Source organism: Mycobacteroides chelonae, from assembly GCF_016767715.1.
Lineage (GTDB): Bacteria > Actinomycetota > Actinomycetes > Mycobacteriales > Mycobacteriaceae > Mycobacterium > Mycobacterium gwanakae.
In genome coordinates this window covers 169,662-285,004 of sequence record NZ_CP050145.1, presented here as the reverse complement: position 1 = coordinate 285,004, position 115,343 = coordinate 169,662, and the positions used below count along the sequence as shown (strand labels likewise).

Sequence of the window (115,343 nt, the reverse complement as noted above, 5' to 3'; positions counted from 1 at the left end):
GAATCCGAAGGCAGCACAATCCATCCCAGTACCACCGTGCCCACGGCCGTGACCATGGCCGTCACCGCCGCCCTCCACTGCCGGGAGATCAGCAGGTAGGGAACGAAAATGATGGCCGTGAGTTTGACGCCCGAGGCCACACCCACCGACCAACCGCGCCAGCGCGCATCCGCTGGCCTCGTGAGATCCCAGATGATGAGCGCGGCCAGCACGAGATTGACCTGCCCCTGCCACAGGGTTCCATGCACTGGCTGAATATCCCAGGCCACCAAGTTCATTCCCACACACGCGACAGCCAACGGTCCATCGGCCGAGAATCCAAGAACCCGCCAGCACCGCCAGATGATGGCGAACAGCGCCCCCAGATTCACCAGGAACCAGATAACCTTCGCCGTCCCCAACGGCACGAAACCCAGAGGGGCGAAGAGTAATCCTGCGAACGGCGTGTACGTGAACCATCCGGCATCGGGAATCTCTGTGGCGTACAGCGGCTCACCGTGCAGAACCCGCAGACCCCCGAACCGGTAGGTCATCAGATCGCCACCATTGCTGAACAGTCCGAAGCTGTTCGGGGCGTTCAGCGGTATGAGCCAATGCTGGAGCAGCACCGCCATAACGCCGACCGCCAGCCATAAGCCAGCCGCCCGCCACGACATCCTGCGGACCGTCACTACTGCTTCCTATCGGTATCCCGGGACGGCTGAACGCGTTTCGGTTCTCCCGGCATCTTCGGGTAGTTCGGCGGGTAGGGCATATCGCCCAGTCCGTTTGCCTCGTCCCGTTCTACCATCTCAAGCAGCGGCTCGATCGACTGCGGCGCATCATCCATATCGGCCATGGGGTCCGGACGTTTCCGGAGCAGGTCGGGCACGGTCGCGATGGTGAAGTCGTCGGGCTCGGCGTCGGCGAGTTCTTCCCACGTCAACGGCGTGGAAACGGTGGCGATCGGCGTGCGCCGCACCGAGTAGGCCGATGCCATGGTGCGATCACGCGCGTTCTGATTGAAGTCGATGAAGATGCGCTCGCCGCGTTCTTCCTTCCACCACGAGGTTGTCACTTGCCGGGGTGCGCGCCGTTCCACCTCGCGAGCCAGCGCGATACCGGCACGGCGCACCTCGATGAAATCCCAGCGGGTCTCGATGCGCAGATAAATGTGGATGCCGCGACCGCCGGAAGTTTTCGGATAGGCGACAAACCCCAGCTCATCCAGTAGTGGACGCAGCACATCGAGCGCCACCGATTTGGCTTCGTCGAATCCGGTACCCGGCTGCGGGTCCAAATCGATACGCAGCTCGTCCGGGTGGTCCAGATCGGGATATCGCACCTGCCACGGATGCAACGTCACCGTGCCCATCTGCGCCGCCCACACGATCGCGGCGGGCGTGGTCACCCGCAGGACCTCGGCAGTGCGGCCGGACGGAAACGTCACCTCGCAGCTGTCCAGGTAGTCGGGATAGTGCTTGGGCAAGCGCTTTTGGTAGATCTCCTCGCCGTCGATGCCGTCGGGGAAGCGCTGCAGATGCGTGGGACGCTCCCGCACCGCGTTCATCATCGGGCCGAGCGCGACGGTGCGGTAGTACTCGGCGAGATGTCGCTTGGTGCCGCCATCAGCCCCCAACTGAGGGAAGTACACCTTGTCAGGGTTGCTCAGCCGGACGGCGATGCCGTCGACATCCAGTTCCTCGGCGGGCGTGGGCATTACCGTCATCATATGGGAATGGACCTGCCCGTCATGCCTCCTATCGCGCCAATGCTTGCGAAACCTGTCGCGAAAATCCCGGCCGACGCGTCGTACGAGCCCAAGTGGGATGGGTTCAGGTCGATCGTCTTTCGCGACGGCAACGAGGTGGAGCTGGGCAGTCGCAACGAAAAACCGCTGACCCGGTACTTCCCGGAGCTGGTGACGGCCGTGCTGGCCGAGCTACCGCCGCGGTGCGTTGTGGACGGGGAGATCGTGATCGCCACCGAGTCCGGGCTGGACTTCGAGGCGCTGCAGCAGCGGATTCATCCGGCTGATTCCCGGGTGCGGCTGCTGGCCGAGCAGACGCCCGCCTCATTCATCGCTTTCGACCTGCTCGCGCTAGGTGACGAGGACTTCACCGGACGACCGTTTAGCGAGCGCCGCGCCGCCCTGACGGATGCGCTGTCCGGGTCAGGCACCTCGATTCATCTCACCCCCGCCACCACCGATCACGTCACGGCACAGCGCTGGTTCGAGGAGTTCGAGGGTGCCGGAACCGACGGCCTCATCGCGAAACCACTGGCCCTCGCGTACCAGCCCGACAAACGGGTGATGTTCAAGATCAAACCCGAGCGCACCGCCGATTGCGTGGTGGCCGGATATCGGGTGCACAAGTCCGGTGATGACGCCATCGGATCGCTGCTGCTCGGCCTGTACCAGGACGACGGTGTGCTGGCCTCGGTCGGCGTGATCGGCGCGTTTCCGATGGCCGAACGCAAGCGGCTCTTCCAGGAGCTGCAACCACTCGTCACCGATCTGGAGGATCATCCTTGGAACTGGGCGGCTCATCAGGCCGGTGAACGCACTCCGCAGAAGAACGCCGGCTCACGCTGGAATGCCGGCAAGGACCTCTCGTTTGTCGCGCTGCGCCCCGAACGGGTGGTGGAGGTCCGCTATGACCACATGGAGGGCGTGCGGTTTCGCCACACCGCGCAATTCAACCGCTGGCGCCCGGATCGCGATCCACGTTCCTGCACCTATGAACAGCTCGAACGGCCAGTTGCGTTCAGCCTCAACGAGATTGTTCCGGGCCTGGTGTGACCGGCGCCGGACGATTCGCGCCGAGCCCTTCCGGTGACCTGCACATAGGCAACCTGCGCACGGCATTGTTGGCATGGCTGCTGGCACGCTCGACCGGCCGCAGGTTCCTCATGCGGGTGGAAGACCTGGACACCCGCACCAGCTCCACCGTGGCACGGCGCCAGCTGGCCGACCTCGCCGCGATCGGTCTGGAGTGGGATGAACCCGTGGTCTGGCAGTCGGATCGGAACACCGCCTACGAGTCAGTGTTGGCGACACTGCGATCTCGCGGCCGGTTGTTCGAATGTTATTGCAGTAGAAAAGATATCGCCCAGGCACCCACGGCGCCGCATTCGCCACCCGGCGCATACCCGGGCACCTGCCGAAACCTGTCGGAATCTCAGCGAGCACAACACCGCGCGGCCCGCCCCGAACGCCCGCCCGCACTGCGGCTGCGCACGGAGAACTCGGCCTTCACCGTGCAGGATGCGCTACTCGGTGAATACACCGGCCTGGTGGACGATTTCGTGGTGCGCCGCGGCGACGGTGTGATCGCCTACAACGTCGCGGTGGTGATCGACGATCACGCGCAGGGCATCGACCAGGTGGTGCGCGGCGATGATCTGCTGGCCTCCGCGCCCCGCCAGGCCTACCTTGGTGCGTTGCTGGGCTACCCGGTGCCGACGTACGCCCATGTTCCGCTGGTTCTGAACACCACGGGCGCGCGGCTGGCCAAACGCGATGGCGCGGTGACCGTTGCCGATCTGGGTGCGCGGCGGACCTTCGATTTGATATGCGACTCCCTCGGATACGAGGCCGCCAATGCCGCGGAGCTGCTGGGACAGTTCGATGTGCGGCGCATCCCGCACGACCCGTGGATATACCCGGGCTGATCCGAAGCAGCCTGTCCGCACCGGAACTGTGTTAGCCTCCCGCGGTGTTTCGTGCCCTCGCGCTCGCACTTCTAACACTGCTGGCAGTAGCCGGGTGTGGGGACCAAGCACAAGAATCGCTGCGGGTGGGTACCGAGGGCGTCTACGCGCCATTCAGTTTTCACGACGAGCGCACCGGGGAGCTGACCGGATACGACGTGGATGTCGCCCGCGCCGTCGGCGAGAAACTTGGCCGACCCGTGGAGTTCGTCGAGATCCCGTGGGACGCGATCTTCGCCGGGTTGGACGCCGAACGGTTCGACGTGGTGGCCAATCAGGTGACCATCACCCCGGAACGTCGGGCCAAGTACGACCTGTCCACCCCGTATGCGGTCGGCGAGGGGGTGATTGTCACCAGGGCCAACGACAACACCATTCACAGCCTCGCCGATATCCGCGGCAAGGTGGCGGCCGAGAATGCCACGAGCAACTGGTCCCAGATCGCCCGCGACGCCGGCGCCCGGGTCGAGGCGGTCGAGGGCTTCACCCAATCCATCACGCTGTTGAGCCAGGGCCGGGTCGATGTCGTGGTCAACGACAGCATCGCGGTCTACGCCTACCTGGCCAGCACCGGTGACCCCGCGGTGAAGATCGCCGGGAGCACCGGTGAACGCAGCGAGCAGGGGTTCGCCGCCCGTAAGAACAGCGGTCTACTGCCCGAGTTGAACAAGGCGCTGGATCAGCTTGCGGCGGACGGCACCTTGACCCGCATCTCCGAGAAGTATCTCAAGGCGGATGCCAGCGGGACAACCAAAACCGAAGCTGCACAGGGCAGATCAAACACTCAACTGGTGCTGGACAACCTTTGGCCGATGGCTCGCGCCATGCTCACGGTTACCCTGCCGCTGACCGTCATCAGCTTTACGATCGGGCTGGTCATCGCCCTCGGGGTGGCGCTGGCCCGCATGTCCGATCGTCGGGCGCTCTCCGGTCTTGCCCGCATCTACATCTCGATCATCCGGGGCACCCCACTGCTGCTTCAGCTGTTTCTGATCTTCTTCGCGCTGCCCGAATTCGGGGTGAAGATCAGTCCGTTTCCCGCCGCGGTCATCGCCTTCAGCCTCAACGTGGGCGGCTACGCCGCCGAGATCATCCGGTCGTCCATCCTGAGCATCCCCCGCGGGCAATGGGAGGCCGCCTCAAGTCTGGGCATGAGTTACCGCACCACGTTGTGGCGCATCGTCATTCCGCAGGCCAGTCGGGTCGCGGTGCCCCCACTGTCCAACACGCTGATCTCCCTGGTGAAGGACACCTCGCTGGCATCGGCAATCCTGGTGACCGACGTGATGCGCACGGCACAGGTTGCCGCGGCCCCCACCTTCCAGTTCTTCACGCTCTACGTCACCGCCGGCGTTTACTACTGGATCGTCTGCATGGCGATGTCGGTGGTGCAGGACCGCGTCGAGGAACGTCTAGCCAGGTCTGTTGCCCACTAGGTGATGCGTACCGGAAGGTTGGCCAGTCCGCGCAGCGTGACGTTCGGCTTGTAGCTGGGCTCACCGGTCAACCGCACATCGGGGAACCGTGCGGTGATCGAGCTCAACGCCAGCTTGGCCTCCAACCGCGCAAGCGGAGCGCCCAGGCAGAAATGTGGTCCGTGCCCGAAGGCCAAGTGTTTGATCTCGGCGCGATCCGGATCGAAGACGTCCAGATCCGGGCCGATCTCCGGATCACGTTGCGCGGCAGCAAGCATCAACAGCACCCACTCACCGCTGGGGAAGGTGAAGCCACCAACCGTCATATCACCGTCGGCGACCCGGGCCACCATATGCACGGGCGGGTCATAGCGCAGTGTCTCCTCGATGACCGCAGCCGCGCGATCAGCATTCTGTCCCAACAGTTTCCACTGCTGCGGAGTCTGCAGCATAGCGAGCGACGCGTTGGCGATGAGGTTGACGGTGGTCTCGTGTCCGGCGATGAGCAGCAGCGTGCAGGTGGAGATAATCTCTTCCTCGGTGAGCTGGTCACCGGCCTCCTCGACCTGGATCAGGGCCGACAGCAGATCATCGCCGAGGTTGCGACGGCGGGCCGAGATGAGATTGGCGAAGTAGTCCCACATCCAATGGGCCGCCTGGAATCGTTCGTTCATGTTGGCAGGTGCCTGACCAGTCAACGCAAAAACCGGATCCAGCCCTTGACCCAGCAGCGCTGAGGCCCTGCCGAATTCGGGCTCGTCCTCGATAGGTACCCCCAGCATCCGGCAGATCACCGCGACGGGCAGCGGATAGGCGAAATCTGTGACCAGGTTGACGGTGCCGCGCCGCGCGATGTCTTCCAGAAGCTGATCGACGAGGGCCTGTACGTCTTCGGCCATCGCATTGATCACCTTGGGTGCGAACGCCTTCGCAGCCAGCTTGCGCAGCCGGGTGTGATCGGGGGCGTCCAGCCCCAAGAACGAGGGCCTGGCGATCAGGTTGGGATTCTGTGCGAGCTGGCGCTGGACGATCTTCGACTTACGGCGATCCGACGACGCTTGCGGGTGGCGCAGCACGGCGTTGCAGTCGGCGAAGGTCGCCAGCACGCTCACGTCCATGCCCGGCGGGTGCACCGGGCCGGCCTGCGTCTGCTCGACCAGCTGGCGGTACACCGGGTATGGATTGGCACGATTGGCCGGGTCGAGCACCTGAAGTAGCAGGGTGCCCGGGTCAGTCGTAGTAGGCATGTGTCCAGTGTGCGCCTGGATCTGGAGATGCGCCCGAACCGCAGGCGCTCCGGCCGTCGTGATTCAGCGGTAGTAGCGCCCCAGGGTCTCTTCGCGCAGCTCCTCGAAGCGGCCGTCCACGATGCTGTCGCGAATGCGGTCTACCAGCCCGATGGTGAATCGTTCGTTGTGGATGGTGGCCAAGGTGGATGCCAGGATCTCCTTGGCCTTGAACAGGTGGTGCATGTAGGCCCGGGTGTAATGCGCGCAGGTGTAGCAGTCGCACTCGGCGTCGATCGGGGTGAAGTCCCGGCGGTACCTGGATCCGGTGATGTTCACCCGGCCGTCGCGGGTGTAGACGGCGGCATTGCGCGCGACCCGGGACGGGGACACACAGTCGAAGGTGTCCGCACCGGCGGCCACGGCCGCGAACAGGTCATCGGGCTCGCTGATCCCGAGGAGGTGGCGCGGTTTATCTTCGGGCAGTTCGGATGTCACCCATCCGACGATGGTGCCGAGGTTCTGTTTTTCCAGCGCGCCACCGATCCCGTAGCCATCGAAGCCCCGACCTTCCTCGCTGACAAGCGATTCCAATCCGCGTGCGGCCTGACGCCGCAAATCTTCGTACTGTGCGCCCTGCACCACGCCGAACAACGCCTGATAGGGCTTGTCGGCCCGCTCGCGCGTCAGCTTCTCGTGCTCGTCGAGGCACCGCTGCGCCCACTCGTGGGTGCGCTGTACCGAATTCTCTTGATACTCACGGGTGTTGATCAACGTGGTGAGCTCGTCGAAGGCGAACATGATGTCGGCACCCAGCTGATGCTGGATCTGCATGGACACCTCCGGAGTGAACCGGTGCGTCGACCCGTCCAGGTGTGACGTGAAGGTGACACCCTCATCGTCGACGTGGGCAAGCTTGTCCTTACCGGCAACGACGTGATTGTCGGCGCGGGCCCGGTCGACCTCCATCGCCATCACCTTGCGTGCCCCCGAGCCGAGGGAGAGCACCTGAAACCCGCCGCTGTCGGTGAACGTAGGGCCCGGCCAGTTCATGAATGCACCGAGCCCTCCGGCCTCGTCCACGATGTCGGGGCCGGGCTGTAGGTACAGGTGGTAGGCGTTGGCGAGCACGGCCTGAGCACCGAGAGCGGCCATGGTCTCGGGCAGGACGGCCTTGACGGTGGCCTTGGTTCCGACGGCGATGAAGGCCGGAGTTTGGATGTCCCCGTGCGGGGTGTTGATCACCCCGGCCCGGCCCGCGGTTCCCGGCAGGGTGGCGTCGATGGAGAAGTACTGGTCAGTCATCGGAGGCTATTTTGCCTTGGGCGTGTCGGCCTCCCAGCTTTCGGCTCTTCGCCCATGCGGCTTATCGCAGTCGTAGGCTCGGGTCATGACATCGACGTCGGATCTGCACGCGCTGGAGCAGGGCACCACTACCCAGGAAGCCCTGGTCTTCTTCGACAACCTGGAGCCCGTGCGATCAGAGGGGCTGGTCGGCCAGCGCTGGCACGGCGGCGAGGTGCCCACCGGGCATTCGATGGACGGCATCCTGACGGTGTCGGGGTGGTACGGCAAGCAGTTCGACGATGTGGACCATGTGCATCCGCTGCTGTTCAGCGATGGTGGCGGCGATATCTTCGCGGTCGATCCGATGCTGGCGCCGATGGGGCTTGCGGGCCGGATCAGCGGGCTGACCGAGTCCCCCATGGTGAAGCGGACGTCACCGACCGCATTGTCGGCGCTCAAGCCGCTGATCCGGACCAATAAGCACCGCGCCCGGCTGCGCAATATCGAGTTCCGTGGCGCCGTCAGCGCGGCCATGGTCTACGACCACAAGGCGATCATCGACCATTTCCGGAAGGTGGATGACGACACACTGCTGGGCATCATGGACCTACGGGACATGGACCAGCCGTACTTCTTCACGTTGCGCCGCGACTGAACACGGTTGCCCGCAATCGCCGCCGCCGGTGGCGCATTTCTCCTCGCGGTGCTGTGGTTTGACCTGATGTTCGACGTGCAGGTACGCAGCCATCGCGAGCCGGCATTACCGGATTCAGTGCTCGTCTCCATCCGCGCCTACTACCGTCGCGTGACCACCGACGCGTCACCTATGGGTGCACTGGTCAGCGTCGCAATGCTCGCGACCGTCGCGGCAATCGTCGTGGAGATCGCGCAGGGCCGGACCGCTGGCGGGCCCTGCTGGCTGTCGTTGGCCGCTGCCTTGACTGCCATCGGAATCGCCACGGGGCGCACCTTCGGCAATGCACGACGGTTGGCGCAGAACACCGACACATCGGAGGTCCAAAGTCGCCTCGCCCGACTCATCTATCGCGACCATCGGATCTGCTTGGGCAGCATGGCGATCGCTGTCGGTCTGCAGATCGCACTGGGCCTCGGCTGGCCCCAGGTCTGACGGTGTCTAAGCTGCCCAAGTGAGGGCGCCGAAATGATCTTGTTGGAGCGATCTTTCGCCTACGCACCGCCGCAGGTCTGGCGTGTGATGATCGATCCTGATCTGTGGTCGCTACAGACCAACGGGTTCCGGCCCGAGGTCGGTTGTGAGTACCGCGTCACCCACCCCGCGATCATCGGCACCCGACTACTAGGGACGGGTGATTGCACGGTCGTCGCCGCGAATCCGGGTGAGCTGTTGGCCGTTAAATTCGTGGGCGCGGTGCGTGAGGGAAATCCCGCCTGCTGGACCATCAGCCACCGTCTGACTGCCGAGGACGGCGGGACCACCCTCACCACGTGTCTCGATGGGGTGGATGTCCACGACCAGTCCGAGAGGGTGCTGATGCGCATCGTGTCGGAGAGCACGGCGCGATCCGCATACGTACTCGAAGAGTGCCTGGCGAATCGCTACCGGATACCCGCCGCAGACGACGCCGGTGCCGGAGGGGTCTGATCCCGAGGACCTCGTTGATACGAGTTCGCGTGACACTGTTCTTGGAATGCGCGACTAGTTCTTGGAATGCGCGGATACCCTTGCCGCACTGACGATCCCACATCAGCTTCCGATCGACTCTGTCAAGTCGAGCAGATCCACTGTGCACTGGGCGATGCCAGACGACACTTCCAATCTTTGTGAATGCTATGAAGCCGCACTAGCCGTCCCGTTACGCCATGCAGTGATATCGCAGGCAGAGGGCCCCACGTGACACAGCAACGAGTTCCGATCGAGATTTTGGACCACACATCGGCGCGATAGCGGTTGCGTGCCCAAATTCGCTGTGGTGAGCTTCGCGGGCATCGGCGTGGCAAAGGCGGCATGTTCTTGCGATGTGTTTAAACCGGTCGGGGAATGTGCAAGGAGTGCACTGTGCGTGTGGTTTTCACTGCCCTAAGGAGGGCCCCAAAGCCGTTGATGCCAGTATTGGCGATGTTGGTTTTGCTTGCCACGAGCCCATCACTGGGCGTAGCCCATGCCGGCCTCGACGATGAGCTCAACGTGATTGACGGCAAGGGCCGGTCGTTGCGCATTCAACAATGGGACACCTTTCTCAACGGTGTATTTCCGTTGGACCGCAATCGATTAACACGGGAGTGGTTTCATTCCGGGCGGGCCGCCTACGACGTGAGCGGACCCGGCGCCGCCGATTTTGAGGGCACGCTGGAGTTGGGCTACCAGGTGGGCTATCCGTGGTCACTCGGGGTTGGCCTCAATTTCAATTACACGACGCCCAATGTATCGGCGCTGTATGGGGTGCCCAATCCGTTTGTCGCCGGCCCCTCTCTGGCCGGGGAGTTGGCCAATGCCGCCGCTACCGGCGGCGTGCCGAATCTGGCCAACGTCAAGACCGGCGCTGAAGACTCCTACGTACAGACCACCAATTTGCTGCCCAGCGCCGGGATCAATGTCGATCTCGGCAACGGTCCCGGGATACAGGAAGTCACAACGTTTTCTGTAGCTATCAAAGGCGCGAAGGGCGCCGTAGCCGTCAGCAACGCGCACGGAACCGTCACCGGCGCTGCCGGGGGCGTGCTGCTACGCCCCTTTGCACGGCTCATCAGCGCGGCAGGGGACAGCGTCACCACCTACGGCAGCACTTGGGACATGCGCTGACCGACAGCAATCGCACATAAAAATACCCCCTGAACTGCAGTAACAGTCAGGGGGTAATGGCGGTGGCGGAGGGATTTGAACCCTCGGACGGGGGTTACCCGTCACACGCTTTCGAGGCGTGCTCCTTAGGCCGCTCGGACACGCCACCGCCGAAGAGACTACAGGCAGGCCGGCCCGATCCCCCAATCGGTTGACCCGGCCACCGGCGACAGGCGCGGCTGCAGCCGCAAGCGAAAGCGCCATATCGCGTTATCACCCGGCGGCGTTAGCAACGCGCCATCCATATGCGTGAAGTCGCATGGCTGGCAGGAAACTCCCAGCGTGCTGTACGAAATCAGCGGCGTGGCTCCAAGGAAAGTGGCCTTCCATCTTGCTTGTGCAGGTTCTCGTTGGCATCGCGACATCCGCCTCTCGGGGCGGGCGGACGCCGCCGGGCCATCAGCGAGACCGGCACGAGGAGATCGACACCATCACGATGGGAAGGCCCTGACCAATGAAAATTCTTGTAGGAATCGCAGCATCCGCGGCCATCGCCGCGAGCACGCTCGGCCTCGCGGCGACGGCCGACGCGGCACCGGCACTCCCCGCCCCCAACTACCACTGGTGCCCGGGCGAGTTCTGGAATCCGATCTGGGGATTCAACTGGGAATTCGGCGAATGCCACGACGACTGGCATCGCGACCGCGACGGAGACTGGCACGACCGCGACTGGCGCGGCGATCGTGGTGACTGGCATGACCATGACCGCGGCGACTGGGGGCATGGCCACGATCGCGACTGGAGGCCCTAGCCCACCTTCATCGAGAAGCAACCCCGCCCGCCGGACTCGCTCCAGTGGGTGGGGTTGTTTGCCTTGCACCGCCACAACGCAATGGGTGGGAAATAAGATCCATACGAAATATCTTGACTGACAGCAGATTTACAGCTCACTGTACGCATAGCGCACGTTGATTGCCAGCAAAGAATGCTTTGCTTTCCTTATGAAAATTCTCGTTGGAATCGCCGCTTCCGCTGCCATAGCCGCCGGCGGGCTCGGCCTCGCCGCCACCGCCAATGCCGCTCCGGCTCCAGAGCTTCCGGCGCCCACGTACCACTGGTGCCCCGGCGAGTTCTGGAACCCGATCTGGGGCTTCAACATGAACTGGGGAGAATGCCACGCCGACGGCATCCTGGACCGCGACCGTCCCGGCGACTGGCGCGGTGACGACGGTCGCTGGCGCAACAACGGCCCCGGCCCCGGTGACAACCGCGGACCTGACCGTGGACCCGATCGCGGCCCTGACCGCGGCCCCGGCAACGACTGGCACCGGTAAGCCTCCCGAATCGGCCCGTCCGGCGCGCGACCCCGACCACTCACCGCGCCGGGCGGGCCACTTACCTTTTAGCCGCGAAGAAGTTCTCCAGCAGGGCCGCGCATTCCTCGGCAAGCACGCCGCCACGCACCTCAGGCCGGTGGGCCTGGCGCCGGTCACGCACCACATCCCACAGCGATCCCACGGCCCCGGTCTTGGGCTCCCACGCCCCGAACACCACCCGGCCGACACGCGCCAGCACCAACGCCCCCGCGCACATGGTGCACGGTTCGACGGTCACCGCCAGGGTCGCGCCCTCCAGCCGCCAGCCGTCGCCATGTTTCGCGGCGGCCTCACGCAGGGCGAGAACCTCGGCATGTGCCGTCGGATCACCCAGGCGTTCACGAGCATTGGCGGCGCGCGCCAATTCGGTCCCGTCTGCGGCGTAAATCACCGCACCGATCGGCACATCCTCGGCACCGGCTTGCGCGGCGGCTACCAATGCGGCGCGAATCAGCGCCTCGTCGTCTGGAAACGTCACCGATCCAGCTTGTCGAGCACCGCACCGAACTCATCGGCAAAGCCCATACGCGCGGCGATCATGCCGAGCTGCTCATCGGGGTAGAGATCGGTCTCGCTGAGAATCACACTGAGCACCGGCTCGGGCAGCCCGATATCGGAGAGCAGGCCCAAATCGCCTTCCTCCCACGGGTCAACCTCGTCCAGCTCATCGGAATCGAGCTCCGGGACAGGAATATTCAGCCGCTCTAACACCTCGACGGCGATGTCATAGTCAACCGCCGCCGTGGCGTCCGAAATCAGCAGGTGCGTTCCCGAAGGCGCCGGGCGGATGATGATGAAGAATTCCTCGTCAACATCCAGCAAGCCGAACACCGCACCAGCGCTGCGCAATTCACGTAACTCGGTTTCCGCCGCCGCCAAATCGGTAAGCGCCCCAGCCTTCAACGATGTCACTCGCCAGCGGCCCTCTTCACGAACGACGGCCACGCCGAAACCCTCCAGGCTTTCGGCGCTGGGCCCTGCGGCCTTGGCACGTTGTGCGTCCATGGGCAATACGGTAATGCCCCAACCTGGGTTGTGACCACAAACAACTTGGTCACGTATGCCAACCTGGTGTGGTGAACGCCGCCGAACACGACCACCAACGCCCCCCGATCTGCGTACTTGGCCTCGGACTCATCGGCGGATCCCTGGTCCGCGCGGCCACCGCCGCAGGGCGCCACGTCTGGGGGTACAACCGCTCCACCGAGGGCACCGAGGCCGCGCGGGCGGCCGGTTTCGATGCCACCACCGACCTGGACCTGGCGCTGCGGCGCGCGCGCAACGCCCAGGCACTCATCGTGCTCGCGGTGCCGGTCCCGGCCCTGTCCGCGCTGCTGACCCGTATCGCGGAACTGGCCCCGGAATGTCCGCTCACTGATGTCACCAGCGTGAAATCCGCTGTACTGCAACAGGTATCCGAGCATGGTTTGGCACAGCGATTCGTCGGTGGCCATCCCATGGCGGGCACAACAGAGTCGGGCTGGGGCGCCGGGGACGCCAAGCTTTTCCGCGACGCGACATGGGTCGTCAGTGTTGACGACGACGTCGATCCGCAGGTGTTCGCACAGGTGACTCGGCTGGCCCTGGATTGCGGGTCCGTGGTGGTTCCGGCCCGCTCAGATGAGCACGATGCCGCCGCCGCCGCCATCTCACACCTGCCGCACCTGCTCGCCGAAGCCCTGGCCGTCACCGCCGACGGGGTGCCGCTGGCCTACTCACTGGCCGCCGGATCCTTCCGGGACGGCACGCGAGTCGCTGCCACCGATCCGTCACTGGTGCGCGCCATGTGCGAATCGAATCCACACGGCGTGCTCCCGGCCCTGGAGGAGGCCATGGCGCTGCTGGCGGCGACGTGGAACACCCTGAACGCGGAGAATTCGGTCGAGCTGCTGGTGGAGGCCGGCTACGCCGCGCGGCAACGCTACGAGGCGCACACGCGGTTCGACATTAGCGGCGTCAGCCGAACCGACGCCGACTGGCGCGAGCGGCTCACCGAAGCCGGACGGCAGGGCGGCGTGCTGCGGGTCGTCCCCTAAATCCGGACGGCAAGCCCGGGGTATTCCAGCAGGAACCCCTCGTCATCGACGGTGACCGTGGTGTCTGCGACCGGCGAGACCACCTTGATGCCCTTACCGTCGTTGCGGTAGCTGATGGTGGCGGGGCTGACGACCAGATCAGGCAGGGTCACGTACACAACCGGCAGCACTGTGCTGCCTTCTTGCTGGTAGAGGCCGGTGCGACGGATCGGAAGCGCGTTGAAGAAGGGGCTGAACACCACGTCGACGTCCAATGCGCCGTCGAAGGCCGAGCGTGTCGCGCCCTCGTGGTTCTGCACGGTCCACATGCCTTCTTCGTCCCGGGCGATCGACAGCTGCCGCTCCCGTTCGGCCACGGTGGTCGACAGGGACAACCGATTGGTGGATCCCGTCTCGTCGGTCACCAGGTCGTACGAGGCACTGAACGCGGGGTGCGCCTCGGATGCACCGGCCACAAAACGGCCGTGTGCGCGGATGCGTCGACCCGATAGTTGAACGCGGGTGGATTCCATGCGCGACGCGTCGTGGGCACGCCAGGTCAGCACGGCGGGCCCAGTCGCCGGGTCCATCGGGCTGGGGTTACTCACCCGTCTACCGTAGGCGACCGCGCAAATTGATCCCTCGTGAGCCCTTGGCGCCTCCGAATCACTTCCTCGTGTGCGCGACGTACAGCAGGTACTCCCAGTCCATCGACAGCCGCCCGTCGCCGCGATCATGCCGTCGCGCCAGTTCGACAAGCGCATCGTCGAGTTGGGTGGTCTTGTCCGCATCACCGGCGATACCGGCATAGACGGCGATCGTCGGCCCGTAACAAGCCTTGAAGAAGTCGCGGAACTCCTCGGCGGTGGCGAATCGGTCCACCACCAACGTCCGCGGCTCCACCGTGACCTCGGTGACCCTGTCCGCCAGCAGTGCTCGCACATGAGCCGGGTCTCCCCACAAGGGCGGAGGTTGTGCACCGGGCGCCGCGGGAGCCGCGAACGGCTTCATGGTCGCGAACATCTGGCCGATGAATCCCTGCGGTGTCCAGTTGATCAGACCGATGGTTCCGCCCGGCCGGCAGACGCGGATCAGTTCATCGGCGCTGTCCTGATGCCGCGGAGCGAACATCACCCCGACGCAGGACATCACGACATCGAACTCGTCGTCACCAAACGGGAGCGCCTGAGCGTCCGCGACCCGCCAATCGATTTCTGCACCGGCCCGCGCCGCCACGGCACGCCCCACCTCCAGCAGCTCGGGAGTCAGGTCGGAGGCCACCACCTTCGCGCCGATACCCGCGGCGGGGATTGCCGCATTCCCGGATCCGGCCGCAACATCCAATACTCGGGCGCCGGGGACGACGCCGGACTCCTCGACGAGGACCGGCCCCAGCGGTGCAATCACCTCAGAAGCCACTGCGGCGTAGTTGCCCAGGGCCCACAGTGAAACTCTTTGGGCTGTTTCTGTGTTCATACATATAGACGCTAGGCAGATCGCCGCACCTGGGCTAGTACAAGATCTGTACTGGGGCTGGTCACCGTGACGTCGGCGGCCTACCGTTCATCCATGGGTGCGTCGTATTACCAGTTCTGCCCAGTCGCCAAGGCGATGGAGCTGCTCGACGAGCGCTGGACTCTGCTGATCGTGCGTGAATTACTGCTCGGCAGTGAGCATTTCAATGATATTCGGCGCGGAGTGCCCCGCATGTCCCCGTCTCTGCTGTACAAGAGGCTGGCCCGGCTGGTGCGCGCCGGGATCGCCGAACGTCACGACAACCGCTACGTACCCACGGACGCCGGCCGTGAGCTGCGCCCCGTCGTCGAGATGTTGAGCCAGTGGGGGATCCGGTGGATCGGTGAGATCGGGGACGAGGATCTAGACCCCAAGTTGCTGCTCTGGGATATGCGCCGTCACGTCATCGGCAGCGCGGTTCCCGAGGGCCGCACCGTGCTGCATTTCCGCTTCGGCGACGTCACCGCCGACAAGCGGCACTGGTGGCTCATCATCACGCCCGAAGGCGCCGACCTTTGCGATGCCGACCCGGGCTTTGACGCGAACATCGGCGTGACGGCTCAGCTCCGCAGCCTGACTCGAGTGTGGCGCGGCGACTCCGCGTGGTCGGATGTGTTGCGCTCCGGTGAGGTGGCCTTCAGCGGGCCGTCACGGTTGTGTCGCGGCCTGCCGACGTGGTTCGACCCGCCCCTCTACGCCGCTGTCCCCCGCCCCTGAGTCACCGCCGAGATCACGCGGAGCCCATCGCAGCCGCCCGGTGCCCGGAGCTGACAGCCACACCGCCAAGGCAAGGAACGCATCCAGCAGCAGCGCCAGCGCGGTCACCAAAAGGGCGCCGACCAATGCCAAGTGGAACTGCCGCACCTTGATGCCGTCGATGAGGTACCGGCCTAGTCCGCCGAGGCTGGCATAGGCGGCTACGGTCGCCGTCGCGACGATCTGCAAGGTCGCCGTCCGCAAGCCCGACAGAATCAGCGGTAATGCGTTGGGTAACTCGACACCGAAGAGCACCTGACGTTCCGTCATCCCCATGGCCCGCGCGGCCTGCACCACCGTGCGGTCCACGTTCGCGATGCCGGAATAGGTTCCCGCCAGCAGCGGCGGCACCCCGAGCAGGAGTAGCGCGACGGTGGGCGGCACCAAACCCAGGCCCCACAGCAGCACACCCAACAGCAGCACGCCCAGTGTCGGCAGTGCGCGCAGCGCATTGACCGCGCTGACCACCAGAAAGGTGCCACGGCCCGTGTGCCCGATGATTAGACCTATCGGCACCGCGATGATGACCGCGGCCAGCACGGCGATCGCGGTGTACTGCAGGTGCTCACCGATCCGCACACCCAGCCCGCTGTGGCCCGTCCAATTGGATGCGGTGAATATGTAGCCGAGCGCATCGGAGAGAAAGTTCATCGTGCACCCACGACTTTCGCCGCTCTGATCCACGGCGTGGCAGCGCGGCCGAGAACAACCAGGAGTGAATCCACGATGACGGCCAGCAGGAAGATCGCGACGATTCCAGCGATGATCTGGCTGCTCTTGTTGGCCTGGTAACCCTCGGTGAACCAGGTGCCCAGTCCACCGATGCCGATCACCGAGCCCACCGAGACCATCGAGATATTCGTGACGGCAACGACTCTCAGGCCTGCCACCAGCACCGGTATGGATAGCGGGAGTTCGACGCGGACGAGGCGTGCCAGCGGGCGGTATCCCACTGCGGTGGCCGCGTCGCGCACCTGGGGAGCGATAGCGTCGAGCGCCTCGGGCACGGCCCGAATGAGCAGCGCCGTGGTGTAGAGCGTTAGCGCCACCATCACGTTGGCCTCGTCGAGGATCCGGGTGGGAATGATGAGCGGCAACGCCACGAACAACGCCAGTGAGGGAATGGTGAACACAATGCTGGCTATCACCGTGGTGATCCGCCGCGCGGTCCGGTGCCGGTGAATCAGTGCGCCACAAGGAATCGCGATGGCCAACCCGATGAGGATGGGGACCAGTGACAGCCGCACGTGGATCAGCGAGAGCTGCCAGGCGTCGCCGAGATGGGTAAAGAGATAACGCATCTCACCGCTGCCCGGTACGGCGTTGCCGATCCAGCGCGATGAGGACGTCATCCCCGCGGACGCCCCCGCGAACGCGGCCGTCCTCATCGGTGGCCACACCCAGCCCCGATGGCGAGGACAGTGCGGCATCGAGAGCCTGCCGCAATGTCCCGTCCGGGCCGAATAATGATCCTCCGGCGATCACACTGTCGTATAACGACTTTCCCGACCGGTAGACCTCCGCCCCGGCGTCGTCCATCCAGCCGAATGGTGTGCCATCGGGATTGCAGACAAGCACCCAGCTGCGCGGCGCGAGGATGAGGTCGTGGACCTCGGATTCGAAGATCTGCCTGATCTCGTACAGCGGCAGATCGCCCGCATCACGAAACTGCAGTCCCCGATAGCCCCGGTCGCGGCCGATGAAGCCGGCGACGAAATCGCTTGCCGGATTAGATAACACCCGTTCGGGCTCGTCATACTGCTGCAGCACGCCGCCCGGCCCGAAAACCGCCACCTTGTCCCCGAGCTTGACGGCCTCGTCGATATCGTGCGTCACGAAGACGATGGTCTTGTTGAGTTCGGCCTGCAGGCGCTGCATCTCGGCCTGCAGGTCATCGCGCACATTCGGGTCGACGGCGCTGAACGGCTCATCCATCAACAGGATCGGCGGATCGGCCGCGAGCGCACGCGCCACACCGACACGTTGTTGTTGACCTCCCGAGAGCTGCGCCGGGTACCGGCTGGCCAATTTGGGATCGAGCCCCACCCTTTCCAGAACATCAAGAGCTGCCTTGCGTGCGGCACGCCGGGATTCGCCGCGCAACACCGGCACCGTCGCCACATTGTCGACGACGCGCTGGTGCGGCATCAGGCCCGCGTTCTGAATGACATAGCCGATGCCCAACCGCAGTTTGACTGGATCCACGGTGCGGACATCTGCCCCGTCGACAGTCAGTACCCCGGACGTCGGGTCGGTCATCCGGTTGATCATCCGCATCGAGGTGGTCTTGCCGCAGCCCGACGGCCCCACGAACACCGTGAACGAACCCTCGTCGACGTGCATGGTGAGATCATCGACAGCGGTGGTCCCATCGGGGTACTTCTTGGTGACGTTCTCAAAGGTGATCACGCGATCAGTTCCCTATCGGTTTGTCGAAACCTTTGTCCGTCAACCACTTCTGCGCAGCTTCCTTGGGGTCGACACCGTTGTTACCGGAGACTTCCGCATTGAGCCTGGTGAGGTCCTCCGTCGTCAAACGCGCGGAGAGTGCGTCGAGCACCTTCTTCAGTTTCTCGGATTTCTTCTGCGCGTTGACCAACGGCACCAGATTGCCCGCCGGGAAGGTGAACTTGGGGTCCTCGAGCACCACCAGATCATGCTCGGCGATGGCCGGCGAGGTGCTGAATATGTTGGCCGCCGTGATCGTTCCGTCCAACAGCGCCCGCACCGTCGCCGGTCCGCCACCATCGCTGATGGCCACGAATCGCGATTCCGGAACATCCAGGCCGTAATTGGCCTTGAGGCCGGCCAACCCGACACTGCGGTGCAGGAACTCCGAAGGTGCGCCGACTGTTACCTCCTCCGAGTGCGCGGCGAGGTCGGCGATGGAGTGCAGGTTCCATCGGTCGGCGGTGGCTCTGGTGACGCACAGCGTGTCGGCGTCCGAGGCCGGTGATGGGGACAGAATGTCCAGATCGCCATCGAGCTTGCGCAGCAGCGCCAGCTCGACATCATCGGGCTTGGTGGCGGTGGCATCCGGATCGAAGTAGCGCAGCAGATTTCCGGTGTAATCGGCGATCAGGTCGATCGAATGGTCCTTAACCGCCGGGATGTAGGTCTCGCGGCTACCGATGCCCAGCTGCCTGGTGATGTCAAAACCATTGGTCTGCAATATCTGTGCATACAGCTCGGCCACGGTCTTAGATTCGGGGAAGTCGGCCGAGCCGACGATCAGGGTGTTGAGGTCACCCGAAAGCGGGCCTCCGCCCAGAGGATTGGCGCTGCCACAGCCACTGAAGACAACCGCTGCCATGACGGCAGCGAAGAGTCGTGCGGCCCTGCGCATCCTCCGACAGTAACCGGGCAACCGCCGTCATGCCCGGCTTTAGCGTCAGGAAGATTCCGGTGGCTAACCCGGCGACGCCGTCGCGGCGGGTCCTTCGGCCGAGCCCGCCAGGAGCTCTGGCAAATATTTAATAACCGCCTCCGCCTGGTCGTCGGGTAGCAGCTGGCGCGCGAGGACATTCGCTCCGATGATCATCAACATGGTGGCGTTGGCCCGGTCGTGGGCCTCCTGCTGACCAACGTCCGGACGCTGTGCACGCATCACCTGCGACAGCAATTCGGCACCCGTCTCGCCGAAGCTTGCCCACAGCGCCTGCCCCAGCTCGGGGTCGGTACGCATCTGGCCGAGAAGGGCGGGGGCGGCCGCGATGACATCGGGTCGCTCGAAGAGTTCCGCTGTGTACGAGCAGGATTGGCGAACCCAGTCGCCCACTCCTGCCGCGGCGCTCATCTCCCGGGTGGGTGCGGTCCAACCGAACACCGCCTCGAAGACCAGGTGCGCACGGGAGGGCCACCGCCGGTACAGCGCGGGCTTGCCCACGCTGGCCCGCTCGGCGATCGCAACCATGGTGGTGGCATCCCACCCCTGCTCCACCAGGAGCTCACGCGCGGCAGCAAGCGCCTTGGTGTCGATATCGGAACTGCGGCGGCGCCCCCTGCCCGCAGGTAACTCGTCAGTAGTCATTGCAAATAACGGTACACCATGTTACGTATTAAGAAGGTTGGTGGCGTGGGTCACAGAGAGAAAGGCAGCCGATGACAGGACTTCTTTCCGGAAAAACGGTGGTGATATCCGGCGTAGGTACCGGATTGGGGCGGGAGGTCGCGCTCAAGGCGCACCAGGACGGCGCAAATGTGGTGCTCGGCGCGCGAACCCAGGAAAACCTCGAAAAACTCTCCGCCGAACTCGATGATTCGGGCAGCACCGCTGCCTGGGCGGTCACCGACATCACCGACGCGTCCGCGTGCCAGGGCCTTATCGACACCGCCGTCGAGCGGTACGGCACGGTAGACGCACTGGTCAATGTCGCCGCAAAAGAGGACGTGTTCGGCGGCATCGAGGGCGCGGATCTGTCCCAGTGGCAGGCGATGCTCAGCACGAATGTCGTGGGCACGCTTCAACTCATTCAGGTGGCCGTCCCGCAGCTGAAGAAGAACGGCGGATCGGTGGTCTTCATCGGATCACAGTCGGCGTTCCATCCGCAGCTACCCCAGTCCGCGTATGCGACATCCAAGGGAGCGTTGCAGAACGCCATGTATCAGCTCGCGAAGGAGCTGGGGCCACACAAGATTCGTCTCAACATGGTGGTGCCGACGTGGATGTATGGCCCGCCGATTCAGCTGTACATCGGCCTGGTCGCCCAGCAGCGCGGCATCACGCAAGAGGAAGTACTGGCCGAGCTGACGGCCAAATTCCCGTTGGGCGAGATGCCCGCCGATGAAGACGTCGCCGATGCGGTGGTGTTCTTCGCATCCGACCGGGCCCGGATGGTGACCGGGCAGACCTTGTTCGTCAACGCAGGAGAGTTTTTCGCATGAGTGATAAGTATCCCGTCATCGTTTGGGGCACAGGGGTTGTCGGCAAGCTGGTGATCCGCGAGCTATTGGACCATCCGGTATTCGAGCTGGCTGCCGTACTGGTGCACGATCCGGCCAAGGACGGTGTGGACGTCGGAACACTGGTCGGTAGCCATCCGACCGGATTGGCCGCCACCACCGACATCGATGCCGCGCTGGGCACCGAGGGCACGGTCGCGTACTTCGGGCCGACGGCGCAGTACGCGCTGGAGAACATCGACAACATGTCCCGGGCACTGCGCAGCGGGCACAACATCGTCTCCACCGCGATGACACCATGGGTGTACCCGCAGGTGTGCCCACCCGAGATGCTCGCCGACATCAAACAGGCCTGCGAGGACGGCCAGACTTCCTGTTTCACCACCGGCATCGACCCCGGCTTCGCCAACGATCTGTTCCCCATGACCCTGCTGGGCGTGGGCGGACGGGTGGATTCTGTTCTGGTACAGGAACTCCTCGACTACCAGTACTACAACGGCGATTTCAGCATGCCGATGGGACTGGGCGCGCCCATGGACCAACCGGCGGTGCTGGAAATCCCCGAGGTGCTGATCCTCGCGTGGGGCCACACCATTCCGATGATCGCCGACGCCGTCGGAGTCAAACTCGACAAGATCGATACCGTCTACGAAAAATGGGCGACGCCAACCGAGATCGCCTACGGCGCGGAACCCAACACCGGCATCATCGAGGCAGGCCACTGTGCCGCGGTGCGATTCGAGATCCGTGGGTGGGTGGGCGGTAAGCCGAAGATCGTCATCGAGCACGTCAACCGGATCACCAATGACACCGCACCGCATTGGCCGCGCGCACAGTCCGTCGACAACGACGCCTACCGCATCGAGATCAAGGGTAGTCCGAACATCACCCAGGAGACGGTGTTCCGCGACGAAGGCACCGGCGACGGCGCGATCGGCGGCTGCCTCGCCACCGGGATGCGGGCCATCAACGCGATACCAGCGGTCATCGGCGCTAAACCGGGCTTCCTGACACCGCTGGATTTGCCGTTGATCGCGGGCCAAGGAACTATCCGCGCCTGACCTGCGCCAAGCGGCGGCTTTTCGCGGTATCCGCGGGGCATTTTCCGCGAAAAGCCGACCGTGGGCGCTTGCAATAACCGCCTATGTAGCAAATGATGGACATATGACCAGTGACCCCGGTACGACTCCGGACTCTCCGGTTGCCGACACCTCCATCGATGTCCCCGTCGGCGAGCAGGCGCCCCTGCCCCCCGCGAAGGCCGTCAAGAAGGAAAATGCGGTCAAGCGGACCCGCGCGGCGGCGACCTGGACCGGCGTCATCCTTGGCCTGCTGATCCTGATTCTGCTGCTGGTGTTCATTCTGCAGAACCTGACGGACACGACCACCCACTTCCTCGCGTGGGAGATCCAGATGCCCCTGGGCATCACGGTGTTGTTCGCGGCCATCACCGGAGCAGCGCTCACCGCACTGGTCGGTGGCGTGCGAATCATCCAGCTGCGGCGCGCGGCGAAGAAGAACCTCAAGGCCTGACACCCGACTACAGTTCGGCGCATGACGGCGCTGACCGGGCGTGGACGGGTACAGACACTTGTCCGGAAGGCTCTCAAGGACAAGCCCGTACCCCTGGCTGACGCCAGGCATTTCGACGACGCCGAAGTCGTGACGATGCTGCGCATGCTCGGTATCGCGATGCTGGAAGTTGGTCAGCCCACCAACCTGGTGTTGGCCAAGTTGCATGACATCGCACCGCAGTACACCGACAAAGAGCTGCGCGCCGTCGTCTTGCCGACGGTGCTGATCATCCAGATCGACGGCGTCACCGGCCAGCTCGAAGTGGAGGAATCCACCCGCAGCACAGCACAGTTGGACCAGGCCGGCCACATCGACACCATCGCCGACATGGCCGTCGCCGGGGCGATCGCCCCGGCCGACGCGATCGCCCGAATCTACGAGATCCGCTGTTTGAAACCACGTTTCGGGACGGTCGTCACCGTCATCGGACACACCATCTTGACCCTCGGCTTCGGGCTTGCCCTAGCACCGACCTCCTCGGCTCTGCCCGCCTATCTGGTGCTGGGCCTGATCGTCGGCGTCCTGATGCTGGCCACCAACCCCATGCCCACCCTCGCCGCCACCATGCCCGCCGTCGCCGCCTTCGTGGTGACGGTCATCAGCACGTTCATCGTGGCGAACGTGCCCAGCGAGGGGCTTGCCCGCGTGTTGGCGCCCGCCCTGATCGCCGTGCTGCCCGGGGTGACCCTCACCATCGGGGCGCTGGAGCTGACAAGCACCCAGCTGATGGCCGGGTCCACGCGCATCGTGTACGGCATCGCGCAGCTGATGCTGCTGGCATTCGGGGTGGTGATCGGCGTGAAAGTCGCTGGACCGCCTGAGCCCTCGCCGCTGGGACCGCCGCTGGGCAGCTGGACGATCGCCCTGGCCGTACCTGTTATAGCGGTGGGGTTTTACCTGTACAAGTCCGCGCCCCGCGGATCACTGATCTGGTTGGTGCTGGCGATCGGGGTCGCCATGCTGGGACAGCGCCTCGGCGGTCTCTTTCTGGCACCTGCCATGACGGGCTTCATCGGAGCGGTCGCTGTCGTTCCCTTCGCCTTGTTCGCGGCACGCTTCAAGGGGGCGCCTTCGGCAATCGTGTTGCTACTGGCCGCCTTCTGGTGCCTGGTTCCCGGCGCGTTGAGCTTCGTGAACGTCAGCGAGGTCGCGGCCACCGGACATGCGAACCTCACCGCACTGCTCGATACCTGCATGGCGATCTTCTCGATCGCGCTGGGGCTTCTGGTGGGGGCGAGCCTGCACCGCGGGATGCGTTACGCGCTCACTGTCCGTCGGTAGCGTATTTCGCCAGCTCGATCCGGGCCACGACACCGCGATGCACCTCGTCGGGACCGTCGGCCAGCCGCAGTGCGCGGGCGTTGACCCACGCGGCCGCCAACGGGAAATCGTTGGAAAGTCCTCCACCACCGTGGATTTGGATAGCCATATCGATGACCTGCTGAGCCATGTTCGGTGCGGCCACCTTGATTTCGGATACCGCCGACAGCGCGCCCATGATGCCCACGGTGTCCAGCAGCCAGGCAGCATGCAGCACCAGCAGCCGGGTCTGGTTGATGGCAATGCGAGCGTCGGCGATGCGCTCCCGGTTTCCGCCCAGGTTCACCAACGGTTTTCCGAACGCGGTGCGGTCCAGTCCCCGTCGGCACGCATGCTCGAGGGCCACCTCGGCCAGGCCGATCAGGCGCATCGCGTGGTGCACACGGCCCGGCCCCAACCGCCCCTGGGCGATCTCGAATCCCTTGCCCGGTCCCGCGATGAAGGCATCGACGGGCAGCCGTACGTCGTCGAACGACACCACGCCGTGTCCACCCGGCTCGTCGTAGAACCCCATCGTCGGCAGCATCCGTTCGACGGTGACGCCCGGAGTGTCCATCGGGACGAGCACCATCGAGTGGCGCGCGTATCGATGCGCGTCCGGGTCGGTCAACCCCATGAAGATGATCACCTTGCAGTCGGGATGACCGACACCGGTGCTCCACCACTTGCGGCCGTTGATCACCACCTCGTCACCGTCGACGATGGCCGTGGCCGCCATGTTCGTGGCATCAGAGGAAGCCACGTCGGGCTCCGTCATACAAAACGCGGACCGGATATCGCCCTCCAGGAGCGGTTCGAGCCAGACCTCCTTCTGCTCCTGGCTGCCGTACCGGTGCAGCACCTCCATATTTCCCGAATCCGGTGCGTTGCAATTGAACACGGTGGGGGCGAACAGCGACCGTCCCATCTGCTCGGCCAGCGGCGCGTACTCGGAATTGGACAGGCCGCCGCCTAACTCCGGATCCGGCAGGAAGAGGTTCCACAACCCCGCGTTGCGCGCCTTCACCTTCAAACTGTCCAGCTCCGCTGGGACCTCCCACAGCTCGGCCGTCGTGCCGGCGCGCGCACCCAGCAGCGCGTCGTGGTGGGCCAGCACCGTACGTTCCACCGGCATGATCTCCCCGTCGATGAACTCGCGGACGGCGGAGGTCAGTTCGGCGGCACGGGCGGAGGGGGCGAAGTCCATCTGTCCGATGCTAGGGCGGTTGACGCGGCACGTGACAGACTTCGGCACATGAGCATGCGCCGGACCTCGGTACTGGCACTGACCACGATGACCATCGGTGGGGTCATCGGCGTCATCGCCACCCTCATCCTCAACGTTTTCGTGTTCGACAAGTTCGACGCCTACGGCGAGGTGAAGATCCCGGGCAATACCCAGCTGGAATTGCCCGCCGGTGAGGTGACTGTCAGCTTTCACTCCTGGGTGTCCGGCGACAACGGGCTACTCGTCCCCGAGCTCGGCATGTCGCTCTTTCCGCCGCCCGGGGTGGCCGAACCCCAGGTGCGCGAGAGCATCGGAAGCTCGACGACGGTGAACGGCGATGCCCGTCGGCGGGTGTGGGTCGCGCAGATCCCCGCCGCCGGTATCTACAACGTGCAGGTCGACGGTGACGTGAGCGGGTTCGTCAGCCCGCGCCTGGCCTTCGGGCACGGCAGTCCCTATTGGGCGCTCACCTGGGGCTTCGCCGGATTACTCGGAGTGGCAGCGCTCGGCTGGATCGCCTACGTGCTGACGAGAGTGCGTTCCACCCGTTCCTCGCCACCATCACCGCTGAACAATCCGCAGCCCACATCCTCCTATGAACCCAGTGACGACGGTGTGCGCATCGAACAACTTAAATCCCTTGCTGCCCTGAGAGATTCCGGAGCGCTTACCGAAGCCGAGTTCGAGGCCGAGAAGCGGCGAGTCCTCGGCGGCGGCTAGTCGATACGATTGCCCGCATGGGCGTCATCTACCTGGTCCGGCACGGTCAGGCTGCCAACTACTCCAGCAGCCCCGATAGCCCGCTGACCAGCGCCGGACAGCGACAGGCCGATACCGTGGCAGCCGAGCTCGCCCGCCGCGGCCTGAGCGGCACCCGGCTCCTGCACGGCGGAATGAAGCGACAGCGGCAGACCGGCGAGGCCATCGCGCTCGCGCTGGGATCCGAGCCGCAGCAGGATGACCGCTGGGACGAATACGACTACAAGGAGATCGTCGGCAATTCGCGGATGCGACGTCTGGCGTCGGTGAACACCGTCAAGAGCCTGGCCAAGGGTGACACGCAGGCCATCCTGGAGGACGGTCTGGCGCAATGGGCCAGCACCGATCCCTCCGGCGGATACGCGGAGAGCTACACCAGGTTTCAGCAGCGCGTGCTCGACGCCATGTCCGATGCCGCCAAACGTGACGGTGACACCGTGGTGGCCACCTCAGCCGGGGTCATCGGGATGATCGTCGCCGATCTGTGGGGCGGAAATGTCTCGAATTGGCTTACTGCACAACGTGTTGTCGTCAATTCTTCGATCACGTCACTGGTCAACGGTAAGCGCGGCTTAAGCCTGCTCTCCTTCAATGACCACACCCACCTGATCGGCGACGGCGGCAACAGGGATCTGGTGACCTACCGCTAGTCCTCGTTGGCGCAGGGAGACGACGCGGTGACGACGTACACCCGAACCCCATTGCCGCGAATGTCTTCGCGGCAGCTCACGATGTAGCCGGCGTCATCACGGTAGGTCCGGCTGTTCACCGGCTCAGGCTCCGGCCGCTTGCTTTCTTGACGACGAAAGCCCTTACTGGACAGCGATTCGAGGCGATCCAGCACGCCCGAGATCAGCTCCGGGGTCGGGTCCGCGAAATCGCGCTGCAGGCGCAACCACCACGGCGGCCCCTCCGGGAGGGCCGAGTTGTAGCTCGTGCGGCAGCCCATCCGCTCGACGTCGTTGACACCCGGCTGCACCTTCTCCGCCGTGACGAACGACAAATTCTCGGCCGTGACCCGCAGCGCATCGGACATTTTGACCGTCGTGGGTTCCATGCTCGTACTACCTCCTTGCTCGCCGCCCGCACCGGGATTGCACGAAACCGCAGTCAGCATCGTCAGCCCCGCCACCGCAATCGTCCATGCGCGCCTCATCGGACCTGCACCTTCCGGCCGAGACCGGGGTTGTCGGTGACGTGCGGATTGCCGTAGGGGTCTTCCCATTTGGGATTGGTCGGCAACGTGATCGGGCCGATCTTGGCCCCCGACAACCATTGATCGCCGTACGCCTTGGCGATGTCCTTCACCGATTCGTTCAGGCTGCTGTCGTCTCCGAGGTTGATGTCGACGTTGTTCGACTCGATACCCCGTTCGACGTACGTGGTCACCTCACCGCCCCTGATCACGTTCGCCATGTTCTGGAACGCATCAGATTTCGGGTCGTCCCAGTAGCTGCCGTGCCCCTTGGGGCCGAACACCACCTCGCCAGGATGATCCTTGTTGTCGTCGCTGTAGTAGCCGGTGTCCAGCCGGGTGACGCCGGGAATCGAATCCGGGTCTCCACCAAGCGGATTACCCGCGTGCGGATTACCGATATCGCCGTCCGGCGCCCGTGGAATCACCGGCGGCAGATCCAGATTCACCCCGGGGAACGGGGAGAATCTGGTGGGGATATCGCTGTCACGGGGCGCGAGTTGTGCTGCGCCGATGAGGTCGCCGGGGGCAGTCATGGAGAACCGCTGCACATTCGGGTTGGGGTTATGCCACTCGGTGCTGAGGATGCCCGTGCCGGCGGACGAGGCGTACAACACGCGGTCGGCGCGCAGACCCATCTGTTCGGCGGTGCCGACAACAGAGCCGCCATACGAGTGTCCGATGTACGTGGTTGGCGTACCCGGCGCATGGCGGGCGACCTCGGCGTCGAGTTCCTTGCCGAACGAGACGAGTTGCGGCGCCATTGCCAATCCGTAGGACGGGTCAGTCGCCTTGTCCAGCCCCTGCGGAAAATCGTTCTCCATATAGAGGAAGACCGGCGACCCGCTCTGCTTGGCCAGGTTGACGGCCGAGTCGTGGTTGCTTCTGCTGCCGTTGAGGTTGGTGTTGGTGCCGGGCACGTAGACCCCGACGCCGGGTGCGCCGGGCTTGAGGTCGCCGATCTGCTCAATCATCCGGCCGTTGCCTTCTGTCGAGAACATCACGAACTTGCGATCGATCTTGAAGTCGGCGGGCGAGCCTCCGGCAGGGATCGTCGCGAACGGATCATTCATCGGTTCGAGCATCGCCCGGAGCTGATCGACGCGGGCTTGATTGGGTGACGGGTTCTGCAGCTCGTCGGTGAGCGCGTTCCTGATGTTGATCTCATTGGCGTCCGCGCGGACATCGAAGGGAACACCGTTGGTGTTCCCCATGAACTCGGGATCGGCGATGACCATCTGGTGCACCGTCTCGGGGGGCAGACCCTCCAGGAACGCGCGGCGCTCTTGCTCGGACATGCCGCGAACCCGGTCGACCAGTGCATCGGGATCGATCTTCTCGCCCGTCGGCAGCGTGACATCCTGCTGTCCGTCGCGCATGGCCTCCAGGTCGTTGACGGCCTCCCGCAGCTTCCGGCCGTACAACTCGTCCAGACGGGCCACCTCGTCGAGGCCCGCCTGAATCCGGCGCTGGTGGTCGGCGGCCGCCTGTGCCTTCGCAGAATCCGGGTGGCTGACTTCTCCGGTATCGGTGACCGTGAACCCTTCGGCGACCGCAGCGTCCACGTCTTGAAGCGTGTATTCCTTGGCGTGCTTAAGAGTTCGTCCCGCGTCCTCGGCGTCATCGGATAACCGGTTCAGGACATTCCGGACCTCGCGACCGTGGTCGAGCTCCTGGTCGACCTTGATCCGGGCCGCGTCGTGCGTCTTGCCAAACCAGCCCGATGCGTCGTTGAAGACGCGGTCGCACGAGTCCAAGGACGCATCCAGCGTCCGGGCGTTGTCGCGGGCGATGTCAGCGGCCTTGCTGAGCGCGTCGAGATTCCAGCCGCGGAGCTCACTGATCGTCGGGCGCATCAGCGTGGCTTCAGCGCATCGAGCGACGTGGCGGTCTTCTCGTCCTGCGCCGTAACGTTGGTGGCGAAGGTATCGACGAGCCCTGCCATGTCGGAGAACCTGCGGGCAATCGAGGACATCGCCTTGATTCCGGGCGAGGCGGTGTCACGAATGGCAGCCAGGACTTCGCTTCCCGAACCCGAGGCATCCTGAAATGACGTCCATGGCATGTCGTTGATGTGCAGCGTCTCACCCAGCCATGTCTTGGAAATGGCCGCGAGCTCCTCGGTCCGGACACCGAACTCGTCGCTCATGATTTCCCTCCGCTAACTCCTCAACTGCTGACTCTATCCAGTCAGACGTTCGGAGACGCGGATCGGTTTCATGCTTGTGGAGAAAGAATTAAATCGGCAGCTTTCTCACCGAGCAACACCGACGGAGCGTGCGTGTGACCACGGATGAGGCTCGGGATCACCGAGGCGTCGACCACCCGAAGTCCCTGCACACCGCGCACCGTGAGATCCGGAGCAACCACGCTGGCCTCGTCCGCACCCATCCGGCAGGTAGCCACGGGGTGATAGAGGGTGTGTGAGTTGCTCTGCAGCGCGGCGACGAGCGTCTCCTCCAGATTGTCGCTGGGATTCCTCGGCCGCAGGATCTTGCCGAGTATCGCCCGCATCGACGGCGTCTCGGCGATACGGGCGGTGGTCCGCAGCCCGAACATCATCGCGGCTCGGTCCTGTCCGGCGCTGTCACTGAGGTAACGCGGGTCGATGCGCGGCTTGGCCAGCGGATCGGGCGAGGTCAGCGTGATCTCACCGCTGCTCTCCGGCTTGAGCAGGATCGGGCCCATCACGATGGCGTGCTCGGTGGCCTCCCCGAGGCCTTCATCGAAGAAAGGTGCGGGGGCGAAGATCAGCTCCAGGTCGGGTAGTGCGAGATCGGCCCGGCTGCGCAGGAATCCGTAGGCCTCGCCGACATTCGAGGTGAGCATGCCGCGATGGCGCAGGAAGTAGTTGGCGAGCTGTAGCGGCTTTTCCGCGCTGTACAGCGAGTCGGCCTCGACCGCGTAACCCACCGGGCAGCACAGGTGGTCGAGCAGATTCTGGCCCACCTGCGGGGCGTCGTGCACGATCGGGATTCCCAACTCACCAAGGTGCTTGGCATCACCGATACCCGAAAGCATCAGCAGCTGAGGAGAATTGATGGCGCCGCCGCTCAAGATCACCTCGCGCCGCGCGCGCACGGTGTGTGTGATGCCGTCGCGCACGTACTCCACACCGATGGCTCTGGTGCCGTCGAACAGCACCCGGCGCACCTGGGCCTCGGTAACCACGTTCAGGTTCCGGCGCCGCAGGCCCGGCCTGAGGTAGCCGTCCGCGGTGCTCCACCGGCGTCCGCCGCTCTGGCACACCATGGTCTCCGAGAAACCCTTGGGTTCAGGAGTATTGGCCCGCTCGACATCGAATCCGGCTTCCTTGACGGCCTCCAGCCACGCCGCGGTGCTGGAGCGGGGGCTGCGCTGTTTGGAGATCTTCAGCGCGCCCTCGGTGCCCTCGTCGCTTTCGGTCGCGCCCTCCACCGTCTCGATGCGCTTGAAGTAGGGGGCGACGTTCGCGAACGACCACTGATCACCGGCCACCGCCGCCCAGTCGTCGTAGTCGGCCGCGAATCCACGGACCCACATCATCGCGTTCATGGACGACGAGCCGCCCAGCGTTTTGCCTCGCGGCCAATAGATCTGGCGGTTGTTCAGCTGCGGTTGTGGTTCGGTGAGGTAGTCCCAGTCGACATCGCTGCGGAACAGCTTCGAGAACGCGGCGGGAATGTGGATTCCCATGTCCTTGTCCTTGGGCCCCGCCTCCAGAACCAGCACCTGGTCGTTGGTGCGTTCGGCGAGCCGGGTGGCCAGCGGAGCCCCCGCCGATCCGGCGCCCACGATGACGTAGTCAGCTGTCAGGTCCTCAACCATGGTGGCGACGCTAGCGGACTGGACACCGTGCCGGGAAGCTTCTGGTACGGGACGTCCCAGGTGCCACCCTTGCGCGCCTATGGGTACACCCGATAGCAGTTCGTGCCCCCGATGCCGAGCACGTACACGGTGTCGCATCGAGTGAAGCTGCCATCGGGCGCGAAGTCGGATTCGCACACGCCGCCGCCGTTACCCCACACCACAACCTTGCCGCAGGGCGCCGCCGCAGCGGGACCGGCAAGGGCAATGCCCCCGGCCGCCAGTACGGCGGCGATGCCCAGGGAAGCCAGTGCTTTCCTCATGTCAATCGCCTCTTCTTCGTGCCCCCGGCCTCACCGCGATGCCGGACATACCCGTAGAACGCTTCCGTTTTTGGAAAAGTTTCCTAAAAAGGAAGGTTTGTTACGATGGCCACATGCCACCGCCCAATGGCCTGCGCGAGCAGAAGAAATCCGAGACCAAGCTGGCGTTGAGTCGCGCCGCACTGGAGCTGGCGCTGGAACGCGGGGATCTCGCCGCCGTCACCGTCGACGAGATCGCCGACGCGGTGCGCGTCTCGTCCCGCACGTTCCGCAACTACTTCACCAGCAAGGAAGACGCCGTACTGTTTTTGATGCGCCAATACGGGGACACGGGAGTGGAGCTGCTGTGCTCACGCCCCGACGATGAACCGATCATCGATTCACTCGAGGCAACCATGCTGGGCCTGGTCACGTCCGAGGCCGTAGATACCGTTGTCGCAGTCACGCGCCTTGCCAAGCTGAGCCCGGGATTGGCCGCCCATGCCGCGGCAGAACCGAGCAATGAAGACGGCTCCGTGCTTTCCGAAGTCGCACGGCGTACCGGCCTGGACCGAGACCTCGACCTGTACCCGCGCCTGGTCTGCAATGCCGCCTACGCGGTGCTTTCCACGATCATCCAGTTGGCAAGCACCGACGCTGGACTACAGGGAGAACCCGAAGAGCTTGTCCGACAGGGCTTCCGCCAGCTGCGCGGCGGGCTATCGACACCCAGGGCCTAGCACGGGTCGCGTGGCGCAGACACCATGCAGTTCGGCGGACCGGACTACCGCTGCGCGATGACCTGCTCTCGCAAGATGTCAGCGTGGCCGCAATGCTGTGCCAACTCCCTAAGCACGTGCAAGTACACCCAGCGCAGGGGCAATGGACCGCGTCTGTTCCCCATGACCAGATCGTCCAATGCAAGTGGAGCAACCCGTTGCCTCGATGCGGCACAAACCTCGCGGTATCGGCGCTGTACAGACGAGATGTCATCTGCGGGTTCCAGAAGGAACGACTCGTCGGGGGTCGATGGAAGTCTCAGATCAGCGCGGGAGCGACATGTGACCGCCTCGTTGAACCACACCTCCTCCACAAACGTCACATGCTTGACCAAACCCAGGAGCGTGGTGCGGGAAGGAACCAGCGAGCACCGGGCCTCCTCCTCAGTCAAACCGTCGAGACAATCGTGGAGCAAGGACCTGTGCTCATCGAGGAACACATGGAACTGATCGCGAAGGCACGCGCCGAACGTAGCCGACTCCGTCGTACGCGCCGCTGTCATGCCGGAAGTCTATCGACGCAGGTAACGCCGTCTCGCAAGGCGCAGCGAACCCATGCACTCTCTCCGGATCACGGGCGCGGCTGGTCCAACAATTTGGCGATGCCGTACAACTCGGTCGCCTGAATCTCTTTGACGACCCGGAGCAGAATCCGTTCATCGACGTCGTCGAGATTGACGCCCCTATTCGTCACCGTCAACAGAGTGCCGCCCTCGTGCTCGCGAAAGGCCACATGACGTGTCCATCGCGCCGACTGGCCTGTAGACGCGTGGGCTAGCAGACCCAAGGTCAAATGCTCGTAGGGAACGGCGTCGAGAAACTCAACCTCGAATACGCCGTTGAACCGCGTGCCCACCACGGGAACGGTCGTCATCGTGAAAGCGCTCCCCACGGTGACATCGACCGGTGGGGCATCAGGCTTGCCCCACCACGAAGCCGGATCGACGAGAGCCGACCACACCTCATGGGGTGGGTGCGGGAAATATCGCTGAATCTGTGTCATTGCTTCTCACTCACTCGTGAAGAAGTCCTGGTGCGCCCGAAGGGATTCGAACCCCTAACCTTCTGACATACTCGTGCGTTTGCCTGGGTTCTCCAGAGTACGCTAGCGACGTTGTCGCACATGACTTTCCATCGAATTACCACCGCTGCTATTCATAACCGCACACCTGGGCTCGCGTGCGTTTGAATCAGGAATGTAGCGCCCTAGGTCATATACCCTGGATCCATGGCCCCCCTGCTAACGCTGGTCGGATTGCTCATCTTCGGCGTGGGGATGTTCGTGATGTACAAGACTCGCAACGTCCGTCCCGCGTGGAAAAACCCCGACATGCCGCATCCGTATTTGTACGGTGGCGCACCAGAAATGCCTGCCACCCCGCGTCCACCGTGGCCGGTCGATGAGGACGGTAATCCCATCGAGGAACGACGCTAGAGTTTGGTGTCGGAGGATCCGACCGGGCACCTGATTCGCAGCTTGGCCTCGGCATCTTTGACCTTGCGGACGGCCGCCACAATGTTGTCCGTCGACTCTTTCAGATGCTGCTCTCGGGTCTGCCCTGCCACCGGTTTCCCCAGAAATTGAATCTCCCGCTCGGTAACCTCGTCGGCTGCGTCGGCCATTTGCACCGCAGTACCTTTGACCTCCGGGTCGGAGATCTTCTCGGCGTAATCCCTAAGGGTGGCAGCCCATTTCTGATACATCGGGATCGCTTCGTCTTGTCGGTCAGCGTCTCGTGTCTCGGCCACCTCTTCGTTGTGCTTTTGAATGCGTACCATCTCATCGTCGGAATACCTGAGCAGTTCCCCAACGGTCTGACAGCTCACGTCTGGCGCGGACGGCGCCCACCGCAGCAAGTACACTCCGCCCAGCACCAAAGCCGCTACGGCGATGACAGCTGAGACACTTATCAGAACACTCCTGCGCGACACTAATAGACCTTCTTTACGGCTCCGTTTGCCAGTTCAACTACGCCCCCACTGGGCATTCCGTTGTATTCAGGGAACCGCCACGGCTGCGCGATGGGATACCGGAACGTCTCGGTTGGGAACCTCTTAGATAGATCGGTTATCTCAGTCATTGAGGTGCGCTTCCATTCGCCGAAATCTGTTTGAGTGAACGGTTCGAAGCCATCGACTACTGGCCTGTAGTTGTGTCGCATGTCGTAGACATTGTCTACCCACTGCGCCGTCACATAGTGGCCGTCGACGGGGATCACCTTCCGTATGTCCGTGTAGTCATGTCCCACAAGACGGACGTCGTAGGACTCTTCAAGCACTGTGGGTGGCTTCGATGAGTCCTGTACCCACGGCTTGTTGGAGGTGAACCAATCGGTACCCACGGTGGGGGGCTTATCAAATCCGTTGACACTACCCGGCCCGAATGGATGGAACCCCGTGGCACTGGGAGCCTCTGACAGATCGCCCGTGTGGTTCTGACTAAACACCCAATGGCCGGAGTTATCTGATTTTCCAGGAGGCACAGGGGGTTTCAGCGAATCAGGTATCGGATAGTCCTTGATCTCGTCGGGGCTCCTGAAACCTCCCTCTGGCATGCCGGACGCAAATTGCATATCGGTCGCTCGGCCGGCCTCAAGTATCCGCTTCACCTCATCCTTTATGTCTTGGTACTTCCGCCATGCCCGGTCAAGAGCTTCCTTATGCATGTTGGACATGTCTGCGGGCTTAACTTCGTTGGTCGAGAGGTTCACCTCTACCGCAGGGTATGCATCGGCCTTCTCGAGCATTGCCTTGATGTCTTGGGCGCTCTTAGTGGCGCTTTGTAGCGCGACTTCGGCCATCTGAGCGAGGCCCAGATCGGCAGCTTTCGACTGCTCGAATATCGATACCGTTCGCTTGGTATAGGTGGTGGCAGCCTCGGCGCTCACCCCCTCCCATTCCGACAGTTTGCTTACCGCATCGGCTTCTTCGGCTGCGTTGGCTGTTCCCTTCACCCGCAGGCGGGCAGCCTCGGCTACCTCTTGATACATCTGCGGAGCACGCAACATCAGCTCCAGCGAGATCACTGCTTGCCTACGATCTCACCTGTGGCCTGGGCGTCGAGGTTGTCGGCGTCGACGAACTTGTTAGCGATGCGGACGTGATTCTCCGCATGGGTCGTCAGGTGCTGGTGATGAGAGCGGGTCTCCTCTTCCCACTGCTCCAGCCGCGCTGCCAGTGCCGCTCGAGACTGGCTCTCCCCAAACCCGGCGAGTAAGTCCGACACGGCACCATGGGCTTGCTCGTGCTGGTCTTTCAGATTCCGTGCGATCTCGTGCAGCTTGGCAGCTGACTGGTGCATCTGCTCCGGTGGTACCCCCAGAACTCCCGACATATCGGCTCCCCTCCGACTTGGTGACGTACATCACCCGATTGCCAGGCAGCCTAACACTGCGCTCGTAGTGATACGAGGACTCCGACTGGCCGACGACCCGGGGCCTCACCACCTACAGCGGCAGACCCACGCCCGGATGCACGGGACGCCACTGAGCAGCACCAGGAAGTAGGCCTGAAAGTGGCGGACTATGAGCGACATGGCCCGCTTGATCGATACGCGTTCCTTGATAAATGGTGCGCCCGAAGGGATTCGAACCCCTAACCTTCTGATCCGTAGTCAGATGCTCTATCCGTTGAGCTACGGGCGCGTGCTATTCAATTGTTGCAGGTCAACAGGTTTGGCCTGCAGACCGACGCGGAGGCGAGAGGATTTGAACCTCCGGTCCCCCGTAAAGGGGACAACTCATTAGCAGTGAGTCCCATTCGGCCGCTCTGGCACGCCTCCTGAACTTCCCGAGGGTACCGGAACCCATAAATGGATTCCGAACCGCCGAGGGCACAGAGTACAGGCCCGCGAGGCCGGAAGGCAAAGCCGTTGGTCGCCATCCAGTCCAACATGCACAGATAGTCTGTTCCAGTGCCTGCCCGACTTCGCCCCGAGCTGACCGAACTGCCGGCGTACACCCCCGGCCGCAACGTCCCCGGTGCCATCAAGCTCGCCAGTAACGAGACCGTGCACGGACCCCTGCCCAGCGTCCACACGGCCATCGTCGAGGCAGCAGCGCAGATCAACCGTTACCCGGACAACGGCTACGCCGAGCTGCGCTCACACCTGGCCAAACACGTGGACATGCCGCCCGAACACATCGCGGTCGGATGCGGATCGGTGAGCCTGTGCCAGCAGCTCGTACAGGTCACCGCCACGGTAGGTGACGAGGTGCTGTTCGGCTGGCGGTCCTTCGAGACCTACCCGCTAGTGGTGCGGGTCGCCGGGGCCACCCCCGTTCAGGTGCCGCTGACCGACCACACCTACGACCTGGCGGCCATGGCCGCCGCGGTGACGGACGCCACCCGGCTGATCTTCGTCTGCAATCCCAATAATCCCACCGGGACCGTGGTCCCACCCGCCGAGCTGCGCCGGTTCGTCGAGGCGGTACCGCCCCACATCCTCATCGCAATCGACGAGGCATACATCGAGTATGTGCGCGAAGACTTCACCGACAGCATTGCCCTTGTTCGCGAACATCCCAATGTTGTTGTGTTACGCACCTTCTCAAAGGCCTATGGCCTGGCCGGCCTGCGGGTGGGCTACGCGATCGGCGATCCCGATGTGATCACCACGCTGGGCAAGGTGTACGTGCCGTTCAGCGCGTCCAGCCTCGCTCAGGCTGCGGCGGTGGCCTCGCTGGGCGCCGCAGAGGAACTCCTCACACGGACCAATGATGTTGTCGCCGAACGCATAAGAGTGACCCAAGCACTCCGGGAGGCGGGATACCAGGTGCCGCCATCGCAGGCCAACTTCGTGTGGCTACCGCTGGGCGGTCGCTCGTCGGAGTTCGCACAAGCCTCCGCCGAAGCCCGAATCATCGTGCGCCCCTTCGGCGCCGACGGCGTGCGAGTCACCATCGGCGCACCCGAAGAGAACGACGCATTCCTGGAGTTCGCGCGCTCCTGGCGTTAACTCACCCGTGACAGTTGCGTGGTCTCGGCCCACTCGACGGTGAGTTCGACAACTTCGCGCGCACCGGGCAGCACGAGCGCCAGTGGCGTCAACGGCCCTTCTGCCACGCCGGTGAGTACCCGGGCGGTCGACACTGGGTCGACCACCGAGACCGTCACCGCCGCAACGCACTCCGCCGGACGCACGTAAAAGCGGGTGCCCGGGTCCACCAGTCCGGTGAGCTCCGCACCGGAGATGTCCATCGCCTTGGCACCCTCGGACAACGAAAGCAACACCGGACGTTGCGAATCCACGACGAACGGCCCCATCAGGCCCGCGGCCATCACCGCCTGCGAATCATCGATCGCGGGGATCTGATCCATCCGACCGGCGGCGATCAACGACTGCTCCAACAGATAGCGGTACAGCTGCACCACCCGGTCGGCATTGCGGTGATTGCGCGCATCATGCAACCAGAATTCGACACCTTCGACATCTGCGGTACCGCCCTGCACGTACAGGCGATAGAAGCGATATCCGAGATCCGGTGCACCGTGCTGGGTTTCGGCGACCGTCGCACCGACGCCCAGTGTCTTGACGTACTGCGCCTCACCTTCGGTGAAGTTCAATTCCGAGGAGGACACCTCGCGCCACACGGCCCCATTCACGGATGCGTGCAGCCGTACGCTGGCCGGCTGCTGCCCCGCACTGGTCCGCACCGTCAGACCGCCCAGCTGTGGACGCTCCTTGAATTCGAACTCGATGAAAGACGGGGACTTTCGGGTAGCCGTGGGCACATTGCGCGCCGCGGTGTCCAGCTCTACCCCATTGGTGAGGAACCAGATGGCGGCCTGGGTTCCCGCGATGGCCTCGTGATCCTTGATGTTCGCCTCGCCCAGGTACCCCGCCGCGCGCAACCGGCGGCTCAGCTGTGCCGTCGACAGCGCCGGGAAGGAGTTGGCCAAGATCCACGCGACCTGCGATTCGCGGGTGCGGGCCCGCAGGTTCGCCACCGACAGCCAGTCGGCCACGGCGTAGCCCGAGGGCAGGTTGGGGGCGATCCCCGCGATGTCGAGGGAGTACGCGGCAATAGTGGGGTTCAGGCGAATTAAATCTGTGCGAGCAGAAGTTCCGTCAGTGAACACAACCTCGTCCACGGTGGACGAATAGGTGCCCCCGCGGTACCTCGTCAGGCGCTGCGGGAGCACCTCAGCGTGGTGGCCGTGACGCCTGCCAGTGATGCGGGCAGACGGCCATTCGACGAGCGATAGCAAAGAATGAGTGGTCATGGGTTGGTTGATCCTTGTGCCGGCGGATTGCAGCCCAGGAGCTCGTCAACGTCGGTAGACGGCGATCCCGGGTGCCAGGGGCGGGGTTAGGGAATCAACAACAACAGCAACACACGGCGGCGCTGCGCGCCCCGAAGCTGTCGGCGCGCAGCGCGCTGATCGCCCGGAGTCGGTGCGACTGTGCGACGTGCTGCATGCATCCAGTCTACGGATCCGCGGCCGCGCGCCTGGATTTCCACCGGCGCCGCTTCCCTGGAGCGAGCGAATGCGATACGGGTTCACGGCGACCCGGCGGGTCGCCGGAACCGGCCGCACGGAGTTTGGCGCACGGGTGTTCGTTACCTGATGCGCCGCCCCAATCGCGATTAGGATTTCAGACATCAGGTCTTGATCCCATTCGCTGAGGAGGAAACCGCTGTGCCCGCTGCCAAGAATGAATCCCAGGCCCTCGGCGATCTCGCCGCACGGCAGCTAGCCAATGCCACCAAGACCGTCCCCCAGCTGTCGACAATCACCCCGCGGTGGCTGCTGCATCTGCTGAACTGGGTACCCGTCGAGGCGGGCATTTACCGGGTGAACCGCGTCATCAACCCCGACAAGGTGGCGATCCACAGCGAAGAGCAGGGCGAGAACGAGGCCCCACTGCCGCAGACCTACGTCGACTACGAGACCAACCCGCGCGAGTACACGCTGCGCACCATCTCGACGCTGCTCGACATCAACACCCGGGTCTCGGACCTGTACTCCAGCCCGCACGACCAGATCGCCCAGCAGCTGCGCCTGACCATCGAGTCCATCAAGGAGCGTCAGGAAAGCGAGCTCATCAACAACGCCGAGTACGGCCTGCTGGCTCAGGCAACACCCGAGCAGACCATCAAGACCCTCGGTGGCGCTCCCACACCGGATGACCTGGACGCCCTGATTACCAAGGTGTGGAAGACCCCCGGTTTCTTCCTGACCCATCCGCTGGGTGTGGCGGCGTTCGGCCGTGAGGCCACCCGCCGTGGCGTGCCGCCAGTTGTCGTGAGCCTGTTCGGTGCGCAGTTCATCACCTGGCGCGGCATCCCCATCATCCCGTCGGACAAGGTTCCGGTGAAGGACGCCAAGACCAAGATCCTGCTGGTCCGTACCGGCGAGGAGCGCCAGGGCGTTGTCGGCCTGTTCCAGCCCGGCTTGGTCGGCGAGCAGGCACCGGGATTGTCGGTGCGGTTCACCGGAATCAACCGGTCGGCCATCGCCTCATACCTCGTCACCCTGTATTCGTCGCTGGCCGTGCTGACTGATGACGCACTGGCCGTTCTCGACGACGTGCAGGTGGACAAGTTCCATGTCTACAAGTGACGCGATTCCCGTAACCGACAGCCCACCGGGCTTCCCCTCTGCGGCGGAGCTGTCGGCATTGGCCACCCAGTTGTTTTGGGAGGCCACACCCACCGGAGCACCGGGTATCGACACCCCGGGACCGGCCGCACCCGTCGCGCCCAGGGGCAACGTCCCCGACGCAACGGCCGGATCCTCCGCGGCGGCCACGGCGGGCTCGTTGGCCAGTCCATATGCACCCGCACCCGTCGCCGACGCCCTGTCGACGGCAACGGTGGCCCCGCCGGTCGCGGCTTTCAGTTCGGCGACCCCCGACGGCATTCCCGGAGCGGTGCCGGTGGCACCTCGCGGCGGTGGCGGTGACCTGACATCGGGCACCTCTGCGGTGCATACCGCCGCAACGGGTTATCCGACAACCGGTCTCGCCGATTTCGCGGTCCCCTCGGGCCTGGTGCCGACAATCCCCGGGGTGCTCGCCACCCCCTCGGTGAACTCGGTGGCCCCAGCCGTCGCTTCACCACGGGTGACCCCACACTCAGAGGCGCTTTCCGTGCCGGATCTGGGGTGGACGCCCCCCGTGGCTCCAACGAGAGGCGACGAGTCGAACTACTACTTCCTGGGTGGAGCGCCGGCCGCGGCGCCGATCCACGAAGACGCACGCGCCTTCGACGTCGCGTCGATACGGGCAGATTTCCCGATCCTGTCCGAGACCGTCAACGGTAAGCCACTGATCTGGTTCGACAACGCCGCGACCACGCAGAAGCCACAGTCGGTGATCGATCGCCTGGTGCACTTCTATCAGCACGAGAACTCGAACATCCACCGTGCGGCACACGAATTGGCGGCACGGGCCACCGATGCATACGAGGATGCGCGCGGCGCGGCCCGCAAGTTCCTGGGCGCCGAGGCCGACGAGAACATCATCTTCGTGCGCGGCGCCACCGAGGCCATCAACCTGGTGGCGCATGCCTGGGGCAGTAAGAACCTGGGACACGGGGATGAAATCGTCATCACCCACCTGGAGCACCACGCCAATATCGTTCCGTGGCAATTGATCGCGAAGAAGACCGGCGCCGTCATCAAGGTGGCTCCGGTGGACGACGCCGGTAACCTACTGCTCTCCGAACTCGAGGATCTGGTCGGTCCGCGCACCAAACTGGTTGCGGCCACCCAGGTTTCCAATGCGCTGGGAACTGTGACGCCCGCCAAGCAGATCGTCGAGATCGCGCACCGCTACGGCGCGCGCGTGCTCATCGACGGTGCGCAGTCGGTGCCGCACCTCACGGTGAATCTGCAGGAGCTGGGTGCCGACTTCTTCGTCTTTTCGGGTCATAAGATCTACGGCCCCACCGGGATCGGCGTGCTCTACGGCAGCGAAGACGCGTTGGCGGAGACGCCGCCGTGGCAGGGCGGCGGCAACATGATCGCCGATGTCACCCTGGAGCGCGCGGTGTTCCAGGGGCCGCCCAACAAGTTCGAGGCCGGCACCGGAAACATCGCCGACGCCGTGGGACTGGGCGAGGCGCTGCGGTATGTCGAGCGCATCGGCATCGACCGGATCGCCGAGTACGAGCACGCGCTACTGGAGTACGCGACACCGCAATTGGCTGCCATCCCCGGTGTGCGGCTGGTGGGGACGGCCGACCACAAGGCATCGGTGCTGTCGTTCGTGCTCGACGGGCACGATCCGGTGGAGGTCGGTAAGGCGCTGAATGCCGACGGCATCGCGGTGCGTGCCGGACACCATTGCGCGCAGCCGATTTTGCGCAGGCTCGGACTGGAGCAGACGGTGCGGCCCTCGTTCGCGTTCTACAACACCTTCGACGAGATCGACGTCTTCATCGACGCGGTGCGGCGGCTGGCCGAAAGCGGCGGGCCCAAGGCGTAAGGCTCAGTTCGCCGAGCGCATACCGCACGCAGGCATCTCACCGAAACACCCTGCGCCTGGTATGCACTCGGCGGGCTTAGCCCGCCCGGCCCACCACCGTCAGCAGCACCGCCGAGTCTTCCAGCGCCGTAAGGTCATGGCGCTCCGGCGGGATGATCGTGTAGTCGCCGGTGGCCAGCTCTGCCTTCGCGGTCGCTGTCGCGATCTCCACCCGCCCACTGAGCACCAACAAGGTTGCCGCGCCGGGGTTTTCGTGTTCGGCGAGTTTATGGCCGGCACCGAGGGCCAACAGCACCTGCTTTAGCGCGTGGCCCCTGCCACCATGCACCGTGTGCGCCGACCGACCGCTGTGCGCCTTCCTCGCTGTTTCGACCAGCTCATCCCCTAGCGCCGTTATCGATATGACATCCACGACTATCTCCCTTTCACCTGTGGATCCAGAGTCAGGCTGACGGTGCAGTCGCCGTTCCCGGCATCGGGCGATACGGTGACCTCAAACTGTCCCCCGACCGCGTCGGCGTTCACGTCGAGAACCTCCTGGATGAGTCCGCGCTGGATTCCGCGAACCACTTCCGGGGCCGCCGTGGCGATCTCGGCGAGTGGGCATGAGCAGATCTGCACGGTGACGCTCCCAAAGGACATCAGCGTGGACTTCACCGTAAACCCAAGTTCACCAAGGGTTTCCACCACCAAATCCACGGCAGGAAGTGAAGCCCGATGCCGCGCAACATTCACCCGATGTGCAAGGTCGGCGCCGACCAGCGCCGCTCGTGATTCGCGCTCGGCCGCGGTGCCCCCGAGATGCACCGCGAACAGTGACACGACATCGGCGTAATCCAGTCGCGGGGCGACCGCGTAGGCCAGGCTCGGCCTGCCCGCCCTCTGCCCGGCACCGCCGCTGCGCCGGACGATATGACCCTGCTCTTCCAGGGTTCTGAGGTGAAACCTCACCGTGGTGATGTGAATCCCCAGACTGTCAGCAATGTGTTGCACCCCAACCGGCTGAGTTGCCTCCCGCAGCAGCCCGAGCACCCGCTCGCGCTGCTGGCCCGCTCGGCGGTTACCCGTCATTCGGGCCGCACGCCGACCACCGCAACCGCCGTCAGCGCATTGCGGTGTTCCCGAAACGTACGACGCATGGTGAGCACTCGCTTGCGCGCCGCACCATGCAGGAGAACGTTTTTCAGCAGGCGCAGGGCTCCGAGTACGCCCTCGTCGGCGATGACGCGACGCGGATTGAGCAGTGCCATCGGCGCCCGGTCGGTGCTCACCACCTCGAATCCCGAGGCCTTGAGCAGCTCGCTCCACTCGGCCACGGTGAGCGGCCGAGCGTTGACCTTGATGGAACGAGCCAGCGCACGGCGAATTTCGTCTTTGGTGGCGGTGTCCACGGAGTCCGGCGTGAGCCCGAGCTCGTGAATCGCGTACCGGCCGCCCGGCCGTAGCACCCGATAGGCCTCGTTCACGATGGCCCGCTTGGTCTTGTCGTTCTGCATCGTCAGCATCGCCTCGCCCACGACGACGTCGGCACTACCGTCAGGCAGGCCCGTGCTGGCAGCATCGGCGACGATCACGCGCCCGCCACAGGGTGCGACCACATCACGCACCGATTGGGTAGCCGCCGCGGTGTCGTCGACACCGACATAGGACCGCGGGCGCAGCGCCACGATGTCGCGCGCGGTCCGGCCAAGACCCGGCCCGAGTTCGACCACATCGGCATCAGTCACCTTCCCGGCGGTCAACAGCCGCGTGGTCAGTTCAAGGCCGCCCGGGCGCAGGACGCGCTTGCCCAGCCGCGCCAACAGCCAGTGCCCGGGAAGATCTTCATCTCTGCGCCCAGCCAGCGGAAGTGTTTCTCTGTCAGCCATGTCTCCAATTTAGAGGATATTTCTCCTTTTAAATACGCCTACGTCCACGGCCGGTTGGATTCACCGCGGACGCAAACCTCCCAGCGCGGCACCGTTCCCACTAACATCACCGCGCGTGACTGCCTCGACGACATCCCTCAACGCGATCACCGATGCGACCCGGGCGGCAGTAGCCGACAACCCGGCCGCCGCAACGGTGGTGTTCAAGGCATCCGCCCAACCGGAGGGCACGGTCGGTAGCGCGATCGCCCTGGGCAAGTACCGCGTGCACGTCGACGAGCCACCGGGTCTCGGCGGACAGAACACCGCGCCCAACCCCGTCGAGTACTACCTGGCATCGCTGCTGTCCTGCCAAGTGGTGACCTATCGCTTCTGGGCGGAAAGACTAGGGGTTCAAGTCGATTCGCTCAGCGCCAGCGCCGAGGGCGACCTCGATGTACGCGGGTTCTTCGGCCTGGACGACAGCGTCCGGCCCGGCTTCCAGCAGATCCGCGTCACCGTGACGGTCTCGGGGCCAGACAGCGAAGAACGATATCGCGAGCTACAAGAGGCCGTGGACGCACACTGCCCGGTACTGGATCTGACCACAGGCTTGACGTCCGTACATACAGAACTCATCACGCGGCCGCGGTCGTAAATCTGTTGCCTGGCGTGCATCCCGCCTGGCAGCATCAGCGGCGCCCGCCCTAGGCCGCGTCAACCGGTACCCGCGGTCCGCTGCGCACGCAGCCGGCGAGGGAGGCAGCCCGTTCGAGCCGGGCCGGGACCCAGAAACATCCCCAGCTGCGCACGATCCAGCTGCGAGGTTAAGAGCGGTGGCGGAGGGATTTTGAACCCCCGGACGGAGTTAGCCGTCTGTCGCCGCCACCGCACCGCGAACAGGGGGTCCGTCAGTAAGGGGACGCCGCCTGGGATGTCCTGACATGCGCTGAGCGTGGTAGGAGCTTTTGGGCGTTGCCGCGCATCACTTGGTCGAGCAACTCGGGCCGGGCAGTGAAGTGCGTGTCGACGTTGTTGGTGTACCACGCGGCCGTCTGCGGACTGACCGCCGGGAAGTCGGTGCCGAACAGGATACGTTCCGGGGCAACGAAATTCTCGAGAGCCACCAGGTTGGTCTCGAATCCCGACAAAGCAGTTTCGTAGTAAAAAGAGCGGAAGTCGGCGATGATCTCCTCGGGGGTCAACTCGCACCCCATATGAAAGGCACACAACCCTGCCACCCGGGAGGCAAGGTACGGCGTGCTGCCGCCCGAGTGAGACAAAATGATCCGCACGTTCGGGTATTGACGTTTACGGCCACTGGTCACCAAATCGGCTGCAGCCTTGTAAGTTTCGTTGGGAACCTCACTTACTGGGGTGGGTAAGAACCGACTGGGGGCACGGTTGCTGCCCGGAGTCTGCTCACCGTGGATGAACACCACCGTGCCACGGCGGTCGAGCTCAGCCCACAGCGGCTCAAAAATGTCATCCCCCAACGAACGGGCCTCATCACCGGTCCCATACACATTGGTCAGCGTGACGCCATCGGCTCCTAGCTCATCGAGCGCATACGCCACCTCCTCAAGAGCAGCATCGACGTCAGTGGGCGTGGGCAGATGCGCGAAAAACCCAAACCGACCCGGATGGGCCGCCGCGGTTTCCGCGGCGAAAATGTTGACTTCCCGGGCAAACCTGTGTCGAACCGACTCAGGCAGGACTGAATCCAAGTCGTTGGGCAGCGACAGGATTGCCGTCTGAATCCCCAACCCGTCCATAAATGCCACGCTGACCTCGGGTGTCCACATGGGCGTCCCCTCGGGGAATCTCCACCCTGAATCGGCACCCAGGGCACCGATCATCTCCGCAGTCATTAAGTTCACGGGCAGGACATGATGGTGAAAATCGACCCGCTGAGGGCCCACGGTATGCGTTGTCATCACATCCACTGAACCGGTATATTTGACTTTTGTCAATAGTTATCAAGTGTTAATATCGGTCTATGAGCTCCCCTCGTGCCGCCACCGAGCTGCGAGTCTTCGATGCCCTGTTCCGGCTCAACAAGTTTGTGCTGGCCGATGTCCGCACGCATATCACCGCCACCGCAGATCTGGACCTGGCCGATTTCCTCACCTTGCGCAGTGTCGAACTGGGCATTGACACCCCTGGAGGGCTGACCCGCGACCTCGGATTCAATCCCGCGGTGATCAGCCGCGCCCTGACGAAACTCGCCAAAGCCGGGCTCGTCGACCGCAGAATCGACTCCGAGGACTCGCGGCGCTCACGAGTCCAACTCACCGCCGAAGGCCAGCGCACCTCCGCCGCAATCGGCGCCCGCATCCAGCCCGGGCTGGCGCGTCGACTCCAACGACTCAGCCCTCACCAAATCCACACCCTGCTCGAGTGTTTCGAGATACTCAACAGCGAACCTACTGACACAGACTGAGGCCAGTTTGTCGTCACACTGGCCCAGAAACAGAAGGTCGCTGTTCGCCATGGCCGGCGTGTCGCACGTGGTTTTTGCGCTTATCCCTCATCCGTGTGCAATTTTCGGGATTTCCGGCCTCTGGCTCGACACCGGAAATACGCCCCTAAGAGCGGTGGCGGAGGGATTTGAACCCCCGGACGGTGTTAGCCGTCTCTCGCTTTCAAGGCGAGTGCATTAGGCCGCTCTGCCACGCCACCGTCGGCAAGCCTAGCGGCTCCGCCGAGCGACCTACTCCCCGCCGCGGCCCTCGGTGTCGTGGAGCGCCTCTTCGGCCCCCTCACCCACTCGCCGGAAGCTCTCGGCGATAGCCGCCTGCTGTGGCCGGGTCAGGCGGGTCAGATAGTGCTCGCGGACACATTCGGAGTACGTACGCATCGCCGCCTCGCCCAGCGTGCGGCCCTGCTCGGTAAGCGCCGCCAGGACCGCCCGGCGGTCCTGGGGCATCGACCCCCGCTTCACCAGCCCCTGCTCCTCGAGGCGGCGCACCTGGTGCGTGATCCGGCTACGCGAGGCCAACAGACTGGTCGCGATATCCCCCATCCGGCAACTACCGTTAGCTGACCGCAACAATTGCTGAAGCACTTGGAAGTCGGTCAACGAAATACCATGCGAAGCAACCATTTTACGGTTCAATAAAAAATACAACCGGTTAGTCGCTATCCAAAAGTTTTGCCACGAACGAAATTCGGCGAGGTCAAGTCCCGGGACCTCGCTCTCCGAACGTGTACTCATGCACCATCCCCCTCCGTCGACCAAGCCATGGCCTCGACCGCGCCTCCACCCGCACTGTCTGATAACCCGGCGACCACCAATAGCTCGGCATAGTCTGGATGCTATGCACGCTATCACCGTTGACCAGCCGGGTGGGCCAGAAGCGCTGTGCTGGACCGAAGTTCCCGACCCAACTCCGGGACCAGGCGAAATACTGATCGATGTAACAGCCGCCGCAGTTAACCGCGCGGATCTGCTACAGCGCCAGGGCCTGTATCCGATGCCACCCGGTGCGAGCCACATCTTGGGACTCGAATGCTCGGGAGTTATCGCCCAGGTTGGCGCAGATGTATCGGAATGGGCTGTAGGACAAGCTGTTTGTGCACTGCTGTCCGGCGGCGGGTACGCCGAGAAGGTGGTGGTACCGGCCGGCCAGGTACTGCCGATTCCTTCAAACATCAACCTTGATGTCGCGGCGGCGCTACCCGAAGTCGCCTGCACGGTGTGGTCGAACCTGGTGATGACGGCGAGAATGGCTGCCGGACAATCCATCCTGATTCACGGTGGCTCGAGCGGAATCGGCACCCATGCCATTCAGGTGGCCAAGGCGCTCGGCGTTCGGGTTGCGATTACCGCAGGCACCCCCGACAAACTCGACGCCTGTCGTGATCTTGGTGCCGATCTGACCATCAACTATCGGGCCACCGATTTTGTACAGGCAGTTCACAACTTCACCGACGGTGCCGGGGTCGACCTCATCCTGGACATCATGGGAGCGAAGTACCTGGACCGGAACGTCGACGCTCTCGGCAATGACGGACACCTCGTCATCATCGGTATGCAAGGCGGCGCGGTAGCCGAGCTGAACATCGCCAAGCTGATCACCAAACGCGGCTCCATCACCGCCACCACGCTGCGCGGACGGCCGCTGGGCGGACCGTCTGGCAAGGCCGCGATCGTCGATACCGTCACCCAGGACCTGTGGCCACTTGTCGAGGCGGGGAAGGTCCTGCCGATCGTGGGCGCCGAGATCCCGGTGAGCCAAGCGGGCGAGGCGCACCGCCTGCTGGAGAGCGGAGAGATCGTGGGAAAGGTGCTACTGACGTTCTGACCCGGTGGCGGGTCAGCCCAGCGAGGCGACCGCGCGTACCAGCTGGTCGACCTCGGCGGCCGTCGAATAGTGCCCCAACCCAACCGTTATCGCGCCGCCGATCTCGTTCACACCGATGGCGTCGAGCACCCGCGAGCTGGTGTTGGCGATCGCACACACCCCGTTGTCGGCCAGTCGCTGCACCACCCGATCCGCGGGAATCCCGATCACAGTGAAGCTGAGCGCGGGAATCCGGTCCTCCGGAGCCCCGATGACCATGACCCGCGGCAGGGTCCGCAGAGCGCTCACCAGATACCGGAACAGCCAATCCAGATACGCGCCCGCCGAAGTCAGGGACGTCAGCAGCCGCTCACGCCGGGTGCCCGACGCGGACTCGTCCAAACCGGCCAGATACTCCACGCTGGCAACCAGGCCGGCCAGCATCGCGAACTGATGCCCGCCCAGCTCCAGGCGCGCGGGCCCGCTAGCCAACGGGTTGAGCGAAATCGAACTGATCGAATCCAGCAGCGCAGGATCCCGGAAGACCAACGCGCCCACCGGTGGTCCACCCCATGCCGTCGCGTTGAAGGCGACGACATCGGCGTCCAGGTCCTCGATATCAAAGGCGCGATACGGCACCAGGCTGGAACAGTCCATCACCACGAGACCACCAACCGCGTGCGCGAGCTTGGTGGCCTGCTGCAGATCCGGCACCGTTCCCAGGGTCGAAGAAGCGGCCGTCACCGCAACCAGCCGGGTCGGCTTGGTAATCAAAGACTCCCACTGCCAGGACGGCAGATCACCGGACTCGATATCGACCTCGGCCCACTTGACCTTGGCACCGTATCGGTTGGCCGAACGCAGCCACGGCTGCACATTGGCCTCTTCGTCGAGCCTGGACACCACCAGCTCATAGCCGAGCCCCGCCTTGGAGGACGACCCCTCCGCCAGGGAGTTGAGCAGAACGGCGCGGTCACTGCCCAGCACCACCCCGCGCGCGTCGGCACCCACCAGATCGGCAGCAGCGTGCCGGGCGGCCTCGAGGACCGCAGCGCTGCGCCGCGCGCTGGGGTGCGGACCCCGCGTGTCGGAAAAGGATCCCCGGAACGCTGTGGATACAGTCGTAGCAACCGCATCGGGGATGAGCATCCCGGCTTGGGTATCGAAATGTACCCAACCGTCGCCGAGCGTCGGGTGCAAACCACGCACCCGGGCGACGTCATAAGCCATGCCAGACACCTTAGATGCTCACCACAGGTCACGGCGCTGAACCCGTCGTTGCACCACGCCCCGACGGACGACGGTTAACGGCGCCGTCTCGTGTAGTCATACTAGAGCAATGTCGTTCGCTTTCGGGGTGGCTACGGCACTGCTGTTGCTGTTCATCCCAGGCTGGCTGATTGGCCGAGCCTTCGGGCTACCAACACATTCGGCCGCCGTCACCGCACCTGCATTGACCTATGGGCTAGTTGGGCTGTGCATCGTCACCTTCGGCTCAATCGGCATACCGTGGAACTCAGTCTCCGCCGGGTTTGCGCTCCTGGGCGCGATCGTCGTCGCTCGGCTGCTGTGGCGTTGGCTGCGGCCAAAGGAGCACGCCGAACAATTCCCGTCACAGAGTCGTGCGGCAGTGATCGCGGTCGCCTTCGGCATCGCGATCGGCTCCGGGCTCATCTTCTACGCATTCGTGCGTGGACTGACCAACTGGCAATCGGTGCCGAGTACCTGGGACTCGATGTGGCACGGGAACACCATCCGCTACATCCTCGACACCGGGCAAGCATCGTCGACCCGGATGGGTGACCTCCGCAACGTCGAGACGCACGCGACGCTCTACTACCCGTCGGCCTTCCACGGACTGGCCGCGGTGCTGAGCCAACTGACCGGCGCGGCTCCCACGACGAGTTACACGCTGTACGCGGTGGCCGGGTCGCTGCTCTTCCCGCTCAGCGCCGCAGCGCTGGCCTGGCAGATGCTGCGCGGCCGCGCCAGCCGCACCTTCCAGGCCGGTTGCGCCGCCACCGCCGCTGCACTCTCGGCCTCATTCACGGCGCTGCCCTACGTGGAGTTCTACGTGGCAGCCGTGCCGAACCTAGTGTCCTTCGCCTTGGTGGGTCCCGCGGTAATCGCCGTCACGAGCGTGGTCGCCGACCGCAGCCGCATACCGGTGGCGGTGCTGGCATTCGTGGGAATCGCCTCGGTGCACACCTCGGGCGCGATCGTGGCGGTCGTCTTCGTGGCCGCCTGGTGGCTCCTTGCACCACTGTCCCGATACCGCGGCAAGGAACGCAAGCCCCGACGCCGGGTGGGAAATGGGTTCTTGCCGTTGGCCATTGCCGGTGTCGTCTCTCTGGTGCTGCTCTACCCGCAATTGCGCACCCTGCTCCAGCTGTCCGAGATCATCGCCGGACACCAATTCACCACTCCGTGGGGAAAGAAGCGCGCGCTGCTGGACGCCCTCACCCAGCACACCCGGCACCTTGCCGACTACCCCGTGCAGTCCGCACTGCTCTGGCTGGCCCTTCTCGGCGCGGTTGTACTGATCGTGAAGCGGGTGTACTGGCCACTTGCCGTCTGGCTGCTGCTGATCGTGGCAATTGTCCACTCCTCCACACCCTTTGGCGGTTTCATCGGCCGCGCGGTGGCCCTGTTCTCCGATGCCTTCTACAGCGACCCGCGCCGGCTGTCGGCCATCGTGTGTCTGCTGCTGGCCCCGGCCGCCGGGATCGGTTTGTTCACGCTGGCCTACGGCGTGCTGACGAGGGTGCGCGGGGAGCGCACGCAAAAGTGGGCGCTGGTCGCCACGGCGATCGTGCTGGCCGGAATCTGCGCCTTCTCCGCCCGGCACTACTTCCTGCCGCACAAGTACCTCGTCGGCGCCAAATACGACCAGGTGATGGTCGGGCCCAAGAAGCTCGACGCCTTCGCGTACCTGGCCACCCTACCCGGCGCCAAAGACACCACCATCGGCGACGGAAACGTGGACGGCTCGGGCTGGATGTACGCGGTGGCGGGACTACACCCGCTGTGGACGCACTACGACTTCCCGCAGCAACAGGGTCCGGGCTATCACCGGTACATCTTCTGGGCCTACGCCGACGACGCCGATACCGACCGGCGCGTGACCGACGCTGTGCACGCGCTGAACATTCGCTACGTCATGACCAGTACTCCCGTGGTCCAGGGGTTCAAGGTTCCCGACGGACTAAGGTCGTTGGACAGATCCCGATCATGGAGAAAGCTGTACGACAGCGGCGCCGCCCAGATCTACGAATGGGTCGGCGACCAGAAAACACAGGCGGAAGGTGACAGATGACCCATCCCGGTCAGGACGATGACGACGACCAGGTGATCATTCTGGGCGCCGACGATTCCGACAAGGGTGCCGACGGTGCGGACGACGACCCGTCCATCACGGATCTCGTCGAGCAGCCCGCCAAGGTGATGCGCATCGGCACGATGATCAAGCAGCTTCTCGAGGAGGTGCGCGCTGCTCCTCTCGACGATGCCAGTCGATCCCGGCTGCGCGAAATCCATGCCGCCTCCATCGCCGAACTGGAAGAAGGGCTGGCCCCCGAGCTCCGCGAAGAGCTGGAGCGTCTGACCCTGCCCTTCGTCGAGGACACCATTCCGTCCGATGCCGAGCTGCGTATCGCGCAGGCACAGTTGGTCGGCTGGCTGGAGGGCTTGTTCCACGGCATCCAGACTGCGCTCTTCGCTCAGCAGATGGCGGCACGCGCGCAGCTTCAGCAGATGCGTCAAGGTGGTCAAGGTGTTCTGCCGCCAGGGCTTTCCGTACCCGCGCAGGGCGGCGGCAGCGGCACCGGTCAGTATCTGTAACCGTGGTCAGTATCCAGACCCACGAGGCGTGGGTGGAGTTCCCGATTTTCGACGCCAAGTCACGCTCGCTGAAGAAGGCGTTCCTCGGCAAGGCAGGCGGCGCGATTGGCCGCAACGAGTCGAACGTGGTGGTCATCGAGGCCCTGCGGGACATCACGCTGTCCCTCAAGGAGGGCGACCGGATCGGGCTTGTCGGCCACAACGGTGCGGGCAAATCGACTCTGCTGCGCCTCCTTTCGGGAATCTACGAACCCACCCGGGGCAGCTCGTCCATCCAGGGCAGGGTCGCGCCGGTGTTCGACCTGGGTGTGGGCATGGATCCGGAGATCTCCGGATACGAGAACATCATCATCCGCGGCATGTTCCTGGGGCAGACCCGTAAGCAGATGCAGGACAAGGTCGACGAGATCGCCGACTTCACCGAGCTGGGCGAGTACCTCTCCATGCCGCTGCGCACGTACTCCACCGGCATGCGCGTGCGTCTGGCGATGGGCGTGGTCACCAGCATCGACCCGGAGATTCTGCTGCTCGACGAGGGCATCGGTGCGGTCGATGCCGAGTTCATGAAGAAGGCGCGAGTTCGGTTGCAGCAGTTGGTGGAACGCTCCGGCATGCTCGTCTTCGCCAGCCATTCCAACGAGTTCCTGGCCCGTCTGTGCAACACGGCGATGTGGATCGACCACGGCACGATCAAGATGAGCGGTGGTATCGAGGACGTGGTCCGCGCCTATGAAGGCAACGAGGCGGGCGATCACGTCGCCCAGATCCTCGCCGAAGACCGCCATGAATGACACGACCAGCGGTGTTGTTGCCGTCGTCGTCACCTATCGGCGGGCCGCGGAGCTGGCCGAGTCGCTCAAGATCGTCACGACGCAGACCGTCCCGCCGGACCATGTCGTGGTGGTGGACAACGACAACGACCCTGCGGTCAAAGCTCTGGTCGATGGTCAACCCATTGCCGCCACATACCTGGGCTCTCGCCGAAACCTCGGGGGTGCAGGAGGATTCGCACTCGGCATACTCCACGCCCTCACTCTCGGCGCCGACTGGGTATGGCTGGCCGACGACGACGGCCGCCCCGGTGGCACCGATGTTCTGGAGACGCTGTTGGCCTGCGCCCGCAAGCATCGCCTCGCCGAGGTGTCGCCGATGGTGTGCGATATCGACGATCCCGGCCGGCTGGCGTTTCCACTGCGACGCGGGCTCGTGTGGCGGCGACGGGTCGAGGAGCTGCGCACCGAAGCCGGTCAAGATCTGCTGCCCGGCATCGCCTCGCTGTTCAATGGCGCGCTCTTCCGCGCCGAAACCCTAGAGGCCGTGGGCGTTCCCGACCTACGACTGTTCGTCCGCGGCGACGAGGTGGACGTACATCGGCGGCTCGTGCGTTCGGGCCTGCCGTTCGGGACCTGTTTGGATGCCACGTATCTGCACCCCAACGGTGCAGCCGAGTTCAAACCGATTCTGGGCGGGCGCATGCACACCCAGTACCCGGACGATGCCACTAAGCGGTACTTCACCTACCGCAACCGTGGCTACCTGATGTCCCAGCCAGGCATGCGCAAGTTGCTCCCCCAGGAATGGGTGCGCTTCTGCTGGTACTTCCTCATAACACGACGCGACTTGCCCGGCCTACGCGACTGGATTGCTTTGCGGCGCTTAGGCAGACGCGAGCAGTTCGGCAGACCGGGCAACCCAACTCCTTCGGTACAGGAGACTGAGAAATGACGGACCAACTGGTGGAGCTATCGTCGGACTCCCGCACCTTCAAACGTGCATGGCGTGATCTGTCGGAAGGCTTCGAGCACCGGCAGCTCTGGTTGCAGCTGGGCTGGCAGGACATCAAGCAGCGCTACCGCCGCTCGGTGCTGGGACCGTTCTGGATCACCATCGCCACCGGCTCGACGGCCCTGGCGATGGGCATCTTGTACTCGCAGCTGTTCAAGATCCCACTCGCCGAGCACTTGCCCTACGTGACCATCGGTTTGATCGTCTGGAACCTGTTCAACGCCGCGATCCTGGAGGGGGCGGACGTCTTCGTCGCGAACGAGGGACTGATCAAACAGCTGCCCACACCGCTGAGCGTGCACGTCTATCGGCTGGTGTGGCGACAGCTGCTGTTGTTCGCCCACAACATCATCATCTTTCTCGTCGTCGTGGCCGTGTATCCGCCGCACTGGCATATCACCGATCTCAGCTTCATTCCCGCGCTGATACTGATCACCCTGAATTGTGTTTGGGTTTCACTGGTTTTCGGCGTGCTGGCGACCCGCTATCGGGACATCTCCCCGCTGCTGGGCAGCCTGGTGCAGTTGCTGTTCTTCATGACGCCGATCATCTGGAACGAGAACATGCTCAACGAGAAGGTCGGCAAGCTGGCCACGGTGGTGCAGCTCAACCCATTCGTGCATTTCCTGGCCATCATCCGCGATCCGCTGCTCGGGCTCGATCAGCAGTTGCACCACTGGATCATCGCGATCGCCATCACCGTCGTCGGTTGGACCGTCGCGATCCTGGTGATGCGCCAGTACCGCGCCCGAGTCCCGTACTGGGTCTAGTCATGCCAGAAATAAGCGCCCGCGAACACCGATGGCTGCTGGTCTCCGCCGGCGCTGCCTTCATCGTCTTCGCACTGCTCTGGATCGGCTATGCCCAGCAGTGGGATTGGCTGTCTCGACTGGACATCGCGGCGCTGGCGCCCGCGCATGACTACGGAATCGCGCACCCCGGCTGGGTCACGGCCTGGGACATGTTCGCCACTGCCTTGGGTCCGGGCGCATTCCGCATCGCGGTGGCCGTCGTCATCGTCGTGCTGCTGGTGCAGCGTCAGCGACGCCCGGCGATGTTCCTGCTGATCACCGTGGAACTCAGCGCGCTGGTGACCGAGTTGGCGAAACTGCTCGCGGGCCGCCCGCGCCCGGCGACCAGGTTGGTCGATGCGTACGGATCCTCGTTCCCGTCTGGACATGCCCTGGGCGTCATGGTCGGCGTGCTGGCGTTGCTCACCGTCTTCCTGCCGAAAGCGGTTGCCGCGCTGCGCCCCTGGCTCGTGGTGCTCGGTGGTGTGCTGATTCTGGCGATCGGCGTCAGCCGAGTTCTGCTCAACGTCCACAACCCCTCCGACGTGCTGGCAGGGTGGGCGTTGGGATACGCGTACTTCATTGCCTGCCTGTTGGTGCTGCCGCCCTGGCCTCACGGCAGCGGGCGGAGCACCGCCAGCGCCCGGTAGCGAACCTTGAAGCGCGCCTCCGGGTATTTGTCGCCGGCCTCACCGTCATGCGCAATCACCGTCGGACCATCCACCGCGGTGAACGTGAACTCCGGCACCTGCAGCTCGTGATAGAGCGGGCTGCGCTGCAAGCGGCCGAATGCCAGCGCGCAGAGGATTCGCACGCTGCTGAACCTGCGGCCGGTCTCCAGGATGCGCACGTCGATCAACCCGTCATCCAGACGGCTTCGCAGCGAGGGGGCGAAACCCGCCGGCAAGTAGACCGAATTGCCCAGGAAGAACAGTGATGTCTGAATGGTCTTGTTATCGAACCGGATACGTACCGGATGATCGCGCCGCAGCATGTGCAGCATCGCGTACACACTCGCCAGCGGCTTGCCAATCCGGCGTTCGAGCTTCTCCCGGATCTGTACGTACTTCGGATAGGAACCGATGCTGGCGGTGTTGATCACCACCTGGTCTTCGTTCAGGTAGACCAGATCGACGCGGCTGGCGCTGCCCCTGCGGATGGCATCGACCGTCTTGGCCACACTGTCACAGCCGATGTCCTTGGCGAAGTGGTTGAACGTGCCACCGGGGAAAACCGCCAGCGGTGTATCGGTCTGAGCCGCAACACCGGCCGCGCACGCCACCGTGCCGTCACCGCCGCCCACCGCGAGCACTTCGGCCCGGCCCGCCGCGCTGCGCATCACCTCGATCACATCATCGTCTTTGTCGAGTTCGACGATCTCAGCGCGCGGCAAGGCCTTCCGCACCTGATCCAGGATCCGCTGCCCGGTTCCGTCACCGGAGGCCGGGTTGACCACCAAGACCACGCCCTCGCCCTCGGGCCGTGCGGCAGTCACCACCCGCAGCGGATCTGCCGCACGCACCGTCGCCGGCGCGATGGGCGGCACCACCCGTGCACCCAACACCGCTATCCCGGCGCCGATCCCAAATCCCGCGAACACATCTCCGGGATAGTGGACACCAGTGGCCACGCGCGACAGACCCACCAGTCCGGCAAGGAGCGAGAGCCCAAAGCCCACCGGCGGACTCTCGAGGCCAACGCCCACCGCGAAGGCCGCCGCGCTCGCCGAATGGCCCGAGGGCAGCGACGACGACGTGGGGATGCGCCTGCTGCGCCGCATCAGCGGCACCGAGAGGTGGTTGGGACGGGCGCGCCGCCGCAGCCGCTTGGCCACCTGGTTGGTAACCGCACTCGTCACAGCCAGTGTCAACAGGCCACGCGTGGCGCCGCGCTGCATGGCCGGCTTGCCGAACATGGCCAGCCCGGCGCCGATCCCGATCCACAGTTTGGAATGGTCGGCCGCGCGCGTGAGCCGGGGCATGACGGTGTCCAGCAGCGGACTCGGTGACTCCGCAATTGCTTCGAACACTTCTCGGTCGAGTGTGCCGAGACCGTCACCAATCTGCCGCAGACCGCGCAGGGAATTACGAGATGGCAAGAAACCCATGGAATTCAACATATCTGCGCACGGGCCCTCGGCGCTGTCTATCGCGGGTTGCTGATATCAGCAGCTGATCGCGGGCGGTTTCGCGCCGGCGCGGAACGAGACGTGTACGTGATCCATGTGATTGGCGGTCGGACTGCCGCGGTTCTCCATCATCGACCAGCCATTGCCGTCGTTGTACCGCTGCTGCCAGATCACGTATGTCACCCCCAACCGATCACGGTTGGCAAGCACGAAGTTCGCAAGCGCCGTACCGGTGGTGTTGGAGCTCGTCATGAAGTCCAGGGCCAGACCGCGGCCGTGGTCACCGCCGCCGCCACGCCCGCTGGCACCGCCGATGTCACTGATGCCGAACATCGTCTTCAAGAAGTTGCCCGCTTGCGCCACCGCCGGTTGTGCACCTGCCAACACCGTCGAGCATGGCTTGATGGCCCTGGCCCTGGCCTCCAGGGCCAGCGCCTCGGCCGAGACATAGCGCCGGTCCCGCTGTGCACGCGGCAGGTCGGCAATCAGGACGATCGCCTTCTCTTCCGGCTTGAGTGAAAGCTGGACGTCCGGCTTCCCAACTTCGCTCACTACCCCCATCACGGCAGCACCGGCAACGAGTGACAGGCCGAGGCCCGCGACGCGAGAGAGCGGCATCGCGGGCCTCTTCCCACCGTTATTCGCACGCCATCTCGCCGAGATCACCCGGTCAGATTACGAAACGATCACGCTTCTGTCACGCCGACGGCGAAGAATGTGGCAAATCTAGCCACGCTTCGGAGGTGCGTTGCGGGTAGTGACAGCGATGCGATTCCAGGCGTTGATCGTCAGGATCATCCCGATGATCTGCCCCAGCTCCCGCTCGGTGAACACCGCCGCTGCTCGCGCGTAGGTCGCATCGGACACGTGCTCACCAGCGGAAAGGACAGTGGCTTCCTCGGTGAGGGCCAGCGCGGCCTTCTCCCGTTCGGTGTAGATGTCGCCTGCCTCGGCCCAGGCATTCAGCAGGTAGATGCGCTGCTCGGTCTCTCCCTGCTTGCGGGCATCGTGGGTGTGCATATCGAGACAGAACGCACAGTGGTTGAGCTGAGAGGCGCGGATCTTGATCAGCTCGGCAAGGCTGGGCTCGACGTCCTTGGCCGAGGCGATGCTCAACGCCATCATGGCCTCGTAAACCTCGGGCGAGACCTTGTCCATGCGGATTCTTGGGGCATTCAGGGTGCTTGTCATGCCTTAACGGTAGAAGCAGAAAGGCCCATACTCATGGTTCAATCTGACTGTGAGTTCGTGGGCCAATTCGGGAATACCGGAACCGCGTCCCCTCAGCCACGATCTGCATCTGGACCTGCGTCACGCCATCACCCCCGGTGCCCGCGGCGTACGCGATGTGTTGATCACCGCGCTCCGCGAAGCAGTCCGGTCCGGGCGCCTGACGGTGGGTGCGATGCTGCCGCCCTCCCGCACCCTGGCAGTCGATCTCGGACTGGCGCGCAACACCGTCGCCGAGGCCTACGCGGAGCTTGTCGCCGAAGGCTGGCTCGAATCGCGGCAGGGCTCGGGAACCCGGGTGGTCAATCGGGTCCAGAACCAGTTGCCGCCGCGATCACGCGGAGCGGGCTCTCCGCCGCCCCATAACCTCATGCCTGGCTCCGGAGACGTCACCGCCTTCCCCCGCACCGACTGGGTCACCTCCGTGCGCCGGGCGCTGAGCAACGCGCCCCACGAGGCCCTGCGCGCGGGCGACCCACGCGGACGTCCCGAATTGCGCTCTGCCGTCGCCGAATACGTGGGCCGGGTGCGGGGCGTGCGAACCTCACCGGATTCGGTCGTCATCTGCGCGGGCACCCGTCATGCCGTGGAGATCCTCACCCGCATGTATGGACTGACCCAGCCGATCGCTCTGGAAGCTTACGGGCTCTTCATCTTTCGCGACTGCATCGAAGCCACGGGCGGCTCCAGCATCCCGATCGGATTCGACGAGGAGGGCGCCGTGGTCAGCGACCTTGACACCCTCGCCGTGCGCGCCGCCATGATCACCCCCGCCCACCATTTTCCGCACGGGCTGCCGCTGCACCCGGCTCGTCGCACCGCAGTGGTGGACTGGGCACGCCGCACCGACTCCTACGTCCTGGAAGACGACTACGACGGCGAGTTCCGGTACGACCGGCAGCCCGTCGGCGCGCTGCAAAGCCTCGACCCCGATCGCGTCGTCTACCTCGGCTCGGCGAGTAAGAGCCTGGCCCCGGTGCTGCGCCTGGGCTGGATGGTGCTGCCGCCGGACCTGGTGGACGCCGCGGTGGCGGCCGCCGGGGGCGGGCAGTGGTACGTCGACGCCATCTCGCAACTGACCATGGCGGACTTCATCGCGGGTGGCCACTACGACCGGCACATCCGGCGGATGCGCGGCCGGTACCGGCGTCGGCGCGACCAACTCGTCGCACGACTCTCCGAGTACGACGTCGGGGTCCGTGGACTCTCGGCCGGACTGCATCTGCTGCTGACGCTGCCCGACGGGGCAGAACCCGACGTGCTGTATCGAGCAGGAGAGGCGGGGGTGGCGCTGGCCGGGCTGTCGCGGCTGCGGCACCCCCAGGCCGGTCCGCATATCCCCGATCCAGACGGGGTGGTCGTCAGCTTCGGCACACCTGCCGATCACGGTTTCACACCCGCCGTCGACGCGCTCTGCGGTGTGCTGGCGGCCGCGGGCCTCTAGCGCGCAGGCATCCGAGTGGCACCGGCTGGCAGTGCCGTGCCTCGTCATGGCAGCAGGTCAACGCCATGGTTGAGGCATGCCCATCTTCGAGTCTTCCGCCGGCCCCATCCACTACCGCGATGACGGTGACGGTCCCGCGATCGTCTTCGTACACGGACTGTTCGTCACCAGCACCATGTGGCGCAAGGTCACCGAACCGCTAAGCCAACGGTTCCGATGCATCGCACCGGATCTCCCCTTGGGCGCGCACGCGACTCCGATGAACGCGAGCGCGAACCTCACCCCACGCTTGGTGGCGGGGCTGATCCGGGAACTGATCGGGTCCCTCGGCCTCGACAACGTCACCATCGTCGCGACCGATACCGGCGGCGCCATCACACAGCTGCTCCTCGCGGACGGCTGCGACCGGATCGGGCGGGTGGTGCTGACCCCCTGCGACTCGTTCGACAACTTCCTGCCGATGTCGATTCGCATCTTCCAGTACTGGGCACGCATTCCCGGTACCGATTTCGTGTTGCGCCCGTTCCGGCTCAAGATCGCGCAACGCGCTCTCGGTAACACCCTTGCCAAGCACTCCATCCCCGAGGATGTGCTCGGCGAGTGGGTCCGGCCCTTGCTACAGAACAAGGCCGTGCGGCGCGATGTGCGGGCGTTCCTGCGCGGTATCGACTACCACGACACGCTGGCCGCGGCCGAGACACTGCGCACCTTCGACAAGCCGGTGCTGCTGCTCTGGCCGCGCAAGCTGCCATTCTTCCCGTTCGCGCATGCGCAACGATGGGTGCAGCTACTGCCCGACGCACGACTCGTCGAGGTGCCGGACAGCTACACCTTCGTCAGTGAGGACCAGCCCGAGCTCATGGTGAAGGAGATCGAGGCGTTCGTCCCGCAACGAGTGTGAGTGCTTACTCGTCGTCTTTGGCGTGGTCGGGGACTCCCGGGTTGGGATCGCGCGACAGGTCGATCAGCGGATCAAGTCCTTCGCCTTCGGCCCGCTCGTGCCTTCCGTGCTCTGGAGTCGTCATGGTTGCCCCTCACGCATCGATGTTCCAGCAATCTTGTTAGAGAACCCTTTGGGACCCTACCCGCGCGCGGAAAGTCGTGCGCGGGGCCCGTTGATTGGCGCTGTGGCCAGGCACCTGGCATAGGCTCTGGCCCGTGTCAGGTGTCCCAGCCGAGCAGGCTCCGCTGTCGCTGACCACTCAAGCGACCCGTTTCGTCATCACCGGTGGGCTTTCGGCCGTCGTCGACTTCGGGCTCTACGTGCTGCTCTACAAGGTCGCCGGGGTGCAGCCCGACCTCGCCAAGGCCATCGGCTTCATCGCCGGCACCACCACGGCCTACCTGATCAACCGGCGTTGGACGTTCCAGGCGCCGCCCAGCACCGCCCGGCTGATCGCGGTGTGGGCGCTGTACCTGACGACCTTCTTCGTCCAGGTGGGCCTCAACCATCTGTTCCTGGGGCTGCTGAACTACACGCCCACCGCGGTGCTCGTGGCCTTTGTCATCGCTCAGGGCACCGCGACTGTCATCAACTTCATCGTCCAGCGCGCCGTGATTTTCCGGCTGCGCTGAGTCGTCCGCCGGTCGCTTCGCTCCTACCCTCCGATCGGCTCAAGTACGCTTTTTGACTGATATGTCTACAGACCTCCCGCTGACCCAGCGCGCACTGACCGGGTTCGGTCGCACCGCGCCCACCGTCGCGCACGTGCTCTCCACTCCCGATGTCGATGTGATCGCCGAGGCGGTACGCCAGGTCGCCGATGCCAGCGCCGCCAGCCCCGCGCACCTGCGTCGTGGCATCGTCGCGCGCGGCCTGGGCCGCTCCTACGGTGATCACGCGTGCAACGGTGGCGGAATCGTCGTCGACATGACTCCGCTGAACAGGGTGCACTCGATCAGCGCCGAGACCGCCATCGCGGATGTCGATGCGGGTGTGAGCCTGGATCAGTTGATGAAGGCCGCGCTGCCCTTCGGCCTGTGGGTGCCGGTGCTGCCCGGTACCCGCCAGGTCACCGTGGGCGGTGCCATCGGCTCGGACATCCACGGCAAGAACCATCACAGCGCCGGAAGCTTCGGAAACCACGTGGTGTCTCTGGACCTGCTGATGGCCGATGGCGAGGTGCGCACCATCACCCCCGACGGACCTGACAGCGAGCTGTTCTGGGCCACCGTCGGCGGAAACGGGTTGACGGGCATCGTTGTTCGCGCACGCATCGCCATGACGCGCACCGAAACCGCCTACTTCATCGCCGACGGCGTCGCCACCCGGGACCTGGACGAGACCATCGCGGTGCACCAGGACGGCAGCGAAGACCAGTACACCTATTCCAGTGCGTGGTTCGACCTGATCAATCCGGCACCGAAGCTGGGCCGGGCGGCCGTCAGCCGCGGCAGTCTCGCGAAGCTGGATCAGCTGCCCCCGAAGCTGGCCAAGGATCCGCTGAAATTCAGTGCGCCGCAACTGCCCGGCTTCCCCGACCTCTTCCCGGTCAACTTCATGATCAAGCCGTCACTCATGGCGATCGGCGAGGCGTTCTACCGGATGAGCGGCAACTACCAGGGCAAAATCGTCAATCTGACGCAGTTCTACCACATGCTCGACATCACCACCGGATGGCAATATGCCTACGGCCCAGCAGGTTTCGCGCAACATCAGTTCCTGGTTCCGCCCGATGCGCTCGATGAGTTCAAGGGCATCATCCGGTGGATCCAGACCCAGGGCCAGTACTCGGCACTCAACGTCTTCAAGCTGTTCGGCCCGGGAAACAAAGCGCCACTGAGCTTCCCCATGAAGGGCTGGAACGTCGCGATGGACTTCCCCAACAAGCCCGGCGTCAACGAGTTCCTCAACGAGCTCGACACCCGTGCCATGGAGTTCGGCGGCCGGGTCTACACCGCCAAGGATTCCCGGGTGAGTGCCGAGAAGTTCCACAAGATGTACCCGCGCGTCGACGAGTGGATCGCCACCCGGCGCAAGGCCGACCCCCACGGCGTGTTCGCCTCCGATATGGCCCGCCGCCTCGAGCTGCTCTAGAAAGGCTTCCGCCCCACAATGATTGACGCAACGGGTAACCCCCAGACCATCCTGCTACTCGGCGGCACCTCGGAGATCGGCCTGGCCATCGTCGAGCGCTACCTCAAGAACGCGCACGCGCGCGTCATCCTGGCCGACCTGCCCAACGCGCCCAAGCGCGCGGCCGCCATCGCACAGATCGAGGCTGCCGGAGCCAAGTCCGTCGAGTACCTGGACTTCGATGCCGTCGATACCGCGAGCCACCCCGCTCTGATCGAATCTGCCTGGGCACAGGGCGATGTGGATGTCGCCATCGTCGCCTTCGGCGTCCTCGGCGATGCCGAGGAACTCTGGCAGAACCAGGCCAAGGCGGTGCTGAGCGCACAGGTCAACTACACCGCCGCCGTCTCCGTCGGCGTGCTGATCGGCCAGAAGATGAAGGCACAGGGCTTCGGTCAGGTCATCGCGATGTCCTCGGTCGCCGGTGAGCGGGTGCGCCGCTCCAACTTCGTCTACGGCTCAACCAAGGCCGGGCTCGACGGGTTCTACCTCGGTCTCGGAGAAGCCCTGCGCGAGTTCGGTGTTCGCGTACTGGTGGTACGCCCGGGCCAAGTGCGTACCACCACGACGATCGAGCACTGGAAGGCCACCGGCGCCAAGGAGGCACCGTTCACCGTCGACAAGGAAGAGATCGCCGAGCTGGTGGTGGCGTCGGCCGCCGCGGGCAAGGAGCTGATCTGGGCGCCCGGTCAATGGCGCTTTGTGATGTCGGTACTGCGTCACGTTCCTCGCCCCATTTTCCGCAAGCTGCCTGTCTAGGCGCGAGATGACGGCCCAGACAGCAGAGGCGTCACGTCGGCACGTTTTAGACACCACCAAGGACCTGGCGCTTGCTGCCGTCACGGCCTCGGCGGTCAGTGTCGTCGCACTCCTCGCGATCGCCCGGGTGGAGTGGCCGGCCTTCGGATCGTCAAACCAGCTGCACGCCCTGACCACGGTCGGGCAGTTCGGCGCCATCGCCGGACTGATGCTTGCCGGGGCTCTCTGGCGCGGCGGACGCCAGGCCTTCGCGAAAATGCTTTCCCTGCTCTTCTTGTCGACGTTCACCGTCGTGACGCTGGGGATGCCACTGGGAGCCACCAAGCTGTACCTGTTCGGGGTCTCGGTGGACCAGCAGTTCCGCACCGAGTACCTGACACGGTTCACCGACTCGCCCGCGCTGCACGATATGACCTATCCGGACATGCCACCGTTCTATCCGGCAGGCTGGTTCTGGATCGGCGGGCGCCTGGCGGCGCTCACCGGCACCGCAGGCTGGGAGATGTACAAGCCGTGGGCCATCACCTCGCTGGCGATCGCGGTATGTGCGGCATTCGTTTTGTGGAACAAGATGATTCGCTTCGAGTACGCGCTCATCGTGACTACTGCGACGGCCGCCGTCACACTCGCGTACACGTCCGCCGAGCCGTACGGCGCCATCATCACGGTGCTGCTGGCGCCGGTACTTGTGCTCGGCTACAGCGGATTACGCGCACCCGCAGGCACCGGCTGGGCAGCGGTGGCCGGTGTCGGCGTATTCCTGGGGTTCGCGGCGCTGTTCTACACACTGCTCACCGCGTACGGCGCGTTGGCCATCACCGTGGCCGCCAAGGTAGTGGCGATCAGCCGCGTCCGGCGGGACGGTTGGTGGCCCGCCGTCAAGGAGCCCCTGCTGCGCTGGCTCGCCATCGCGGGCATCGCCATCGCGGTGGCGCTGGTGTTCTGGGGCCCCTACCTGATCGCGGTCTCCCGGGCCTCTCTGGAAAAGGCGGCATCGGCACAGCACTACTTGCCCAATGACGGTGCCGAACTGGCCTTCCCGATGCTGCAGCCCACCATGCTCGGCGGGCTGTGTCTGCTCGGAACGGTCTGGCTGGTGGTGCGGGCACGAACCTCGGCGCGGGCCGGTGCGCTGGCCATTGGCGTGGGGTCTGTCTATCTGTGGTCGCTGCTCTCGATGCTGGCCACCCTCGCCAAGACCACCCTGCTCTCCTTCCGGCTCGTGCCCACCGTCACCGTGCTGCTCGCCGCGGCGGGCGTGTTCGCCTTCATCGAAGTCGCCGCTTGGGCCGCGGTGCGCGCCAAATCCGCGACGATCGTGGCCGCCGCGATCGGCCTGGCCGGCGCGCTGGCTTTCAGCCAGGACATCCCCAATGTGCTCCGCAATGACATCGTCATCGCGTATGCCGATACCGACGGCACCGGACAACGCGCCGACCGCCGCCCGCCCGGCCCGGAAAGTCACTACGGCGCCATCGACAAGGCGATCACCGAGATCACCGGCAAGCCGCGCGATGAGGTCGTGGTGCTCACCGCCGACTACAGCTTCCTGGCGTTCTACCCCTACTACGGTTTCCAGGGGCTCACCCCGCACTACGCGAATCCGCTGGCCCAGTTCGACAAGCGCGCGGCCGCTATCAAGAGCTGGGAAGACCTGCACACCGCCGACGAAATGATCCGTGCACTGGACGCGCTGCCCTGGCGGGCACCGACCGTGCTGCTCATGCGCCAAACCGGTGACAACTACTCCCTGCGGCTCGCCAAGGACGTCTACCCCAACCAGCCGAACGTGAAGCGGTACACCGTCACACTGAATAAACAGCTATTCGCCGACCCGCGGTTCACCGTGCGCACCATAGGGCCCTTCGTCCTGGTTGTGCGGGTCCCCTCTAAGTAGCCAACTAACATCTTCCTCCGTGACGGTTCAGGGCAACGCGACGGAGAAGGTCGCCGGCAACGGCGACGGCGACTACCGCAGGGCCCGGCTGATCGCGATCGTCACCGGTTTTCTTGGCGCAGTGTTGGCCATTGCCACTCCGCTGCTGCCGGTCCGGCAGGACACCGCTGAGCTGAACTGGCCGCAGAACGGCACCCTCACCAGTGTTGACGCGCCCCTCATCGGGTACGTACCCACCGACCTCACGATCACAGTGCCCTGCGCGGCGGCCAAGGGGCTCGAGGGCCACAACACCGTGCTGCTCTCGACCGTGCCCAAGCAGGCGCCCAACGCGGTGGACCGCGGCATGCTGATCCAGCGCATCGGCGGCGACCTCGTGGTGATCGTGCGCAATGTGCCGGTGGTCTCTGCCCCCCTGTCCGAGGTCACCGGCCCCAACTGCCAACAACTCCAAGTCATCGCGCATTCGGACAAGGTGACCGGCCAGTTCGTCGGCCTGACGCAGGGTCCCAAGGACGCCAAACCCGGACAGCCCCGCGCCGGGGAGCGCGGCGGGTACGACTTCCGGCCCCAGATCGTCGGCGTGTTCACCGACCTGTCCGGACCCGCTCCGGCGGGCCTGCACCTCTCCGCCACCGTCGACACCCGCTACAGCAGCTCCCCCACCGTCATCAAGTTCATCGCGATGATCCTGGGCGTCCTGCTGACCGGCATCTCGCTGATCGCGCTGCACACTCTCGATACGGCCGACGGGCGCAAGCACAAGCGCTTCATGCCCGAGGGCTGGTGGAAGCCCAGACCCCTCGACGCGCTGGTCGGCGCGGTACTGGTGTGGTGGCACTTCGTGGGCGCCAACACCTCCGATGACGGCTACATCCTCACCATGGCCCGCGTCGCGGAGCACTCGGGCTACATGGCCAACTACTACCGCTGGTTCGGCACCCCCGAGTCGCCGTTCGGCTGGTACTACGACCTGCTGACCCTCTGGGCGCACATCAGCACCGCCAGCGTCTGGATGCGGCTGCCCACCCTGATCATGGGCGTGCTCTGTTGGGCCGTCATCAGCCGCGAGGTGATCCCGCGACTGGGCCACGCCGCGCGCACCAATCCGGTGGTGCCCTGGACGGCGGCCGCGATGTTCCTGGCGTTCTGGCTGCCGTTCAACAACGGCCTGCGACCCGAACCGATCATCGCCGTCGGCATCCTGTTGACGTGGTGCTCGGTCGAACGATCGATCGCCACCAACCGGCTCCTTCCCGCCGCGGTCGCATGCATCATCGGTGCGCTCACCCTGTTCTCCGGACCAACGGGTATCGCCTCCATCGGTGCGTTGTTGGTCGCGATAGGACCACTACGAACCATCGTGGGCAAGCGCGCCAAACGATTCGGCTATGCCGCGCTGCTGGCACCGATCCTGGCGGCCGGACTGGTCACGTTGATCGTCATCTTCCGGGATCAAACCCTGGTCGGTGAGATCCAGGCCAACGCGCTCAAGTCGGCCGTGGGACCGTCGTTGAACTGGTTCGACGAACACGTGCGCTACGAACGGCTGTTCCTGCCCACCACAGACGGCGCGATCTCCCGGCGATTCCCGGTGCTGGCCCTGCTCATCGCGCTCGGCGTGGCCGTGGCGATGACATTGCGCAAGAACAAGATCCCCGGCACCGCAAGCGGCCCCAGCCGGCGGATCATCGGCATCACGCTGATCTCGTTCATCGCGATCATGTTCACTCCCACCAAGTGGACACACCACTTCGGGGTGTTCGCGGGCCTGGCGGGATCACTGGGCGCGCTGGCCGCCGTGGCCGTGACCGCCGCAGCGATGCGCTCACCACGCAACCGCACGCTGTACGCCGCCATCGTGCTGTTCGTCCTCTCCCTCTCGTTCTCCAGCGTGAACGGGTGGTGGTACGTCTCCAACTTCGGCGTGCCGTGGTCGAATTCCTTCCCGCAATGGCACTTCGGCATCAGCACCGTCTTCTTCGGACTGTCGGTGCTCGCCATTCTGACAGCGGCATGGATGCATTTCACCGGCCGCGACCACCCCGGCCGCACACCCGTGCATCCGGTGCTGGCACGCATCGCCGAGTCTCCTCTGGCGGTCGGCACCTGGATCGTCGTCATCTGGTCGGTCTTCTCCCTGACCGCGGGCATGGTCAACCAGTACCCGGCCTGGTCGGTCGGACGTTCCAACCTCGACGCACTGCGCGGAAACGGCTGCGGGCTGGCCAACGACGTGCTGGTCGAGGAGGATCCGAACGCCGGGATGCTGCAACCGATCGACGCCCCGATCGGGCAGGCACTGGCCGCCGATACCAACATCATGTTCGACCCCAACGGGATTCCTTCGGATGTCTCGGCCGACGAGGAGAACAACCCCCAGGCCTCGGACAGCTTCGTCGCACGCGACAAGAGCGGTAACAACGTCAACGGCAGCCAGGAAGGCACCGAGGGCGGCACCACCGTCGTCGCGGGTGTCAATGGATCACGGGCACGCCTGCCCTTCGACCTCAGGCCCGAGACCACCCCCGTGATGGGCAGCTATCAGATCGGCAGTCAACGTCCCGCCCGGCTGCAGTCGGCGTGGTACCGGCTGCCCCCCAAGGACGCCACCAAGCCGCTGGTCGTGTTGGCGGCCGCGGGCCGGTTCGACCCGGTAGAGCTGCAGGCGCAGTTCGCCGGTGAGGACGGAAAGGTCATGGGCGCCATATCATTTGCCGACCTGGGCCCCTCCCCGGCTTGGCGAAACCTACGGATGTCTCGCGATGCCATCCCGACGAGCGCCACCCGAATCCGGCTGCTGGTCACCGATGACGACTTGGCACCGCAACATTGGATCGCGGTCACCCCGCCCCGTGTGCCGTCGTTGCGTTCACTGCAGGCCGTTGTGGGCGCCGATCCGGTGTTCCTGGATTGGCTTGTGGGACTTGCCTTCCCTTGCCAGCGGCCGTTCGACCACAAGAACGGGGTCATCGAGATCCCGAAGTGGCGCATCCTCCCCGACCGCTTCGGCGCGGAAGCCAACTCGCCGGTGATGGACTACCTCGGTGGCGGCCCACTGGGCATCACCGAGCTGCTGTTGAAGGCCACTCCGGTACCGACCTATCTGCAGAACGACTGGTTCCGCGACTGGGGTGCGTTGCAACGGTTTACGCCGTACTACCGGAATGCCACCGTGGCACAGCTGCAGCTCGGAACCGCTGTGCACAGCGGACTCTGGACACCCGCGCCGTTGCGTAAGAGTCGATAGCGCGCAGCATCAGCGCCGAAACCTGGCCGATTTCCGACAGAGACTGGCAACTTATCGGAAGCCAGTAGCAGGGCCCACCAACTTCAATGGGGTTGTCTCCAAAGAGATCCCCGAGGAAGGTTCCTGCGATGGTCCGGCAGTTCGCGATGGCCGTGTGTTTGACGACGTCCCTGGTGGCGGCCTCCCCTGCCGTAGCCGGCAGTGAGCCCTGCCCGTATCACCCGGTGAAGGTCGATCCCAAGTGCGAGCGCTCCGGAGTGGTCCGGGAGAAGTCGCCGCACAACGATTAATTCGCCGACGCTGCGTCAGCCCTCTTGAGCGCGAACAAAACCCGCGAAGCCAGGGATGGTGAACTCGAGAAGTCCGTGGCCCGCGACGGCGATCAAGCCCTTATCGATGAGTGCGGCGCGGGCGGCGCTGATCGCCCGCGAATCCCGGCCCATGGCGGCCGCGATATCGGCCCTGCTGGCCGAGCGATCATCGGACAACGCCTGCGCCATCGCCGACAGGAAGCGCCGCTGCACCGGTGTGGCGTTGTTCCAGCGCGCGCGAAACAGCGCATCCATATCGTCGGCGACCTGTCGGGCGGCGTGCTCCACGTCGGCGATCCGGATCTGACCCCCTGGATCCGGGTAACCCGCGCGCGCCCATGCGGCGTCGGCGTACAGCTGCAGGGTGTACGGATACCCGCTCGTCTGCGCGATAACGGCATCGAGCGCATCCGGCGCCCACCCGACTCCCGCTTCCCCGGCCGGTTTGACGAGCGCCACCCGAGACGCGTCGGCGCCAAGACGCTGCAGCGTGCGATAGGCGAATCGTTCACTGAATGTCGCCGCAGCACTGATGATCTCGGGCGTCTGCGGTAAACCCGCCGCGAACACCCCGGCGGGCAGGGCCGCGGCCTCGGCCTGCAGGTCCTGCCAGGTCACGGCCAGCGTACGAAGCCCGGCCCGGTCGGCGTCCTGGATCTCGTCGATCAGCAGCACCAGTCCGCGGTGTCCCTCCCCGCGGGCGGCCGTAACGGTCTCGACAATCAGTTCCTTGAACGACGACTCGGCCTGGCCGCCTTGCGCCGGTTTGACGGTGGCACCGATCTGGGCCACACCCGGTACGCCGGCCGTAAAGTTGACCTGATCGATGGCGCGAAGCAGGCGGCCGCGTGACTTCTTCTTCCACGCCGCCCCCCGCACGCGGATCTGCGTCGCGATGGCCGACGCGAGCGGCTCATCTCCTCCGGCGGTGACCCACACCGTCACCACGCCACGCGCCTCCGCATCGCGCTGCACCTCGCGCAATAGGGAAGTCTTTCCCACCCCACGTGGGCCGGTGTCGACGCGGATGCGCCCGATCAGCCGGCCGAGCTCGGTCATATACATCAGCCGCTCACCGATCTCGGCAAGCTGTTCCGTGCGCCCGACCACGTCGCGCGCCACCTGACCTGGTGTGTACGGGCTGGGCTGCATACGTGTTCCACCTGATACTTATCGATACTGAGCTGCCTTGTATCAACAAGTATCAGATGCGTCCGACAGCGTGGATACTTTTTGATACTTCTACCAAGGTATCAATACGTATCCAGCTGGTGAGGTCTCAATCCGGCCAACCGGGCGCGCTGCATTGAGGCGCCCGAAGCTTCGTCACATACCATCGCCCTCGTGCCTTCGCCGCTTTCAAAGTCCGCGACAGCAGGTACAGCCCAGCGGGCACGTCTGATTTCATTGGCTGCGGCCTCCATCGGTGTGCTGTTGTGTGTGCTCGTTCCCCTGCTGCCGGTCCGCCAGTCCACCGTCGACATCACCTGGCCTCAGGGAGTCACGGCCGACGGGAATATCACCAGCATCACGGCACCGCTGGTGTCGGGCGCACCGCTGTCCTTCGAGGCGCACATCCCCTGCGCTGCCATCGCGACCTTGCCCGCCAGCGGCGGTGTGGTGCTCTCGACCAGTCCCGACGGCGGGCTCGAGGCAAGCCGGCACGCGTTGTTCGTCCGCGCGACCTCCGACCTGGTGGTGGTCGCCTTCCGCGATAACGTCGCGACGGTCGCCCCACGCAAGGCGGTGGAATCCGGTGGTTGCACCTCGCTGGACATCTGGGCCAATGCCGGCGGTGTGGGTGCCAACTTCGCCGGACTCCCCGGCGCCAACGGAACCCTGCCCATCGAGAAAAAGCCTCAGGTGACCGGCCTGTTCACCGACCTGAAGGTGCCCGCGGCGGGCGGGCCGACAGCCCACGTGGTGGTCGACACCCGGTTCATCACCAGCCCAACCGCTTTGAAGCTCGCGGCCTTGATTCTCGGCCTTGCCGCGGTGGCCATCGCCATCGGAGCACTGGCCGTACTGGACCGCGGTGCACGTAGACCCACCCGGCGCTCGTTCAAGCTGCCTGACCGCGCGGCTCTGCTGACCAACGGCGTCGCCGATGTCGGAGTCGTTGGCACACTTCTTCTTTGGCATGTCATCGGCGCCATCACCTCCGACGACGGCAATGTCCTGGTCGAGGCGCGCGTGGCCCATCAGGCCGGATACGTCACCGAGTACTACCGCTACTTTGGCGCCACGGCCTCTCCATTCGATTGGTACGCAACCCTTTTGAGCTGGCTTACGCAAGTCAGCACGGTGGGCGTCTGGATGCGCGTGCCGGCCACTCTCGCGGGCATCGGCACCTGGTACATCCTGCGCAAGAAGATGCTGCCCCGCCTCGGTGAACAGCTCGCCGCGAGCCGCACCGCGGTATGGACCGCGGCACTGGTCTTCCTGGCTGCCTGGCTGCCCTTCAACAATGGCCTGCGGCCCGAACCGATCATCGTGTTCGGCACCGTGGTCACCTGGATCCTGGTGGAGCGCTCCATCGCGACCCGGCGCCTATCCCCCGCCGCTCTGGCTATCGTGACGGCGCTGCTCACCGCGACCGTCGCTCCGCAGGGCCTCATCGCGCTGGGACCGCTACTCGCCGGCGGACGGGCCATTGCCCGCGTGATCTCGGTACGGCGGGTCCGGTACGGACGATTCACCCCCGTCACCGTGCTGGCGGCATCGGTCGCAGGCGTGCTGGCCTTCACCTTCCGGGACCAGACACTGGCCACGGTCGCCGAATCCGCCCGCATCAAGTATGTGGTGGGCCCGACGATCGCCTGGTACCAGGAATTTCTGCGCTACTACTTCCTGACCGTCGAATCCAATGTCGACGGCTCGCTGACACGCCGCATCGCGGTGTTCACCCTGCTGCTCTGCCTCTTCGGCACACTCGCGGTGCTACTGCGCCGCGGGGTACTTCCGGGCCTGGCCAGCGGACCGGTGTGGCGACTCCTCGGGAGCACCGCGATCGGGCTGCTGTTACTCACCTTCACCCCCACCAAATGGGCGATCCAATTCGGCGTCTTCGCCGGGCTGGCCGGTGCACTCGGCGCGGTCGCGGCCTTCACGTTCGCCCGGGTCGGACTGCACTCACGACGCAACCTGGCGCTATACGTCACGGCCCTGCTGTTCATCCTGGCGTGGTCCACCTCCGGCATTAACGGCTGGTTCTACGTCGGCAATTACGGCGTGCCGTGGTTCGACAAGCAACCGGTCATCGCCGGACAACCGGTCACCACGATCTTCCTGGCGCTGTCGATCGTCACCGCCCTGCTGGCTGGTTGGTTGCACTTCCGCCTGGACTACGCCGGGCACACCGAGGTCGAGAACACCCGCAGGAACCGGCTTCTGGCCTCCACACCGCTGATGATCGTGGCGGCGATCATGGTGATACTCGAGGTCTCCTCCATGGCCAAGGGGGTTTACGCACGCAGCGATACCTACACCACCGGCAAGGCCAATCTGCTGGCCCTGGCCGGCAACCCGTGCGCGATGGCCAACGACGTCCTTGTCGAACCCGACGCCAATGAGGGCCTGCTGCAACCCGTTCCGGGCCAGCCGGCGGGCAAGTACGGCCCCCTCGGCGGCACCGATCCCATCGGCTTCACCCCCGATGCGGTGGAGACCGGTATGACCTCGCTGCCCGTCATCGGCAAGCCGGGCCTGGTGAACTCCGATGCCTCACCCAACGCGCCGATCATGGAGGTCAGCGATGCGGCCGGGACCACCGGCGGTATCGGGCCCGTCGGAATCAATGGCTCCAACGCACTGCTGCCATTCGGACTCGATCCCGCCCGCACTCCGGTGATGGGTAGCTACGGCGAGAATTCGATTGCCGCGCATCTGAAGTCCTCGTGGTACGAGCTTCCCCCGCCCAGCCCGGATCGCCCACTGGTGGTGATCTCGGCCGCCGGAGCGATCTGGTCGTTCCAGCAAGACGGCACCTTCAGTCCGGAGATCAACTACGGCCAGTCGCTCAAGCTGGAGTGGGGCATCCGCGACCAGAGCAGTCCCGGTGGCATCCGCGCGCTTCGCCAGGATTACCCGATCGACATTGGGCCGCAGCGGGTCTGGCGCAACCTGCGGTTCCCCACCAAGACCGCTCCTGCAGGGGCCAACGTGGTTCGGATAGTCGCCGACGACCCGAACCTGTCCAACGACCAGTGGTTGGCATTCACCCCACCCCGGGTACCCACCCTCAAGACCGCACAGGATCTGTTGGGCTCCGATACTCCGGTGCTACTGGATATGGCCGTGGCGCAGAACTTCCCATGCCAGCGACCGTTCAGCGAGCGCCTCGGGGTCGCCGAGCTGCCCAAGTTCCGGGTCATGCCCGAGCACAAGCAGGTCGCGACGTCGTCGAACATGTGGATGTCGGCCGAGGACGGCGGACCGTTCATGTTCACCACCGCGCTGCTGCGAACCTCCTCGGTTCCGGCCTATCTGCGTAATGACTGGTACCGCGACTGGGGCTCGATCGAGAAGTACGAGCCCGTCGTCGCCGCGGACCTGGCACCCAACGCACAACTCACTGAGGGCACCGTCGTCGTGAACGGCTGGACCCGCAACGGACCGATTCGAGCCCTGCCATGACACAGCATTCCGTGACAGACACTTCCCCTGAGGCCCGTAAACTGAACATCGCACGCTGGACGGCAACAGTTTTCGGTCTGCTCGGGTTCGTATTGAGCGTCTCCATCCCCCTGCTGCCGGTCAAGGTGTCCACCGCAACCCTCAACTGGCCGCAGCAGGGACAGCTGAACAACGTCACCGCGCCGCTGATCGCGCAGACGCCCATGGACATGACCGTGACCGTGCCGTGCGCGGTGATCAACTCGGCGCCCGCCGAGGGCGCGGTGATCCTGAGTACCGCGCCTCCCGAAGGCAAAGAGGCTGCGTTACAAGGCCTGTTCGTCAAGGTCTCCAAGGAACGCGTCGACATCACCGACCGCAACGTGGTCATCGCGACCGCTCCGCGCGCCAAGGTCGCCTCGCCCGAATGCCGGCAGATCGTCATCACCTCCTCGGACAAGGGCACGTACGCGACCTTCGAGGGGCTGCGCGGCGACGGTGCCGACAAGAGCACTGACCTCAAGTCGGGATTCCCCGATCCCAATCTGCGCCCGCAGATCGTCGGGGTCTTCACTCAGCTCACCGGCCCGGCTCCGGCAGGACTGAGCCTCACCGCCCATATCGACAACAGGTTCTCCTCCAGCCCAACGCTTCTCAAGCTGGCGGCGATGGTGGGCGCGATCGTCTCCACGATCATCGCGCTGCTGGCCCTGTGGCGAATCGACCAGACCGACGGTCATCGCATGCGGCGGGTCATCCCCACCCGATGGCGCCGTTTCGATCTCACCGATACCGTCATCATGAGCAGCCTGGTGCTCTGGTACGTGATCGGCGCGGGATCTTCGGACGACGGCTACCAGATGGGCATGGCGCGTACCGCCGAGCATGCCGGGTACATGGCCAACTACTTCCGCTGGTTCGGCAGCCCCGAGGACCCCTTCGGCTGGTACTACAACCTGCTGGCCATCATGACGAAGTTCAGCGATATCAGCCTATGGATCCGGCTGCCCGACCTCGTGGCCTCACTGGTCTGCTGGCTGCTGATCAGCCGGGAAGTGCTGCCCCGCTTGGGGCCCGCCGTCGCCCGCAGCAAGCCCGCGGCCTGGGCAGCCGGCTTTGTGCTGCTCGCATCGTGGTTCCCGTTCAACAACGGCCTGCGCCCCGAGGGCCAGATCGCCGTCGGATCGCTGATCACCTGGGTGCTCATCGAACGCGCCATCACCTCGCGCCGGCTGACCCCGGCCGCGCTGGCGATCGTCACCGCGGCCTTCACTCTGGGGATCCAGCCGACGGGTCTGATCGCCGTCGCCGCCCTGCTTGCCGGTGGCCGGCCGATTCTGCGGATCATCGTGACGAAGCATCGTCAGGTGGGCACCTGGCCGTTGGTGTCGCCCATGCTGGCCGCGGGAACGGTCATCCTGCCTGTGATCTTCTCCGACCAGACCCTGGCGACAGTCATCGAGGCCACCCGGATTCGCACCGCGATCGGTCCGTCCCAGGCGTGGTACACCGACAACCTGCGGTACTACTACATGTTCCTGCCGACCGTGGACGGCTCGGTGTCGCGACGCTTCGGGTTCCTGCTCATCGCCGCGTGCCTGTTCATCGCGATGTTCATCCTGTTGCGCCGCAAGAGGGTTCCCGGTGTCGCCCGGGGACCGGCCTGGCGCGTGCTGGGCGTCGTGTTCGGCACCATCTTCTTCCTGATGTTCGCGCCGACGAAGTGGGTACACCACTTCGGGCTCTTCGCCGCCCTGGGAGCCGCGGTAGCGGCGCTGGCCACGGTGCTGGTATCGCCACAGGTACTGCGCTGGAGCCGCAACAGGATGGCGGTCGTAGCGACCGTGCTGTTCGTGCTGGCACTGAGCTGGGCCAGCGCGGCCGGCTGGTGGTACGTATCGAGTTTCGGCGTGCCCTTCAACAGCAGCATGCCGAAGATCGCCGGAATAAGCGTCAGCACAATATTTTTCGCGCTGCTCGCGCTCGCTGTGGCCTACGCGGCATGGCTGCACTTCTCGCCCCGGCACGAGGACAACCGGGTGACCAGGTCCATCACCTCGGCCCCGGTGGCCTGGGCGGCCGGGTTCATGGTGCTGACGTCCATCTGCCAGCTGGCGATCGGTGTCGTTCGTCAGTACCCGTCGTACTCCAACGGCTGGGCCAACATCCGTGAGCTCGCCGGCGGGTGCGGGCTGGCCGACGACGTTCTGGTCGAATCCGACGCGAATGCCGGTCTGCTGCAGGCCATTGGCGCACCATCGGGCCCCCTGGGCCCGCTCGGCGGCGCGAATCCCTCCGGATTCACACCTGACGGAGTACCGGACAAGATCGTCGCCGAGTCGATCCGGATGAACGACTCGCGCCCGGGCACCGATTACGACTGGGACTCCAAGGACCGCAACAAGACTCCGGGAATCAATGGCTCCACCGTGCGCCTGCCCTACGGGCTGGATCCGGCGCGAGTGCCGATCGTGGGCACCTACCGGGTCGGCCCGCAACAGCAGGCGAAGGCGACCTCCGACTGGTATGAGCTACCGGCCCGTGACACCGCCCACCCGCTGGTGGTGGTGACAGCTGCCGGAACGATTGCGGCCAAGAACGTCAAGGGCACCATCGCCGGGCAGACATTGGAACTGGAGTACGGCACGGCCGGACCGGACGGCACCTTCGCACCCGCCGGACGGCTGACGCCCTATGACCTTGGCCCCGCCCCGTCTTGGCGCAACCTGCGCTTCGCACGTTCGGATATCCCGGATACCGCCACCGCCGTACGCATCGTGGCCGTTGACCTCTCGCTGAGTCCGGGCGATTGGCTGGCCTTCGCCCCCCCGCGGGTGCCTGAGCTGAAGTCGTTGCAGGAGTACGTGGGTAGCGAGCGGCCGGTGCTCATGGACTGGACCGTGGGGCTCGTCTTCCCCTGCCAGCAGCCGATGCTGCACCAGTACGGGATCACCGAGATCCCCGAGTTCCGCATCACCCCGGACTACGACCAGAAGCGCAAGGACACCGATACCTGGGAGGACGGCGAGAACGGCGGCCTGCTGGGGATCAGCGATCTGCTCCTGCGCGCGCATGTGATGCCGACCTACCTGTCTAAGGACTGGGGCAGAGATTGGGGCTCGCTGCGTAAGTTCGAGACCCTCGTCGACGCACAACCCGCCCAGATCGAGTACGGGTCCGAGGTACACAGCGGGCTGTGGAAGCCGAACAAGATCCGGATCAAGCCCTAATCCACCTCACGGAGGGGACTAGTGGTGGCCCCGTCGCCGATAGCCGTGGCCTCCTCCACCGAATAGTCCACCCATGACGCCGCGGTAGTCCTGCTGCGGCGGCGCGGGCGGATACGGTTGCGGGGCGGGTGGATACGGCTGCGCGGGGGGCGCCTGGTCGATATGCGCCGACGGGCCGAAGCGCGCGGCGCCGTCCACGAACTGCTGCAGACTCTCCTGCTCCACCAGCACGGCGGCGCACCCCGTGCATTGGAACGTGCGGACACCAAACCATTTCGTCGACAGCATCTGCGACTCACACTTGGGACAGGTCAAGGGCTGAACGTTTGTCATGACACATGCTAGCATGCATATGTTTGCATGAATTTGAGAGAGGAAGTGGCCATGTCCACCGACGCACACGAGCACGGAGCCGGGCACTCCCATAGCCACGGCGTGAGTGCCGACGCCGATCGGAAATGGCTGACCATAGCCCTGATCCTGATCGGCGGATTCATGGCCATCGAGGTCGTCATCGGTGTGATCGCCCAGTCGCTGGCGCTGATCTCCGATGCCGGGCACATGCTGACCGACGCGGCATCGATCGTGTTGGCGCTCATTGCCATACGACTCGCCTCCCGCCCGGCTCGCGGCAGCTACACCTACGGGCTCAAACGCGCCGAAATCCTGTCGGCACAGGCCAATGGCGTCACCCTGTTCCTGCTTGCCGCCTTCTTCATCTACGAAGGCATCCGCCGCCTTATCACTCCCCCAGAGGTGTCGGGGCTGCTCGTATTCGTCACGGCGCTCGCGGGTATCGCCGTCAATGTGGCAGCCACCTGGTGCATCAGCAAGGCCAACCGGTCCAGCCTCAATGTCGAGGGCGCCTTCCAGCACATCCTCAACGACCTGTACGCCTTCATCGCCACCGCCGTCGCCGGTGCCGTGGTGTGGCTCACCGGGTTCACCCGGGCCGATGCCATTGCCGCCCTCGTCGTCGCCGCGCTCATGCTCAAGGCCGGATGGGGTCTGGTACGTGAATCGGGCCGCATCTTCCTGGAAGCCGCGCCGGCGAACATGGATCCCGACGCCATCGGCGCTCAGCTCGCAGCGTTGCCATCCGTCGCCGAAGTGCACGATCTGCACATCTGGCAGATCACCTCCGGCCAGCCCGCACTGTCCGCCCATATCTTGGTGGCCCCCGACGCGGACTGCCATGGAATACGGCGCGACATCGAAGGGTTACTCCATACGCAGTACGACATCGACCACACAACGTTGCAGGTCGACCATGAGGACACCGAGGCCTCCACACACTGCCTCGACCCCCACGGAGAGCCGTACCGCTCGGGCGAAAACATGTTGCCCGGCAAAGGTTAGGTATCTACTATCGCTTGTAGTAGACCAACGGAGGTCGCGATGACAGAGCTCACCACTCGCGCCGACAGATTTTTGCGAGCCGCCACCGTTGCTTTCATCATCGGCTGGGCACTGGACCTCATCGACCACTTACGCCGCGGTATCGCGGCGGCACCGCCCACGCTCACGTACCTCTCGGCCACGCACGCGGTGCTGATCGCGATTGCGGTGACGATGATCCTGCGCCACCGCAAGCACGCCCCGGAGGCCACCGTGGTGGTGGGCACCGCCAGCGTCCTCGGACTCGGTTATGTCCACCTCATGCCGACATACTGGCCCGCAGTCCAAGACAGCTTCATCTCCGGTCCGCGCATCGACGTCACCTGGTTTTCCTGGATGACGATGCTGCTCTCGATCTCCGCCGCCATGGTGTGGGCGCACGCGGGAAGCCGCGCCCTGGTGCTGCGCGACTAAACCCGTACAAGCAGAAGGCCCCCGCCACGCGTCGCGTGCGGGGGCCTTCTGGTGATGAATCGTTAGATCGGGGTGAGACCGTGCTTGCGCTGCACCTTGCCGAGATTCTGCTTGTCCCGCAACAGCTTCAGCGACTGACGCAATAGCAGCCGCGTCTGATGCGGCTCGATGACGCCGTCGATGTAGCCACGCTCGGCAGCGATCCACGGCGTGGCCAGGTTTTTGTTGTACCCGTCGATGAAGTCCTGTCGGATCTTCCGCACCTCTGGAGCCGTCGGATCGGGGAATCGCTTCACCAGCAGCTGCGCGGCACCCTCGGCGCCGATCACCGCGATACGCGCTGTGGGCCAGGCGAAGTTCAGGTCGGCTGAGAGTTGCTTGGAACCCATGACCGCGTACCCGCCGCCATAGGCCTTGCGGGTAATGATGGTCACCTTGGGCACATCGGCCTCCACCACGGCATTGAAGAACCTGCCGCCGCGCTTGATGACGCCGTTCGTCTCTTCCTCCACACCCGGCATGGCGCCCGGGGTGTCGACAACGAACACCAAGGGCAGATTGAACGAGTCACAGAACCGGATGAAACCGGCCGCCTTGTCGGAGGCCTCGTTGCCCACCGCTCCCGACATGTGCATCGGCTGGTTGGCGATGACGCCGACCGGGCTTCCATCGACACGGGCGAACGCGGTGATCATGGAGGGGCTGCGCTGGTCGGCGATTTCGAAGACGTCACCGTCGTCGAAGATCCGCAGCAGAACCTCGTGCATGTCGTAGCCCTGGTTATCGGCATCCGGGATGATCGTGTCGAGGTACAGATCGTCCTCGGTGATCTCGGGCTCCAGGCCCGGATTCACGATCGGCGGATAGTCGAACGTATTGGAAGGCAAGAAACTGAGGTAGTCGCGCACGTACTGGTACGCGGCCGCCTCGTCCTCGACCACCTTGTGAATGTTGCCACGCTGAGCCTGCACATCCGCGCCGCCGAGTTCGTCGAATGTGACGTCCTCGCCGGTGACGTCCTTGATGACGTCGGGGCCCGTGATGAACATGTAGCCCTGATCGCGCACCGCGACCACGAGGTCGGTCTGGATCGGCGAATACACCGCACCGCCGGCACACTTGCCGAAGATCAACGAGATCTCCGGAACCATGCCACGCAGCATCTCGTGACGACGCCCCAGCTCGGCGTACCAGGCCAACGAGGTGGCGGTGTCTTGAATGCGGGCGCCCGCCGAGTCGTTGATACCGATCACCGGGCAGCCGTTGGTCGCCGCCCACTCCATGAGCTTGGCGACCTTGCGGCCGAACATCTCGCCCACGCTTCCCTGATACACCGTCTGATCGTGCGAGAAGACTGCCACCGGACGGTCGTCGATGCGGCCCAATCCGGTCACCACACCGTCGGTGTACGGGGCATTCGGATCACCTGGGGTACGCCCAAATGCGCCGAGCTCCAGGAAGCTGCCCTTGTCGAGCAGTGCGTGGATGCGGGCACGCGCACTCGGGATGCCCTTGGCATCACGCTTGGCGATGGCCTTGGCGTCACCCGGCTCTTGTGTGCGGGCAATCCGCTCACGCAGGTCGGCGACCTTCTCCGCAGTTGTATGTGGTGACACGTCTAGCCTTCCTGGTTCTTCGCATTGATGGAACGCAATGCCTGACTCATATGAGCACCGACCTTAGCGATGAACGGTTCGTCGATGATCTGGATGTGCTCCCCGCCAACCGGGACCACCTCAAGATCGGAGACGAACTCGCCCCAGCCACCATCGGGCTGGCGCGTCGCGTACGCGGGCTCGAAGGTGATGGCGTCATCGTGATACCGGTCGGCCATGTACAGCGTCATATGCCCGTCGAAGGACACCGGCGTCGAGGTGTCGATGGCCCGTTGATCCAGGTAGGACGTGCGCTGGTGCTCGATGATGCCGCCCGGAATCTCCACGCCGGCGGCCTTGACGGCCTCCAGCACGAACCGCACCTGCCCCTCGTCGTCAAGCTCCTCGAGTTGCTCGTAGGGGATCTCCGGGATCTGCACGTTGAAGGTCTTCTCCGCGAACTTCGCGTAGCGATCCCAGCGTTTGCGCGTCTCCTCCGTGGTCGTCAGGATCGGCGTCCCGGGGCGCACCCCATCGATATTGCCGACCCAGGCGACCTCGGCGCCGGCCTCCTTAAGACCCACCGCGCAGGCGTACGCCAGTACCGCACCCAGTGACCACCCGGCGAGGATGAACGGGCCCTTGTGCAACTCCAGCAGCTTCGGCACGTACTGGGCGGCCCGCTCCTCGATGGTGCCTTCGACACGTTCGAAGCCGAACATCGGCGTGCCCTCCGGCAGCCGCTTCAACAGCGGCTCGTAGACCACCGTCGAACCACCCGCAGGGTGGAACACGAAGACGGGAACCGTGGCGGAACCCTCCTGCCGGGGTGCAAGCGTCCGCACGAAACCGTCGATCTTGCCGGCCTCCAGGCGGCTGCGGACAACCTCGCCGAGTGCCTCGATGGTCGGCGCTAGCTTGACCTCCTCGGCACCGATCTCCCCGTCCGCACGCTGCGAAAGGCGTTCAGCGAGTTTCTCTGCCGTTGCGTCATCGATCTTGGGCAGCGCATTGAAGATGCTGCCCGGCGACTCACCGGTGACGATGGCCCACGTGGCGAAGGCCACGCGTTCGGCCGCATCACGCGGCGGCACATCAGCGTTGAGTGCCTCGGCGATCGCCTCCTGGTTCATCGCGGCGGCGGCCTTGGCCAATTCCGACGTCTCCGCCGAAAGGGCCGACTCCGCGGCGGGAGCGCTGTCGGCCGTTTCGTTGGAGGATTCTGGCTCCGTCGGCTGCGGCACCGCATCCAGCACCTTCTCCAGATCGGCCTTCGACAGCATGCCGCCTGTCGGCGCGGCCTCCTTGAACTCATCGGTCTGCTGGTAGTCGTGCAGCTCGTGCACGGCGTCCGGGTTCTCCAACGCGTAGATGACCAGTCGCTCGACATCGAGCAGGTTGGCATCGCGCACGGCCTGCAGCTGAATGGGCGGCAGGTCGAAGTCGAATTCGACGCGGTTCTTGATACGCACCGCCATCAACGAATCCAGACCCAGCTCGATCAACGGCACCTCACGCGGCACGTCCTCGGGCTCGTAGCCCATGGCCAGCGACACGATCGCGGCCAGGCGCTCGATAACCGGTTCGCCGGACTCCTTGCTCCACTTCTTGAAGTCGGCGCCCGCGCCCGCCCCGGAGAGCAGGTTGTCGTGAATCTCTTCGGGCACTTCGTCTTCCACGACCGCGACCGCTTGTGCCGGGGCGGCCGTCACCGTCGCCGAACCGTTGGTGGCCACACCCGCGGCGGTCGCGAACGGCAAGGCGCCGCCCTGACCGGCACGGGAGACCACTGCGTCGTAGACGAGCGTGAACGACTCACCGATGCGGGCGTGTACCTGCACGGTGGCACCACCCGGGTGCCGCGACAGCGTGGTCACCAGCGTGGATCCCTCGCCCGGGATGGCCCGCTGCTCAAAGGCGGTGAGCTGTGCACCCGAAATAACCGATGTCGCCGCCGTTTTCACCAGCTCGGCGAAATCGACCCCGGCAGTCTCTCGCGGGCTCCACTCCCAGACATGCTTGCCATCAGGCAGCGAGACGTGCGTGCCCGGGATGCGGGTCGACCCATCGGCGCTGAAGTGAGCGGGCAGCCAGTGCGGCTTGCGCTTGAATTCTGTGGCGGGAATCGGCGCGTAGTCCGACGACTTGGCGGCCTTGTCGAACAGTGTCCGCGGATCCAGGGCGTGGCCGTGCACGTACAGCTGCGCCATGGTCTTGACCAGGGACTCGACCTCGTCCTCCTTGCGGGCGAGGGTCGCGATCAGCTGCGCGTCGGGCAGACCGGACGCCATGGTGGTGAGGCCAACCTGCATGAGCGCCACCGGATTCGGCGCCAGCTCCAGGAAAGTGGTGTGGCCGGCTTCGACGGCATTGCGGGTGCCGTGGGTGAAGTAGACCGAATGCCGCATTCCCTTTTTCCAGTAATCGACATCGTGCAGCGGCTCACCGCCGGGGCGGAAATAGTTGCCCTCGTGCACCGTCGAGAAGATCCCGACGGTCGGAGTCGTCGGCTCGATGCCCTGTAGCTCTGCGGCGAACTCGCCGAGCAGCGGGTCCATCTGGGAGGTATGGCCGGCGCCCTTGGTCTGCAGCTTGCGGGCGAACTTGCCCTCGGCCTCGCAGCGCGCCACGATCGCGTCGATCTGCGCGGGCGGACCGCCGATGACGGTCTGCGACGGGGCTGCGTACACGCACACCTCGAGGTCCGGGAAATCGGAGAACACCGTCTTCAGCTCATCGGCCGAGTACTCGACCAAAGCCATCAGCCGGATGTACTCGCCGAACAGCATCGCCTCGCCCTCACCCATCAGGTGAGCACGCGAGCAGATGACCCGGGTGGCGTCAGCCAGTGACAAGCCACCCGCGAAGTAGGCCGAGGCGGGCTCGCCCAGCGACTGCCCGATCACTGCGGTGGGCTTGGCGCCGTGCGCCTTGAGCACCTCGCCCAACCCGATCTGGATGGCATAGATGGCGATGTTGCTGGTTTCGATGCCGTACTCATGCGAATCGTCGAGGATCAGCTCGACGACGGAGTAGCCCCGCTCGTCCTGCACGTAGGAGTCGACCTTGTTGATCCACTCGGCGAAGAGCGGATCACGCAGGTAGAGGCTCTTACCCATCTTCCGGTGCTGCGCACCGAATCCCGCCATCACCCAGACCGGGCCACTGCTGACGGGTCCGTCGGCGGAGTACACATAGGGCTTCTGCTTGCCCTCGGCGACGGCACGCAGTCCCTTGACGGCCTCTTCGTGGTCGTGTGCCAGCACCACCGCGCGCGAGCGGCCGTGGTTGCGACGTGAGAGCGAACGGCCGATGGACTCCAGCGAGTACGACTGCCCCTCTTCGGTTTCCATCCAGTCGGCCAGGGCAGCCGCAGCGGCCTTCTTGCGCGAGGAAAGGAAGCCTGAGATGAACAGCGGCACAACGGGAGTCACCGGCTCTTCATTCGATAGCGCCGCCAGTGCCTCATCCCGGAGACGCTTGGCCTCATCGGTCAGTCCGGGCAGTTCTGCCGGCTCGTCGGAGTACCCGCCCAGGAACTCGCCATACTCGTCAAAGCGGGTAGCAACGGACTCGTCACCGCTGCCCTCGGTATCATCCTCTGCCGCAGCATGTTTGCCATTGACGTCGGCGTCCTCATCGGATTCGGACGGCTCCGCCGGTTCGACCAGGTCGATCGGCAGCACCTCACGCACCACGATGTGGGCGTTGGCGCCGCCGAATCCGAAACCGGAGACACCCGCGATGGCGTGGCCGCTGTAGCGCGGCCAGTCGGAAACCTGATCGACGACCTTGAGTCGGATCGCGTCGAAGTCGATGTACGGGTTGGGGCCGGTGTAATTGATCGACGGCGGAACCTTGTTGTTCTGCAAGGCCAACACGATCTTCGACAAGCTCGCGGCGCCGGCCGCGGACTCCAGGTGCCCGAAGTTCGACTTCGCCGAGCCCAGTAGCGCGGGCTTGTCGGCATCGCGGCCACGACCCACCACCCGGCCCAGGCCGTCTGCCTCGATCGGATCGCCGAGGATGGTGCCGGTGCCATGCGCTTCGATGACGTCGACGGTGCGCGGATCGATACCGGCGTCCTTGTAGGCCTTGCGCAGTACCTCTGCCTGAGCATCCGGGTTGGGCGCGAGCAGACCGTTGGACCGGCCATCGTGATTGACCGCGGACCCGGCGATGATCGCCATGATCGGGTCACCGTCGCGCCGCGCATCAGAGAGCCGCTTGAGTATCAGCATGCCGCCACCCTCGGAACGGCTGTAGCCGTTGGCATCCTGCGAGAACGACTTGATGCGGCCGTCCGGCGCGAGCACGCCACCGACCTCATCGAATCCGACCGTTACCACCGGGGTGATGAGCGCGTTGACACCACCGGCCACCACCACGTCGGCCTCGCCACACCGCAGGGCCTTGACGCCCTGGTGCACCGCGACCAGCGACGAAGAACATGCGGTGTCGACGGCGACGCTTGGCCCGCGGAAGTCGTAGAAGTACGAAACCCGGTTCGCGATAATTGAACTCGCGTTACCGGTGATGGCGTACGGGTGCGTGACGGTGGGGTCGGCCACCGACAGATAGCTGTAGTCGTTGTTGGAGCTGCCGATGTAGACACCGACACTCTGACCCTTGAGTGCGGACGCCGGGATACGGGCGTTTTCCAGTGCTTCCCAGGTCAATTCGAGAGCGATCCGCTGCTGCGGATCCATGTTGTCGGCTTCCATCTTGGACAGCGTGAAGAACTCGGCGTCGAATCCCTTGATGTCCTTCAGGTACCCACCACGGGTGCTGGCCTGCGCAACGCGTTCGGCGATGCGCGGCTCGACGGTGAACTCTTCCCAACGTCCCTCGGGTAGATCGGTGATGGCGTCGCGACCCTCCAGCAGCGCTTCCCACAACTGCGCCGGTGAGTTCACATCGCCGGGCAGGCGCGTCGACAGACCGATCACCGCGATGTCGAATTCGCCTGCGGCAACATTGGGATCGCGTGACCAGTCCTCTTCACCGGCATCCGGCAGCTCCGGTTCACCCTCAATGATCCGGGTGGCCAGTGACTCGATGGTGGGGTGCTGGAAGGCGACGGTGGCCGTCAGCGTTACGCCGGTGAGGTCCTCGATATCGGCGGCCATCGCGACCGCGTCACGCGAGGACAGACCCATCTCCACCATGGGCGCCGACTCGTCAACACGGTCGGGACTCACCCCGGTGGCCTTGGCGATCCACTCGCGCAGCCACGTGCGCATCTCCGGGATGGTCAGCTCACCCTGCGGTGTCCCGCCCGCGGGAGGCGCGTCCGAACCGGCACCGCCATCCGTTGCCTCTGGAGCCTCGGGTTCGGTCTCTGGTGTCGAATCCTGTTGCGTATCAGTCATGTTCGAGCCCTCTCCGGGGTGTTGCGTACGGACGACCGTGTGTGAACGGTTACTGCCGGTCGTCGGGGAATGCGGTCTGCTGGTATCCGCCGCGCAGGCTGCCGTCCAGATAGCTGGTCCGGGCCGCGCGGCGGGCGATCTTGCCGCTGGAGGTCCGGGCAATCGAGCCGGCGGGCACCAGTAGCACGTCCCGCACCGTCACACCGTGACGCACAGCGATGGCGGCGCGCACATCGTCGCCGACCGCCTGGTTGTCCGACTTATGTGCGCCCACGCTGCGCTCGCCGATGATGACCAGCTGCTCCGAGGAATCCTCCGGGTCGTACTTCAGACCGGCATGCGGATTGTCGAAGACCACCTGCGGCAACTGGTTGGCCGGCACCGAGAACGCGGCCACATATCCCGGGCGCAGCGCCTTGTTGGCCTCCTGCGCAGTGAACTCCACATCCTGCGGGTAGTGGTTACGTCCGTCCACGATGATGAGGTCCTTGACGCGGCCGGTGATGTACAGCTCACCGTCGACCCATACTCCGAGGTCGCCGGTGTTGAGCCAGTTGGCGTCATCGGGCACGCCCTCGGCGTGGGACGCGGAGATCCGCGACTTGAGCGTGTTGTGGAACGCTTCGCGGGTCTCCTCCGGACGGCCCCAGTAGCCGGACCCAATGTTGTTGCCGTGCAACCAGATCTCGCCGATCTGCCCGTCGGGCAGTTCCGACGCGGTCTCGCCGTCGACGATCACGCCCCATTCGTCCCGAGCCATCCGGCCGCTGGATACCTGCGTCACCGAGTTCTCGGCACCCGGCTCCACCTGCACGATGCGACCGGCGTTGAGTTCGGTGCGGTCCACGTGCAGCACGCGCGCCCGCTCCGTGTTCCAAATGGTCGAGGTGACGAACAGAGTGGCCTCGGCCATGCCGTAGGACGGGTGAATCGCCCTGGGATCAAAGCCGTATGGCTCGAAGGCGTCGCAGAACTTCTTGATCGAGGCCGTGGACACCGGTTCGGAACCGTTAATGATCGAGTACACGTTCGACAGGTCCAGCGGCGGCTCGCCCTCCTTGGGCACACCGCGCAATGCGCAATGCTCAAAAGCGAAGTTGGGCAGCGCCGAGAAAGTTCCACCATGATCGTCGCCCTTGACGGCCATTTCCCGCAGCCAGCGCAGCGGGCGGCGGATAAACGCCGCCGGGCTCATCACCGTCATGTACCGGCCGATCATCGACGGCACCATCACCGTGATCAAGCCCATGTCATGGAAGAACGGCAGCCAGGTGGTTCCGCGTAGATCTTCATGGCTTTGTTGCCCCTGCTTGGCCGACAACGCGTCGATCAGCTGCAGCAGGTTGGTCGCAAGGCCGAGGTGCGTGATCTGCACACCGGCGGGCGCGCGGGTCGAGCCGGAGGTGTACTGCAGGTAGGCGATGGTGTCCTTGGTGGCCACCGGTTCAACCCAGGTCGAACCCACGTCGTTGGGAATCGCATCGACGGCAATGACGCGAGGACGCTCCTTGGGCGGGCGATTCCGGAAGAACTTGCGCACGCCCTCGGCGCAGTCGGTCGTGGTGAGCACCGCGGACGGCTGGCAGTCGTCGAGGACCGCGTGCAGGCGGCCCGCATGGCCGGCCTCGCTGGGATCGAACAACGGCACCGCGATCGCGCCGGCGTAGAGCGCACCGAAATGCGCGACGAGGTAGTCGAGGCTCTGCGGGGCCAGGATGGCGACACGGTCGCCCGGCTTGGTCACCTGCTGCAGGCGGGCCGCCACGGCGCGGTTGCGCGCGCCGAACTGCGACCAGGTGATGTCGATATAGGCACCGTCGCGCTCTGTCGAGAAGTCGAGGAACCGGTAGGCCAGGCTGTCGCCCTGCGACTCCGCCCAACCCTCAACGTGGCCAACGATGCTCCCGTCCTCGGGGAACTTGATGTGGCCCGCCGAGTCGAGGAACGGGTTGTCGAACGCCATGTGTGCTTCTCTCCTATGACGGCGCATGATGCGCGTTTCGCGGGCCTGAGGCATTCGCGAGCACGCGTCATCGCGAACGTCAAATCCTCGATGATCCTACCGAGAGGCGATCGCGTACTACGGCAGCTCAGGCGGCCATTCGCGACGAGATTATCGGTCAGCGTCAGCCAGCCAAAATCACTCAACCTCACGAACGACTTACAGTCTTATTTTTCTCTTAATCTTAGGCGAGCGTACCGCGCCCTCCAAATATCTCGGCGCCCTGTTGCGAAGATGACATCGACACTTGTCAGCCGTGCTTGGGGTGGGGCGCCTTCTCGATGAGCCCCTCGGCCCAGTTGGTGGTCCATACCGTCGCCGGCTGGCCGTCGATCTGCCAAAACTCCGGCGTGGCGTACAGCGCGTGTACCGGGGCACCTGCGCCCCCGGACAGAATGTCCAGCGTCTTACCCAGGTTGGAGATATTGAAGGCGTCAGGCGGCGCCGCGCAGATGAGATCCCCGGTTCCACAGATCTGGTTGGTGCGATCGTTGAGCTCACCAAATCCGCCGGGACGCGGCCCCGACATCTTCAGACCGAAGGAATCCAACACCCCCAGATCGCCCAGGGTGACTTCGGCGCCCTGTCCGGGCGGGTTGGGCCCTGGCGACAGGCCGACCCCGTCCTGGCGGCGGCCGTCTGCGATCAATGTCACGCCGAGCACCAGGTCCTGATCGACGGGTCCCTCGCCGTTTCCGATCTGGTTGGCGATGTCACCGGCGATCACCGCACCCTGCGAGAAACCAATCAGAACGTAGCTGGTGAGCGGGCACCGGTCGTACATTTCGGAGAGCTGCTTGACCGCCCGGTCGGTGCCTTCCTTACGGCTGTCGTTGTACGACATCTGGTTGTCATTGGCGAACGGGTTGTGGAACTGGGCGGTGTACGGCACCGTCCACGTTTCCAGCCGGGCCTTATCGAACTTCTCGGTGATCGGCCGGGACACGTTCAGCAGCAGTGACCGCGGGAACTCGGTCGGGTTGAGCGGATCGTCGGTGCGTGACGACTCCCAGGTACCCGGGATGATGAGCGCCTGCACATCGGGGCAGTCGGCGCTCTGGAAGGCCGGCCGCGGCTTCTGGCCGGGACGCGTCAGCGGTGGTGTCGTCGTCACCTGCCCCGCCGGAGGCGTGACGTCATCGGGCCTGCGGACGATGACCACGACGATCGCGATCACCAGGATGACGACGACGGCAACGGCCAGCGCCGCCGCCAAACCGAGAATCCGGTGCCGTTTACTACTCGAGGTCTTGGGCATGTGTCTCCTGGCCGTTCGTGACGTGCGGTCTCGCAGCTTGCTCCACGGTACCGGGAGCCCCGAGCGAGGCTACCGAACCGATGCCACCCGCACCTGCGCAAATGATCGTCACAGCACAGAATTCGTTACTCGATTGTGGCCGTCGGCGATCCCCGAAACGACAAAAGCGGCGACCACCGAAGTGGCCGCCGCTTTTGCGATTGTCAGTGACGACTAGTGGCTACCGAGGTAGCTCACCATGTCGGACTTCATGGCACGGAGCTGGTTGCCCCAGTAGGTCCAGTTGTGCAGACCACCCGGAGGGAACTCCACGTGGGCGTTCTTGCCGCCGGCGGCGGTGTAGGCATCGACGTACTTCTTGTTGATGCCGATGGCCATGCCCTCGAGGAAGCCACCGGTGAAGTTCTCAAAACCGTTGCGAGTGGCGTCCAGGTCGGTCGCGTCACCGCTACCGCAGTAGATCCACAACCGGGTGCCGTTGGCCACCGTCTTGTCGATGTTGAGGAACGGGTCGTTGCGGACCCACGCCGGGTCGCTGTCCGGGCCCCACATGTCCTGGGCGCTGAAGCCACCGGCGTCACCCATGGCCATACCGACCTGACCCTTCATGTCCGAGGGGTTCAGGAAGCCCGAGAGCGCACCGGCGTAGATGAACTGCTGCGGGTGGTAGTTGGCCAGCGTGATGGCGGACGCGCCACCCATCGAGAGGCCGACGACCGCGTTACCGGTCCGGGACACACCGTTGTTGGCGGCCAGGTACGCGGGGAGCTCCTGGGTCAGGAAGGTCTCCCACTTGTAGGTGAAGACGCCGTCCTTGCCCTTGGCGGGCTGGTACCAGTCGGTGTACCAGCTGGACTGTCCACCGACGGGCATGACCAGCGAGATACCGGACTGGTAGTAGTCCTCGAACGCAGTGGTCTCGATGTCCCAGCCGTTGAAGTCGTCGCGTGCGCGCAGACCGTCCAGCAGGTAGAGGGCCTTGGCGCCGCCTCCCTGGAACTGGATCTTGATGTCGCGGCCCATGGAGGCCGACGGCACCTGCAGGTCTACAACAGGGAGACCCGGACGCGAGAAGGCATTCGCTACCGCTGAACCACCGGCGACGCCGATAAGTCCTGGTAGAACAGCCGCAGTGGCGGCCACGGCCGCAAGTCGACGCGCAGTCGCGCCACGCATATGTGTAAAGAGCTTCATTACCTCAGTATCCCGTCTGCTTCAGTCGGCGTTACATGTCAGGCCGACAGACATCCTGTGGGGTCCCCGAGGTAGTCAACCACATCAGGGCGGCTGTCAACACATCCCGTCACGGTTGTTGGTGCTCCGCAACCGGACCGATGTGGTCTTGAGACACAATCCGGCGAAAAGACGAAAGAGCGGTGGCCACCTGCCAAAGACAGGGTGGCCACCGCTCTTTTGACTGCTTATGCCTAGTGGCTCTGCAGGTAGGCGACCATGTCAGACTTCATGGCCCGCAACTGCTGGCCCCAGTAGGTCCAGTTGTGGATACCGCCCGGAGGAAACTCCACGTGGGCGTTCTTGCCACCGGCCGCGGTGTAGGCCTCGACGAACTTCTTGTTCGAACCGATGGCCATACCCTCAAGGAAGCCGCCGGTGAAGTTCTCGAAACCGTTGCGGGTGGCGTCCAGGTCGGTGGAGTCACCGGTGCCGCAGTAGATCCACAGGCGCGTGCCGTTGTCGATGATCTTCTGGATGTTCAGGAACGGGTCGTTGCGCTGCCAGGCCGGATCGCTGTCCGGGCCCCACATGTCCGATGCGCTGAAGCCACCGGCGTCGCCCATGGCCATACCGATCTGGAACTTCATGTCCGACGGGTTCAGGAAGCCCGACAGCGCACCGGCGTAGACGAACAGCTGCGGGTGGTAGATCGACAGGGTCAGCGCGGCCGAGGCACCCATCGAGAGACCGACCACAGCGTTACCGGTCTGCGAGATGCCCTTGTTGGCAGCCAGGTACGCCGGGAGCTCCTGAGTGGTGAAGGTCTCCCACTTGTAGGTCCAGACACCATCCTTGCCCTTTGCCGGGTTGTACCAGTCCGTGTAGAAGCTGGACTGTCCGCCGACGGGCATCACCATGGAGATACCGGACTGGTAGTAGTCCTCGAACGCGGTGGTCTCGATGTCCCAGCCGCTGAAGTCGTCGCGCGCACGCAGACCGTCCAGCAGGTAGACAGCCTTGGTGCCACCGGGCTGGAACTGAACCTTGATCTCGCGGCCCATCGACGCCGACGGCACCTGCAGGTACTCGACCGGAAGCCCGGGACGCGAGAAGGCGCCCGCAATCGCCGAACCACCGGTGACGCCGACAAGACCCGGCAGCACGGCCGCGGCCGTGGCAACTACAGCCAGCCGACGCGCGGTAGCACCACGCATCTTCGAAAAGAGCTTCATTTACTTCGTTTTCCCATCTGTTTCAATCGATTTCCCACGCGCAGGTCAAGGGATTTGATGGACGCCCATCGCATACTCGCGCGGTAGTCAACCACATCTGAAGGACCTGCAGCACCATCACTATGTGCGCCTGCGGACCTTCTCAAGGTGCCCCGAGACCCTAGCCATTGATCGTGGCAATCAGATCACCCTTGAGGGCCTGCAGTTGCTGTCCCCAATACGGCCAGGAGTGATTCCCGGACGAGGGGAAGACAAATGTGGCGTTGCTGCCGCCGGCTGCGGCATACGCCTGTTGGAACCTCTTGTTACCGCTGACGGCCAGCGACTCCAAGCTGCTCGCGCTCAGGGCGACACCCGCATCGGCGTTTTCGTCGATGGGTGTCGAACCACCAGGAGCGCAGTAGATGTAGAGGCGAGTCCCGGCCGCGACCAACGCCTGGACCTGCACAGTGGGGTCGTTGCGCCGCCACGCCGGATCCCACGGCGGGCCCCACATGTTGTCGACGCTGTAACTACCGGCGTCGAGCATCGCGACCCGGATCGCGTTGGTCATGAAGATGGTCGACGGATTGAGGAACCCCGAAAGCGAGCCCGCGAATCTGAATTGCGCGGGGTGAAAGGCGGCCAGGATCAATGCCGCGCCACCACTCATCGAGAGTCCCACCACGCCATTACCCGTGGCCGATATTTGCTTATTGGTGGCCAGGTAGGCGGGCAATTCCTGAGTGAGGAACGTTTCCCACTTGTACGTGTACGGCTGCTTATTGAGCGCCGACGGCGAATACCAGTCGGTGTAGAAACTCGACTGGCCGCCCACGGGCATGACCACCGAAATCCCCGATTGGTAGAACCACTCGAAGGCCGCGGTGTTGATATCCCAGCCATTGAAGTCGTCTTGGGCGCGAAGTCCGTCAAGCAGGTAAACCGCCTTGGGTCCCCCGCCCATGAACTCGACGCGGATGTTGCGTCCCATTGAATTGGAGTAGACGTCCAGGTATTCGACCGGAAGTCCCTCGCGCGAAAAAGCATGCGCGGTGGCGGGGTTGACCGCCAAGCCCGCGGCCATTGCCACGGGCATCACAAACGCCGCTAACAGGGCCGTCAGCACGCGGCGGGCTCTCACGCGCACGCTCATCAGGGGTCCATCCGTTTCATTGGGGGAAGTCACAACTGTCACTTCTGTAACGCAACATTGCGTCTGAAGTGTCTGACACGGTCGTCTTCGTATCGCGACGACGGGGCCGCGGCGTTACCTAATTGGGATCTCGATTCGGACACAGAAGCCCGCATGCACGATCACGTCGAGGACCCGGACGGGAACGCTCCTCTAGGGACCGGTCGCCGGAAGCCCAGTGTACGGGGGGGTATCCAGCTTCGGCATCGGCAGACCGCATCGGGCCAGCTCAAGACGCGGCACACGGTCGAACCGGTAGGTGGTGAACTCGGCGGCGTGCAGCAAGTTCGACACGAAAAGCCGAGGTGAGAGGGGCCGGCGTATCGAACCCAACATCGCTTCGGTCCGCGGACACTTGAGCGCCTCCACGGCCTCGGCGACCCAGTCCTGGCTGAGATACCGCGGGATGTACGGGTAACGCTTGAGCCAGGGTCCGTCGGCAATCATCCACTCCGGGAACAGATCCTTGTCGTGACCGATGCGTCCATCCGTGATGCGCGTGGTGTGCGCGGCCAGCGGATTGGCCAACCCGATCTGGTCCACGATTCGTACATCCAGGCCCAGGTTCATGCCGAGCATGCCCAAGTTGGTGAACAGAACCGCGTGCGGCCCGCGGTAGTCGTGCGGGATCGGGGGTGGCGGCGGGATGGCCGGCACCACATCCCACTGGTCGTAGTTCCCCGAGGGCAATAGGAGCGCTCCATCCGGGGTGTTGTCGATCGCCACCAACACCGCGCGCATGCGCGGGTAGTTCAGGTAGTCCGCGGCGGTCAGCGGATGCGCGACGCCGGTCGCCTGTGCGTAGAAGCGCCGTTCGTCGACGATGCCGCTGTAGGTGACCTTGGTGCCGTCACCCCCCATTCCCGGCGAGTTAGCCACCCACAATGCCCATCCGGCGATACCCGCGAAAAGTCCGATGGTGGCCCCGGTGAGCAGACGAGCCTGCTTGGGCGTAAAGGCCGCGCTGTCCGGCGCTGCCAGCGGAACCACCGCGATAGGCAACAGCATGCAGAACACCGGGGTCAACAGCACACGCGCATGCATGAAATCCCCACCCTGGCGTATCCAGTACAGGCCCTGGATGAATCCGCTGGCGAGCATGAAAATAACTACGGCGGTGGGGTTTTGGACAAGCCGCGCCAGCCACCCGTAACCCGGGGCGGCCACCTGGCGCACCCACCATTGATCGCGACGGGCCTGGTAGGCGGCCACGCCGAGGGCGATGAGCAGCACCGCCGGCACCCATATGAGATACGGGGAGTTCATGTTTTGCAGGTAGACGAAGCCCTGCCCCCATTTGGAGCCCGACGCGTCCTTCGCGATCGCCGTACTCGGCACCAACAGGCCGTAGTAGCCCATCCGGAATATCTGGTACAGCACGGGCAGCGCTCCGCCGGCCGCCACGATGTACACCCGGCTGGTGAACCCGCGGGCGGCGATCAGCATCATCACCAAGAAGCCACCCCCGACGAGAGCCAGCTCCGGACGGATCAGCACGCTCAGCCCGGCCATGAAGGCCAGCCCTATCGTGAATCGTCTACTGAGAACGTCTTTCTGATCTTTTCGGTCGGCATGCACGATCCGTGGATCCACCGGCTGATGTGGGCCGCCGCGCCGATCAAGGGTGACGGGCGCGCGCACGGCCTGCGCCCAGATCACCATCATGAGCCACAGTCCGCCCAGATATGCCAGTACCAAACCGTTTTCCAGGCCGGAGGTGGCGAAATCACGGGCCGGCGGGATCGCGATGTACACCAGCATTCCGGCGGGCACCATGAGCGCGGCGCGCCCGGCAAGCAGCGGCGCGTAGAGCCGGGCGGTACCCAGAATCGCCAGCGCGACGCCGACCAGGCTGAGCACCAGCGACAGAGCCAACGCCACGTACTCGAGGCGAATACCTCCGCCGGCCCAGCCGCCCAGATACGTCAGGTAGGTCCACACCGTGGAGGTGTTGGCCTCTACCCGTTCTCCCTTGTTGAAGACGGGGCCGTTGCCCGCCAGCAGATTTCGCACGGTACGCAGCACGATGAGACCGTCATCCGCGATCCAGCGCCGCTGCCAGGCCCCCCAGCCGAACAACAGGGTCACGGTGAGGACGCTGACCCACACTGTGAAGCGGGTCAGGCCATTGCTAGGGCCCAGCGCCCGGGTCCGTTCAGGAGAAGTAGAAGGCCGCACCGAGCGATCCGATCCATGCGACGAACAGGAATTGCAACACCCTGTCCCCCAGAGCGATCTCCTCGGGCTCGCCCGCCTCGCCCCCGTCGACATCGACCGCGTAACGCAGGATGGCGATGGTGAACGGGATCATCGATGCGACAAACCAGGATCCGGCGCGGTGGTCACGTTCGAAGGCCCACAGCCCGTAGCAGACCACGATCGCGGTCGCCGACAGCGTCCAAACGAACCGCAGGTAACTGGATGTGTATCCCTCGAGCGACTTACGGATCTTGGCACCGGTCTTCTCGACGATCTGCAATTCGGCATAACGCTTACCCGCGGTCATCATGAGCGACCCGAAGGCCATGATCAGCAGGAACCACTGCGACAGATACACACCGGCGGCCACACCACCGGCGATCGCCCGAATGAGATACGCCGATGAGACGATGCAGATGTCAATGACCGGCTGATGTTTGAGGCCAAAGCAGTAGGCCAGCTGGATGGCGATATAGATCGCTATCACGATGACCAGGTTCAGGCTGACCCGAGAGGCAATGCCCAATGACCCGGCAACCAGCACGACCGCAAGCCCGTACGCGGCGGGTATCGGCAAGACCCCTGCGGCGATCGGCCGGAACCGCTTGGTGGGGTGCTGCCGGTCGGCCTCGACATCGCGGGCGTCGTTGATCAGGTAGATCGACGACGCCGCCATGCTGAAGGCAACAAAGGCGATAGCGACCCGGATGAAAATACCCCGGTAGTCGTGCGGCGAAATGTCGCCGAGCGCCGCCAAAGGCGCCGCGAAAACCAGGACATTCTTCACCCATTGACGCGGGCGTACCGCCTTGATGATCCCCGAGACGAGATTCTTGGGCGGGCCTGCGGTGGGTGCCGGCTCCTCGCTCATACCTGTTCCTCCTTGAGCGCCAGGCGCGAGTCCGCCCGGCGAACGGCCGTGCCGATCAGCGCGCCCAAGGCAGCGCCGGCGGCCACATCTGTGGGGTAGTGCACGCCAAGAACCAACCGTGACAACGCCATCGGCGGAATCAGCAGCGCGGGCAACGGCAATCCGGTCAGCGGCGCCAACAGCACCGCGGCGGCCGCGGTCGAGGTCGCGTGCGAGGAGGGGAAGCTCAACCGGCTCGGGGTACCGACGTTCACCCGCACCGCCTCATGGCTGGGACGACGCCGGCGCACCACACGTTTGATGATCACCGACGCGGCGTGGGCGCCAAAGGCGCCCGCACCCGCGGCCAACCAGCTGCGCCTACGGGCCTTGTCTCGCCTGTTGATGGCGGCGCCGATCAGCGCCGCGGCCACCCAGCCGATGCTGTGCTCACCGAAATGGGACAGACCGCGGGCGGTGCTCAGCACCCCGGGCCGACCAGCGAGGGCCGACTGCACGGCGACAAGAACCGCGGTCTCCCCCTGGGGCGCGGTCACCTCGCCCGGCAGCAGACCGGTCATGCACTCACCCCGGGATTCACGGACTGGGCCGCCGAATTGTCCTTACCGATGCCCAGGATGTTCTCCCACTGCTCTTTACTGGTCAGCGTCGGCAGCGCGTTGCGGTAGGTCTTGCGCATCTTGTTGAAATTACGCATCAGCTGCAGGTGGCGACGCGCCGACGCGCGCAGCAGCTCGAACATCTTGGCCCGATCGCGCTGGCGATACACCACACCACGCCCGTCGGCGGTGGTGACGGTGACGCCGTCGACACGGCACAGCAGGAACCAACGGGCATCCTGGGTCGCCACGTTCAGCTCCGGGCGCACGTGATGCTCGGGGTTTTCCTTCTTCAGCTGATGAATCACGCCACGGGAGAGTCGTAATCCGATGGCGGGCAAGGAAACCGGCGGCTTGTGCACCTTGCGGCGCCCGGAAGGCGAAGGCAGCGAGGTGGCTGTCGGGAGCACGACGGCGTCCGGGAACTGCTGACGCATCTTGCGCACGTCGGGCAGCGCCGACTCGAGGATCGACGCGATATGCTCGGGACCTGCCAGGAAGTCGTCGATGGCCCGGTTCTGGATGGCCACGGTCGAGTACTCCAGGCACAGCAGGTGTTTGAAGGTGGCCTTCAGCGAGCTGGCAAGCAGACCGCGGATCGGGTTGTCCCAGTGCAGGGCAGCCACCACCAGCCGGTTTCGCAGGTGGAAGTAGGCCTGCCAGTCGATGGCATCGTCCTTGTCGCTCCACGCCATATGCCAGATCGCGGTGCCCGGCATCGATGCCGTGCCGTAGCCGTGCTCATTGGCGCGAAGCCCGTACTCGACGTCGTCCCACTTGATGAACAGCGGCAACGGTTGGCCCAGCTCCTCGGCGACAGCGCGGGGGATCATGCACATCCACCAGCCGTTGAAGTCGACGTCGATGCGGCGGTGCAGCAGCTTGCTGCGGTCTTGTTCGATGTCGTCTAGCGCGAACTTGGCGAAATCGTGGTCGTATTCGGCGAACGGCGCTTTGCTCCACATGAAGTTGTCACGGTTGACCATCTCACCCATCACATGCAGGTGCGAGGGCTCCTGCAAGTTGAGCATCTGGCCACCGACGAGCATGGGGGACTTGGCAAAACGGCTCAGCGCCAGCGCCCGCAGGATCGAATCCGGCTCGATGCGGATATCGTCATCCATGTAGAGGATCTGCTCGCAGTCGGTGTTCTTGAGCGCCTCGTACATGACCCGGCTGTAGCCGCCCGAACCACCGAGGTTGGGCTGGTCATGCACCCGCAGCCGGCCCTCCAGCGGACCGGAGGCAGCCGCCCATTCCGGGTGGTCCTTGACCTTCTTGGTGCCCTGGTCGGGAACGATGACGGCGGTGATCACCTTGTCCACCAAAGGATCCGAGGTAAGAGCCTTCAGCGCGTTCACGCAGTCGTTCGGCCGATTGAAGGTGGGTATGCCGACGGCAATGCTAGCCCGGCCGGGTGCGGCGCTCGGGGCGTACCAGCCCGCGTTGTGCACCTCGACCTCGGTGTCGGTGGTGATGTCGAACCAGATCCAGCCACCGTCTTCGAACGCGTCCAGACCGATCTCGAATTCGATCACCGCACTCGCACCGCTGAACTGAGTGCCGCCCACCGTAATTCGCGCACCGGTGGCCTTGGTCCGGTACACGTCGACGCGGCCGGCACCGGACAGCTCGATGTGCAGCACGACGTTCTCCAGCGTCGACCAGCGCCGCCAGTAGCTTGCCGGGAACGCGTTGAAATAGGTGGCGAACGAGACCTCAGACTCCGCACCGATCTCCAGCGTGGTGCGGGTGGGTGCGTGCGCACGCCGGTCGTTGGTCTCGGACTCGACGATGTAGAGCTTGCGCACGTCGAGTGGCTCGCCCGGCCGGGGCAGAATCACCCGGGACAGCAGGCTCACCGCATGCGATTCCGTCGAATCGATGGGACCGAATGGGATGTCACTCATTGTTCGTCACCTCCGGACAAGGGAGCACCGTCGGCCAGATGCGGCGCAAGCACGTTGTCGTACATGCTCAGCGCACTGGCGATCGCCATGTGCATATCGAGATATTGATAGGTACCCAGCCGTCCGCCGAACAGCACCTTCGAAGAAGCTGTCTCCTGCTTGGCGCGGGCGCGGTAGGCGGCCAGGGTGGCCCGATCGGCCTCGGTGTTGATCGGGTAGTACGGCTCGTCATTCCCCTCGGCGAACCGCGAGAATTCCCTCATGATGACGGTCTTATCCGTCGGGTAGGCCCGTTCCGGATGGAAGTGACGGAACTCGTGGATCCGGGTAAATGGCACGTCGGCGTCGTTGTAGTTCATCACCGGGGTGCCCTGGAAGTCTCCGGTCTCGAGCACCTCAACCTCGAAATCAAGTGTGCGCCAGCCCAATCGGCCGTCGACATAGTCGAAGTAGCGATCCAGCGGGCCGGTGTACACGACCGGGGCCGACGGGTTCGCGGCGCGAAGATCGTCGCGCACCTGGAACCAGTCGGTGTCCAAGCGCACCTCGATGCGGTCGTCGGCGGCCATGTTCTGCAGCCAGGCCGTGTACCCGTCGACCGGCAGGCCTTCGTAGGTGTCGTTGAAGTACCGGTTGTCGAAGGTGTAGCGCACTGGCAGGCGGGTGATGTTGCCCGCGGGCAGCTCCTTGGGGTCGGTCTGCCACTGCTTGGCGGTGTACGCCTTCACGAACGCCTCGTACAGCGGGCGCCCGATGAGTGATATCGCCTTTTCCTCGAGGTTGGTGGCGTCTTCGGTGGCAATTTCGGCGGCCTGCTCGGCAATCAGCGCCCGCGCCTCGTCGGGCGTGAAGTAGCGGCCGAAGAACTGCGACACCAGCCCCAGGCCCATCGGGAACTGATAGGACTGCCCGTTGTGCATCGCGAAGACGCGATGCTGGTATCCGGTGAACTCGGTGAACTGCCGCACGTAGTCCCAGACCCTCTTATTAGAGGTATGGAACAGGTGCGCACCGTACTTATGTACCTCGATACCCGTCTGAGGCTCGGGCTCGGAGTACGCGTTACCGCCGATGTGATGACGGCGCTCGACGACGAGGACTCGCTTGTTCAGTTGGGTCGCGGCGCGCTCAGCGATGGTGAGGCCGAAAAACCCGGATCCGACAACGATCAGGTCGAACTGCTGGTTTTCTCCGGTCACGTGCAGTCAGGGTACTGGACCGGTACCGCGAGCCCCTGACAGCGACATCCGCCCCGTGAAGAACGGCTGTACCCGGGTTCGCAGGTACGGATCCGGTCGCAATTGGCTCACGATTTGGTTTCGTCCCATTAGTCACACCAGTAACTCTGGTTACCATCGAAAGCGTCGGTTCCGGTGCCGATCCACCGATCCGACACCCGCGGGAAAACCCGTGACAGAACACGCAAAACCGCAGAACACCATAAGTGATCGACCCGATATTGAGGAGACTTCCGTGCCTAATCGTCGCCGCCGCCGGCTTTCGACAGCCTTGAGCTCGGTCGCCGCGCTGGCCGTCGCAAGTCCGTTTGCCATTGCCCTCGCGACCAACATGACCCAGACCGCCGCGCCCGCACCCTCACAGCAGGAATTCGTGCAGGCCGCGATCGTGTCCGACCTCCCCGGTGAGGTCATGGGCGCTGTTCAACAGATGACGTCCCAGTTCGGCGTGCAGATCCCCGGGCTGTCCGGTCTCAACATCCCCGGCCTGGGTGGCGGAGGGCTCGGCAGCCTTGGCGGCGCCAACCCCGCGCTGACCTCGCCCGGTGGGCTCACCACTCCGGGCGGGCTCACCAGCCCCTCGTCGTCGCTGACCAACCCGGCCCTGACCAACCCCGGACTCACCAGCCCGGGCGCTACCACCACCCCGAGTCTCACCGACCCGGCGCTGACCAACCCCGGACTGACCAACCCGGCAGCTCCGGCCAGCACCCCGAGTCTCACCGGTACCGGCCCGACGGGCGTGAACCCGGCGCTCACCGATCCGGCCGCATCGACCGCGGGCCTGACCTCCCCCGGCGCTGAAGTCCCGATCACGCCAAACCCGGCCCTGGGCACCGGACTGACCAACCCGGCGCTTGCCGATCCCTCACTGGCGGGCCTCGGTACCCCCAGCGCACTCGGGGGCGGCAGCGGGCTCGGTGGCGGCAGCAGCCTGATCAGCGACGCGATGGGCGCCGTGAACCAGCTGGGCATCACCCAGGCGGTTGACCTCATCAAGGGCGCCATCCCGGCAGCCGCCTCCGCGGCGGCTCCGCCGGCCGGATAGGTCACACACAAACTAGGTAGCGAAACGGCACCGCAGGGCACAGAGGCTCTGCGGTGTCGTTGCGTCTGGCCAACCCGCCAAACATCAAGATCGACATTTGACGCGTGTCGAATCACTAGTCACATTTGTCCCATACGTAACATCCCTGGTGGTCGTGTCGCTCCATGCGGCACGTCCGGTGTGATCCAGGAGAGACGACGTGCCAGTACGAGTCAGCAAGATGCCCATGCGACGGCAGCTTGCGCTGGCTCTTGCCGCGACTGCGACGGTGATGACCGTCAGCGTCGTCGATCACCTCAAAACCGAGCAGGCCGAAGAGACTGCCATCACCTCGCAGTCGCTGCAGAATTCCGCGACTCACGAGGTCCTGACCGCGGAGGTCGGGCTACCCGGTCTGAATACACCGGCCACCGTGCACGACATCCAGCAGGCCGAATCCTTCAGCCTGGTCGCCGTCCGCGGCGAGGACCTTGCTTCCGTCAACGTTTCCGTGCGGGCGCAACAGACCGATGGCGGTTGGGGGCAGTGGTACGAGCTCCACCCCGTTGAGTCCGGCGATCCCGTGGCCCAGGACAAGGCAATCCCCGCGGCGACAGAGCCGGTATTCGTCGGCTCAACCCATTCCGCTCAGATCGCCGTGCAACCCCGCTACGGCGCGAACGTGAAGGCGCCGAAGACCGGCGGCGGCGACCCCGGCCTGGGGTACCGGCCGGCGAGCATCGAGCAGCCGCTGACCACCGGACTCGACGCCATCTTGATCAGCCCCAAGCTGGCACCACCCGATGGCGCGCGGTTCGAAGAGCGCTGGTCGGCGCCGATAGCGCTGCCCCAGGCGGGCCCGCGCATCATCACCCGTGCCCAATGGGGAGCCAATGAGTCGGACCGGTGCCCACCGGTTTACAACAGGGACGTGCGCGCGGGAGTGGTCCACCACACCGCCGGAAGCAACAACTACTCGCCCTACGATTCCGCTGCCATCATCCGGGCCATCTACGCGTATCACACCAAAACCCTCAAATGGTGCGACATCGCCTACAACGTGCTGGTGGACAAGTACGGACAGATCTTCGAGGGCCGTTTCGGCGGCATCACCAACAACGTGCAGGGCGCACACACCGGAGGATTCAACGAGCACAGCTGGGGGCTGGCGCTGATCGGCGACTTCACTCGCGAGGAGCCCTCTCCCGCGATGCTGCAATCCGCCGGCCGCATGCTGGGCTGGCGACTGCGGCTCGCCGGCGTTGATCCGCGCGGCCAGGTGGACCTGGCGTCGGAGGGCGGACCATTCACCACCGTGCCCGGAGGAAAAGTCGTCACGCTGCCAACGATTTTCACGCACCGCGACGTCGGCAACACCGAATGCCCGGGTGAGGCCGCGTACCGCTTGATACCCCGCCTGCGCGATATCGCCGCAGGCGCCGCCAACGGCGAGCCACCTGATCTGGTCGACGCGATGCGCGGCGGCGCCATCTATGACACTTGGATGCGGTTGGGCAGCACCGACAGTTCCCTTGGTGCGCCCACATCCACTGAGCAGCAGGCCGCCGGTGATGCCCGCTTCGCGACCTTCCGCAACGGCGCCATGTACTTCTCTCCCGGCACCGGCACCCATCCCGTTGTCGGGGCGATCTACCACGCCTGGGCGGAAACAGATTACGAGCGAGGGTCGCTGGGTCTCCCGGTGACCGATGAAGTGGGCGAACCGAACATCATCGTGCAGAACTTCCAGAATGGCTCCCTGATCTACGACCGGGCCAGTGGCCGGGTGTCAAGCGTGATCAACGGAGAGACCCGCGAGATCCTCGGCGTGGCACCGGTGGCACAAAGTGCCCTGGCCGAACAGTTCTCAGCACCTGCCGCACCGGCGGCACCGCCACCACCCGCACCGGCTCCGCCTCCCCCGCCGCCCCCGGTAGAGCAGTTCGCACCCGCCGCCTAGCGCCGGACGCACCTAAAAGATCTCAGCCCCACCAGCGTTCGAGAACCTTGGCCACCCCGTCGTCGTCGTTGGTGGCAGTGATCTCATCGGCGGCGGCCCGCGCATCCGGGTGCGCGTTACCCATCGCCACCCCGTGCCCGGCCCAGCGCAACATGGCTACGTCATTGGGCATATCGCCAAAGGCGATCACCGATTCGGGCCGTACCCCAACCTGATCCGCCACCACCGCGATTCCGCTGGCCTTGCTGATCCCGGTGGGCATCACCTCGATAAGCCCGTTATCTGTGGAATAGGTGATGGCCGCACCTGCCTCGGTCACCAGGGGCGCGAGGACCTCGGCCATGTCTGCGCTACTGGCTCCGGCCTTGCGCACCAACAGCTTTACCGCGGGAAAGCTCAGCAGGTCGTCCAGCGACACCTCGGTGTTATCGGGATTCAGCCAGGCGTGCTCGTATCCGGGTGAGCTGACGAATTGCGGTGTCGCGGCGTCGTGTGCGCTGCGGCCGACCCGCTCCACCGCCAGGCCCACTCCGGGAATGGCTGCTTGGGCGACCCCGGCCAGCACGGCGAGCTCCGCTGGAGCGAGCGTCGCCGCAGAGAGGATCCGGTCACTGTCCGCGTCGTACAAAACGGAGCCGTTGGCGCACACCGAGATCGGCGCAAAGCCGAGGGCGTCGACGATGGGGGTGATCCAACGGGGCGGACGGCCGGTAGCCAGGACGAATGTGCTGCCCGATTCGACCGCAGCAGTGATGACCGCCCGGGTACGCGGCGACAGCAGCTCGTCGGAGTCGATCAGCGTCCCGTCCACGTCGGACGCGATGAGGGTGGGAGGAGTCACGTGCGGTTGGGGCCTGTCTTCTTCTGGGCCCGCTTACGGGCGCGTTCTGCCAATTCCGCCGCGTCGAGCGCGGCGGCTTCCTCCAGTGTGGGGGCGCTGCCGCCCAAGCGCCTGGGCAGCCAGTAGGCGCCGGGCTCTTCCGGGTAATCCCGTTGCGCCTGCGTCAGTACCTGCTCCATGGCGTCGTGCAGCTCGACGGTGGTGCGCTCGAAATCCGGGGATGCGTCCAGCGGCGGGCCAACCGCCACGTTGACGGGGATTTTGCTGTGGCCCAGGTTTTTTGGATGATCCTTGGTCCAGATGCGTTGAGCTCCCCAGACGATGAGTGGAACGATCGGCACACCGGCCTCATGCGCCATTCGGGCGGCTCCGCTCTTGAACTCCTTGAGCTCGAAGCTGCGGCTGATGGTGGCCTCCGGATACACCCCGACGATCTCGCCACTGCGCAGGCTGTCCACCGCCGCCTCGTAGGCCCCGTGGCCCGCGCTGCGGTCAACGGGAATCGCCTTGGCATGTTTGATCAGGAAGTTCATGATGGGCACCTCCTGCATCTCCGCCTTGAGCATGAACCGCAGACGCCGCCCGGCGCGAACCGTCGCCAAACCCGCGGGAAGAAAGTCGACGTAACTGGTGTGGTTGATCGCGATCACCGCACCTCCGCCAGAGGGGACCTGCTCCAGACCTCGATATCTGATCGTGGTCCCCGTGAGGAGGACCGCCGTTTTAGCCGTGATTTCGAGGAGTCGGTAGACCGGTTCCATCTAGCCGTCTTTCTGTGCCCCATCCTGCTGGGCCTGCTTTTCCGCCTCGCGGGCAGCACGCTGTGCCTTGCGCTCGGCGGCGTCCTGGGCGTCCCACTGCGCGGCCTCCGCCAGCGTCGGCGCGGATCCGCCCAGCCGATGCGGCACCCAGTACTCACCGGCGGGATGCTGACCGTAATCGTCCTGCACTTCCAGCAGCAGGTGCTGCATGCGTGCGTGCAGCAGCGCGGTGAGCTCTGCAACCGGCAATGTCGGCGGGATCGGTGCGCCCACCGCAATCGAGATCGGCGTATTGGTGCGACCGAGGTTCTTCGGATGCCCCTTCGTCCAGATGCGCTGTGCGCCCCAGATGACGTGCGGCACGATCGGCACGCCAGCCTCGATGGCCATGCGTGCCGCCCCTGATTTGAATTCCTTGATCTCGAAGCTGCGGCTGATGGTGGCTTCCGGGTAGACCCCGACCAGCTCACCTGCCTTGAGCTTGTCGACCGCCTCGGCATAGGACGCGGCACCGTCTACGCGGTCCACGGAGATATGCCGGCACCCTCGCATGATGGGGCCGGTGATCTTGTTGTCGAAGGTTTCTTTCTTCGCCATAAAGCGCACCTTGCGTCCCTTTTTCTGAAGGAACGCCGGTAGCCCGGCGAAGGTGAAATCCATGTACCCGGTGTGGTTGATCGCCACCACCGCCCCGCCTTCGGTCGGCAGGTTCTCGACACCCGTGACGGTGAATTTCAGGCCTTGAACGGCCCAGACGGTGCGGGCAAGCCCGATCACCGTTCCATAGACAGGCTCCACGTGACGAGCCTAGCGCTGGCGGCCCGCTCAGTGCACTCCGATACCCGCCTAACGCTGAACCCCGCCACCGCCGTCAGCCACGATCACCTGGCCCGTGATGAACGAACCCGCGTCCGACAGCAGCAACAGCGCTGGGCCGATCATCTCGTCGGTGTGTGCCACACGTCCCATGAAGGATTGCGCGGCCATGGCATCGATGACCTCCTGCGGGTTCTGCTGCAGCATGTAGGTGTCGACTGTGCCGGGCGCCAGCGCGTTCACCCGGATACCGCGACCGGTGTATTCGACGGCCATCGACCGGGTGAAGGACATGAGAGTGGCCTTCATCGCCGCGTACATCGACAGCATCGGCACGTACTGGAACGCCGCCACCGACACCACGTTGAGCACCGACGCATGCTCACTGGCGGTCAGATGCGGCAGCGCCGCTTGCACCAGAAACACCGGACCACGCACATTGACGTCGAAGGACTTACCCAGCGCCTCCGGTGTGTAGCTGCCCATGGGCTGCGCGACCGGGTTCGCGGCGGCGTTCACCACGATGTCGACACCGCCATACTCGTCAACCGTGCTCGCGACCAGCCTGTCGATATCGCCCAGGTCCCCCATGTGGGCGGGCACGCCAAGTGCGCGATACCCCTTGTCCTGTAGCTCCTTTGCCGCGGCGGTACAGGCATCGGCCTTCCGGCTCGACACCACGACCGATGCCCCACAGGCGCCGAGAGCCTCAGCAATCGCGTACCCGATTCCACGAGTGCCGCCGGTGACGATGGCGGTACGTCCCGACAGGTCGTAGAGCGCTTGGAAGTCATTGAGGTTCACGTCCGGCACGCTACCCGCCGACCGATGCCGCGCAGGCTGGAAACCTCCCTACAAGCCGGCGAGCTGCGGAAGGGTCGCGTGGGCGATGAGGAAGTAAATGATCAGGCCGGTCCCGTCAACGAGGGTGGTGATCATCGGGGCAGATACCACCGCGGGATCGACCTTCAGCTTTTGGAGCAGGGGCGGTAGCAGGGATGCCACCAGAGCCGTCCATAGAACGATGGCAAAGAGCGTCAAAGAGACGGTAATCGCGATCTCCTTGCCGACACCTAGGGTCCAGGCCCGCATGATGCCTGCGCCAGCCATCGTCAACGCAACAAGGACGCCCGTCGACAATTCGTTCAACAAAACGCGGGGCAGATCGCGGATGTGAAACTGGCCGGTGGCCATGGCGCGTATCAGACTGGTGGTGATCTGAGTTCCGGTGTTTCCGCCGGTACCGATCAGCAGCGGAATAAAGAAGGCCAACGACACCGCCGCCTCGAGCTCGTCCTCGAATGCCTTGAGCACGGTGCCGGTGTATGCCTCGGCGACGAACAACACCAGAAGCCACACAATGCGTTTGCGCCATAGATGTGCCGGCGAAGCCCGCACGTAGGGCACGTCAAGAGGCTCCGAACCACCTTGCCGTTCCGCGTCTTCGGTGGCCTCTTCGATCAGGATGTCGTCGGCAGCTTCGGCGGTCAACACCCCGAGCACCTCACCCTGATCATCGACGATCGGCAACGCCAACAGGTCGTAATCGATCAGAATTCGAGCAGCGTGCTCCGCGTCGGTAAGCGGCCCCACCCGAATCGGGTCCTCACTCATGAACTGTGCGACAGTCTGATTCGGATCGGCCAGGACGAGATCATCGAAGCCGACCGACGCTAGCAGGTGCCGATCGGCGTCGGTGACATAAATCTGGCCTGTACCACCATGAACTTTGCCGCCCCCACCGCGGCTTTGCGCCCGCACGGATTCTTGGGCCGCAGGCACCTTCAACTCGGGACCGATAGTGAATACATCCGGAATCATGTGCGCCGCTACCGATTCCGGCGGCCACTGCAACACCGCTTCGAGTGCCTCCACGTACTCCGGGCTCAGGGTCTGCAGGAGGGTCTCTCGGCGGACACCCCCCAACTGCCGCACGATGTCGGCAGCGGTGTCGTAGTCAAGGGCTTCAAAGAACCGGCCGCACCGTTCTACACCTGCAGCACGCACAACCTGAGCCGCGGCGTGGGCGTCAAGGGATCCCAGCAGTTCGGGGCCGGTCTGTTCGTCCAGCAGTGAAACCAGATGCACGATTTGCTCTTTGGACATCTGGGCAACCATGCGGCTGCGCTCCGCAGTGCCGGCTAAACGAAGCCATTCCGACACCGCACGCGCGGAATTGAGCGCGCTGGCGCGAACCGGCAGCACCCCCAACACTCCGAGATCCATATTCGACTTCGACATCACGATCCTCTCTACGCCCACAGGCCCTGCAGCATCCTGACGCGCAGGATGCTGCCAGCCACCACGGATTAACGGGGCCTCGATTAGCCGGGATTCACACCCGGTATGCCCGTACCGTCTAACGAATCCACGATCCAAAGTGGCCCGGGCGCAGACATATTGACACAGAGAACGAAACCTGGCCATCCAACCGATTCTGTGCGATGAACCGCCGCGCCCCTGGGTCCCTGATCATCCCCAACACCACAGGTCGATGACGACCAGCAGTGATGGGGATTCGCGTCAACAACATTGGCGCAGAGATCGCAGAGTCCGCTAAACGCTTGCACGACCTGGTGGGCCGCGTTCTGATCGCGGTCAACCTGAACAGAAGCCGCCCGGCGGAATAGTGGGCGCCAAGCCGGTGTTTGACACGTTTGTTTAGTTGCGTAGTCGGTTTAGCTGGGCCCGTGGCCGGAGCTACGGTGAATAAATCCGAAAGGGAGCCGTGACATGTCTGAAGGAACGCATATTGCCTCGGTGGGTCTGACGGGTGCCGGTAGTTGGCTCCGCCTGATTCAGTTGGGAGCTTCTTCTCGCAGGATTCTGGCGACGTTTCCGTTGATGGTCGCCCTAGTGATTGCGCCGGTGATGGGCACCATGGGTCCCAACGGCAATGATGTTGCGCAATCACGTGCCGAATTGGATCCAGGGGTGAGTTTATTGGCCTGGGCGGCTGCCCCTGACTGCTTTCTGTGCCATCACGATAGCGACGGAAGCAATGTCAGCAAGCGGCATAGGACTGGACGCCACTAACGGCTGCGGGGTTCACGCGGCCGTGAACAAGTTGCATTGCGAAGTTTGCGCCGCTGCTGACGAGAGCGGAGCCGCCGTTGAGTCCGTCTTGGCTAGGCAGGCCACCACCTCGACGAGATCCAACATCGGAGGAGCGGACACCGGCGGCAGCTACTTTCAACGCACTTCGTCGGGCCCTGTCTGGCTCAGGAAAGTCAACGAGCTGTAGAACTTCAGGTTCGCCCTGTACAGCGGACGCGATGGCCTTCATCTATTGGCTCGTAGCCATTGCCTGTCGCGATAATGGACGCACCCAGGACCGGGCTCGTGGCGCCGAGGGCCTCGTACGCTCCCGCCAGAGTGGCAAGGTCGAGCATGCGGCGGCGAAGCTTTCGTTACCAGACAAGGTCTGCAAGGATTCGCTCTTCATCGTTTTACTCCTGCACATTGGATGGAAATGGTGTCGTCCGCCCTATCAGCGATTCTCGATCCCAGCACTCGTTCCTTCCATGCGGCCTAGTCGTCACCCGCGCCCCTGGGCGATGTTGGGAAGCGGGCATGAAGTCGTTCTCGAACTCGGTACACCCCAAAGAAGGCGCCGGATTCGGATGCTCCCGTTCGATCACGGGAAACGGCTAGTTCCAGCCTGGGCTACCGAGGAGAAGCTATGCACTTCAGTTCGCATCTCGAGGAGAATGGGGGTCGGATCTATCCGCATGCCCTGTTTCCGATAGGAGTGGTTTCAGGAAGTTAGTTAGTGCGCTTGCGGTTTCAGCTTGGTGGGTTACCTGTGGCCAGTGTCCGGCTTTGTCGACGACTAGGATCTGCGCCGAGGGGAATGTGGTGCGTTGCTGGTATGCGTGTTTGACCGGTAGGAAATGATCCCGTCCGCCCCAGATGACCAATGATGGAATATTATGTGGCCGAAGGGTATTGCTGAGGAATTCGCTGAATTCCTCAGCGTTCTGTGCGTCTCGATACAGTCGAAGCACCGAATCCTGGGTGCCTCGGTCGAAGTCTGCGGCCATGTGCGCCAAGAAATCTGCGGGCAGGGGCGTCGGCGCAGGCTTGAAGGAGTAGCCGTACGAGAGCATCGCCTTAAACAGGGCTGGAATACCTAGCAATCGCGCGAAGACTTCGCCGATGCCGGGGGTCATCCATAGCCGCGCGGGCCAGTGCCAGCGATGGTCGGTCACCACTCCGGTGTCGATCAGGGTGATCGAGGCTACCGAACTCAAATGGCCAAGGGCCCAGGCAATTCCCCATGGACCTCCGAAGTCGTGCAGAACCAAATGCACACGCTCGATTCCGAGCTCGGTGATGACACCTCCGAGATGTGTCGCGTGGCCCAGAGTGTTCTGGGGAAAGTCTTGAGGTTTGTCTGCTTGTCCGAATCCGGGCATATCGAGTGCGACCGCACGGACATGTTCTCCGACTGCTGCCAGCAATCCGCAGAAGTCGTGCGATGAGCCGGGACTACCGTGCACGAACACCACCGCTGTCGGACCGGCATCTGGCCCGCTGAGTAGCAGCGGGGACCTTACGCCCTCGATTGTCACCGCACCTGTGCGTATTCCTGCCATGTTCCCTCCTCGGTATATGTTATATACTAGAATATATAGTCCGAGTGTAACGGTCAACGCTCCGGACGTTACCCAGGAGGGGCGCAGGCAAGCCCGTAAGGCGGCTGCAATCGACGGTATAGCGCGCTAAATGCGTGAAATCGGCCAGAAACTTGTGCCGGGCGGGCGTATCGGTGTGAGGGCTGAAATCGCCGCAGGCACAAAAGCTTACGATGTGTGTTCAGAAGACGATGACCGGACGGCCGCGAACTCCGCCGTTCTCGATGAGCTGGTGAGCCTGAGCCGCTTGCTCGGGGAAGAACGTTCTGGCCACGCGCAGAGTGAGTTTCCCGGCCGCCGCCAGATCGCGTAACCTCTCCAGCGTTGGGGTGTCGCCAACTTTGTTGTGCACATTGGCCGCTATCCAACGGATGCGGCGGTTGGGACGCTGATGCGGTCGTACCACTGCGACCGAACCGCCGTCACGCACGATGGCTTCGGCGGTGTCGTACTGTAATGCGGTATCGAACACTGCATCAACGCCGTCCGGCGCCAGTTGGCGTACCTGTTCTATATAGCTTGTACCTCGTGCAAGTATGTGGTCTGCTCCGAACTCACGCACTGTGCGCACGTCCGCGGGGCTGGCGTCAGCGATCACAGTGAGTCCGGCTTCTTTTGCGAGCTCGATAACGTATCCGCCTACGGCCCCGATGGATCCCGTAACTGCCAGCGTTGCTCCGGCAGGGAGGTCGAGCTGCTCCAGACCAGATTGCGCGGTCGCCGCGTTCATCAACAGGGTCGCGCCTGAAACGAAGTCGATATGATCGGGCAGGTGTACAACCGATTCCTGTTGGGCAACAACGTATTCTGCTTGAGCTCCTTCGGCGCGTTTGGGGGTGACCAAAGCTAAAACTCGGTCTCCGACGGAGAATCCGCGATGCACTGCGGGGCCGACTTCGTCGATTACGCCAGCGGCATTCCAGCCGTAAATGTATAGCGGCGCAACGGGAAATAGTTCGGGGTGCCGTTCGGTGACGAATCCGCTGCGACTAACGGTGTCGGACGGGTTCACATCTGAGGCGACGACCTTGATCCGCACCTGCCCCGGCCCGGCGTGTGGCGCCGACAGCTCAACGACCTGCAACACCTCCGGTCCGCCGAACTCAGTAAATGCGATAGCACGCAAGGTTCATCCTTTCTCAGTGGCTCATCGGGCGCGGTCTGGATTCTCGGTACTCTGGGCGGTCTCTAGGCAAGATGACTACCGACAGGCTCTGCCCACACGCCTTCGCGCGGCGGTTCATGCAGTAGCTCCGCCATTGACGGTGATGTCCGATCCCGTGATCCAGCCCGAGCTAGCCGGGTCGAGCAGAAACGGAATCGGTGCCACGACTTCGTCCACCCGCCCGATGCGCTGCCCAAGTAGAGATTTCTGCGCCTCAGCCGCGTTGATTGCAGGATCAGATGCGAACCCCGGGGTGTCGGTATGCCCAGGAGTGACGGTGTTGACTCGGATATCAGGAGAAAACTGTTTAGCCAGAGACCGAGTGAGGGTCGCTAACGCGGCTTTGCTTGCGCTGTAGTACGGCGCCAGCGCCGGCGCGGTAAGAGCCGCGCTCGAAGAGACGTTGACGATTGCGCCTTGACCCGATGCACGCAGCTCTTCCTGCAATGCATACGACATTAACGCCGGCGCTCTGGTGTTCAGCGCAAAGGTGTAATCGAAGATCTCGGCCGTCGAATTCTGGCGTGCAAATTCTGCAGGGCGACGGTAATCGACTCGTTCCGCTAAGCCGCCGGCCGCATTTACCAGTCCAGCGATGTCCCCCCACTGACGTGCCTGCTGTGCGACGACGGCGATCGACTCAGGATCTGTTAGGTCCGCGGCGAAGGTGACCACTTCCCCTGTCAGAGCTCTAGCCTGGCTGAAGACCTCCTCGAGCTTGACTTGATCACGCCCCACCGCCAGCACCGAGGCGCCGTAATCGGCCAACCTGAGTGCCGTAGCCCGTCCGATACCGCTACTAGCACCCGTGACAACGACCCTTTTGCCGTTAAATTCGAACGCCATCGTCTCCTGCTGTTCTGCTGCGCGGGTCGTCAGATGCTGCTGTTTCGCCGACACAGCTTGTTCTGAAATAAGACATCCGGTGCTGCCCGGACATCCCGTTTCGCTAACCGCTAGCGTTCTTCTTCACCGAAATTCGTTGATGCCGAGACATTTTCCCAGTCCGCCAGGTTCTGGGAGAAGGCCGCAATTTTGTTCCGGAAGCGTTCCACCACCTCGGGCCCCAGGACCAGACGCAGCGGCGGTTCGGAATTTTCGGTGATGTCGACGATCGCGCGAGCAGCCTTGGCTGGATCGCCGGGCTGATTATGGTTGGTATTTACCAGGTTTCGACGTACTGCCCCAACGGGGCCATTCTCGTAGTCGATGATCGTGTCGTGGGCGACGTGGATGCTGCTGGCGTCTTGAAAGTCCGTGCGAAATCCGCCGGGCTCGATGATGGAGACCTTGATGCCCAGAGCTTTTACCTCTTCCGACAAGGCTTCAGAAACAGCCTCAACCGCGAACTTCGTCGAGGCGTAGATACCCCAGCCAGGCCGCGAGGTGAACCCGGCCGACGAGCTGATATTGATTACGTGGCCCGACTGCTGTTGGCGCAGTACAGGAAGTGCTGCCTTGGTGACGGCCAGCAGACCAAAGACATTGATGTCGAAGATCGATCGAACCTCTGCATCGCTGGCTTCCTCTACCGCCGAAAGCAACCCGCGCCCGGCGTTATTGACGAGCACGTCAATACGCCCAAAACGGTTGGTCGCCGCGTTGACGGCGGCGGTGATCTGTGCCTGATTGGTGACATCCAACGGCAGCGTGAGCAAGGCTTTGTCGGCGTCTGGGAAAGCAGCGGCGATTGCTGTGATGTCACGGGCGGTTGCGGCGACTTGGTGTCCGCGCGACAGTGCTTCTTTGGTGATAGCCAAACCCAGCCCGCGGGATGCCCCGGTGACGAACCAAACGCTCATGTTGAGTCAATCTCCCTGTGTTTTAATAGTATTTACTACCGAAAGCGGTAACCAACTTTCTTAGATGAGAATTCCCTCGTCTTGGTAATGTTTGCGCGCAGGTATCCAGAATGCTGCCAGGAATGCAAGGGAGAGCAGCAGTAGGAGCATGTCCTCGTAGTGGTGGTAGGCCTGGTCGTGCATGGTGACTGTCATCATCGTCATACCGAGCCAGTGGGCGAGGTTGCCGCCGATGGTGAAGTCCAGGAAGGTTTTGTTGGCTTGCAGTTTGCGGGCTGCGATGAGCAAAAAGACGGACCACGCGACGTAGATGCTTTCCAGCATGACTTCCGGTGCATGGTTTCCGTGCCCCCAGGCGAATGCGTGAAATAGTATGTCGCCGATGGGTTCAAGCCGGGGTATTCCGAGTTTTTCGGCGTATATGCGTCCTAGTTCTTCGGGGTGTTGGCTGGCGGAGGCCAAGAGCGCGAGCGACCATACACTTAAGTGACATAGCGCAAATAGGCTGATGGCTAACGGCAGCCACCGAGCAGCGCGCGCACCGAGGCTGCCGTCCGACGCCGTCGGTGGCGGGGGCAGGTATTCTCTTTTGATCCAGTTATAGAGTCGTGCAAGCTGTTCCATCGCCGCTCCCTTCGAGTGGTGCTGCCGCTGACGGTTTGGGTGGTTCGGGTCCTGGTTGTTTACCGGCTGCGCATCAGCTGATTTGGTTGAGGCGTGTGCCCTGTATCCAGGGCCCCGCGCCCGTATTGAGTGGTGTGTCTCCGGTGTTTTTGATGTCGTCGACGAGTGCCCCGACGGAGTTTTTCATGGGGCGTTTGGTGCCCAGTGCGGTGAACGCCGCGATGGCCTCGTCGAGTCCTCTGCTGAAGGTGCGGCTGCTGCTGGCGTGGGTGAGTTGTTTGATGGCGCCGATCGCTTGCGGTGATCGAGACGCCAGTCGTGCGGCAGTTTCTTGTGTGAGCGACAGTAGGTCCGCAGCGGGCAACACACGGGTAGCCATTCCCCATGCGACCGCTTGGTCGGCCGTGACGGGTGTGCCGTCGAGCATATGCTCCAATGCCCTTGCTGTTCCGATCATTGCGGGTAGCAATTGCGCGCCTCCACCCCCTGGGATCGCGGCGAGCAGGATCTCGACTTGTCCTAGCCGGATGTGCGGGGCGTCCGAGACGTACCGGATATCGCAGGCTAGCGAAACCTCGAAGCCGCCACCGGTGGCAGATCCATTGATAGCAGCCAGGTAGACGGTGCTAGAACGGCTCATCCGCACAATCGTGGTGCGCCATTGATGCCCCCAGACCATTGTCCTCCCGCCGGCCCCGCCGAACCGTTGGGTTAGTGCACGAGCGCCAGGAATCCGCAACAGCCCTCTGACCAGTAACCAAAACGGGTAGATGATCTGCCGTGCGACCGGAGGTGCCGGCAACTGCAGTGCACCCTGAACATCAGAGGGGTCCACGTGCGAGATAAATCGCCCATCCACACCCGTGAGCACCACGGCACCAACGGTCTCGTCCCGGTCGACAGCCCATGTCAGGCGTTCCAGGTCATGCATAAATCGGAACGTGGCGAGGTTGACCGGCGGACTTGAATGTGTGACCGTCAGGACTCGACCCTCTTGACGAAGGCCTAGCGTATCCAGTTTCAGTTCAACAGCTTTAACCACAGTGGCGCGCCTCTCATGGATCAGGATCAACGGTCGATCAAGGATCAGCTGGCCGGTCCGATCTGTTTGGCCGCGAGCCTGAGTTTCGGTGCTTGCGGTTGGGCCAGTAGAGGTTTGAGGAATTTGGTGACTGCCGCTTCGGTCTCGGCGGGGTGGCTGACCATCGGGAAGTGCCCCGCTTTGTCCAGGATGACCACCTGTGCCGAGGGAAAAGCCTCGAGTTGCTGATACGCATGCTTGACGGGCAGGAAATGATCGCGAGCACCCCAGATCACCAACGCCGGAATATCATGCTCGCGCAACAGATATGCCATGGCCGGCCCGAACTCGCCCAAATGATGGGATGCGCGATACAGGCGCAGCACCGCATCACGTGTCTCGGTATCGAAATCATGGGCCATGTGTGCCAGGAAGTCGGCAGGCAGCGGTGTGGGCCACGGTTTGAGGACGTAGCCACGTTGGATGATGAGTTTGAACGCTGCCGTCGTGGTGAGACGCATGACGAGTTCCCCGACCCCACGCACAAGCCACAGCCGTGCCGGCCAGTGCCAGCGGTGCTCGGAGATCGCGCCGGTGTTCATCAGCGTGATAGACGCGACCTGCTCCAGGTGTGCAGCAGCCCAGGTCAGACCCCACAACCCACCGAAGTCATGCAATACCAGATGAACTGTCGTAATACCTAGCTTCGCGAGCGCACCGTCAAGATGACGCGCATGTCCGACCGCGCTCTGCGAGAAGCTGCGCGGCTTATCTGCCTGCCCGAAGCCGGGCATATCCAGCGCCACCACGCGCGCGTGCTCACCGACCCTGTCCAGTAGTCCCCGAAAATCATGCGACGAACCCGGATTTCCATGAATGAAGACCACCGCCGTTGAGTCGTGATCCGGCCCTGCCACCAACAGCGGAGAGCGCACACCATCGACGACCACTTCGCTTGTCCGTATCTCTGCCACGACTTGGCTCCTTAGTTGTTCGATCTGGAGCGGTTGGCCCACGCCAGCATTTCCGCAATCTAACATATGGCCAATAGTATAATCCATAGATTGGATAGGATGCCAGCCGAAGGTGAAGCAGAAGGGAAAGGTTGCCGATGTTTGACACCGATACTCAGCAGAGGTTGAGCAAGGGAAAGACCAAGGAGCGGATGCTGCACGCGGCCGTGGAACTCATGGCCGAACGTAGCGCCGCCGGTGTCACCGTCGATGAGGTCATCGCACGCAGCGGCGCGCCGCGCGGTTCGGTCTACTACTACTTCCCCGAAGGGCGCGCCCAACTGATCGCCGAAGCCCTCGATTTGGCCGGACACATCACCGAGACCAAAGTCGCCGAAGCGTTTACCGTCGGCCCCGTGGGGGGTATTGATCGTTACGTCAAGTTTTGGACAACGATCTTGCAGCATAAGAACTTCGGAGCCAGCTGCCCGATTGCTTCGGCAGCGATCGGCGGCGGCGACATCGACGAGAGTCTGATCCCTCAGGCCGACGCCATCTTCCAAACCTGGCAGGACCTTATTGCCGCCGGCCTCGTGGAGATGGGCATCAAGCAAAAACGCGCGGGCAGCCTGGCCACACTCATCGTCACATCGATCGAAGGGGGGCTGATTCTGGCCCGCGCCAACCGCGATACCGCGCCCCTGCACAAGGTCCAAAAGGAACTCGAACAGATACTGCGGCAGGCGCTGGACGGCAACTAGCCGGGCGCCCCCGGCCCACGATAAGGTTCCTGCGCTCGCATATCGGAATCTATTGGAAACAAGGGGGATTGGGTGCCCTGACGGTCCTGTTCGGGTCCTCAGTACCGGGCGCATTGGTCGGCAAGGAGTAGGGCGTACGCCGCCGGGGGATGGCTTTCCATCGACGGCCACATGCTATATATATGGAATATGGTAGATAACATAGGCACGGGTCGCAAATACGCGCTTCCCGTGTACGACAGCACTGAGCGGGGCCGGGGCCTGTCGGGTGTAGTGATGAGTATTGCGGGCAGAGCCCTTGGCATCAACCACCGCAGAGCGAATCCGACACCGGCGGAGTCGGGGTTGCCGCCTTTTACGGGCAAGCTCTTGGGGCGGGAGATGTGGCATTGGGGCGTTATGGTCCCTGGTTTGCCTGCACCGCATCATTTTTTGGCCAACATGGGGCTTCTCGGCGCGGCCGGGCTGCTCAACGGCCCCGACTCTGTGCGTGGAAGCCTGCGCAACACCGTGTGGATGGGGCACGGCACCGCCGCAACAACTCATCCGCCGATCGCCACATATTCGGCGAAGGATGAGGTCGATTTCTCGGCCGATGGCACCACCGTCCGCTTGGGCGATGATTTCCACCTGGAGTATGGAGCGACCAAAGGCCATCTGCGTACTCGTCGTGCAGATTTCTCCGTCGACCTCGATCTGACTCCGACCGGCGAAGTTACCGTGTTTGCCGATTCCCCGATTTACCGG

107 protein-coding genes, 4 tRNA genes and 1 pseudogene (2 of these 112 cut by a window edge) are annotated in these 115,343 nt (G+C 64.3%); 48 read left to right on the top strand and 64 right to left on the bottom strand.

Going from position 1 to position 115,343, the window contains the following annotated elements:
- Positions 1-671 carry the 5' portion of a glycosyltransferase 87 family protein gene (locus HBA99_RS01400; RefSeq protein ID WP_070951668.1) on the bottom strand. 586 nt of this gene lie to the left of the window's left edge, so 671 of the gene's 1,257 nt are visible here — the first part of the coding sequence; it begins with the start codon at positions 669-671; its stop codon lies beyond the left edge, outside the window.
- Positions 671-1,699, bottom strand: coding sequence for a non-homologous end-joining DNA ligase (gene ligD / locus HBA99_RS01395; RefSeq protein WP_030096040.1), 1,029 nt, complete (start codon positions 1,697-1,699; stop codon positions 671-673). Before ligD ends, HBA99_RS01400 begins: the two co-directional genes overlap by 1 nt.
- Before the next feature lie 18 nt (positions 1,700-1,717).
- On the opposite strand from ligD, the gene HBA99_RS01390 reads away from it, so the two are divergent.
- Genes HBA99_RS01390 through HBA99_RS01380 form a run of 3 tightly spaced genes read left to right on the top strand, consistent with a single transcriptional unit; the run spans position 1,718 to position 5,129 of the window.
- Positions 1,718-2,782, top strand: coding sequence for an ATP-dependent DNA ligase (locus HBA99_RS01390; RefSeq protein WP_070928310.1), 1,065 nt, complete (start codon positions 1,718-1,720; stop codon positions 2,780-2,782).
- Positions 2,779-3,654, top strand: a complete 876-nt coding sequence (gene gluQRS / locus HBA99_RS01385) for a tRNA glutamyl-Q(34) synthetase GluQRS (RefSeq protein ID WP_070923281.1) — start codon at positions 2,779-2,781, stop codon at positions 3,652-3,654. Before HBA99_RS01390 ends, gluQRS begins: the two co-directional genes overlap by 4 nt.
- Before the next feature lie 44 nt (positions 3,655-3,698).
- Positions 3,699-5,129, top strand: coding sequence for an ABC transporter permease subunit (locus HBA99_RS01380; RefSeq protein ID WP_081343006.1), 1,431 nt, complete (start codon positions 3,699-3,701; stop codon positions 5,127-5,129).
- Here the strand turns inward: HBA99_RS01380 and HBA99_RS01375 are convergent.
- Both HBA99_RS01375 and tgt read right to left on the bottom strand, forming a co-directional pair.
- A complete protein-coding gene (locus tag HBA99_RS01375) occupies positions 5,126-6,355 on the bottom strand; it encodes a cytochrome P450 (RefSeq protein ID WP_070951669.1) in 1,230 nt (409 codons plus the stop codon). The genes HBA99_RS01380 and HBA99_RS01375 overlap by 4 nt on opposite strands.
- Positions 6,356-6,418: 63 nt before the next feature.
- Positions 6,419-7,639, bottom strand: coding sequence for a tRNA guanosine(34) transglycosylase Tgt (tgt, locus tag HBA99_RS01370; RefSeq protein WP_070951670.1), 1,221 nt, complete (start codon positions 7,637-7,639; stop codon positions 6,419-6,421).
- An 85-nt stretch (positions 7,640-7,724) separates the two neighbouring features.
- Between tgt and HBA99_RS01365 the strand changes: the two genes are divergently transcribed.
- From HBA99_RS01365 to HBA99_RS01350, 4 genes are all read left to right on the top strand, one after another.
- On the top strand, positions 7,725-8,276 hold the full coding sequence (locus HBA99_RS01365; RefSeq protein ID WP_070951671.1) for a DUF4334 domain-containing protein: 552 nt from the start codon (positions 7,725-7,727) through the stop codon (positions 8,274-8,276).
- A 6-nt stretch (positions 8,277-8,282) separates the two neighbouring features.
- Entirely contained in the window at positions 8,283-8,750 is a 468-nt protein-coding gene (locus HBA99_RS01360) for a hypothetical protein (protein ID WP_057969754.1), read from the top strand.
- A gap of 33 nt (positions 8,751-8,783) precedes the next feature.
- Positions 8,784-9,245: an SRPBCC family protein gene (locus HBA99_RS24730; RefSeq protein WP_234795793.1), complete on the top strand. Its 462-nt coding sequence runs from the start codon at positions 8,784-8,786 to the stop codon at positions 9,243-9,245.
- Between the two features lie 459 nt (positions 9,246-9,704).
- Entirely contained in the window at positions 9,705-10,403 is a 699-nt protein-coding gene (locus HBA99_RS01350; RefSeq protein WP_109494188.1) for an MspA family porin, read from the top strand.
- A 57-nt stretch (positions 10,404-10,460) separates the two neighbouring features.
- Here the strand turns inward: HBA99_RS01350 and HBA99_RS01345 are convergent.
- Positions 10,461-10,551, bottom strand: a tRNA-Ser gene (locus HBA99_RS01345).
- Between the two features lie 345 nt (positions 10,552-10,896).
- Here HBA99_RS01345 and HBA99_RS01340 point away from each other — a divergent pair.
- Both HBA99_RS01340 and HBA99_RS01335 read left to right on the top strand, forming a co-directional pair.
- Complete coding sequence (locus HBA99_RS01340) at positions 10,897-11,193, top strand: Mtp family mycobacterial-type pilin (protein ID WP_070951672.1); 297 nt, start codon at positions 10,897-10,899, stop codon at positions 11,191-11,193.
- Positions 11,194-11,383: 190 nt separating this feature from the next.
- A complete protein-coding gene (locus HBA99_RS01335) occupies positions 11,384-11,716 on the top strand; it encodes an Mtp family mycobacterial-type pilin (RefSeq protein WP_030096047.1) in 333 nt (110 codons plus the stop codon).
- Positions 11,717-11,777: 61 nt separating this feature from the next.
- On the opposite strand, the gene HBA99_RS01330 is transcribed toward HBA99_RS01335, so the two are convergent.
- Positions 11,778-12,236 carry a nucleoside deaminase gene (locus tag HBA99_RS01330; protein ID WP_030096048.1) on the bottom strand — a complete coding sequence of 153 codons (459 nt, stop codon included), beginning with the start codon at positions 12,234-12,236 and terminating at the stop codon, positions 11,778-11,780.
- A complete protein-coding gene (locus tag HBA99_RS01325) occupies positions 12,233-12,763 on the bottom strand; it encodes a tRNA adenosine deaminase-associated protein (RefSeq protein WP_030096049.1) in 531 nt (176 codons plus the stop codon). The genes HBA99_RS01330 and HBA99_RS01325 overlap by 4 nt, the downstream gene beginning before the upstream one ends.
- 71 nt (positions 12,764-12,834) lie before the next feature.
- On the opposite strand from HBA99_RS01325, the gene HBA99_RS01320 reads away from it, so the two are divergent.
- Entirely contained in the window at positions 12,835-13,794 is a 960-nt protein-coding gene (locus HBA99_RS01320; RefSeq protein ID WP_070923392.1) for a prephenate dehydrogenase, read from the top strand.
- Here HBA99_RS01320 and HBA99_RS01315 read toward each other — a convergent pair.
- Together HBA99_RS01315 and HBA99_RS01310 are read right to left on the bottom strand one after the other, a co-directional pair.
- Positions 13,791-14,339, bottom strand: a complete 549-nt coding sequence (locus HBA99_RS01315) for a putative glycolipid-binding domain-containing protein (RefSeq protein ID WP_030096051.1) — start codon at positions 14,337-14,339, stop codon at positions 13,791-13,793. The two genes, HBA99_RS01320 and HBA99_RS01315, sit on opposite strands and share 4 nt — an antisense overlap.
- Before the next feature lie 100 nt (positions 14,340-14,439).
- Positions 14,440-15,249, bottom strand: a complete 810-nt coding sequence (locus HBA99_RS01310; protein ID WP_030096052.1) for a class I SAM-dependent methyltransferase — start codon at positions 15,247-15,249, stop codon at positions 14,440-14,442.
- A 93-nt stretch (positions 15,250-15,342) separates the two neighbouring features.
- Between HBA99_RS01310 and HBA99_RS01305 the strand changes: the two genes are divergently transcribed.
- Entirely contained in the window at positions 15,343-16,005 is a 663-nt protein-coding gene (locus HBA99_RS01305) for a winged helix-turn-helix transcriptional regulator (RefSeq protein ID WP_070951673.1), read from the top strand.
- Here the strand turns inward: HBA99_RS01305 and HBA99_RS01300 are convergent.
- The 5 genes from HBA99_RS01300 to HBA99_RS01280 form a co-directional block, all read right to left on the bottom strand.
- Positions 15,937-16,695, bottom strand: a complete 759-nt coding sequence (locus HBA99_RS01300) for an ABC transporter permease (protein WP_044104900.1) — start codon at positions 16,693-16,695, stop codon at positions 15,937-15,939. The two genes, HBA99_RS01305 and HBA99_RS01300, sit on opposite strands and share 69 nt — an antisense overlap.
- Positions 16,692-17,345, bottom strand: a complete 654-nt coding sequence (locus HBA99_RS01295; RefSeq protein WP_070952360.1) for an ABC transporter permease — start codon at positions 17,343-17,345, stop codon at positions 16,692-16,694. Before HBA99_RS01295 ends, HBA99_RS01300 begins: the two co-directional genes overlap by 4 nt.
- Before the next feature lies 1 nt (position 17,346).
- Complete coding sequence (locus HBA99_RS01290; RefSeq protein ID WP_070951674.1) at positions 17,347-18,453, bottom strand: ABC transporter ATP-binding protein; 1,107 nt, start codon at positions 18,451-18,453, stop codon at positions 17,347-17,349.
- 4 nt (positions 18,454-18,457) lie between these two features.
- Positions 18,458-19,390 carry an ABC transporter substrate-binding protein gene (locus tag HBA99_RS01285; protein ID WP_070923277.1) on the bottom strand — a complete coding sequence of 311 codons (933 nt, stop codon included), beginning with the start codon at positions 19,388-19,390 and terminating at the stop codon, positions 18,458-18,460.
- 63 nt (positions 19,391-19,453) lie between these two features.
- On the bottom strand, positions 19,454-20,074 hold the full coding sequence (locus HBA99_RS01280) for a TetR/AcrR family transcriptional regulator (protein ID WP_070951675.1): 621 nt from the start codon (positions 20,072-20,074) through the stop codon (positions 19,454-19,456).
- Between the two features lie 71 nt (positions 20,075-20,145).
- Here HBA99_RS01280 and HBA99_RS01275 point away from each other — a divergent pair, with 71 nt between their 5' ends.
- From HBA99_RS01275 to HBA99_RS01260, 4 genes are all read left to right on the top strand, one after another.
- Complete coding sequence (locus tag HBA99_RS01275) at positions 20,146-20,928, top strand: SDR family oxidoreductase (protein WP_070950301.1); 783 nt, start codon at positions 20,146-20,148, stop codon at positions 20,926-20,928.
- Positions 20,925-22,007, top strand: coding sequence for an NAD(P)H-dependent amine dehydrogenase family protein (locus HBA99_RS01270; protein WP_030096060.1), 1,083 nt, complete (start codon positions 20,925-20,927; stop codon positions 22,005-22,007). Before HBA99_RS01275 ends, HBA99_RS01270 begins: the two co-directional genes overlap by 4 nt.
- A gap of 103 nt (positions 22,008-22,110) precedes the next feature.
- On the top strand, positions 22,111-22,479 hold the full coding sequence (locus tag HBA99_RS01265) for a LapA family protein (RefSeq protein WP_030096061.1): 369 nt from the start codon (positions 22,111-22,113) through the stop codon (positions 22,477-22,479).
- Positions 22,480-22,500: 21 nt separating this feature from the next.
- Entirely contained in the window at positions 22,501-23,802 is a 1,302-nt protein-coding gene (locus HBA99_RS01260; protein WP_030096062.1) for a threonine/serine exporter family protein, read from the top strand.
- On the opposite strand, the gene HBA99_RS01255 is transcribed toward HBA99_RS01260, so the two are convergent.
- Positions 23,786-25,027, bottom strand: a complete 1,242-nt coding sequence (locus HBA99_RS01255; protein ID WP_030096063.1) for an acyl-CoA dehydrogenase family protein — start codon at positions 25,025-25,027, stop codon at positions 23,786-23,788. The genes HBA99_RS01260 and HBA99_RS01255 overlap by 17 nt on opposite strands.
- Positions 25,028-25,075: 48 nt before the next feature.
- On the opposite strand from HBA99_RS01255, the gene HBA99_RS01250 reads away from it, so the two are divergent.
- Both HBA99_RS01250 and HBA99_RS01245 read left to right on the top strand, forming a co-directional pair.
- The gene (locus HBA99_RS01250; RefSeq protein ID WP_030096064.1) at positions 25,076-25,768 is read left to right on the top strand and encodes an SHOCT domain-containing protein; all 693 of its coding nucleotides are present in this window, start codon (positions 25,076-25,078) and stop codon (positions 25,766-25,768) included.
- A 17-nt stretch (positions 25,769-25,785) separates the two neighbouring features.
- The gene (locus HBA99_RS01245) at positions 25,786-26,457 is read left to right on the top strand and encodes a histidine phosphatase family protein (RefSeq protein ID WP_030096065.1); all 672 of its coding nucleotides are present in this window, start codon (positions 25,786-25,788) and stop codon (positions 26,455-26,457) included.
- Here the strand turns inward: HBA99_RS01245 and HBA99_RS01240 are convergent.
- From HBA99_RS01240 to HBA99_RS01220, 5 genes are all read right to left on the bottom strand, one after another.
- Positions 26,454-26,963 carry a hypothetical protein gene (locus tag HBA99_RS01240; RefSeq protein ID WP_070951676.1) on the bottom strand — a complete coding sequence of 170 codons (510 nt, stop codon included), beginning with the start codon at positions 26,961-26,963 and terminating at the stop codon, positions 26,454-26,456. The genes HBA99_RS01245 and HBA99_RS01240 overlap by 4 nt on opposite strands.
- Positions 26,960-28,858, bottom strand: a complete 1,899-nt coding sequence (locus HBA99_RS01235; protein ID WP_030096067.1) for an alpha/beta hydrolase — start codon at positions 28,856-28,858, stop codon at positions 26,960-26,962. The genes HBA99_RS01240 and HBA99_RS01235 overlap by 4 nt, the downstream gene beginning before the upstream one ends.
- A complete protein-coding gene (locus HBA99_RS01230; protein WP_070951677.1) occupies positions 28,858-29,151 on the bottom strand; it encodes a hypothetical protein in 294 nt (97 codons plus the stop codon). The genes HBA99_RS01235 and HBA99_RS01230 overlap by 1 nt, the downstream gene beginning before the upstream one ends.
- Before the next feature lie 68 nt (positions 29,152-29,219).
- A complete protein-coding gene (locus HBA99_RS01225; protein WP_070950304.1) occupies positions 29,220-30,809 on the bottom strand; it encodes a GMC family oxidoreductase in 1,590 nt (529 codons plus the stop codon).
- A gap of 77 nt (positions 30,810-30,886) precedes the next feature.
- Positions 30,887-31,111, bottom strand: coding sequence for a hypothetical protein (locus HBA99_RS01220; RefSeq protein ID WP_044104904.1), 225 nt, complete (start codon positions 31,109-31,111; stop codon positions 30,887-30,889).
- A gap of 113 nt (positions 31,112-31,224) precedes the next feature.
- Here HBA99_RS01220 and HBA99_RS01215 point away from each other — a divergent pair, with 113 nt between their 5' ends.
- Entirely contained in the window at positions 31,225-31,830 is a 606-nt protein-coding gene (locus tag HBA99_RS01215) for a TetR/AcrR family transcriptional regulator (RefSeq protein WP_070923272.1), read from the top strand.
- Positions 31,831-31,874: 44 nt separating this feature from the next.
- Here the strand turns inward: HBA99_RS01215 and HBA99_RS01210 are convergent, their stop codons facing one another.
- Together HBA99_RS01210 and HBA99_RS01205 are read right to left on the bottom strand one after the other, a co-directional pair.
- Positions 31,875-32,372: a DinB family protein gene (locus HBA99_RS01210; RefSeq protein ID WP_070923271.1), complete on the bottom strand. Its 498-nt coding sequence runs from the start codon at positions 32,370-32,372 to the stop codon at positions 31,875-31,877.
- Between the two features lie 68 nt (positions 32,373-32,440).
- Positions 32,441-32,872, bottom strand: coding sequence for an SRPBCC family protein (locus tag HBA99_RS01205; RefSeq protein ID WP_057968918.1), 432 nt, complete (start codon positions 32,870-32,872; stop codon positions 32,441-32,443).
- A 225-nt stretch (positions 32,873-33,097) separates the two neighbouring features.
- On the opposite strand from HBA99_RS01205, the gene HBA99_RS01200 reads away from it, so the two are divergent.
- A complete protein-coding gene (locus tag HBA99_RS01200; protein WP_057969751.1) occupies positions 33,098-33,304 on the top strand; it encodes a hypothetical protein in 207 nt (68 codons plus the stop codon).
- Here HBA99_RS01200 and HBA99_RS01195 read toward each other — a convergent pair.
- The 5 genes from HBA99_RS01195 to HBA99_RS01175 form a co-directional block, all read right to left on the bottom strand.
- On the bottom strand, positions 33,301-33,744 hold the full coding sequence (locus HBA99_RS01195) for a hypothetical protein (protein ID WP_109418764.1): 444 nt from the start codon (positions 33,742-33,744) through the stop codon (positions 33,301-33,303). The genes HBA99_RS01200 and HBA99_RS01195 overlap by 4 nt on opposite strands.
- 56 nt (positions 33,745-33,800) lie before the next feature.
- Positions 33,801-34,895: a hypothetical protein gene (locus HBA99_RS01190; RefSeq protein WP_070923270.1), complete on the bottom strand. Its 1,095-nt coding sequence runs from the start codon at positions 34,893-34,895 to the stop codon at positions 33,801-33,803.
- A complete protein-coding gene (locus tag HBA99_RS01185; protein WP_070950306.1) occupies positions 34,892-35,203 on the bottom strand; it encodes a WXG100 family type VII secretion target in 312 nt (103 codons plus the stop codon). Before HBA99_RS01185 ends, HBA99_RS01190 begins: the two co-directional genes overlap by 4 nt.
- Positions 35,204-35,437: 234 nt before the next feature.
- A tRNA-Arg gene (locus HBA99_RS01180) sits at positions 35,438-35,513 on the bottom strand.
- A 48-nt stretch (positions 35,514-35,561) separates the two neighbouring features.
- Positions 35,562-35,650 (bottom strand) — tRNA-Ser (locus HBA99_RS01175).
- A 132-nt stretch (positions 35,651-35,782) separates the two neighbouring features.
- Between HBA99_RS01175 and hisC the strand changes: the two genes are divergently transcribed.
- Positions 35,783-36,826: a histidinol-phosphate transaminase gene (gene hisC / locus HBA99_RS01170; protein WP_070928282.1), complete on the top strand. Its 1,044-nt coding sequence runs from the start codon at positions 35,783-35,785 to the stop codon at positions 36,824-36,826.
- On the opposite strand, the gene HBA99_RS01165 is transcribed toward hisC, so the two are convergent.
- Entirely contained in the window at positions 36,823-38,094 is a 1,272-nt protein-coding gene (locus HBA99_RS01165; RefSeq protein WP_070923267.1) for a thioester domain-containing protein, read from the bottom strand. The two genes, hisC and HBA99_RS01165, sit on opposite strands and share 4 nt — an antisense overlap.
- Before the next feature lie 417 nt (positions 38,095-38,511).
- Between HBA99_RS01165 and HBA99_RS01160 the strand changes: the two genes are divergently transcribed.
- Both HBA99_RS01160 and HBA99_RS01155 read left to right on the top strand, forming a co-directional pair.
- A complete protein-coding gene (locus tag HBA99_RS01160) occupies positions 38,512-39,435 on the top strand; it encodes a family 2A encapsulin nanocompartment shell protein (protein ID WP_030096076.1) in 924 nt (307 codons plus the stop codon).
- Positions 39,422-41,302 (top strand): family 2A encapsulin nanocompartment cargo protein cysteine desulfurase, encoded by a 1,881-nt coding sequence (locus HBA99_RS01155; RefSeq protein WP_070931760.1) that lies wholly within the window; start codon positions 39,422-39,424, stop codon positions 41,300-41,302. The genes HBA99_RS01160 and HBA99_RS01155 overlap by 14 nt, the downstream gene beginning before the upstream one ends.
- Positions 41,303-41,378: 76 nt before the next feature.
- Here the strand turns inward: HBA99_RS01155 and HBA99_RS01150 are convergent, their stop codons facing one another.
- From HBA99_RS01150 to HBA99_RS01140, 3 genes are read right to left on the bottom strand one after another with little or no spacing between them, the layout of a single operon-like run.
- The gene (locus HBA99_RS01150) at positions 41,379-41,714 is read right to left on the bottom strand and encodes a cupin domain-containing protein (protein ID WP_070931761.1); all 336 of its coding nucleotides are present in this window, start codon (positions 41,712-41,714) and stop codon (positions 41,379-41,381) included.
- 2 nt (positions 41,715-41,716) lie between these two features.
- Entirely contained in the window at positions 41,717-42,373 is a 657-nt protein-coding gene (locus HBA99_RS01145; RefSeq protein WP_081347639.1) for a helix-turn-helix transcriptional regulator, read from the bottom strand.
- A complete protein-coding gene (locus HBA99_RS01140) occupies positions 42,370-43,170 on the bottom strand; it encodes a class I SAM-dependent methyltransferase (RefSeq protein ID WP_057967286.1) in 801 nt (266 codons plus the stop codon). The genes HBA99_RS01145 and HBA99_RS01140 overlap by 4 nt, the downstream gene beginning before the upstream one ends.
- A gap of 115 nt (positions 43,171-43,285) precedes the next feature.
- Between HBA99_RS01140 and HBA99_RS01135 the strand changes: the two genes are divergently transcribed.
- A complete protein-coding gene (locus HBA99_RS01135) occupies positions 43,286-43,807 on the top strand; it encodes an OsmC family protein (RefSeq protein ID WP_057967287.1) in 522 nt (173 codons plus the stop codon).
- Positions 43,808-44,060: 253 nt separating this feature from the next.
- Here HBA99_RS01135 and HBA99_RS01130 read toward each other — a convergent pair whose 3' ends face one another.
- The gene (locus tag HBA99_RS01130; protein WP_070952362.1) at positions 44,061-45,086 is read right to left on the bottom strand and encodes an amidohydrolase family protein; all 1,026 of its coding nucleotides are present in this window, start codon (positions 45,084-45,086) and stop codon (positions 44,061-44,063) included.
- Positions 45,087-45,148: 62 nt separating this feature from the next.
- Between HBA99_RS01130 and HBA99_RS01125 the strand changes: the two genes are divergently transcribed.
- Positions 45,149-45,592, top strand: a complete 444-nt coding sequence (locus HBA99_RS01125) for a MarR family winged helix-turn-helix transcriptional regulator (RefSeq protein WP_070931763.1) — start codon at positions 45,149-45,151, stop codon at positions 45,590-45,592.
- Between the two features lie 152 nt (positions 45,593-45,744).
- Here the strand turns inward: HBA99_RS01125 and HBA99_RS01120 are convergent.
- Together HBA99_RS01120 and HBA99_RS01115 are read right to left on the bottom strand one after the other, a co-directional pair.
- A tRNA-Ser gene (locus HBA99_RS01120) sits at positions 45,745-45,831 on the bottom strand.
- Between the two features lie 31 nt (positions 45,832-45,862).
- Complete coding sequence (locus HBA99_RS01115) at positions 45,863-46,255, bottom strand: MarR family winged helix-turn-helix transcriptional regulator (protein WP_075874171.1); 393 nt, start codon at positions 46,253-46,255, stop codon at positions 45,863-45,865.
- 214 nt (positions 46,256-46,469) lie between these two features.
- Between HBA99_RS01115 and HBA99_RS01110 the strand changes: the two genes are divergently transcribed.
- A complete protein-coding gene (locus HBA99_RS01110) occupies positions 46,470-47,456 on the top strand; it encodes an NAD(P)H-quinone oxidoreductase (protein ID WP_070951678.1) in 987 nt (328 codons plus the stop codon).
- Between the two features lie 12 nt (positions 47,457-47,468).
- On the opposite strand, the gene HBA99_RS01105 is transcribed toward HBA99_RS01110, so the two are convergent.
- The gene (locus HBA99_RS01105) at positions 47,469-48,665 is read right to left on the bottom strand and encodes a cysteine desulfurase-like protein (protein WP_030096083.1); all 1,197 of its coding nucleotides are present in this window, start codon (positions 48,663-48,665) and stop codon (positions 47,469-47,471) included.
- Between the two features lie 109 nt (positions 48,666-48,774).
- Here HBA99_RS01105 and HBA99_RS01100 point away from each other — a divergent pair, with 109 nt between their 5' ends.
- The 6 genes and pseudogenes from HBA99_RS01100 to HBA99_RS01075 all read left to right on the top strand — a co-directional run bounded on the left by HBA99_RS01100 (position 48,775) and on the right by HBA99_RS01075 (position 54,511).
- Positions 48,775-50,751, top strand: a complete 1,977-nt coding sequence (locus HBA99_RS01100) for a DUF6541 family protein (RefSeq protein ID WP_070951679.1) — start codon at positions 48,775-48,777, stop codon at positions 50,749-50,751.
- The gene (locus HBA99_RS01095; RefSeq protein WP_030096085.1) at positions 50,748-51,275 is read left to right on the top strand and encodes a bacterial proteasome activator family protein; all 528 of its coding nucleotides are present in this window, start codon (positions 50,748-50,750) and stop codon (positions 51,273-51,275) included. Before HBA99_RS01100 ends, HBA99_RS01095 begins: the two co-directional genes overlap by 4 nt.
- Before the next feature lie 2 nt (positions 51,276-51,277).
- Positions 51,278-52,066, top strand: a complete 789-nt coding sequence (gene wzt / locus HBA99_RS01090; protein ID WP_109398605.1) for a galactan export ABC transporter ATP-binding subunit Wzt/RfbE — start codon at positions 51,278-51,280, stop codon at positions 52,064-52,066.
- On the top strand, positions 52,059-53,000 hold the full coding sequence (glfT1, locus tag HBA99_RS01085) for a galactofuranosyltransferase GlfT1 (RefSeq protein ID WP_070951680.1): 942 nt from the start codon (positions 52,059-52,061) through the stop codon (positions 52,998-53,000). The genes wzt and glfT1 overlap by 8 nt, the downstream gene beginning before the upstream one ends.
- Positions 52,997-53,830, top strand: coding sequence for a galactan export ABC transporter permease subunit Wzm/RfbD (wzm, locus tag HBA99_RS01080; protein ID WP_030096088.1), 834 nt, complete (start codon positions 52,997-52,999; stop codon positions 53,828-53,830). The genes glfT1 and wzm overlap by 4 nt, the downstream gene beginning before the upstream one ends.
- Positions 53,831-53,832: 2 nt before the next feature.
- Positions 53,833-54,511: pseudogene (locus HBA99_RS01075) on the top strand (phosphatase PAP2 family protein).
- Here the strand turns inward: HBA99_RS01075 and HBA99_RS01070 are convergent.
- From HBA99_RS01070 to HBA99_RS01060, 3 genes are all read right to left on the bottom strand, one after another.
- The gene (locus HBA99_RS01070; RefSeq protein WP_030096089.1) at positions 54,465-55,958 is read right to left on the bottom strand and encodes a bifunctional phosphatase PAP2/diacylglycerol kinase family protein; all 1,494 of its coding nucleotides are present in this window, start codon (positions 55,956-55,958) and stop codon (positions 54,465-54,467) included. The pseudogene HBA99_RS01075 and the gene HBA99_RS01070 overlap by 47 nt on opposite strands.
- Positions 55,959-56,015: 57 nt before the next feature.
- Positions 56,016-56,597: a VldE C-terminal domain-containing protein gene (locus HBA99_RS01065; RefSeq protein ID WP_044104910.1), complete on the bottom strand. Its 582-nt coding sequence runs from the start codon at positions 56,595-56,597 to the stop codon at positions 56,016-56,018.
- 108 nt (positions 56,598-56,705) lie between these two features.
- Complete coding sequence (locus tag HBA99_RS01060; RefSeq protein WP_030096091.1) at positions 56,706-57,170, bottom strand: carboxymuconolactone decarboxylase family protein; 465 nt, start codon at positions 57,168-57,170, stop codon at positions 56,706-56,708.
- Between the two features lie 49 nt (positions 57,171-57,219).
- Between HBA99_RS01060 and pdxR the strand changes: the two genes are divergently transcribed.
- The 8 genes from pdxR to HBA99_RS01020 all read left to right on the top strand — a co-directional run bounded on the left by pdxR (position 57,220) and on the right by HBA99_RS01020 (position 67,925).
- Complete coding sequence (gene pdxR, locus HBA99_RS01055; protein WP_081347640.1) at positions 57,220-58,653, top strand: MocR-like pyridoxine biosynthesis transcription factor PdxR; 1,434 nt, start codon at positions 57,220-57,222, stop codon at positions 58,651-58,653.
- Between the two features lie 76 nt (positions 58,654-58,729).
- Entirely contained in the window at positions 58,730-59,554 is an 825-nt protein-coding gene (locus HBA99_RS01050; protein WP_070951681.1) for an alpha/beta fold hydrolase, read from the top strand.
- Between the two features lie 257 nt (positions 59,555-59,811).
- A complete protein-coding gene (locus tag HBA99_RS01045) occupies positions 59,812-60,228 on the top strand; it encodes a GtrA family protein (RefSeq protein WP_030096094.1) in 417 nt (138 codons plus the stop codon).
- 61 nt (positions 60,229-60,289) lie between these two features.
- Complete coding sequence (locus HBA99_RS01040) at positions 60,290-61,690, top strand: decaprenylphosphoryl-beta-D-ribose oxidase (RefSeq protein WP_044104914.1); 1,401 nt, start codon at positions 60,290-60,292, stop codon at positions 61,688-61,690.
- An 18-nt stretch (positions 61,691-61,708) separates the two neighbouring features.
- Positions 61,709-62,488 carry a decaprenylphospho-beta-D-erythro-pentofuranosid-2-ulose 2-reductase gene (locus HBA99_RS01035; protein ID WP_030096096.1) on the top strand — a complete coding sequence of 260 codons (780 nt, stop codon included), beginning with the start codon at positions 61,709-61,711 and terminating at the stop codon, positions 62,486-62,488.
- A 7-nt stretch (positions 62,489-62,495) separates the two neighbouring features.
- Positions 62,496-64,385, top strand: coding sequence for a galactan 5-O-arabinofuranosyltransferase (locus HBA99_RS01030; RefSeq protein ID WP_070951682.1), 1,890 nt, complete (start codon positions 62,496-62,498; stop codon positions 64,383-64,385).
- A 19-nt stretch (positions 64,386-64,404) separates the two neighbouring features.
- On the top strand, positions 64,405-67,635 hold the full coding sequence (locus HBA99_RS01025) for an arabinosyltransferase domain-containing protein (protein WP_030096098.1): 3,231 nt from the start codon (positions 64,405-64,407) through the stop codon (positions 67,633-67,635).
- 128 nt (positions 67,636-67,763) lie between these two features.
- Positions 67,764-67,925, top strand: coding sequence for a hypothetical protein (locus HBA99_RS01020; RefSeq protein ID WP_044104916.1), 162 nt, complete (start codon positions 67,764-67,766; stop codon positions 67,923-67,925).
- Positions 67,926-67,940: 15 nt separating this feature from the next.
- Here the strand turns inward: HBA99_RS01020 and HBA99_RS01015 are convergent, their stop codons facing one another.
- Positions 67,941-69,098, bottom strand: a complete 1,158-nt coding sequence (locus HBA99_RS01015) for an ATP-binding protein (RefSeq protein ID WP_070951683.1) — start codon at positions 69,096-69,098, stop codon at positions 67,941-67,943.
- A 192-nt stretch (positions 69,099-69,290) separates the two neighbouring features.
- On the opposite strand from HBA99_RS01015, the gene HBA99_RS01010 reads away from it, so the two are divergent.
- Positions 69,291-72,581, top strand: a complete 3,291-nt coding sequence (locus HBA99_RS01010) for an arabinosyltransferase domain-containing protein (protein WP_070951684.1) — start codon at positions 69,291-69,293, stop codon at positions 72,579-72,581.
- Positions 72,578-75,790, top strand: coding sequence for an arabinosyltransferase domain-containing protein (locus tag HBA99_RS01005; protein WP_070951685.1), 3,213 nt, complete (start codon positions 72,578-72,580; stop codon positions 75,788-75,790). The genes HBA99_RS01010 and HBA99_RS01005 overlap by 4 nt, the downstream gene beginning before the upstream one ends.
- 18 nt (positions 75,791-75,808) lie before the next feature.
- Here the strand turns inward: HBA99_RS01005 and HBA99_RS01000 are convergent, their stop codons facing one another.
- Positions 75,809-76,078 (bottom strand): hypothetical protein, encoded by a 270-nt coding sequence (locus tag HBA99_RS01000; protein WP_030096102.1) that lies wholly within the window; start codon positions 76,076-76,078, stop codon positions 75,809-75,811.
- Between the two features lie 96 nt (positions 76,079-76,174).
- Between HBA99_RS01000 and HBA99_RS00995 the strand changes: the two genes are divergently transcribed.
- Both HBA99_RS00995 and HBA99_RS00990 read left to right on the top strand, forming a co-directional pair.
- Positions 76,175-77,149 carry a cation diffusion facilitator family transporter gene (locus HBA99_RS00995; RefSeq protein ID WP_070951686.1) on the top strand — a complete coding sequence of 325 codons (975 nt, stop codon included), beginning with the start codon at positions 76,175-76,177 and terminating at the stop codon, positions 77,147-77,149.
- Positions 77,150-77,188: 39 nt separating this feature from the next.
- Positions 77,189-77,602: a hypothetical protein gene (locus HBA99_RS00990; RefSeq protein ID WP_064407550.1), complete on the top strand. Its 414-nt coding sequence runs from the start codon at positions 77,189-77,191 to the stop codon at positions 77,600-77,602.
- A gap of 62 nt (positions 77,603-77,664) precedes the next feature.
- On the opposite strand, the gene HBA99_RS00985 is transcribed toward HBA99_RS00990, so the two are convergent.
- From HBA99_RS00985 to glf, 12 genes are all read right to left on the bottom strand, one after another.
- Positions 77,665-79,218 carry an acyl-CoA carboxylase subunit beta gene (locus HBA99_RS00985; RefSeq protein WP_057965349.1) on the bottom strand — a complete coding sequence of 518 codons (1,554 nt, stop codon included), beginning with the start codon at positions 79,216-79,218 and terminating at the stop codon, positions 77,665-77,667.
- Between the two features lie 2 nt (positions 79,219-79,220).
- On the bottom strand, positions 79,221-84,569 hold the full coding sequence (pks13, locus tag HBA99_RS00980) for a polyketide synthase Pks13 (RefSeq protein WP_070951687.1): 5,349 nt from the start codon (positions 84,567-84,569) through the stop codon (positions 79,221-79,223).
- 49 nt (positions 84,570-84,618) lie between these two features.
- Positions 84,619-86,532 carry a long-chain-fatty-acid--AMP ligase FadD32 gene (gene fadD32, locus HBA99_RS00975; protein WP_070931785.1) on the bottom strand — a complete coding sequence of 638 codons (1,914 nt, stop codon included), beginning with the start codon at positions 86,530-86,532 and terminating at the stop codon, positions 84,619-84,621.
- Between the two features lie 289 nt (positions 86,533-86,821).
- The gene (culp6, locus tag HBA99_RS00970; protein ID WP_070951688.1) at positions 86,822-87,829 is read right to left on the bottom strand and encodes a carboxylesterase Culp6; all 1,008 of its coding nucleotides are present in this window, start codon (positions 87,827-87,829) and stop codon (positions 86,822-86,824) included.
- 213 nt (positions 87,830-88,042) lie between these two features.
- A complete protein-coding gene (locus HBA99_RS00965; RefSeq protein ID WP_046252145.1) occupies positions 88,043-89,023 on the bottom strand; it encodes an alpha/beta hydrolase in 981 nt (326 codons plus the stop codon).
- A 233-nt stretch (positions 89,024-89,256) separates the two neighbouring features.
- Positions 89,257-90,237 carry an esterase family protein gene (locus HBA99_RS00960; RefSeq protein ID WP_057965353.1) on the bottom strand — a complete coding sequence of 327 codons (981 nt, stop codon included), beginning with the start codon at positions 90,235-90,237 and terminating at the stop codon, positions 89,257-89,259.
- Between the two features lie 160 nt (positions 90,238-90,397).
- The gene (locus HBA99_RS00955) at positions 90,398-91,372 is read right to left on the bottom strand and encodes an esterase family protein (RefSeq protein WP_030096111.1); all 975 of its coding nucleotides are present in this window, start codon (positions 91,370-91,372) and stop codon (positions 90,398-90,400) included.
- A 192-nt stretch (positions 91,373-91,564) separates the two neighbouring features.
- On the bottom strand, positions 91,565-93,553 hold the full coding sequence (aftB, locus tag HBA99_RS00950; RefSeq protein ID WP_070952364.1) for a terminal beta-(1->2)-arabinofuranosyltransferase: 1,989 nt from the start codon (positions 93,551-93,553) through the stop codon (positions 91,565-91,567).
- A gap of 13 nt (positions 93,554-93,566) precedes the next feature.
- Complete coding sequence (locus tag HBA99_RS00945) at positions 93,567-94,481, bottom strand: decaprenyl-phosphate phosphoribosyltransferase (RefSeq protein WP_046252141.1); 915 nt, start codon at positions 94,479-94,481, stop codon at positions 93,567-93,569.
- On the bottom strand, positions 94,478-95,041 hold the full coding sequence (locus HBA99_RS00940; protein ID WP_030096114.1) for a phosphatase PAP2 family protein: 564 nt from the start codon (positions 95,039-95,041) through the stop codon (positions 94,478-94,480). The genes HBA99_RS00945 and HBA99_RS00940 overlap by 4 nt, the downstream gene beginning before the upstream one ends.
- Positions 95,038-96,990 (bottom strand): glycosyltransferase, encoded by a 1,953-nt coding sequence (locus HBA99_RS00935; protein ID WP_070951689.1) that lies wholly within the window; start codon positions 96,988-96,990, stop codon positions 95,038-95,040. Before HBA99_RS00935 ends, HBA99_RS00940 begins: the two co-directional genes overlap by 4 nt.
- Positions 96,987-98,189: a UDP-galactopyranose mutase gene (gene glf / locus HBA99_RS00930; RefSeq protein WP_070931791.1), complete on the bottom strand. Its 1,203-nt coding sequence runs from the start codon at positions 98,187-98,189 to the stop codon at positions 96,987-96,989. Before glf ends, HBA99_RS00935 begins: the two co-directional genes overlap by 4 nt.
- 274 nt (positions 98,190-98,463) lie before the next feature.
- On the opposite strand from glf, the gene HBA99_RS00925 reads away from it, so the two are divergent.
- The gene (locus HBA99_RS00925) at positions 98,464-99,276 is read left to right on the top strand and encodes a hypothetical protein (protein ID WP_030096117.1); all 813 of its coding nucleotides are present in this window, start codon (positions 98,464-98,466) and stop codon (positions 99,274-99,276) included.
- Positions 99,277-99,475: 199 nt separating this feature from the next.
- Positions 99,476-101,215: an N-acetylmuramoyl-L-alanine amidase gene (locus HBA99_RS00920; RefSeq protein WP_070951690.1), complete on the top strand. Its 1,740-nt coding sequence runs from the start codon at positions 99,476-99,478 to the stop codon at positions 101,213-101,215.
- Positions 101,216-101,237: 22 nt separating this feature from the next.
- Here HBA99_RS00920 and HBA99_RS00915 read toward each other — a convergent pair whose 3' ends face one another.
- The 5 genes from HBA99_RS00915 to mgtE are packed head-to-tail and all read right to left on the bottom strand — an operon-like array spanning position 101,238 to position 105,874.
- On the bottom strand, positions 101,238-102,056 hold the full coding sequence (locus tag HBA99_RS00915) for a Cof-type HAD-IIB family hydrolase (protein ID WP_070951691.1): 819 nt from the start codon (positions 102,054-102,056) through the stop codon (positions 101,238-101,240).
- Positions 102,053-102,817, bottom strand: a complete 765-nt coding sequence (locus HBA99_RS00910; protein WP_030096120.1) for a lysophospholipid acyltransferase family protein — start codon at positions 102,815-102,817, stop codon at positions 102,053-102,055. The genes HBA99_RS00915 and HBA99_RS00910 overlap by 4 nt, the downstream gene beginning before the upstream one ends.
- On the bottom strand, positions 102,818-103,615 hold the full coding sequence (locus tag HBA99_RS00905) for a lysophospholipid acyltransferase family protein (protein ID WP_030096121.1): 798 nt from the start codon (positions 103,613-103,615) through the stop codon (positions 102,818-102,820).
- 48 nt (positions 103,616-103,663) lie between these two features.
- Positions 103,664-104,437, bottom strand: a complete 774-nt coding sequence (locus HBA99_RS00900; RefSeq protein WP_030096122.1) for an SDR family NAD(P)-dependent oxidoreductase — start codon at positions 104,435-104,437, stop codon at positions 103,664-103,666.
- A gap of 48 nt (positions 104,438-104,485) precedes the next feature.
- Positions 104,486-105,874 carry a magnesium transporter gene (gene mgtE, locus HBA99_RS00895; protein ID WP_234798060.1) on the bottom strand — a complete coding sequence of 463 codons (1,389 nt, stop codon included), beginning with the start codon at positions 105,872-105,874 and terminating at the stop codon, positions 104,486-104,488.
- Between the two features lie 492 nt (positions 105,875-106,366).
- Between mgtE and HBA99_RS00890 the strand changes: the two genes are divergently transcribed.
- Positions 106,367-106,669 (top strand): hypothetical protein, encoded by a 303-nt coding sequence (locus HBA99_RS00890; protein ID WP_131822812.1) that lies wholly within the window; start codon positions 106,367-106,369, stop codon positions 106,667-106,669.
- Between the two features lie 653 nt (positions 106,670-107,322).
- On the opposite strand, the gene HBA99_RS00885 is transcribed toward HBA99_RS00890, so the two are convergent.
- The 7 genes from HBA99_RS00885 to HBA99_RS00855 all read right to left on the bottom strand — a co-directional run bounded on the left by HBA99_RS00885 (position 107,323) and on the right by HBA99_RS00855 (position 113,856).
- Positions 107,323-108,231 carry an alpha/beta fold hydrolase gene (locus HBA99_RS00885; protein ID WP_081347641.1) on the bottom strand — a complete coding sequence of 303 codons (909 nt, stop codon included), beginning with the start codon at positions 108,229-108,231 and terminating at the stop codon, positions 107,323-107,325.
- 220 nt (positions 108,232-108,451) lie between these two features.
- Positions 108,452-109,396: an NADP-dependent oxidoreductase gene (locus HBA99_RS00880; RefSeq protein WP_070951694.1), complete on the bottom strand. Its 945-nt coding sequence runs from the start codon at positions 109,394-109,396 to the stop codon at positions 108,452-108,454.
- Positions 109,397-109,510: 114 nt separating this feature from the next.
- Positions 109,511-110,335, bottom strand: a complete 825-nt coding sequence (locus HBA99_RS00875) for an SDR family NAD(P)-dependent oxidoreductase (protein WP_081347642.1) — start codon at positions 110,333-110,335, stop codon at positions 109,511-109,513.
- 56 nt (positions 110,336-110,391) lie between these two features.
- Entirely contained in the window at positions 110,392-111,237 is an 846-nt protein-coding gene (locus HBA99_RS00870; RefSeq protein ID WP_070951695.1) for an oxidoreductase, read from the bottom strand.
- Positions 111,238-111,297: 60 nt separating this feature from the next.
- Complete coding sequence (locus HBA99_RS00865; protein ID WP_131822813.1) at positions 111,298-111,861, bottom strand: hypothetical protein; 564 nt, start codon at positions 111,859-111,861, stop codon at positions 111,298-111,300.
- A gap of 73 nt (positions 111,862-111,934) precedes the next feature.
- Positions 111,935-112,501, bottom strand: a complete 567-nt coding sequence (locus HBA99_RS00860; protein WP_199252995.1) for an enoyl-CoA hydratase/isomerase family protein — start codon at positions 112,499-112,501, stop codon at positions 111,935-111,937.
- A gap of 446 nt (positions 112,502-112,947) precedes the next feature.
- Positions 112,948-113,856, bottom strand: a complete 909-nt coding sequence (locus HBA99_RS00855) for an alpha/beta fold hydrolase (RefSeq protein ID WP_070951697.1) — start codon at positions 113,854-113,856, stop codon at positions 112,948-112,950.
- Positions 113,857-114,047: 191 nt separating this feature from the next.
- Between HBA99_RS00855 and HBA99_RS00850 the strand changes: the two genes are divergently transcribed.
- Complete coding sequence (locus tag HBA99_RS00850; protein ID WP_165615237.1) at positions 114,048-114,596, top strand: TetR/AcrR family transcriptional regulator; 549 nt, start codon at positions 114,048-114,050, stop codon at positions 114,594-114,596.
- A gap of 276 nt (positions 114,597-114,872) precedes the next feature.
- A protein-coding gene (locus tag HBA99_RS00845; RefSeq protein WP_131822814.1) for a DUF6670 family protein crosses the window boundary here: on the top strand, positions 114,873-115,343 show its beginning. Its footprint extends 564 nt past the window's final position; 471 of the gene's 1,035 nt are visible here — the first part of the coding sequence; it begins with the start codon at positions 114,873-114,875; its stop codon lies off the right edge, out of view.

Bases quoted from the DNA above. Each gene is read 5' to 3' on its own strand.
- HBA99_RS01365 (WP_070951671.1), top strand. From the start codon at position 7,725: ATGACATCGACGTCGGATCTGCACGCGCTGGAGCAGGGCACCACTACC.
- HBA99_RS01035 (WP_030096096.1), top strand. From the start codon at position 61,709: ATGATTGACGCAACGGGTAACCCCCAGACCATCCTGCTACTCGGCGGC.
- HBA99_RS00945 (WP_046252141.1), bottom strand. From the start codon at position 94,481: ATGAGCGAGGAGCCGGCACCCACCGCAGGCCCGCCCAAGAATCTCGTC.
- HBA99_RS01310 (WP_030096052.1), bottom strand. From the start codon at position 15,249: ATGAACACAGAAACAGCCCAAAGAGTTTCACTGTGGGCCCTGGGCAAC.
- HBA99_RS01265 (WP_030096061.1), top strand. From the start codon at position 22,111: ATGACCAGTGACCCCGGTACGACTCCGGACTCTCCGGTTGCCGACACC.
- HBA99_RS00990 (WP_064407550.1), top strand. From the start codon at position 77,189: ATGACAGAGCTCACCACTCGCGCCGACAGATTTTTGCGAGCCGCCACC.
- HBA99_RS01245 (WP_030096065.1), top strand. From the start codon at position 25,786: ATGGGCGTCATCTACCTGGTCCGGCACGGTCAGGCTGCCAACTACTCC.
- HBA99_RS01235 (WP_030096067.1), bottom strand. From the start codon at position 28,858: ATGCGCCCGACGATCAGTGAGCTCCGCGGCTGGAATCTCGACGCGCTC.
- HBA99_RS01275 (WP_070950301.1), top strand. From the start codon at position 20,146: ATGACAGGACTTCTTTCCGGAAAAACGGTGGTGATATCCGGCGTAGGT.
- HBA99_RS01165 (WP_070923267.1), bottom strand. From the start codon at position 38,094: ATGACCACTCATTCTTTGCTATCGCTCGTCGAATGGCCGTCTGCCCGC.
- culp6 (WP_070951688.1), bottom strand. From the start codon at position 87,829: ATGCCCAAGACCTCGAGTAGTAAACGGCACCGGATTCTCGGTTTGGCG.
- HBA99_RS01105 (WP_030096083.1), bottom strand. From the start codon at position 48,665: ATGGCTTATGACGTCGCCCGGGTGCGTGGTTTGCACCCGACGCTCGGC.
- HBA99_RS01110 (WP_070951678.1), top strand. From the start codon at position 46,470: ATGCACGCTATCACCGTTGACCAGCCGGGTGGGCCAGAAGCGCTGTGC.
- HBA99_RS01050 (WP_070951681.1), top strand. From the start codon at position 58,730: ATGCCCATCTTCGAGTCTTCCGCCGGCCCCATCCACTACCGCGATGAC.
- HBA99_RS01140 (WP_057967286.1), bottom strand. From the start codon at position 43,170: ATGGCTGACAGAGAAACACTTCCGCTGGCTGGGCGCAGAGATGAAGAT.
- HBA99_RS01005 (WP_070951685.1), top strand. From the start codon at position 72,578: ATGACACAGCATTCCGTGACAGACACTTCCCCTGAGGCCCGTAAACTG.
- HBA99_RS01220 (WP_044104904.1), bottom strand. From the start codon at position 31,111: ATGAGGAAAGCACTGGCTTCCCTGGGCATCGCCGCCGTACTGGCGGCC.
- glfT1 (WP_070951680.1), top strand. From the start codon at position 52,059: ATGAATGACACGACCAGCGGTGTTGTTGCCGTCGTCGTCACCTATCGG.
- HBA99_RS01095 (WP_030096085.1), top strand. From the start codon at position 50,748: ATGACCCATCCCGGTCAGGACGATGACGACGACCAGGTGATCATTCTG.
- HBA99_RS01260 (WP_030096062.1), top strand. From the start codon at position 22,501: ATGACGGCGCTGACCGGGCGTGGACGGGTACAGACACTTGTCCGGAAG.
- HBA99_RS00885 (WP_081347641.1), bottom strand. From the start codon at position 108,231: ATGGCAGGAATACGCACAGGTGCGGTGACAATCGAGGGCGTAAGGTCC.
- ligD (WP_030096040.1), bottom strand. From the start codon at position 1,699: ATGCCCACGCCCGCCGAGGAACTGGATGTCGACGGCATCGCCGTCCGG.
- HBA99_RS01225 (WP_070950304.1), bottom strand. From the start codon at position 30,809: ATGGTTGAGGACCTGACAGCTGACTACGTCATCGTGGGCGCCGGATCG.
- HBA99_RS01205 (WP_057968918.1), bottom strand. From the start codon at position 32,872: ATGACACAGATTCAGCGATATTTCCCGCACCCACCCCATGAGGTGTGG.
- HBA99_RS00965 (WP_046252145.1), bottom strand. From the start codon at position 89,023: ATGAAGCTCTTTACACATATGCGTGGCGCGACTGCGCGTCGACTTGCG.
- HBA99_RS01115 (WP_075874171.1), bottom strand. From the start codon at position 46,255: ATGGTTGCTTCGCATGGTATTTCGTTGACCGACTTCCAAGTGCTTCAG.
- HBA99_RS01305 (WP_070951673.1), top strand. From the start codon at position 15,343: ATGGGTGCGTCGTATTACCAGTTCTGCCCAGTCGCCAAGGCGATGGAG.
- HBA99_RS01030 (WP_070951682.1), top strand. From the start codon at position 62,496: ATGACGGCCCAGACAGCAGAGGCGTCACGTCGGCACGTTTTAGACACC.
- HBA99_RS01350 (WP_109494188.1), top strand. From the start codon at position 9,705: ATGCCAGTATTGGCGATGTTGGTTTTGCTTGCCACGAGCCCATCACTG.
- HBA99_RS01270 (WP_030096060.1), top strand. From the start codon at position 20,925: ATGAGTGATAAGTATCCCGTCATCGTTTGGGGCACAGGGGTTGTCGGC.
- HBA99_RS01000 (WP_030096102.1), bottom strand. From the start codon at position 76,078: ATGCTGTCGACGAAATGGTTTGGTGTCCGCACGTTCCAATGCACGGGG.
- HBA99_RS01065 (WP_044104910.1), bottom strand. From the start codon at position 56,597: ATGCCGCTCTCTCGCGTCGCGGGCCTCGGCCTGTCACTCGTTGCCGGT.
- HBA99_RS00910 (WP_030096120.1), bottom strand. From the start codon at position 102,817: ATGGAACCGGTCTACCGACTCCTCGAAATCACGGCTAAAACGGCGGTC.
- HBA99_RS00940 (WP_030096114.1), bottom strand. From the start codon at position 95,041: ATGACCGGTCTGCTGCCGGGCGAGGTGACCGCGCCCCAGGGGGAGACC.
- HBA99_RS00870 (WP_070951695.1), bottom strand. From the start codon at position 111,237: ATGAGCGTTTGGTTCGTCACCGGGGCATCCCGCGGGCTGGGTTTGGCT.
- HBA99_RS01280 (WP_070951675.1), bottom strand. From the start codon at position 20,074: ATGACTACTGACGAGTTACCTGCGGGCAGGGGGCGCCGCCGCAGTTCC.
- HBA99_RS01250 (WP_030096064.1), top strand. From the start codon at position 25,076: ATGAGCATGCGCCGGACCTCGGTACTGGCACTGACCACGATGACCATC.
- HBA99_RS00960 (WP_057965353.1), bottom strand. From the start codon at position 90,237: ATGAAGCTCTTTTCGAAGATGCGTGGTGCTACCGCGCGTCGGCTGGCT.
- HBA99_RS01335 (WP_030096047.1), top strand. From the start codon at position 11,384: ATGAAAATTCTCGTTGGAATCGCCGCTTCCGCTGCCATAGCCGCCGGC.
- HBA99_RS01300 (WP_044104900.1), bottom strand. From the start codon at position 16,695: ATGAACTTTCTCTCCGATGCGCTCGGCTACATATTCACCGCATCCAAT.
- wzm (WP_030096088.1), top strand. From the start codon at position 52,997: ATGACGGACCAACTGGTGGAGCTATCGTCGGACTCCCGCACCTTCAAA.
- HBA99_RS01040 (WP_044104914.1), top strand. From the start codon at position 60,290: ATGTCTACAGACCTCCCGCTGACCCAGCGCGCACTGACCGGGTTCGGT.
- HBA99_RS01200 (WP_057969751.1), top strand. From the start codon at position 33,098: ATGGCCCCCCTGCTAACGCTGGTCGGATTGCTCATCTTCGGCGTGGGG.
- HBA99_RS01375 (WP_070951669.1), bottom strand. From the start codon at position 6,355: ATGCCTACTACGACTGACCCGGGCACCCTGCTACTTCAGGTGCTCGAC.
- HBA99_RS01390 (WP_070928310.1), top strand. From the start codon at position 1,718: ATGGACCTGCCCGTCATGCCTCCTATCGCGCCAATGCTTGCGAAACCT.
- HBA99_RS00865 (WP_131822813.1), bottom strand. From the start codon at position 111,861: ATGGAACAGCTTGCACGACTCTATAACTGGATCAAAAGAGAATACCTG.
- HBA99_RS01125 (WP_070931763.1), top strand. From the start codon at position 45,149: ATGAGCTCCCCTCGTGCCGCCACCGAGCTGCGAGTCTTCGATGCCCTG.
- fadD32 (WP_070931785.1), bottom strand. From the start codon at position 86,532: ATGGCGTTCGACAACCCGTTCCTCGACTCGGCGGGCCACATCAAGTTC.
- HBA99_RS00995 (WP_070951686.1), top strand. From the start codon at position 76,175: ATGTCCACCGACGCACACGAGCACGGAGCCGGGCACTCCCATAGCCAC.
- HBA99_RS01340 (WP_070951672.1), top strand. From the start codon at position 10,897: ATGAAAATTCTTGTAGGAATCGCAGCATCCGCGGCCATCGCCGCGAGC.
- HBA99_RS00955 (WP_030096111.1), bottom strand. From the start codon at position 91,372: ATGAGCGTGCGCGTGAGAGCCCGCCGCGTGCTGACGGCCCTGTTAGCG.
- HBA99_RS01130 (WP_070952362.1), bottom strand. From the start codon at position 45,086: ATGACAACGCATACCGTGGGCCCTCAGCGGGTCGATTTTCACCATCAT.
- HBA99_RS01015 (WP_070951683.1), bottom strand. From the start codon at position 69,098: ATGCAGCCCAGCCCGTACACACCAGGTCAGGTGGCGCGCGACGTGGTC.
- HBA99_RS01325 (WP_030096049.1), bottom strand. From the start codon at position 12,763: ATGGACGCACAACGTGCCAAGGCCGCAGGGCCCAGCGCCGAAAGCCTG.
- HBA99_RS24730 (WP_234795793.1), top strand. From the start codon at position 8,784: ATGATCTTGTTGGAGCGATCTTTCGCCTACGCACCGCCGCAGGTCTGG.
- HBA99_RS01145 (WP_081347639.1), bottom strand. From the start codon at position 42,373: ATGACGGGTAACCGCCGAGCGGGCCAGCAGCGCGAGCGGGTGCTCGGG.
- HBA99_RS01060 (WP_030096091.1), bottom strand. From the start codon at position 57,170: ATGACAAGCACCCTGAATGCCCCAAGAATCCGCATGGACAAGGTCTCG.
- HBA99_RS01240 (WP_070951676.1), bottom strand. From the start codon at position 26,963: ATGAGGCGCGCATGGACGATTGCGGTGGCGGGGCTGACGATGCTGACT.
- HBA99_RS01155 (WP_070931760.1), top strand. From the start codon at position 39,422: ATGTCTACAAGTGACGCGATTCCCGTAACCGACAGCCCACCGGGCTTC.
- HBA99_RS01070 (WP_030096089.1), bottom strand. From the start codon at position 55,958: ATGGGTTTCTTGCCATCTCGTAATTCCCTGCGCGGTCTGCGGCAGATT.
- HBA99_RS01255 (WP_030096063.1), bottom strand. From the start codon at position 25,027: ATGGACTTCGCCCCCTCCGCCCGTGCCGCCGAACTGACCTCCGCCGTC.
- mgtE (WP_234798060.1), bottom strand. From the start codon at position 105,874: ATGTCGAAGTCGAATATGGATCTCGGAGTGTTGGGGGTGCTGCCGGTT.
- HBA99_RS01210 (WP_070923271.1), bottom strand. From the start codon at position 32,372: ATGACAGCGGCGCGTACGACGGAGTCGGCTACGTTCGGCGCGTGCCTT.
- HBA99_RS01285 (WP_070923277.1), bottom strand. From the start codon at position 19,390: ATGCGCAGGGCCGCACGACTCTTCGCTGCCGTCATGGCAGCGGTTGTC.
- HBA99_RS01295 (WP_070952360.1), bottom strand. From the start codon at position 17,345: ATGCGTTATCTCTTTACCCATCTCGGCGACGCCTGGCAGCTCTCGCTG.
- HBA99_RS01215 (WP_070923272.1), top strand. From the start codon at position 31,225: ATGCCACCGCCCAATGGCCTGCGCGAGCAGAAGAAATCCGAGACCAAG.
- HBA99_RS01100 (WP_070951679.1), top strand. From the start codon at position 48,775: ATGTCGTTCGCTTTCGGGGTGGCTACGGCACTGCTGTTGCTGTTCATC.
- pks13 (WP_070951687.1), bottom strand. From the start codon at position 84,569: ATGACTGATACGCAACAGGATTCGACACCAGAGACCGAACCCGAGGCT.
- HBA99_RS00935 (WP_070951689.1), bottom strand. From the start codon at position 96,990: ATGAGTGACATCCCATTCGGTCCCATCGATTCGACGGAATCGCATGCG.
- HBA99_RS00860 (WP_199252995.1), bottom strand. From the start codon at position 112,501: ATGAGCCGTTCTAGCACCGTCTACCTGGCTGCTATCAATGGATCTGCC.
- HBA99_RS01185 (WP_070950306.1), bottom strand. From the start codon at position 35,203: ATGTCGGGAGTTCTGGGGGTACCACCGGAGCAGATGCACCAGTCAGCT.
- HBA99_RS01020 (WP_044104916.1), top strand. From the start codon at position 67,764: ATGGTCCGGCAGTTCGCGATGGCCGTGTGTTTGACGACGTCCCTGGTG.
- HBA99_RS00850 (WP_165615237.1), top strand. From the start codon at position 114,048: ATGCTGCACGCGGCCGTGGAACTCATGGCCGAACGTAGCGCCGCCGGT.
- HBA99_RS01230 (WP_070951677.1), bottom strand. From the start codon at position 29,151: ATGAGCGACGAGTTCGGTGTCCGGACCGAGGAGCTCGCGGCCATTTCC.
- HBA99_RS00890 (WP_131822812.1), top strand. From the start codon at position 106,367: ATGTCTGAAGGAACGCATATTGCCTCGGTGGGTCTGACGGGTGCCGGT.
- tgt (WP_070951670.1), bottom strand. From the start codon at position 7,639: ATGACTGACCAGTACTTCTCCATCGACGCCACCCTGCCGGGAACCGCG.